Annotated in this window: 110 protein-coding genes and 1 riboswitch (2 of these 111 running past the window's edge); of the genes, 32 read left to right on the forward strand and 78 right to left on the reverse strand. The window is 53.4% G+C overall.

Features of this window, described 5'->3' with window-relative positions; genetic code table 11:
* The 6 genes from proB to JNE38_RS26685 all read left to right on the forward strand — a co-directional run.
* Positions 1-359, forward strand: partial view of a glutamate 5-kinase gene (proB, locus tag JNE38_RS26660; RefSeq protein WP_203354074.1) — the 3' end only. 742 nt of this gene lie to the left of the window's left edge; only the last 359 of its 1,101 coding nucleotides appear in the window; its start codon lies beyond the left edge, outside the window; its stop codon occupies positions 357-359.
* 20 nt (positions 360-379) lie between these two features.
* Positions 380-1,726 (forward strand): glutamate-5-semialdehyde dehydrogenase, encoded by a 1,347-nt coding sequence (locus JNE38_RS26665; protein WP_203354075.1) that lies wholly within the window; start codon positions 380-382, stop codon positions 1,724-1,726.
* Between the two features lie 21 nt (positions 1,727-1,747).
* Positions 1,748-2,590, forward strand: coding sequence for a pyrroline-5-carboxylate reductase (gene proC, locus JNE38_RS26670; protein ID WP_203354076.1), 843 nt, complete (start codon positions 1,748-1,750; stop codon positions 2,588-2,590).
* Between the two features lie 60 nt (positions 2,591-2,650).
* Positions 2,651-3,463 (forward strand): Asp23/Gls24 family envelope stress response protein, encoded by an 813-nt coding sequence (locus tag JNE38_RS26675; RefSeq protein WP_203354077.1) that lies wholly within the window; start codon positions 2,651-2,653, stop codon positions 3,461-3,463.
* 119 nt (positions 3,464-3,582) lie between these two features.
* Positions 3,583-3,891 carry a ferritin family protein gene (locus JNE38_RS26680; RefSeq protein WP_203354078.1) on the forward strand — a complete coding sequence of 103 codons (309 nt, stop codon included), beginning with the start codon at positions 3,583-3,585 and terminating at the stop codon, positions 3,889-3,891.
* A gap of 13 nt (positions 3,892-3,904) precedes the next feature.
* A complete protein-coding gene (locus JNE38_RS26685; protein ID WP_203354079.1) occupies positions 3,905-4,237 on the forward strand; it encodes a spore coat protein in 333 nt (110 codons plus the stop codon).
* A gap of 44 nt (positions 4,238-4,281) precedes the next feature.
* Here JNE38_RS26685 and JNE38_RS26690 read toward each other — a convergent pair whose 3' ends face one another.
* Complete coding sequence (locus JNE38_RS26690) at positions 4,282-5,724, reverse strand: aminotransferase-like domain-containing protein (protein ID WP_203354080.1); 1,443 nt, start codon at positions 5,722-5,724, stop codon at positions 4,282-4,284.
* Between the two features lie 140 nt (positions 5,725-5,864).
* On the opposite strand from JNE38_RS26690, the gene JNE38_RS26695 reads away from it, so the two are divergent.
* From JNE38_RS26695 to JNE38_RS26705, 3 genes are all read left to right on the forward strand, one after another.
* A complete protein-coding gene (locus JNE38_RS26695; protein WP_203354081.1) occupies positions 5,865-6,479 on the forward strand; it encodes a LysE/ArgO family amino acid transporter in 615 nt (204 codons plus the stop codon).
* A gap of 73 nt (positions 6,480-6,552) precedes the next feature.
* Complete coding sequence (locus JNE38_RS26700; protein WP_203354082.1) at positions 6,553-7,170, forward strand: DUF47 domain-containing protein; 618 nt, start codon at positions 6,553-6,555, stop codon at positions 7,168-7,170.
* 18 nt (positions 7,171-7,188) lie between these two features.
* Positions 7,189-8,196, forward strand: coding sequence for an inorganic phosphate transporter (locus tag JNE38_RS26705; protein WP_203354083.1), 1,008 nt, complete (start codon positions 7,189-7,191; stop codon positions 8,194-8,196).
* Positions 8,197-8,262: 66 nt separating this feature from the next.
* Here the strand turns inward: JNE38_RS26705 and JNE38_RS26710 are convergent, their stop codons facing one another.
* Positions 8,263-9,222 carry an ATP-grasp domain-containing protein gene (locus JNE38_RS26710; RefSeq protein ID WP_203354084.1) on the reverse strand — a complete coding sequence of 320 codons (960 nt, stop codon included), beginning with the start codon at positions 9,220-9,222 and terminating at the stop codon, positions 8,263-8,265.
* A 48-nt stretch (positions 9,223-9,270) separates the two neighbouring features.
* On the reverse strand, positions 9,271-10,326 hold the full coding sequence (locus JNE38_RS26715; RefSeq protein ID WP_203354085.1) for an LLM class flavin-dependent oxidoreductase: 1,056 nt from the start codon (positions 10,324-10,326) through the stop codon (positions 9,271-9,273).
* A 453-nt stretch (positions 10,327-10,779) separates the two neighbouring features.
* Here JNE38_RS26715 and JNE38_RS30860 point away from each other — a divergent pair, with 453 nt between their 5' ends.
* The gene (locus JNE38_RS30860; RefSeq protein WP_238933760.1) at positions 10,780-10,971 is read left to right on the forward strand and encodes a cupredoxin domain-containing protein; all 192 of its coding nucleotides are present in this window, start codon (positions 10,780-10,782) and stop codon (positions 10,969-10,971) included.
* Here the strand turns inward: JNE38_RS30860 and JNE38_RS26725 are convergent.
* Genes JNE38_RS26725 through panE form a run of 3 tightly spaced genes read right to left on the reverse strand, consistent with a single transcriptional unit; the run spans position 10,961 to position 14,106 of the window.
* Positions 10,961-12,181 (reverse strand): MFS transporter, encoded by a 1,221-nt coding sequence (locus tag JNE38_RS26725; protein ID WP_203354086.1) that lies wholly within the window; start codon positions 12,179-12,181, stop codon positions 10,961-10,963. The genes JNE38_RS30860 and JNE38_RS26725 overlap by 11 nt on opposite strands.
* 10 nt (positions 12,182-12,191) lie before the next feature.
* Positions 12,192-13,127 carry a 4-hydroxy-3-methylbut-2-enyl diphosphate reductase gene (locus tag JNE38_RS26730; RefSeq protein ID WP_203354087.1) on the reverse strand — a complete coding sequence of 312 codons (936 nt, stop codon included), beginning with the start codon at positions 13,125-13,127 and terminating at the stop codon, positions 12,192-12,194.
* Positions 13,128-13,176: 49 nt separating this feature from the next.
* The gene (panE, locus tag JNE38_RS26735; RefSeq protein WP_203354088.1) at positions 13,177-14,106 is read right to left on the reverse strand and encodes a 2-dehydropantoate 2-reductase; all 930 of its coding nucleotides are present in this window, start codon (positions 14,104-14,106) and stop codon (positions 13,177-13,179) included.
* A 246-nt stretch (positions 14,107-14,352) separates the two neighbouring features.
* Here panE and glnA point away from each other — a divergent pair, with 246 nt between their 5' ends.
* Positions 14,353-15,771 (forward strand): type I glutamate--ammonia ligase, encoded by a 1,419-nt coding sequence (glnA, locus tag JNE38_RS26740; RefSeq protein WP_203354089.1) that lies wholly within the window; start codon positions 14,353-14,355, stop codon positions 15,769-15,771.
* 953 nt (positions 15,772-16,724) lie between these two features.
* On the opposite strand, the gene JNE38_RS26745 is transcribed toward glnA, so the two are convergent.
* Positions 16,725-17,477: a glucose 1-dehydrogenase gene (locus JNE38_RS26745; protein ID WP_203354090.1), complete on the reverse strand. Its 753-nt coding sequence runs from the start codon at positions 17,475-17,477 to the stop codon at positions 16,725-16,727.
* 232 nt (positions 17,478-17,709) lie between these two features.
* Between JNE38_RS26745 and JNE38_RS26750 the strand changes: the two genes are divergently transcribed.
* Positions 17,710-18,324, forward strand: coding sequence for a TetR/AcrR family transcriptional regulator (locus tag JNE38_RS26750; RefSeq protein WP_203354091.1), 615 nt, complete (start codon positions 17,710-17,712; stop codon positions 18,322-18,324).
* A 32-nt stretch (positions 18,325-18,356) separates the two neighbouring features.
* On the opposite strand, the gene JNE38_RS26755 is transcribed toward JNE38_RS26750, so the two are convergent.
* The 5 genes from JNE38_RS26755 to JNE38_RS26775 form a co-directional block, all read right to left on the reverse strand.
* The gene (locus JNE38_RS26755) at positions 18,357-19,205 is read right to left on the reverse strand and encodes an energy-coupling factor ABC transporter ATP-binding protein (RefSeq protein ID WP_203354092.1); all 849 of its coding nucleotides are present in this window, start codon (positions 19,203-19,205) and stop codon (positions 18,357-18,359) included.
* The gene (gene cbiQ, locus JNE38_RS26760) at positions 19,202-20,005 is read right to left on the reverse strand and encodes a cobalt ECF transporter T component CbiQ (protein ID WP_203354093.1); all 804 of its coding nucleotides are present in this window, start codon (positions 20,003-20,005) and stop codon (positions 19,202-19,204) included. The genes JNE38_RS26755 and cbiQ overlap by 4 nt, the downstream gene beginning before the upstream one ends.
* Positions 20,002-20,286, reverse strand: a complete 285-nt coding sequence (locus JNE38_RS26765) for an energy-coupling factor ABC transporter substrate-binding protein (protein WP_203354094.1) — start codon at positions 20,284-20,286, stop codon at positions 20,002-20,004. The genes cbiQ and JNE38_RS26765 overlap by 4 nt, the downstream gene beginning before the upstream one ends.
* The gene (locus JNE38_RS26770) at positions 20,283-21,044 is read right to left on the reverse strand and encodes an energy-coupling factor ABC transporter permease (RefSeq protein WP_203354095.1); all 762 of its coding nucleotides are present in this window, start codon (positions 21,042-21,044) and stop codon (positions 20,283-20,285) included. The genes JNE38_RS26765 and JNE38_RS26770 overlap by 4 nt, the downstream gene beginning before the upstream one ends.
* 133 nt (positions 21,045-21,177) lie before the next feature.
* Positions 21,178-21,377, reverse strand: a riboswitch (cobalamin riboswitch).
* A 132-nt stretch (positions 21,378-21,509) separates the two neighbouring features.
* Positions 21,510-22,598, reverse strand: coding sequence for a quinone-dependent dihydroorotate dehydrogenase (locus JNE38_RS26775; RefSeq protein ID WP_203354096.1), 1,089 nt, complete (start codon positions 22,596-22,598; stop codon positions 21,510-21,512).
* A gap of 145 nt (positions 22,599-22,743) precedes the next feature.
* Here JNE38_RS26775 and JNE38_RS26780 point away from each other — a divergent pair, with 145 nt between their 5' ends.
* Genes JNE38_RS26780 through JNE38_RS26790 form a run of 3 tightly spaced genes read left to right on the forward strand, consistent with a single transcriptional unit; the run spans position 22,744 to position 26,391 of the window.
* On the forward strand, positions 22,744-23,844 hold the full coding sequence (locus JNE38_RS26780; RefSeq protein WP_203354097.1) for a GerAB/ArcD/ProY family transporter: 1,101 nt from the start codon (positions 22,744-22,746) through the stop codon (positions 23,842-23,844).
* A complete protein-coding gene (locus tag JNE38_RS26785) occupies positions 23,834-25,219 on the forward strand; it encodes a spore germination protein (RefSeq protein ID WP_203354098.1) in 1,386 nt (461 codons plus the stop codon). The genes JNE38_RS26780 and JNE38_RS26785 overlap by 11 nt, the downstream gene beginning before the upstream one ends.
* On the forward strand, positions 25,216-26,391 hold the full coding sequence (locus JNE38_RS26790) for a Ger(x)C family spore germination protein (protein WP_203354099.1): 1,176 nt from the start codon (positions 25,216-25,218) through the stop codon (positions 26,389-26,391). Before JNE38_RS26785 ends, JNE38_RS26790 begins: the two co-directional genes overlap by 4 nt.
* Before the next feature lie 69 nt (positions 26,392-26,460).
* Here JNE38_RS26790 and ald read toward each other — a convergent pair whose 3' ends face one another.
* The 3 genes from ald to JNE38_RS26805 form a co-directional block, all read right to left on the reverse strand.
* Complete coding sequence (gene ald / locus JNE38_RS26795; RefSeq protein WP_203354100.1) at positions 26,461-27,585, reverse strand: alanine dehydrogenase; 1,125 nt, start codon at positions 27,583-27,585, stop codon at positions 26,461-26,463.
* Positions 27,586-27,714: 129 nt separating this feature from the next.
* Positions 27,715-28,950 carry a PucR family transcriptional regulator gene (locus tag JNE38_RS26800; RefSeq protein WP_203354101.1) on the reverse strand — a complete coding sequence of 412 codons (1,236 nt, stop codon included), beginning with the start codon at positions 28,948-28,950 and terminating at the stop codon, positions 27,715-27,717.
* 58 nt (positions 28,951-29,008) lie between these two features.
* A complete protein-coding gene (locus JNE38_RS26805) occupies positions 29,009-29,548 on the reverse strand; it encodes a helix-turn-helix domain-containing protein (protein ID WP_203354102.1) in 540 nt (179 codons plus the stop codon).
* A 324-nt stretch (positions 29,549-29,872) separates the two neighbouring features.
* Between JNE38_RS26805 and JNE38_RS26810 the strand changes: the two genes are divergently transcribed.
* Together JNE38_RS26810 and JNE38_RS26815 are read left to right on the forward strand one after the other, a co-directional pair.
* A complete protein-coding gene (locus JNE38_RS26810) occupies positions 29,873-31,171 on the forward strand; it encodes an MFS transporter (RefSeq protein ID WP_203354103.1) in 1,299 nt (432 codons plus the stop codon).
* 28 nt (positions 31,172-31,199) lie between these two features.
* Entirely contained in the window at positions 31,200-32,189 is a 990-nt protein-coding gene (locus JNE38_RS26815; protein WP_203354104.1) for an ornithine cyclodeaminase family protein, read from the forward strand.
* Positions 32,190-32,250: 61 nt separating this feature from the next.
* Here JNE38_RS26815 and JNE38_RS26820 read toward each other — a convergent pair whose 3' ends face one another.
* Positions 32,251-32,604, reverse strand: coding sequence for a response regulator (locus tag JNE38_RS26820; protein WP_203354105.1), 354 nt, complete (start codon positions 32,602-32,604; stop codon positions 32,251-32,253).
* A gap of 159 nt (positions 32,605-32,763) precedes the next feature.
* Entirely contained in the window at positions 32,764-32,970 is a 207-nt protein-coding gene (locus JNE38_RS26825) for a hypothetical protein (RefSeq protein ID WP_203357822.1), read from the reverse strand.
* 161 nt (positions 32,971-33,131) lie between these two features.
* Between JNE38_RS26825 and JNE38_RS26830 the strand changes: the two genes are divergently transcribed.
* The 3 genes from JNE38_RS26830 to JNE38_RS26840 all read left to right on the forward strand — a co-directional run bounded on the left by JNE38_RS26830 (position 33,132) and on the right by JNE38_RS26840 (position 36,442).
* Positions 33,132-33,485 (forward strand): hypothetical protein, encoded by a 354-nt coding sequence (locus JNE38_RS26830; protein ID WP_203354106.1) that lies wholly within the window; start codon positions 33,132-33,134, stop codon positions 33,483-33,485.
* A 129-nt stretch (positions 33,486-33,614) separates the two neighbouring features.
* A complete protein-coding gene (locus JNE38_RS26835; RefSeq protein ID WP_203354107.1) occupies positions 33,615-34,622 on the forward strand; it encodes a BMP family ABC transporter substrate-binding protein in 1,008 nt (335 codons plus the stop codon).
* A 5-nt stretch (positions 34,623-34,627) separates the two neighbouring features.
* On the forward strand, positions 34,628-36,442 hold the full coding sequence (locus JNE38_RS26840) for a sensor histidine kinase (RefSeq protein ID WP_203354108.1): 1,815 nt from the start codon (positions 34,628-34,630) through the stop codon (positions 36,440-36,442).
* On the opposite strand, the gene JNE38_RS26845 is transcribed toward JNE38_RS26840, so the two are convergent.
* Entirely contained in the window at positions 36,408-37,256 is an 849-nt protein-coding gene (locus tag JNE38_RS26845; RefSeq protein ID WP_203354109.1) for an alpha/beta hydrolase family protein, read from the reverse strand. The two genes, JNE38_RS26840 and JNE38_RS26845, sit on opposite strands and share 35 nt — an antisense overlap.
* Positions 37,256-38,140, reverse strand: a complete 885-nt coding sequence (locus tag JNE38_RS26850; RefSeq protein WP_203354110.1) for a LysR family transcriptional regulator — start codon at positions 38,138-38,140, stop codon at positions 37,256-37,258. Before JNE38_RS26850 ends, JNE38_RS26845 begins: the two co-directional genes overlap by 1 nt.
* A 114-nt stretch (positions 38,141-38,254) precedes the next feature.
* On the opposite strand from JNE38_RS26850, the gene JNE38_RS26855 reads away from it, so the two are divergent.
* Complete coding sequence (locus tag JNE38_RS26855) at positions 38,255-38,674, forward strand: rhodanese-like domain-containing protein (RefSeq protein ID WP_203354111.1); 420 nt, start codon at positions 38,255-38,257, stop codon at positions 38,672-38,674.
* A 67-nt stretch (positions 38,675-38,741) separates the two neighbouring features.
* Here JNE38_RS26855 and JNE38_RS26860 read toward each other — a convergent pair whose 3' ends face one another.
* The 4 genes from JNE38_RS26860 to JNE38_RS26875 all read right to left on the reverse strand — a co-directional run bounded on the left by JNE38_RS26860 (position 38,742) and on the right by JNE38_RS26875 (position 44,361).
* Positions 38,742-39,155 carry a S1 RNA-binding domain-containing protein gene (locus tag JNE38_RS26860; RefSeq protein WP_203354112.1) on the reverse strand — a complete coding sequence of 138 codons (414 nt, stop codon included), beginning with the start codon at positions 39,153-39,155 and terminating at the stop codon, positions 38,742-38,744.
* Between the two features lie 151 nt (positions 39,156-39,306).
* A complete protein-coding gene (locus tag JNE38_RS26865; RefSeq protein WP_203354113.1) occupies positions 39,307-39,801 on the reverse strand; it encodes a VanZ family protein in 495 nt (164 codons plus the stop codon).
* A gap of 80 nt (positions 39,802-39,881) precedes the next feature.
* On the reverse strand, positions 39,882-43,130 hold the full coding sequence (locus JNE38_RS26870; protein WP_203354114.1) for an efflux RND transporter permease subunit: 3,249 nt from the start codon (positions 43,128-43,130) through the stop codon (positions 39,882-39,884).
* Positions 43,123-44,361: an efflux RND transporter periplasmic adaptor subunit gene (locus tag JNE38_RS26875; protein WP_203354115.1), complete on the reverse strand. Its 1,239-nt coding sequence runs from the start codon at positions 44,359-44,361 to the stop codon at positions 43,123-43,125. The genes JNE38_RS26870 and JNE38_RS26875 overlap by 8 nt, the downstream gene beginning before the upstream one ends.
* 313 nt (positions 44,362-44,674) lie before the next feature.
* Here JNE38_RS26875 and JNE38_RS26880 point away from each other — a divergent pair, with 313 nt between their 5' ends.
* On the forward strand, positions 44,675-45,367 hold the full coding sequence (locus JNE38_RS26880; RefSeq protein WP_203354116.1) for a CoA transferase subunit A: 693 nt from the start codon (positions 44,675-44,677) through the stop codon (positions 45,365-45,367).
* 42 nt (positions 45,368-45,409) lie between these two features.
* Positions 45,410-46,066 carry a CoA transferase subunit B gene (locus tag JNE38_RS26885; protein WP_203354117.1) on the forward strand — a complete coding sequence of 219 codons (657 nt, stop codon included), beginning with the start codon at positions 45,410-45,412 and terminating at the stop codon, positions 46,064-46,066.
* A gap of 164 nt (positions 46,067-46,230) precedes the next feature.
* Here the strand turns inward: JNE38_RS26885 and JNE38_RS26890 are convergent, their stop codons facing one another.
* The 3 genes from JNE38_RS26890 to JNE38_RS26900 all read right to left on the reverse strand — a co-directional run bounded on the left by JNE38_RS26890 (position 46,231) and on the right by JNE38_RS26900 (position 47,791).
* A complete protein-coding gene (locus tag JNE38_RS26890; protein ID WP_428993680.1) occupies positions 46,231-46,650 on the reverse strand; it encodes an ester cyclase in 420 nt (139 codons plus the stop codon).
* A gap of 54 nt (positions 46,651-46,704) precedes the next feature.
* On the reverse strand, positions 46,705-47,052 hold the full coding sequence (locus JNE38_RS26895; RefSeq protein WP_203354118.1) for an ester cyclase: 348 nt from the start codon (positions 47,050-47,052) through the stop codon (positions 46,705-46,707).
* Between the two features lie 184 nt (positions 47,053-47,236).
* A complete protein-coding gene (locus JNE38_RS26900) occupies positions 47,237-47,791 on the reverse strand; it encodes an NADPH-dependent FMN reductase (RefSeq protein WP_203357762.1) in 555 nt (184 codons plus the stop codon).
* A 195-nt stretch (positions 47,792-47,986) separates the two neighbouring features.
* On the opposite strand from JNE38_RS26900, the gene JNE38_RS26905 reads away from it, so the two are divergent.
* Both JNE38_RS26905 and JNE38_RS26910 read left to right on the forward strand, forming a co-directional pair.
* Positions 47,987-48,751 (forward strand): ArsR/SmtB family transcription factor, encoded by a 765-nt coding sequence (locus JNE38_RS26905; RefSeq protein ID WP_203354119.1) that lies wholly within the window; start codon positions 47,987-47,989, stop codon positions 48,749-48,751.
* A gap of 175 nt (positions 48,752-48,926) precedes the next feature.
* A complete protein-coding gene (locus JNE38_RS26910) occupies positions 48,927-49,637 on the forward strand; it encodes an alpha/beta hydrolase (protein WP_428993681.1) in 711 nt (236 codons plus the stop codon).
* Here the strand turns inward: JNE38_RS26910 and JNE38_RS26915 are convergent.
* A complete protein-coding gene (locus JNE38_RS26915; RefSeq protein ID WP_203354120.1) occupies positions 49,588-50,799 on the reverse strand; it encodes an MFS transporter in 1,212 nt (403 codons plus the stop codon). The two genes, JNE38_RS26910 and JNE38_RS26915, sit on opposite strands and share 50 nt — an antisense overlap.
* A gap of 119 nt (positions 50,800-50,918) precedes the next feature.
* Between JNE38_RS26915 and JNE38_RS26920 the strand changes: the two genes are divergently transcribed.
* Entirely contained in the window at positions 50,919-51,812 is an 894-nt protein-coding gene (locus JNE38_RS26920) for a LysR family transcriptional regulator (RefSeq protein ID WP_203354121.1), read from the forward strand.
* A 67-nt stretch (positions 51,813-51,879) separates the two neighbouring features.
* On the opposite strand, the gene purU is transcribed toward JNE38_RS26920, so the two are convergent.
* From purU to JNE38_RS26980, 12 genes are all read right to left on the reverse strand, one after another.
* Entirely contained in the window at positions 51,880-52,782 is a 903-nt protein-coding gene (purU, locus tag JNE38_RS26925; protein WP_203354122.1) for a formyltetrahydrofolate deformylase, read from the reverse strand.
* Between the two features lie 128 nt (positions 52,783-52,910).
* Complete coding sequence (locus JNE38_RS26930; RefSeq protein WP_203354123.1) at positions 52,911-53,588, reverse strand: TetR/AcrR family transcriptional regulator; 678 nt, start codon at positions 53,586-53,588, stop codon at positions 52,911-52,913.
* Between the two features lie 18 nt (positions 53,589-53,606).
* Entirely contained in the window at positions 53,607-54,746 is a 1,140-nt protein-coding gene (locus JNE38_RS26935; RefSeq protein ID WP_203354124.1) for an ABC transporter permease, read from the reverse strand.
* Positions 54,743-55,510, reverse strand: coding sequence for an ABC transporter ATP-binding protein (locus JNE38_RS26940; protein ID WP_203354125.1), 768 nt, complete (start codon positions 55,508-55,510; stop codon positions 54,743-54,745). Before JNE38_RS26940 ends, JNE38_RS26935 begins: the two co-directional genes overlap by 4 nt.
* Complete coding sequence (locus JNE38_RS26945) at positions 55,507-56,703, reverse strand: HlyD family secretion protein (RefSeq protein ID WP_203354126.1); 1,197 nt, start codon at positions 56,701-56,703, stop codon at positions 55,507-55,509. The genes JNE38_RS26940 and JNE38_RS26945 overlap by 4 nt, the downstream gene beginning before the upstream one ends.
* Positions 56,704-56,984: 281 nt before the next feature.
* On the reverse strand, positions 56,985-57,719 hold the full coding sequence (gene pyrH, locus JNE38_RS26950; protein WP_203354127.1) for a UMP kinase: 735 nt from the start codon (positions 57,717-57,719) through the stop codon (positions 56,985-56,987).
* A 240-nt stretch (positions 57,720-57,959) separates the two neighbouring features.
* Positions 57,960-58,478: a ribonuclease FAU-1 family protein gene (locus JNE38_RS26955; protein WP_203354128.1), complete on the reverse strand. Its 519-nt coding sequence runs from the start codon at positions 58,476-58,478 to the stop codon at positions 57,960-57,962.
* Positions 58,479-58,638: 160 nt separating this feature from the next.
* Entirely contained in the window at positions 58,639-60,057 is a 1,419-nt protein-coding gene (locus tag JNE38_RS26960) for a branched-chain amino acid transporter BcaP (RefSeq protein WP_203357764.1), read from the reverse strand.
* A 161-nt stretch (positions 60,058-60,218) separates the two neighbouring features.
* Entirely contained in the window at positions 60,219-64,037 is a 3,819-nt protein-coding gene (gene addA, locus JNE38_RS26965; RefSeq protein ID WP_203357765.1) for a helicase-exonuclease AddAB subunit AddA, read from the reverse strand.
* Complete coding sequence (gene addB, locus JNE38_RS26970) at positions 64,021-67,518, reverse strand: helicase-exonuclease AddAB subunit AddB (protein WP_203354129.1); 3,498 nt, start codon at positions 67,516-67,518, stop codon at positions 64,021-64,023. The genes addA and addB overlap by 17 nt, the downstream gene beginning before the upstream one ends.
* A 15-nt stretch (positions 67,519-67,533) precedes the next feature.
* The gene (locus JNE38_RS26975) at positions 67,534-71,184 is read right to left on the reverse strand and encodes an AAA family ATPase (RefSeq protein ID WP_203354130.1); all 3,651 of its coding nucleotides are present in this window, start codon (positions 71,182-71,184) and stop codon (positions 67,534-67,536) included.
* On the reverse strand, positions 71,181-72,425 hold the full coding sequence (locus tag JNE38_RS26980; RefSeq protein WP_203354131.1) for an exonuclease SbcCD subunit D: 1,245 nt from the start codon (positions 72,423-72,425) through the stop codon (positions 71,181-71,183). The genes JNE38_RS26975 and JNE38_RS26980 overlap by 4 nt, the downstream gene beginning before the upstream one ends.
* A 164-nt stretch (positions 72,426-72,589) precedes the next feature.
* Between JNE38_RS26980 and JNE38_RS26985 the strand changes: the two genes are divergently transcribed.
* A complete protein-coding gene (locus tag JNE38_RS26985) occupies positions 72,590-73,411 on the forward strand; it encodes an MBL fold metallo-hydrolase (RefSeq protein WP_203354132.1) in 822 nt (273 codons plus the stop codon).
* A 51-nt stretch (positions 73,412-73,462) separates the two neighbouring features.
* Here JNE38_RS26985 and JNE38_RS26990 read toward each other — a convergent pair whose 3' ends face one another.
* The 32 genes from JNE38_RS26990 to coxB all read right to left on the reverse strand — a co-directional run bounded on the left by JNE38_RS26990 (position 73,463) and on the right by coxB (position 102,454).
* Entirely contained in the window at positions 73,463-74,377 is a 915-nt protein-coding gene (locus tag JNE38_RS26990; protein ID WP_203354133.1) for a COX15/CtaA family protein, read from the reverse strand.
* Between the two features lie 135 nt (positions 74,378-74,512).
* On the reverse strand, positions 74,513-75,448 hold the full coding sequence (cyoE, locus tag JNE38_RS26995; RefSeq protein ID WP_203354134.1) for a heme o synthase: 936 nt from the start codon (positions 75,446-75,448) through the stop codon (positions 74,513-74,515).
* A gap of 112 nt (positions 75,449-75,560) precedes the next feature.
* Positions 75,561-76,019: a DUF420 domain-containing protein gene (locus tag JNE38_RS27000; protein ID WP_203354135.1), complete on the reverse strand. Its 459-nt coding sequence runs from the start codon at positions 76,017-76,019 to the stop codon at positions 75,561-75,563.
* 33 nt (positions 76,020-76,052) lie between these two features.
* Positions 76,053-76,949, reverse strand: a complete 897-nt coding sequence (locus JNE38_RS27005; RefSeq protein ID WP_203354136.1) for a cytochrome c oxidase assembly protein — start codon at positions 76,947-76,949, stop codon at positions 76,053-76,055.
* A 327-nt stretch (positions 76,950-77,276) separates the two neighbouring features.
* On the reverse strand, positions 77,277-78,719 hold the full coding sequence (locus tag JNE38_RS27010; RefSeq protein ID WP_203354137.1) for an NAD-dependent succinate-semialdehyde dehydrogenase: 1,443 nt from the start codon (positions 78,717-78,719) through the stop codon (positions 77,277-77,279).
* A gap of 22 nt (positions 78,720-78,741) precedes the next feature.
* Positions 78,742-79,245 (reverse strand): 1,2-phenylacetyl-CoA epoxidase subunit PaaD, encoded by a 504-nt coding sequence (paaD, locus tag JNE38_RS27015; RefSeq protein ID WP_203354138.1) that lies wholly within the window; start codon positions 79,243-79,245, stop codon positions 78,742-78,744.
* A gap of 38 nt (positions 79,246-79,283) precedes the next feature.
* The gene (gene paaC / locus JNE38_RS27020; protein ID WP_203354139.1) at positions 79,284-80,117 is read right to left on the reverse strand and encodes a 1,2-phenylacetyl-CoA epoxidase subunit PaaC; all 834 of its coding nucleotides are present in this window, start codon (positions 80,115-80,117) and stop codon (positions 79,284-79,286) included.
* Positions 80,118-80,133: 16 nt separating this feature from the next.
* Entirely contained in the window at positions 80,134-80,475 is a 342-nt protein-coding gene (gene paaB / locus JNE38_RS27025) for a 1,2-phenylacetyl-CoA epoxidase subunit PaaB (protein WP_203354140.1), read from the reverse strand.
* Positions 80,476-80,484: 9 nt separating this feature from the next.
* Positions 80,485-81,453 carry a 1,2-phenylacetyl-CoA epoxidase subunit PaaA gene (gene paaA, locus JNE38_RS27030; RefSeq protein WP_203354141.1) on the reverse strand — a complete coding sequence of 323 codons (969 nt, stop codon included), beginning with the start codon at positions 81,451-81,453 and terminating at the stop codon, positions 80,485-80,487.
* A 126-nt stretch (positions 81,454-81,579) separates the two neighbouring features.
* On the reverse strand, positions 81,580-82,404 hold the full coding sequence (locus JNE38_RS27035) for a methyl-accepting chemotaxis protein (RefSeq protein ID WP_203354142.1): 825 nt from the start codon (positions 82,402-82,404) through the stop codon (positions 81,580-81,582).
* Positions 82,405-82,502: 98 nt separating this feature from the next.
* Positions 82,503-83,720, reverse strand: a complete 1,218-nt coding sequence (locus JNE38_RS27040) for an ABC transporter substrate-binding protein (protein WP_203354143.1) — start codon at positions 83,718-83,720, stop codon at positions 82,503-82,505.
* A 43-nt stretch (positions 83,721-83,763) separates the two neighbouring features.
* Complete coding sequence (locus JNE38_RS27045; RefSeq protein WP_203354144.1) at positions 83,764-84,507, reverse strand: ABC transporter ATP-binding protein; 744 nt, start codon at positions 84,505-84,507, stop codon at positions 83,764-83,766.
* 4 nt (positions 84,508-84,511) lie between these two features.
* Positions 84,512-85,294 (reverse strand): ABC transporter ATP-binding protein, encoded by a 783-nt coding sequence (locus JNE38_RS27050; RefSeq protein WP_203354145.1) that lies wholly within the window; start codon positions 85,292-85,294, stop codon positions 84,512-84,514.
* Positions 85,291-86,304, reverse strand: a complete 1,014-nt coding sequence (locus JNE38_RS27055) for a branched-chain amino acid ABC transporter permease (RefSeq protein ID WP_203357766.1) — start codon at positions 86,302-86,304, stop codon at positions 85,291-85,293. Before JNE38_RS27055 ends, JNE38_RS27050 begins: the two co-directional genes overlap by 4 nt.
* Positions 86,304-87,182 carry a branched-chain amino acid ABC transporter permease gene (locus tag JNE38_RS27060; protein ID WP_203354146.1) on the reverse strand — a complete coding sequence of 293 codons (879 nt, stop codon included), beginning with the start codon at positions 87,180-87,182 and terminating at the stop codon, positions 86,304-86,306. Before JNE38_RS27060 ends, JNE38_RS27055 begins: the two co-directional genes overlap by 1 nt.
* Before the next feature lie 130 nt (positions 87,183-87,312).
* Entirely contained in the window at positions 87,313-88,140 is an 828-nt protein-coding gene (gene paaX, locus JNE38_RS27065) for a phenylacetic acid degradation operon negative regulatory protein PaaX (protein ID WP_203354147.1), read from the reverse strand.
* Positions 88,141-88,291: 151 nt separating this feature from the next.
* Positions 88,292-88,720: a thioesterase family protein gene (locus tag JNE38_RS27070; RefSeq protein ID WP_203354148.1), complete on the reverse strand. Its 429-nt coding sequence runs from the start codon at positions 88,718-88,720 to the stop codon at positions 88,292-88,294.
* 23 nt (positions 88,721-88,743) lie between these two features.
* Positions 88,744-89,943 (reverse strand): thiolase family protein, encoded by a 1,200-nt coding sequence (locus tag JNE38_RS27075; RefSeq protein ID WP_203354149.1) that lies wholly within the window; start codon positions 89,941-89,943, stop codon positions 88,744-88,746.
* A 29-nt stretch (positions 89,944-89,972) separates the two neighbouring features.
* Positions 89,973-91,172: a thiolase family protein gene (locus tag JNE38_RS27080; protein WP_203354150.1), complete on the reverse strand. Its 1,200-nt coding sequence runs from the start codon at positions 91,170-91,172 to the stop codon at positions 89,973-89,975.
* The gene (locus tag JNE38_RS27085) at positions 91,172-91,927 is read right to left on the reverse strand and encodes a 3-hydroxyacyl-CoA dehydrogenase family protein (protein WP_203354151.1); all 756 of its coding nucleotides are present in this window, start codon (positions 91,925-91,927) and stop codon (positions 91,172-91,174) included. The genes JNE38_RS27080 and JNE38_RS27085 overlap by 1 nt, the downstream gene beginning before the upstream one ends.
* A complete protein-coding gene (locus tag JNE38_RS27090; protein WP_203354152.1) occupies positions 91,911-92,768 on the reverse strand; it encodes a 3-hydroxyacyl-CoA dehydrogenase family protein in 858 nt (285 codons plus the stop codon). Before JNE38_RS27090 ends, JNE38_RS27085 begins: the two co-directional genes overlap by 17 nt.
* Positions 92,769-92,790: 22 nt before the next feature.
* Positions 92,791-93,567 carry an enoyl-CoA hydratase-related protein gene (locus JNE38_RS27095; RefSeq protein WP_203354153.1) on the reverse strand — a complete coding sequence of 259 codons (777 nt, stop codon included), beginning with the start codon at positions 93,565-93,567 and terminating at the stop codon, positions 92,791-92,793.
* Positions 93,568-93,576: 9 nt separating this feature from the next.
* Complete coding sequence (locus tag JNE38_RS27100) at positions 93,577-94,350, reverse strand: enoyl-CoA hydratase-related protein (protein WP_203354154.1); 774 nt, start codon at positions 94,348-94,350, stop codon at positions 93,577-93,579.
* A 33-nt stretch (positions 94,351-94,383) separates the two neighbouring features.
* Positions 94,384-95,712: a phenylacetate--CoA ligase PaaK gene (paaK, locus tag JNE38_RS27105; protein WP_203354155.1), complete on the reverse strand. Its 1,329-nt coding sequence runs from the start codon at positions 95,710-95,712 to the stop codon at positions 94,384-94,386.
* A 46-nt stretch (positions 95,713-95,758) separates the two neighbouring features.
* Complete coding sequence (locus JNE38_RS27110) at positions 95,759-96,544, reverse strand: enoyl-CoA hydratase-related protein (RefSeq protein ID WP_203354156.1); 786 nt, start codon at positions 96,542-96,544, stop codon at positions 95,759-95,761.
* A 31-nt stretch (positions 96,545-96,575) separates the two neighbouring features.
* On the reverse strand, positions 96,576-96,962 hold the full coding sequence (locus tag JNE38_RS27115; protein ID WP_203354157.1) for a PaaI family thioesterase: 387 nt from the start codon (positions 96,960-96,962) through the stop codon (positions 96,576-96,578).
* 151 nt (positions 96,963-97,113) lie between these two features.
* Positions 97,114-97,584 carry a hydroxyphenylacetyl-CoA thioesterase PaaI gene (gene paaI / locus JNE38_RS27120; RefSeq protein ID WP_203354158.1) on the reverse strand — a complete coding sequence of 157 codons (471 nt, stop codon included), beginning with the start codon at positions 97,582-97,584 and terminating at the stop codon, positions 97,114-97,116.
* A 2-nt stretch (positions 97,585-97,586) separates the two neighbouring features.
* Positions 97,587-97,886: an EthD family reductase gene (locus JNE38_RS27125; RefSeq protein ID WP_203357767.1), complete on the reverse strand. Its 300-nt coding sequence runs from the start codon at positions 97,884-97,886 to the stop codon at positions 97,587-97,589.
* Between the two features lie 713 nt (positions 97,887-98,599).
* Entirely contained in the window at positions 98,600-98,911 is a 312-nt protein-coding gene (locus JNE38_RS27130; protein ID WP_203354159.1) for a cytochrome C oxidase subunit IV family protein, read from the reverse strand.
* A 3-nt stretch (positions 98,912-98,914) separates the two neighbouring features.
* Positions 98,915-99,541: a cytochrome (ubi)quinol oxidase subunit III gene (locus tag JNE38_RS27135; protein ID WP_122923740.1), complete on the reverse strand. Its 627-nt coding sequence runs from the start codon at positions 99,539-99,541 to the stop codon at positions 98,915-98,917.
* Positions 99,541-101,379 carry a cytochrome c oxidase subunit I gene (ctaD, locus tag JNE38_RS27140; protein WP_203354160.1) on the reverse strand — a complete coding sequence of 613 codons (1,839 nt, stop codon included), beginning with the start codon at positions 101,377-101,379 and terminating at the stop codon, positions 99,541-99,543. Before ctaD ends, JNE38_RS27135 begins: the two co-directional genes overlap by 1 nt.
* 55 nt (positions 101,380-101,434) lie before the next feature.
* On the reverse strand, positions 101,435-102,454 hold the full coding sequence (coxB, locus tag JNE38_RS27145) for a cytochrome c oxidase subunit II (RefSeq protein ID WP_203354161.1): 1,020 nt from the start codon (positions 102,452-102,454) through the stop codon (positions 101,435-101,437).
* A 329-nt stretch (positions 102,455-102,783) separates the two neighbouring features.
* Here coxB and JNE38_RS27150 point away from each other — a divergent pair, with 329 nt between their 5' ends.
* Positions 102,784-103,623, forward strand: a complete 840-nt coding sequence (locus tag JNE38_RS27150; protein ID WP_203354162.1) for an oxidoreductase — start codon at positions 102,784-102,786, stop codon at positions 103,621-103,623.
* 16 nt (positions 103,624-103,639) lie between these two features.
* Here the strand turns inward: JNE38_RS27150 and JNE38_RS27155 are convergent, their stop codons facing one another.
* The 4 genes from JNE38_RS27155 to JNE38_RS27170 form a co-directional block, all read right to left on the reverse strand.
* Positions 103,640-104,563 (reverse strand): DMT family transporter, encoded by a 924-nt coding sequence (locus tag JNE38_RS27155; RefSeq protein ID WP_203354163.1) that lies wholly within the window; start codon positions 104,561-104,563, stop codon positions 103,640-103,642.
* 131 nt (positions 104,564-104,694) lie between these two features.
* A complete protein-coding gene (locus JNE38_RS27160) occupies positions 104,695-105,054 on the reverse strand; it encodes a hypothetical protein (RefSeq protein WP_203354164.1) in 360 nt (119 codons plus the stop codon).
* 208 nt (positions 105,055-105,262) lie between these two features.
* A complete protein-coding gene (locus JNE38_RS27165) occupies positions 105,263-105,919 on the reverse strand; it encodes a SurA N-terminal domain-containing protein (RefSeq protein WP_203354165.1) in 657 nt (218 codons plus the stop codon).
* A 120-nt stretch (positions 105,920-106,039) separates the two neighbouring features.
* Positions 106,040-106,462, reverse strand: coding sequence for a hypothetical protein (locus tag JNE38_RS27170; RefSeq protein ID WP_203354166.1), 423 nt, complete (start codon positions 106,460-106,462; stop codon positions 106,040-106,042).
* A 287-nt stretch (positions 106,463-106,749) separates the two neighbouring features.
* Here JNE38_RS27170 and JNE38_RS27175 point away from each other — a divergent pair, with 287 nt between their 5' ends.
* The 3 genes from JNE38_RS27175 (at position 106,750) to JNE38_RS27185 (ending at position 108,264) form a co-directional block, all read left to right on the forward strand.
* The gene (locus JNE38_RS27175) at positions 106,750-107,265 is read left to right on the forward strand and encodes a hypothetical protein (protein WP_203354167.1); all 516 of its coding nucleotides are present in this window, start codon (positions 106,750-106,752) and stop codon (positions 107,263-107,265) included.
* A 91-nt stretch (positions 107,266-107,356) separates the two neighbouring features.
* Entirely contained in the window at positions 107,357-107,530 is a 174-nt protein-coding gene (locus JNE38_RS27180) for a hypothetical protein (protein WP_203354168.1), read from the forward strand.
* 65 nt (positions 107,531-107,595) lie between these two features.
* The gene (locus JNE38_RS27185; RefSeq protein ID WP_203354169.1) at positions 107,596-108,264 is read left to right on the forward strand and encodes a DUF2642 domain-containing protein; all 669 of its coding nucleotides are present in this window, start codon (positions 107,596-107,598) and stop codon (positions 108,262-108,264) included.
* Positions 108,265-108,337: 73 nt separating this feature from the next.
* Here the strand turns inward: JNE38_RS27185 and JNE38_RS27190 are convergent, their stop codons facing one another.
* A complete protein-coding gene (locus JNE38_RS27190) occupies positions 108,338-109,096 on the reverse strand; it encodes a class I SAM-dependent methyltransferase (RefSeq protein ID WP_203354170.1) in 759 nt (252 codons plus the stop codon).
* A 175-nt stretch (positions 109,097-109,271) separates the two neighbouring features.
* On the opposite strand from JNE38_RS27190, the gene JNE38_RS27195 reads away from it, so the two are divergent.
* A complete protein-coding gene (locus tag JNE38_RS27195) occupies positions 109,272-111,395 on the forward strand; it encodes a multicopper oxidase family protein (protein ID WP_203354171.1) in 2,124 nt (707 codons plus the stop codon).
* Positions 111,396-111,458: 63 nt separating this feature from the next.
* Here JNE38_RS27195 and JNE38_RS27200 read toward each other — a convergent pair whose 3' ends face one another.
* Together JNE38_RS27200 and JNE38_RS27205 are read right to left on the reverse strand one after the other, a co-directional pair.
* Positions 111,459-114,275 (reverse strand): VWA domain-containing protein, encoded by a 2,817-nt coding sequence (locus tag JNE38_RS27200; protein WP_203354172.1) that lies wholly within the window; start codon positions 114,273-114,275, stop codon positions 111,459-111,461.
* Positions 114,265-115,343, reverse strand: partial view of a vWA domain-containing protein gene (locus tag JNE38_RS27205; RefSeq protein ID WP_203354173.1) — the 3' portion only. It continues 781 nt past the right edge of the window; 1,079 of the gene's 1,860 nt are visible here — the last part of the coding sequence; the start codon falls outside the window, past its right edge; its stop codon occupies positions 114,265-114,267. The genes JNE38_RS27200 and JNE38_RS27205 overlap by 11 nt, the downstream gene beginning before the upstream one ends.

A 115,343-nucleotide genomic window follows, 5' to 3' on the forward strand; every position in this document is an offset into this window, starting at 1 on the left:
GAAATGGGAACGGAACCTACGTCAGCTACCGTCCGGAAGCACCTGCATCTACCGGACTGCCTACGCGAAAGCAGTGGATCGCGTTGCACTCCCCTATTCGCGGCTCCATCACAATCGACGGCGGTGCAGCCGAAGCGATTCTGAAAAAACGCAGCAGTTTGCTTTTGGCAGGTGTGCGCGACGTTGCAGGCAGCTTCGGACCGAACGAAGTCATCGAAGTATACTGCGAGGGATCGTTGATCGGGCGTGGTGTCAGCCGATACGCGGCCGAGGAATTGCAGGAGCTGTTATCCCCTGCTGCGCAGTCGCGACGCAGCGGTACCGTGATTCATCGCGACCAATGGTCACAGACCATTTGATTTAGGAGCAACGGCGAGCAATGGCAACAAACGTGGCTTTGCCAAGCCAGAGAAAACATACATGTCAGGTAGAGAGAAAAAAGGAGCTGGGGAAATCCATGGAAAGATTGAAAACCAAAGTGCTGGAACAATTGTCGCTGGCAAAGCAGGCATCTCGGCAAACGGCCTTGCTCAGTCGAAGCGAAAAAGATAAGGCCTTGAGCCTGATTGCCGAGCAGCTGCTGGCTGACGAAGCCGCCATCCTGGCAGCGAATGAACAAGATTTGCTTCGCGCCCAGGCAGACGGCCAGCCTGCTTCCTATCTGGATCGACTCCGTCTGACACCCTCCCGGATTCGCGATCTGGTCGATGGACTGACGCAGCTCGTTCACCTGGAGGATCCGGTCGGTCAGCTTCTCGATCACTGGACACGGCCAAACGGTCTGATCATCGAACAAATCCGGGTGCCGCTCGGCGTCATCGGTATGGTCTATGAAGCGCGTCCCAACGTCACCATCGATGCTGCAGCGATTGCATTGAAAACAGGAAACAGCATCGTTCTTCGCGGAAGCTACAGCGCCGTCCAAAGCAATCTCGCATTGGTCGCCAGCGTACGCACGGCGCTGCAAAAAAGCGACCTGCCTGCAGACGCGGTCCAGTACCTCCCTTATGAAGAACATGCTTCCGTCGATATCTTGTGTACGGCCAACGGATTGATCGATGTCATCATTCCGCGCGGCGGTGCCGGACTCATCCAGCGCGTGCTTCAGCAATCCAGTGTTCCGGTCCTCGAAACGGGCGTGGGCAACTGTCACATTTTCATCGACTCCAACGCCTCGTATGAAATGGCCGAACCCATCGTCCTCAACGCCAAAACGAGCCGCCCTGCCGTTTGCAACGCGGCCGAGACATTGCTTTTGCACAAGGACTGGGCTCTCGAGCATCAGCGTTCCCTGCTGGAGCAATTACTCTTCGCCGGGGTCGAGCTGCGGGCTTGCGCACAAACGAGAGCCCTCCACCCCGGTCTGGCTGACAAGCTGAAGGAAGCTGCTCCCGAAGATTGGGATACCGAGTACTCTACACTTATCATGGCCGTTCGCACCGTCGACAGTCTTCAGGACGCCCTGGAACACATCCAGCTCCACAGCACGGGGCATTCTGAAGCCATCATCACCGAGGACAGCGAGTCCGCACAGCGTTTCCTCGCTGTAGTCGATGCCACTGCTGTTTATCATAATGCGTCCACTCGTTTTACAGATGGGGGCGAATTCGGTTTTGGCGCAGAAATCGGCATCAGCACCCAAAAGCTTCATGCGCGGGGGCCAATGGGATTGCCCGCCCTCACTTCCTATAAATACGTCGTACGCGGAACCGGACAAATCAGATAGTCCAACGGGAGGGAATCAACCATGAACAATCAGCAAGCTCGTTCTATAGAAGGACGAATCGGCTTTCTCGGTGCAGGTTCCATCGTGGAGGCTATGTTGTCCGGCATTTTGAAAAAAGGGCTGTTCTCCTCTGACCGAATTTATGTGACCAATCGCAGCAATTCGGAAAGACTCGATCAGCTCGCAGGCATGTACGGCGTGCACACGACTCATGACAAAATGGATGTGATCCGATCTTCCGATATTCTGATTCTGGCGATGAAGCCCAAGGATTCGGGGGAAGCGCTCAAGGAACTGTTTGGAGCCGTGCATCCCGGTCAGCTGGTGATTTCCGTCATTGCCGGAGTCTCCACCACCTTGATCGGAGAGTGGCTCGGCGTGAATTGTCCCATCATCCGAAGCATGCCGAATACATCCTCCGCTGTCGGCTTGTCGGCAACAGGTCTTGCAGCAAACCAATTCGTGACCGAAGAGCAGCTCCTGCTGGCCACCCGCCTGTTCGAAGCAATCGGGACAGTCTATACCGTCGCAGAAGAAGAGCTCGACATCGTGACAGGCCTTTCCGGAAGCGGCCCGGCCTATATTTACTACCTCGTCGAAGCGATGATGGGCGCAGGCGCTGCTGCTGGCTTGGACCGGGAAATGGCACGGCAGCTGACACTGCAAACCCTCCTCGGAGCCGCGCACATGCTGATGGACACTCGCGAAGAGCCTGCGCTGCTCCGTAAAAAGGTAACCAGCCCAGGCGGAACGACCCAAGCAGGACTTGAGGTGCTGGAGGCGTATCAGTTCCAGAAGGCGGTAACTTCTGCCATCCTCCGCGCTACAGAGCGATCGCGGGAAATGGGCGCCGAACATCACTAGCTGTTTGGTTTTCCGTCAGTCATGTATACTAGGAAGACAGCATCATCGAAGGAGGTACCCATGGAAATATACGCCTTGTACGGAACTAGCGGAACTGGAAAAAGCTCCAGCGCTCTGGAGCTTGCACATCGAATGAACATAGACGCCATTATCGACGATGGTATTCTCATCTACCAAGGTCGCAAGGTGGCTGGGACCTCCGCCAAATACGAGAAGACCAAAATTCAGGCTGTGAAACGGGCAATCTTTCATTATGATGAACATGCTTCAGATGTTCGCCGCATGCTGCAGCAGCTGCAGCCCGGCCGCATTCTCATCCTCGGCACTTCTCGCCGGATGATCGAGCGCATCGTAGAAGCACTGGGGCTAACCTCGCCGATCGAGTATATCCCCATCGAGTCCATCAAGCCTCCTCAGGAAATCGAGGCAGCCCGTTATGTCCGCGAGACGATGGGCAAGCACGTCATTCCGATCCCGCGCGTGGAGGTCGAGAAAGATTTCTTGCAGCGACTCGTCTCGTCAGCCCAGCAAATCTTTTCCTCCAAAAAGGAAGTCATCGGTGAAACGACCGTCGTCCATCCTCCTTTTTCAGGAGGCCGCATTGTGATTCACCCGCAGGTCCTTCGCAAAATCGTGGAGGGAACCTGCAATGAATTGGATGAGGTACACCAGATTCAAAAAACAGAGTACACCTTTGTCGATCTACCCAGACTCCAAGTCACTCTGACGCTCAAGCTCCGCTACGGAACGGACATTCCCGCGGTGGCACGGGAGATTCAGCAAGCCCTGTACAAAGAAACCAGCTATTGCCTCAACATTTCTCCAGCCAGCATCGATGTGAAAATAGCCGGTCTGGAGCTAGCCAATGGATGAGTGCACACGAGGGTCCGGCCTAATCAGCCGGATCCTTTTTTGCCTGCAATCCACAGAGGATAGTTGTTCGGCTGATGACCATCCTATACGTGTATCCCCCACACGAAAGGAGAAGTCTGATGCCAACCATCATGTCTTCCACGCCTTTTACGCAAGCACCGATTCCACAGCCTCCTCGTGTCATCACGTCAAAGGACTTGAGTTATTTGAAGGATGCGTTGTCATGGGAGCTGGATGCGTTCAAGAAGCTCCACTTCTTTGCTCAGCAAGCTACTGATCCGGAAGTCAAGCAATGCCTGGACAAAGCGGGACGCATGCACCAGCAGCATTATCAAAAATTGCTGACGCACCTTCAGCACAACAATGCCGCCGTAATGGCGACGATCCCGCAGACTCAATCCCAACAGCAGCAACCCCAAATGCAGTAAGGGAGGAATCCGGATGCCAAATCAAAATCAAATCGCCAATCCGCAAACTGGTCAGCTGCCACAGGTAAAGGGTCCGCAGATGAACGACCGTGATTTCATGAACGATTGTCTGTCTACGTGCAAATATTTGGCGGACAGTCTCAATGTGGCAGTCTGGGAGGCCAGCCACCAACAGCTGCATCAGGACTTTCTGCAAATCTTGAACGAGACTCACCAAAGCGCTCGCGAAGCGTATGAACTGATGTTCCGAAAAGGCTGGTACAAGCTGGAGGCAGCCGAGCAGCAAAAGCTGCAGCAGGCCAATCAGCAATTCAGCGGATACTCGACTCAGTTCCCTTATCATTGATCCAGGGCATCATCACAGGGACATCCGATCAGGGTGTCCCTTCGCTATGTCTTCAGCAGCCGAGCCAATACAGACAGTGCATATTCCACCTGCTCCCCGTCAGCGTAGGCGTAGGATAACCGCAAGTGGCGGCTGTCCGTCTGATCGTACACATAACCGGGATTGAGCAAAATCCCCTCTGCCAGTGCCTTGTTGAATAAAGAACGCATCGATACAGCGCAGCGCAGCTTGAGCCAAATGTAAAACCCTCCGGATGGAATCTCCCAATCGGCCAGATCAGAAAACCATCGGTTCAACAGGTCGACCATGCGATCCCTTCTCTTGCGCAAGGCAGAGCGAACCTCCCCGATATGCTGCTCGTAATTTCCGGAAGACAGCCATTCCGCTGCCACCCACTGGGACAAGCTGCTGGCGCCGTAATCGGATTGCATCTTCACATCAGCCAACCGCTCGATGACTGGCTCCGGCCCGACAATCCAGCCGATCCGCAGTCCAGGAAAGAGCGTCTTGGACAAACTCCCCAAGTACAGCACCTGTCCGTTCGAGTCACGCGATTTCAGCGGCAGTGGGCCCGGCTGATCAAACCACAACTCTCCATAGACATCATCCTCCAAAATCGGCAGCCGCTCCCGTGCACAGACGGACATCAGTTGCTCCCGCCTCTGTTCACTCATGAGAATTCCCGTTGGATTGTGGTACGAAGGTATGGTGTAGAGCAAGGCGCCATGATGGAGCTGCTTTTGCCGTGCCAAAGCATCCGGGCGAATCCCGTCCTGATCCATCGCCACTCCTACCAATCGCATCCCTGATGTTTGAAACAAAGGCAGGGAGTATAAATAGGAGGGCTGCTCCAGCAAAATAGCCGATCCTTTTTGCAAAATGCCGAGAGAGATCAGCTGCAAAGCCTGCAGGGCGCCTGAGACGACAAGGATAGAAGACGGGGAAGCTTCTATTCCGCGAGTCCGCAGATAACGGCTGATCTCTTGTCGAAGAGGCAGCAGGCCTTTGGGCTCGGCGTAGCCGAGATGGGCCATTTTTCCTCGCATCCCGCTCAACATGTCTTCCATCTTTATGGTCGGCAGCAGCTTTGGTGACAGCTCCCCTGTCCCTAGCCGGATGTAGCGCGGATCCGGCTCGTACCGATTGATATCCTGTATGGTCGTCGTATTGGCCGGGTGAGCTCCCGCTTGAACGTATCCCAGCCAATCCGGCGGGGAGACAGGCTGCAGCAGAGACCATGTGTTATTACTGACGCTCGTTCCGCTTCCCACCGTCGATTCGATCAGGCCCTCTGCCTTCAATTCCTCCAGTGCCGTCACGACAGTACTGCGGTTTACGCCAAAGGCCTGCGCGAGGGCACGCTGCGTAGGCAACGTGCTGCGCACCGGCCATTCCCCGGCAGCGATCTTCCCTTTTATGTAAGCGACGATTTGCATAAACACCGGAATATCCGATGATTTGTCAGGCTTCCAGTCGATTGTGAGCATGTGATGATCCCCTCCGCTCCATCCATTGTACAAATTGGTTGGTCTGAAAGTAAACCAATTGGCTGGAGACAGCAAATGAGCCTCCCGTCATAATGGACGAAAACAGGCAATTTGAAATGCCATTTAAAGGAGGAGCCATCGTGATAGAAGCGATGCTGCATGGATTTATCCTTGCATTCGGACTAATTTTGCCTCTCGGGGCTCAAAATGTATTCATCTTTAATCAAGGAGCTGTACAACCGACACTGTGGCGTGCCATTCCGGTCGTCATCACCGCTGCTGTCTGCGACGCTTTGCTCATCCTTCTCGCCGTTCTGGGTGTCTCTCTCGTCGTCTTGACGGTCTCTTGGCTGAAAATGGTCTTGTATGCGGTAGGCGTTTGCTTTTTGCTATACATGGGGTATTTGACTTGGCGCAATAAGCCCTCTGTTGATTCCCAGGATGCAGAACGCTTTTCCCCCAAGCGCCAGATCATGTTTGCCGCTTCCGTCTCCTTGCTGAATCCGCACGCCATACTGGACACGATCGGCGTAATCGGAACGAGCTCGCTCAGCTATGCCGGAGGAGAAAGATGGGGATTTACCCTTGCCTGCATCCTGGTATCCTGCCTATGGTTCTTCAGCCTCAGCTTGGCTGGGCGCACGGTTGGCCGGTTGGACTCTTCCGGAAAACTGCTGGGCGGGCTGAATATGGCATCTGCCCTCATCATGTGGGGCGTCGCGGTCTACATGGCTTGGATGATGCTCTCCCTGTAAATGCGTTCTCCGTGCATAATCCGCACCTCCTCCAACCAAAATACTCCTAGTCGGACTCAAAGCGGAGGTTGCCATGCTTTTTACAAAAACAGACGCATTGCTTGAAGACCTGTACGAGATTGCGAAAAATGTCCACGAATCAGCTGTCTATTTCAATGAATATAAAATCTCTTCGATGGAAACTTTGCAAACCTTTGCGGAAACCATGAAGGAATACGAATCAAAGGGTGACAAGATGATTCATGAGATCATCATCCGCATCAACAAGACGTTTATTACCGCCATTGAACGGGAGGACGTCATGGACCTGGCCGTCAAGCTGGACGATGTACTGGACGGACTGGAAACATGCTCATCCCGTCTTTACATGTATGACATCATGGCGCCAGACGAAACGATGGTGAAATTCGGTCAGATCATCGAAGACTCCTCCCAGCAAATTTTGCTCGCCATGGAATTATTGAAGGAGCAAAAGCTATCAGGCATGCGCGAGTACATCATTCGCATCAACGATCTGGAAAGCAAGGGAGATGACTTGGTCCGCCACAGCATTCGTGCGCTTTTCCGCTCCAGCTCTGACCCGATTCACATCATGCAATTCAAGGAAATATACGAGATTCTTGAGGAAGTGATGGACCACTGCGAGGATGTCGCTGATGCGATGGAGACGGTCATCATGAGCAACTCATAACGCAAGGAGACACAGCCCATGCATACGAGTCTTCCCTTCATCTTCGCTGTCGTTATTCTCGCCGTTTCCTTTGACTTCATCAACGGCTTTCATGATACCGCCAACGCCATCGCGACTACCGTATCTACCAAGGCATTGCCGCCACGGATTGCCATCACGCTAGCTGCGATCATGAACTTCGTTGGAGCCTTGACCTTTACCGGTGTCGCCAAAACCATCGGTGGCAAAATCGCGGACCCTGCCAAGCTGGAATACGGAGTCCTCGTCGTCATTGCCGCCTTGCTCGCAGCCATCCTGTGGAATCTCATCACGTGGTGGTACGGAATTCCGAGCAGCTCCTCCCATGCGCTCATCGGCTCTGTCGTCGGTGCCGTTTTCGCTTCTGCCGGATCCGGGCAAATCAACTGGAGCGGTTTTGCGGAGATCTTTAAAGGCTTGATTATCTCCCCTGTCATTGCACTGGTGGGTGGCTACATCCTGATGAATGTGTTTTACTTTTTGTTTCGCAGGGTGGCCACCCCTCCTTCCAAAGTCAATCGGCGCTTTCGCTATTTTCAGATTTTCACCGCCGCCCTTCAATCCTTTACCCACGGGACCAACGATGCCCAAAAAGCGATGGGCATCATCGTATTTGCACTGGTAGCGGCTGAGCTTCAGGCAGACGCGAATACCATTCCGTTTTGGGTACAGCTGATTTGTGCCATGGCCATGGGGCTGGGGACTTCCGTAGGCGGTTGGAGAATCATCAAAACGGTGGGTGGCAAAATCACGAAAATCGAGCCGATCAATGGAGCGACAGCAGATCTCGCTTCTTCCTCCATTATTTTCACCTTCACTCAATTGGGTTTGCCGGTTAGCTCTACGCATGTGATCTCTTCGGCCATCATGGGAGTCGGCGCGGCGAAACGGCTGAAAGGGGTGAACTGGGGGATTGCCAAACGCATCGTCATCACGTGGTTTATCACTCTCCCCATCTCTGCCGTCATCGCCGCCGCCATTTACTTCCTTCTACACCTGTTTGTTTGAGCGCAGGCTGCAGCACAAAAAAGCCCCCTGTTATTCAGGGGACTTTCACAGCTTGCCTCTTTGTTTTTATACTTCTACCTTTTCGGTGTCCACGACGTTTGCCAGCTCGCGGCCGAGGAATTTCGCCACTTCCAGCATGCCGTAGACGCCTGCTGCCGCTTCTGCATCCGAATTGTAGTTGGTGTTGGTGTTGATGTCATAGGTGAAGATTTGGCCGTCCTGATTGCGGATAAACTCGATTCCTGCCACTTGGATGCCGTTTGCCGCCAGGAAGCTCTCATATTTCTCAATAATCGGGTCCTGGAAGCCCTCCACGATCTGGAACTTCGGCTTGGTCGGCACTTCCTCGCCTACCGGGCAGAACAAGTCGCCGATTTGGCATGCGTCTGCCGGGCACAGCTCGAAGCCTTCAGAAGTGTCTACCTGCACTGCGTAGACGAATTTGCCGCCCACGAATTCACAACGCGTGATAAACGGCTGCGGAGCTTGAATGTACTCCTGAATGAGAGTGATCCCATCCACCGGTTCGTCAAAGTCCGGACCGTTCACGTACGACTCCAGTCCTTGCAGGGAGTGGAACAATTGCACACCGAGACCTTTTCCTGCACGGTTGTGTTTGGTGATGAACGATTTGCCTTCAAAGGCTTTCGCCGCTTTCAGAAGCTGCTCCTTGCCTACCGTCGCAATCGTGCGCGGCGTGCGGATTCCGTGCCCGGCCAGAGCCAGGTACTGAGCAACCTTGCTCACTTCCAAACGAAGTGCACTCGACCCGTTAAATACCTTGCGTTCATTGCTCTCCAGCCAATTCAGGACAGCGGAAGTCAGCTCGGGTGCAAAGCGATGGTCGCGCGTATGGGAGGAAGCGCTCATCCGGCTGTAGAAGACGCCAACCGGCGGTTCCTCTGTCAAATCAACAGAGCCTTCGTCCAGATGCCATTCCTCGTATGGCAGGCCCAGCTCTTCCAGTCGCTTGGTCAAGTGAACGGTCCATTCGCTATTTTCGTGGATGACGTAGATCTTTTTCATGGCTTCATTCTCCTCTTATACGTTTCTCTTCCCGACTTTCGGGCTGGACTAGGATAGAGTTGGCTGCGCTGCACGCAGACCTTCAACAAGCGGCATGACTTCCTTGGAGAAGCGCTCCATTTCCTCGAGCTGCGGAGAGAATTGAAGCAAGAGCAAATCGACACCTGCTTTTTCATAAGCCAAAATGCGTTCTGCGATCTGCTGCGGCGTCCCGATCAGATTTGGTCGCAAGCCACGGTTTGAGACCGAATAATCGCGCAATTGAATTTGCTGTTCGAGCTGCGATTTGTTGATGAAATCCTGATAGCCTGCGTAACCGCTCGATTCTTTTACATCCGTGATTCGTGCCAGTTCTTCCTTCGCTTCTTCTTCTGTCGGTCGGCAGATGACATAGGCTGCCATGCCAAAGGAGGAGAACGGTACTTTGTCCGTCTGCTGGCGGCGCTCTTTCATATCGTGAATCTTCTTCGCGACTTCCTCCGTCGTGCCCCCGTGCATCACATACGCATCACATGTGGCCGAAATGACTTGCTTGCCGCGCTCGCTTTCTCCGCCTGCGTACAAGATGGGATTTGGACGCTGAACAGGCTTCGGAGCCAGCTTGGCGTCTTGAATGTCGTAATATTTCCCACTGTAGCTGAAAACCTCTTCGGTCCAGAGACCTTTCAGTACATCCAGAAACTCCATGGTCCGCTCATAGCGCTCGTCATGCTCGGTGAAAATGCCGCCGTATTGACGGGCTTCCTCTTCCCACCAGGCAGACACGACATTCAGGGTAAAACGGCCATTGCTGATGTGGTCAATGTTTGCCGCCATCTTGGCAGTGACCGCAGGATTGTGAAAGCCAGGGCGAACTGCAGTCATGATCTCGATTTTTTCCGTTACCGCTGCCAGCGCAGCAGCAGTCGACCACGCCTCCAGCGAGTCGGACTCAGGTCCTTTTATATCGTTCAGGTACAGCTCAGCAATCAGAGTCGTGTCGTATCCCCAGCGCTCTGCTGCTTGGATCACCGTTTTGGCGTACTCAAACGTCGGGGGCATATGTTCGTCTTCTACATTTCGGAGCCATCCACCAAAAATCGGTAACCAAAAGCCGTATTTCATCGCTCTCTTCTCCTTTGTCTTAGGCGCTAAAAATAGTGAAAATTGTGATGAAAGAAATTAAAGTAATCCTACAACAAAAATAGGATTACTTCAATATACTCGACTATTACAATTTTATACGCCCTGACAAAAGTGCTTGCCGGCACGGGATGCATGAACGACAGCCAACGTCCCTTCTATTTTTTCTTGTTTATCCAAAACCTTACGAGGACAGGATAATAGGGGAATATGCCCGAAAAAGGAGCTGAAGTGAAATGACTCGTCTACGGTTCCGGCAGTTACGCTATCCCCTCATCGCATTGGCTGTTACGTTAACGCTACTCGGGACGCATCACCAATATCGTTTACATACTTCCTACGCAGCGGCGCAGCGTTCACAGACCGTCACGATTTCCAGCGCAGGCTTTTTACCCAAACCGTATTTCTGTGCGGGAAGGGGAGCGTGTGACCTTGATGGTCGTCAATACGGACACGCGCCCGCATAACCTCGCCATTCGCGAGTTGAATGTTTCATCTACGGAATTGAAGCCGACCCAATCCACGATGCTTCAATTTGCCGCTGAGAAAAAAGGACAATTCTCTTTCGTGTCTGATTACCCCGGCTATCCGGAGACAGGGTATCAGGGCATGCTGATTATAGAGTAGCTCCCGATTCTTGCTCTTGCCGGGCTTGCTTCCAGGGACCAAACTTGATCACGCAAAGCGGAATGAGCCCAAGGGTAGTCACCGCTCCGAAAAACAAGTAGATCGCAAGTGTCGAAAACTCGTCCTTGATCCATCCGGCCAGCAGATTGCACAGCATCGTGCCCAGCCCGCTTCCTACCGAGAAAAAGACGGCAAGCGCTGTCACTTGAAGGGAAGCGGGCGTATTTTCCCGGACGAACTGCGCTGCCGTGGCCAAATAAAATCCCACCGATATCCCCTGAATAAAGAACAGGATGAGAACGGCCGTCGTGCTCGGTGCAGAGCTGTACCAGAACCAACGGATGGCTGAGAAGGTCGCTGCCAACAGAAGCGTGGTCTCCAGCCCCCAGCGTCTGACGAAATAGCCCACCAGCTTCATGAACGGCGCCTCGCTCCCTGCGAACAACAGAAAAGCGAGTCCCACGCCGGCAACAGTCCCGCCAATCTCCTGATAGTACAAGGAAAACCAGATGTTATTGGCATTTACGGCACCAAACATGCAGAAGGAAGCAAGCAGAAAAAGCACAAACCGCGGTATGCGCAAGAGTTGCTTCATCCCCTTGAACACGCTGACTGTAAAGCGGGAAGATTCGCTCACTTCCACAGGCAGTCTCATAAGGAACAGCATCGCGGTGATCAACGCCAGGCAGTACGAGTAAAACAGAACAGATGGCCCAAACCTCTCCACCAGCAGCCCAGTGAGAAAGGCAGCAAGTGCAAATCCGACTGCTCCCCACAGGCGTATATCTCCGAATTGCAGCTGGTTCACTTTCACGTACCCCAGTGCCAGGCTGTCAGAAATCGGAATGATCGCACTCTGAAAAAAGGACAGGAGAATATATAAGACAAAGACAAATGCATAAGTAGAAACAGTAGAAAACATGAGCCCCACCAAACCGGAAGCGAGCAGGGTCCCAAAGAGGACGGTCTTCCTGATTTGGAAGCGGTCACAGATGTATCCCCACATCGGCTGGGCGATGATCGAAACAATCGGCGCAACAGCACTGATCATGCCGATTTGCGTTCCCGTGAGATGAATGGCTTTGTAATACTGGGTGATGAGCGGAGAAAAAGCGCCAAACCCGTAGTAAATAAAAAGATAGAGGGCGCTGAAACTGAGAAATCCCCCTGCAGCGCCCCCTGGAGTTTTGCCAGAAAGTGATCCTGACATATAAGCTCTCCTATTTGACCGCCGGCAATATTTTCGCCATGTTGACGGTGCGTTTCTTTTCCCATGTCTCTGGGTTGTTTTCGTCAAATTGTTCAAGGAAGCTGATGACTTCCTTGGTCAGCGGCGTCGGTGTAGAAGCACCCGAGGTGACCGCTACCTTCTTTTTGCCTTTGATCCACTCGATATCCAGCTCCGAAAGATCCGCGATCCGATAAGAAGGGACGTCGGCAATTTCCTCGGACACTTGAGCCAGGCGGTTCGAATTGTTGCTGCGCGGATCGCCTACTACGATGCACAGCTCCGCTTCCCCTACCTGCTGCGCCACTGCCTCTTGGCGCACCTGGGTGGCCAGACAGATCTCGTTGTGAACTTCGACGCGGGAAAAACGGTTGACGATCGCATCCATGAGATGCTTCACATCCCATTGGCTCATCGTCGTCTGATTGGTCACAATCAGCTTGTCAGTCGGGACCTGCAGCGCGTCCAGATCCTCTACCTTTTGCACGAGATGAACGTGGTCAGGCGCGATGCCGATCGCTCCCTCCGGCTCTGGATGTCCCTTTTTGCCAATGTACAGGACATGGTAGCCTTCCGCCACTTTCTCACGGATCAGGTCATGTGTCTTGGTGACGTCCGGGCAGGTCGCGTCCACGACAGTTAGACCTTTCTCACGCGCTTTTTTCCGAACTTCCGGAGATACGCCGTGGGCCGTAAAAATGACCGTGCCTTCATTCACCTGATCAAGCAGGGCTAGCCGGTCTTCCCCATCCAGCGTTTTAATTCCTTGCTGTTCAAACGCCTCGACGACATGGGCATTGTGTACAATCATGCCCAAAATGTGAATCGGGCGAGGAAGGTCAAAGTTTTGCGCTGTCCGAAGTGCCAGTACCATGGCATCTACGACACCGTAGCAATATCCGCGGGGGGAAATCTTGATGACTTCCATCTATACCCCTCCTAATCATTCTAATGGCGTCTCGCCCACCTATTATACCTTATTTGCTCTCGCTTAGCTTCTGTTCATACACCTTCAAATTATTGTAAACCACTTTCAGCAGAGGTGTGGACAAGCCCAGTCGCTGTGCGTGGTCCAGGAGATAGCCTTGCAGGTGATCCGCTTCTACAGACAAGCCTTTCTCCATATCGCGGAGCATGGACGATTTCATGGCAGCCCCTTGATTTTGGAATGTCTCCATCTGCTTGTCGACGATATCGGCACGGATCGGTGCTTCCAGCGCCCGAATCACCGCAGCACATTCTTCCGCAAGCTGGCGCGTCAGGTCTATGCCGTATTTGGAATCACGGATCGGTCCGACAGCAGCATTCATCAAGGTCGTAATTCCTGACAGGGTCGTGATGAACAAATACTTTTGCCATGCATCGCGCTGGATGTTCTCACTCGCCCGCATGGAACCGTTGATACCGGAAAACGCCTCTGCAATTCGCATGACTCGTTCACTCATTCCGCCTTCCCACTCGCCAAACACCGTATCGTGGGTAGAGCTCGTTTGAACAATGTCGCCGTCCGCATTCAATGTCGTCTCGATGAAGCACAATCCGCCGAGCACGCGTCCCTGGCCGAACCGCTCCCATAAAAGCTCCATGTGCGCTATCCCATTCAACAGAGGAATGACAACCGTCTGCTCCCCTACATAGGGAGCGATGTCGCGGACGCTCTCCGCCAGATGATAAGCCTTGTTCGACAGCAGGACCACATCGAACGGTCCCGCCGCTTCCCCTGCCTTGATCAGCTGCGGCTGCTCCAGATGGAAGTCGCCATGGATGCTCTGGATGCGAAGCCCTCTCTCCGTAAGCTCTCTGTACCTGCGTTCCCGAACGAGAAAGGTTACATCGACTCCTTTTTCTGCCAGACGCCCTCCGAAATAACCCCCAATTCCTCCTGCTCCCAAGACCAGTACCTTCATTCGGTATCCCCTCCGCAAAATGATTGTGGCATCCAATTTTAGCTAAAAACAGTTCGTCTATATTCTACAGAAACGGAACTCTTTTCAAAAGCCCGCAATATAATGTTAGAAATCCTAACACGAAATGTAACAAAACCTCTTGACGAACGATGGGAGTTGTCGATATAATTCCAAATATAAAATAACGCGTAAAAACGAACTTTAAATTTCATCAAATAAAAATAATTCGTGAATGGAGTGTTTCTCTTGGATATGAAAACAGTCTTGTCCACCCTTGAGTCTGAAAAAGTCGAATATGTCGACTTCCGCATCGTCGACCTGCTCGGCCGCCAGCACCACGTTACCATTCCTGCCTATGCTGTAGATGAAGGCACATTCCGCAACGGTGTCGCTTTTGACGGCTCCAGCTTGATCGGCTATAAATCCATCGAAGAAAGCGACATGGTGGCCATGCCTGATCCGGCGACTGCCTTCATCGATCCTTTCGTGGAAGCCAAAACGCTGAACATCGTATGTAACATCGTAAACCCTGACTACACTGCCTACGATCGCGACCCACGCGGCATCGCACTGAAAGCAGAAGCTTATCTGCAGCAACTGGGCGTAGCTACCGCAGCTTACTTTGGTCCTGAATCCGAATTCTTCCTGTTTGACTCCGTGCGCTATGATTCCGGTCCATCCGGCTCCTTCTTCCACATCGATTCGGAGGAAGCGTTCTGGAACACAGGAAAAGAAGGACAAAACCTCGGTTACAAAGTGCGCAACAAAGGCGGTTACTTCCCGGTACAGCCTACTGACACACAAGCAGACATCCGCAACGAAATGTGCACCCTGATGACCCAAGCAGGCATGTACGTAGAGCGTCATCACCACGAGGTAGCCACTGCAGGTCAAGGCGAGATCAACTTCCGCTTCGACACCTTGACTCGCACTGCTGACAACCTCTTGCTGTTCAAATACATCGTGCGCAACGTAGCTGCCAAACACGGCAAAACCGCTACTTTCATGCCAAAACCTATCGTGGGCGACAACGGTTCCGGCATGCACGTACACCAAAGCTTGTTCGACGGCGACACCCCTCTCTTCTACGAGCAAGGTGGATACGCAAACCTGAGCCAAACTGCTCTGCACTACATCGGAGGCATCCTGCACCACGCACCGGCCCTGATCGCGTTGACCAATCCGAGCACCAACTCTTTCAAACGCCTGGTTCCTGGCTACGAAGCTCCAGTCAACCTGGTCTTCTCGAAAGGTAACCGTTCTGCTGCAGTCCGTATCCCGGTAGCTGCTGTTACACCGAAAGCATCCCGTATCGAGTTCCGTACGCCTGACTCCACGGCCAACCCATACCTGGCTTTCGCTGCCATGCTGATGGCTGGTCTGGACGGAATCAAGCGCAAGCTGGACCCGCGTGAAATGGGCTTTGGTCCAATGGATAAAAACATTTACGACCTGTCCGATGCAGAAAAACACGAAATCAAGAGCGCACCTGGCTCTCTTGAGGAAGCTTTGAATGCTCTGGAAGCTGACTATGAATTCTTGCTGGAGGGCGGCGTCTTCACGAAAGAGCTGATCGATAGCTGGATCTCCCTGAAGCGTGGTGAAATCCAACAAGTAGAGCGCACCGTCAATCCGAAAGAATACGAGCTGTACTACGATCTGTAAGAAGCTCAACCCGGTTTCTTTTGCCGGTGGCCATGCTGAATCTGTTTCCATCCTCCATCCATATAGAATTTTCCTCATGGAAAAAGCCAATCGCTTCCCTTTGGGAAGGATTGGCTTCTTTTTTTCTTGCGGGATTACAAGCATCTTACGACCAGCCCATTCTCGTACGTTCATCAAAAGTAATGATTTGAATTATTTTACACTTTACCACGATGGTGCAGAGGAATAATATTAAGTTCGTTCATATTTATTTATTTTTTAGTCATGTAAGGAGATGGGAAATATTGGAGGTTTCATTACCCTTGCTTATCGCGCCTCTGCAATGTCCTTCTTGCGGTTGCACGAAATTCCATAAAGATGAAAAACGCGTTCATTCCTATCACGATTACATCAATGACCATTTTGAAATCGTCCAAGTGGAGCGGCGAAGATACCGTTGTTCCAATTGCGGGACAAAACAATGGGATTCCGTATGCGGAGCATCTAGACACCTGAGAAAAACGTATCGTTTGCTCTTATGGGAAAAATCGATGAAAAACACTAAAAAGCTAAAGCTGACTTAAACCAAGCATGGGCCAATCGTTTTTTCGGAAACAGCCCTCTCCTGAACAAAGGCTGTTTCCGACACTGGTCAACCAATCGCTCTCCTTCAATCCTTTCCATAAAACGCTGGTTTCCTTCCTTACATAAATAAGCATTCCCGGTACCCATAATAGATGGTGTTGTTCATTTCGAAAGGAGACGCTTTCCGGATGTGTTCTCACCAATCTTTTGAGGTATGGTCTTATATGGTCAAAAAGGGGCAATGAATGCCATGGGGCAAATGTATCAAAAAGTACAGACTCACGAACCGATTGCTGTCTATTGTTAAACTCTTTTCTAAATCGGATAGAAAGAAAAAGCCAATCGCTTCTTAGGAAGGATTGGCTTTTTTGTCAACAGGCAACTCTTTGTTACAGAGCCGTCCAGCCTCCATCAATCACGAGTTCTGCCCCGGTCATGAAGCGCGATTCGTCGGACGCCAGGTAAAGAGCACCGTAGGCGATATCCTCCGGTTCACCAAAGTACGGCAGCTGAGTGTACGTCTGATAATACGGAATCGCTCCTCCCTCCTCCATGGAAGGCAACGTCATCGGTGTGACAACGATACCCGGATGCAAGGAATTGACACGGATTCTGTCTTTGCCGTACTCGACCGCGGCCGATTTGGACAGCACGCGCAGCGCACCTTTGGCAGCCGTATAAGGACTCGTCCCCGCCATACCGACGATGCCCCCGATCGATGAAATGTTGATAATGGACCCTCCACCCACTTTTTGCATTTCTGGAATGACGTACTTCATCCCGATCACGCATCCGTTCAGGTTGATGTCCATGATTTTATTCCACTCGGCCATCTCCATGTTGGCAATCGTCTTTGGCGAAGCGACACCCGCATTATTCACCAAGACGTCTACCTTTCCGTATTGGCGTACCGCCTCTGCAATCACAGACTTCCATTCCTCTTCCGATGTCACATCATGCTTCAAGGCAACAGCATCGCCGCCATCTGCCCGTATTTCCCGCACCATTTGATTCAGGGACTCCACCTGAACATCGGTAGCGATCACCTTTGCTCCTTCTTTCGCAAAAAGCTTTGCTTCAGATGCTCCCATCCCCATTGCCGCACCGGTAATGATGGCAACCTTCCCAGCTAAACGACCCATGATCGACCAATCCCTTCTCCTAGGATGATATTGCATGCAACCGCATGTATCGAAAACGAACTGACAGGAAAGAAATGATACAACACGTTGTTTTATAGACGTGGTGTTGTTAAAATAATTATACCTCTCCCCCCAATACGGGCAACCAACACAACGGGCCAATCCGTTGCTTTATCGTCAAAACGCAGCTGCTTGTCGTCAAAACGAGAGAAGTAATACAAGGAGATCAAAAATGTCGAAAAAAGATCAAAAGCTGGATCCGCGCGTCGTTCGAACTCGCCTCTTGCTGCGAGACGCCCTCGTGGAATTGATCCATGAGCACGGCTATGAGCCGATTACGGTTCAAGACATCACCAAGAGAGCCACTCTCAATCGAGCTACCTTCTATTTGCATTATCGCGACAAACTCGACCTGCTCTATCAAAGCTCCGATGAAATCATCCAGGAGCTGGTGGCGAGCATGAACCTGGCATTCGCCGAGAAGGACACGTTTGATTGGCAAAGCGACCAGCCCCACGAGAATTTCGTCCATTTGTTTGAGCACATTTCGCAAAACGGCAAGCTGTACAAAGTCTTTTTGACAGAAAAAAACATGCCGCACTTCACATCTCGCTTGATGGAAGTCCTGATCAATTTCATCGCCACAGGCATCAACAATGTCCAACCGGACGACGATCGGCTGACCGTGCCCAGGGAATTTGCCGTTCGGTATTTCGCCGCTGCCTTCCTCGGAGTGATTGTCTGGTGGCTGGAAAACGATATGCCTTACACCTCCAGGTACATGGCCACTCAGCTGATGCGCGTCGCCATCAAAGGCCCTTACCTCGACAATCCCTTCCTCAAATAACCTTTCCGGACGCAAAAAAACAGGAGGCTCCTCTACACCGAGGCAACCTCCTGTTTTGCTGTCAGCTTTCTCTTTAGCTCTTCTACCGATCGGGGAATTCCCCCCAGCTCGCCTTTCAGCGAATCCGGCAGCACTTCCCATACCTCCGCAAGCAACGGCATGCCCAGATGCAGACTCTCCAGCATCTCGCGCTGCGCCAGCGCCTCCTGCGGTTCTCCCGCGAAGATCAGACGCCCCCCATCCATCACGCAGATCCATTCCGCCCACTCAAACGCGATATCCATATCGTGCGTGGCCATCAGGACCGTCGTTCCCCTCTGATGGATCTGATCCAGCTCTCGAAGCAGATTTTTCACCTGATAACGGTCCAGGTACGCGGTCGGTTCATCGAGCAGGAGCAGCTCCGGCTCCAGTACCATCACACCCGCGATCGCGAGGCGTCTTTTTTGACCCAGACTCAGGTGATGAATGGGGACTTCCGCTAGCTCCGTCATGCCGAACGCCTCGAGGATGTCTCGCACCTTTTCCCGGATGACTTCCGGTGGCAGCTTGCGATTGAAGAGGCCGTAGGAAATGTCTTCTGAGACGGTGCTTGCGATCAACTGATGCTCCGGGTCCTGAAAAACCAATCCTACCTTTTGCGTCATTTCCTGCAAAAAGGAGCGCTTGTAGACGTACGGAGCTCCCCTCCACAGGACCTGTCCCCGGCTCGGCTGGAGAAGTCCGTTTGCGTGCAGAAACAGCGTCGACTTGCCGCAGCCGTTGCGACCGAGCAAGACGCATTTCTTGCCTTCAGGGATCCCCAGACTCACTCCATTCAGCACGGACTTCTGACCGCCCGGATAGGTGTATTGCAGATTTGAAAATTCCAGCAGTGTCAAAACCGCCAACCTCCTATCAGGCTCTCTAGCAGAACCAATATGATGCAGCCGAGCACAGACTCCCACTCGTATCGCGGGGAGCGAGCGTGAACGCGAAGACTTTGCACATGAAAGCTGTCTCCGTGCCCTCTGGCCGCGATGCCCATGGAAAGCGACTCGTATTTGCGCATCGCCCGGACAAACAATTGGCTCGCCACCATACTGACGTCGCGCAATAGTGCACGGAAGCCCTGATGTCCTCCACGCGAGCGCTGCGCCATCCAAAGCTGATAGGATGTGTCGAGCAGCACGAAAATAAAGCGGTACATGATCATCAACAGATCGGTGATGATCTGTGGCAATCCCATCCTGCGAAAGACCTGCAGGATCTCAGCAAACGGAACCGTAAACAACAGAAACGAGAAGCAGGATAAACTCCCGATGACCCGAAAAAACAATTCCAGCGCCCGGGCAACGGACGCAGGCGCCACGAAAAGGACATACGCCCCCACATCCCATGCGATCAGGGCATCGGCTGGAATCGCCCCCGACCCGCTGCGGGCCAGTTCAAACAGCAGCGCGGGCAATCCCGCTATAAAAAAAGAAAGCGGGAGCACAAGAAAGAGCAGATGGTTCCGGAGCGGGATGCGGGCATATCGAACCACCCACACCCCCATCCACAGAAACACGAGCAGCTGTACAAACGAATGTCCAGTCAACACCAGCAAAAGCAGCGCACCGCCGAATGACAGCTTGTGAGCAGGCGGCAGGTGCCTCAGGTGGTTTTGGTAGGATAGAGAATCGAGCTGCTGCCAGTTCATTTCTTCGCTTTATCCGTACGGCCCTTGTAGACCCCTACTGCATAGCCGACAACACCCGCGCCAAGCGCAGCCTGAACAGCAAACAGGAGACTCTCCGTCTCGCCTCCTGGCGGCTCAATAAACGGCTGGAACCACGGCTCATAGGAAGGCGCAATCTCTTTGATCGCCTCTTCTGCCGCACCATCCGCTCCACCAAACTCGGAATCCTTGATGAACAACAGCGGCATAGCCGCCAGAACCACGACTCCCAGCAGTAACAGCCAGTTCATTCCTTTTTTCACAGCGATTCCTCCCGTTTCAGCAAGCGCAGCTGCGCCAATTCATTCGCATTATAGGCTTGCAGCCAGTTCCATACGAGTACGGTCAACAGCCCTTCGCTGATGGCAAGCGGCACCTGTGTGATGGCAAATATCCCGGCAAATTTGGCAAAGGAAGCGAGAACGCCACCGCTGGCAGCGGGGAATGCCAATGCCAGCTGAAGCGATGTCACGACATAGGTAGCCAAATCCGCCAGTGCTGCTGCTGCGAAAACGGCCAGACGCTGCTTGCCGCTCTTTGCGATCAGACGATAGACTGCATATGCGACCATCGGGCCCACGACTGCCATCGACACGGCATTCGCCCCCAGCGTGGTCAAGCCGCCATGTGCCAGCAATAACGCTTGGAACAGCAAAACCATACTGCCGAGCACCGACATCGCGAGCGGTCCGAACATGATCGCTCCGAGTCCTGTACCCGTCGGGTGAGAGCTGCTGCCTGTCACTGAAGGGATTTTCAATGCGGAAAGGACGAAAGCGAACGCTCCCGATACACCCAAGAGCAGCTTCATTTGCGGATGCTCTTTGACGATTTTATTGATCGAGCGGACACCCAAAATAAAAAACGGCAGGAAGACTGCCCACCAAAACAAGGCCCACGAGAGCGGCAAATATCCTTCCATAATATGCATGGCGTGTCCTGTCTGCGGTTCATTCAGCATGAAATAGAGGACAAAACCCGCAACCAGCAAACAGCTGGACACTAATCTCGAGCGATTCATGACCATACCTCCCCATTTTTTCATCCAAACAAAAAAATCCCATCCCCAAATTGGATGAGATCTGCGTACACAAAACAATAGACTGCGATTCAGCCATATTGCCTCGTATCCACCTCTCCTTTCCGCGAAGGTTCCCAGGTGTGGCTGATAGGTAGGTCTCCTGGCTTCCAGATCTGCGCGCTCTCTGTCCTTCCCCATACATCTATGAGTGGATTGCTATCAAAGAGAACTCCCTGGTTACAGTGGCGGGACCGCTCGGGACTTTCACCCGATTCCCTGTTACCCCGTATGCGTCTTACACATCATACAGGCACCTAATGCCAACAATATGTCATTCTCGGACATTCCTGATTGTCCATCAACATTATACTTCAACAGGCAGAAAAAGAGAACAATTGGAAAGAAACAAAAAAGCCGATGACCCCCGCGGGAATCATCGGCTCGGTATTCCACCTGCCATGGCTGTTATTTCGCGTCTACACCCACTACTTCGCCGATGTGCGAAAAACCGTCTCGCTCCATCAATTTCAGCAGCTTCTTATTGATTTGCTTCACGATTCCCGGCCCTTGATAAATCATGCCGGAGTACACCTGAACGAGACTCGCGCCTGCACGGATCTTCTCATAGGCATCTTCTCCCGTGAAAATACCGCCCACGCCTACGATCGGTACTTTGTCTCCCACTTCCTGATAAATCTGCTTCACCCAAGCCGTGGAACGCTCTGTCAGCGGTCTGCCGCTGAGGCCGCCAGCTTCGTCTGCTTTCGGATGGCCCTCGACAGCTTCGCGGGACAAGGTCGTGTTCGTGGCGATGATGCCGGAGATGCCTTCCTCCACGGCTGCGTGAACCACGTCGTGCATCTGCTCGTCCGACATGTCTGGCGCCACCTTCAGGAGAATCGGCTTTTTCTTGACACCGCGCATTTCCATTTCCGCCGCTTTTTCCCGCACGGCGCGAATGAGTACGCGCAGGCTCTCCGTTTCCTGCAAATCACGCAAGTTCGGAGTATTCGGCGAGCTGATGTTGATGACAAAGTAATGGCCGTACGCGTACAGCATGTCCAGGCATTTGCTGTAATCGCTGGGAGCTTCCTCATTCGGCGTGACCTTGTTCTTCCCGATGTTAATGCCGATCGGCACGTCGGAATACGCAAAGTCCACCAGATGCTGGGAAGCCAGATACGCTCCGAGGTTGTTAAAGCCCATCCGGTTAATCACCGCCTGATGCTCGGCCAAGCGAAACAGTCTCGGCTTGGGATTTCCCGGCTGTCCTTGCGGCGTCAGGGTTCCCACTTCTACAAAACCAAATCCAAGTGCACCAAGCGCGTGATACACTTCTGCATTTTTGTCAAAACCTGCTGCCAAGCCGACCGGATTCGGGAACTTGAGGCCCCACAGCTTCGTCTCCAGGCGCTCGTCACGCAGTTGGTAGATCATTTTCAATAAAGATTTGCCCGGAGCGGAATCCTCTACCAGCTTCAGGGCGTGAATCGTCTTTTCATGAATTTCTTCAGGGTCCTGCTGAAACAGATACTTGCGTATAAGCTGATACATCTTGGCTGCACTCCTCACTCCGTTTTACCTCATAGTAGAATACCATATTTTCAGAGGGCGGGTAACCTTTATCCTTGATACATATTTCCAAGTGGGCAGGCAAATCCTAGCAGTACCGCCAATATGGAGGTGACGATGCACCTAAATGAAAGTGGACGGGAAAATCGGAATTAGTCAGGCGATCATGACGATGATGCTGACGGTGGGCATCACCAACCACGTCAATGTCATTCCCCTGTTGCTCAGCTCCGCCAAACGCGATGCATGGCTGAGTGTCCTGCTAGCCTCCATTCCGTTTATTGTGTGGGCCTGCATTCTCTCATTCATCAACAACCGTCTTCACCAGCAATCCTTACATCAATGGCTACGGCGTACGAGTGGAAAATTTGTCAGCTACCTCATCCTCATTCCGCTCCTGATCTCTATATATGGGATGGCACTCGTACATCTAATCGATACACAAACATGGACAACTGTGAACTACCTGCCACGAACCCCAGAGTGGTTTACGGCTCTCGTGTTGATGGGCATCTGCATCATCGCTGCCTTCGGAGGAATTGCCCCGCTAGGGATTACGGCAGCACTCCTGCTTCCCATCGTAGCGATACTGGGTTTCTTTGTCGCTTTTGGAAACGTGCCCAAAAAAGATTACAGCCTTTTGCTCCCTGTCTTTCAGCATGGCATTGCCCCCATTTGGGAAGGAATGATTTATGCTGGCGGAGGCTTCTGCGAATTGGTGCTCCTTTTATTGCTTCAGCATCATGTGAGGAAACCGCTAAGACTCGTTCATTACCTCGCGATGATCGCTATCGTGATTATTCTTACGTTGAGTCCGCTCACCGGAGCCATCGCCGAGTTCGGTCCGATTGAATCCTCGAGGCAGCGCTTCCCCGCTTTTGAACAATGGCGCCTGCTATCGATTGGAAAAGATATCGAGAACATGGAGTTTTTTGCGATTTTCCAGTGGCTGTCCGGCTCATTCGTCCGCATCTCACTCTGCTTGCTGCTGCTGACAGAGATTCTGGAGGTGCATACACCAAAGTCTCGCTCCGTTGTGCTTTTCGTCTTGGGAATCAGCATGATTGTCATTACCAGCCTCCCTTTCAGCGACATGCAATTCGTCGGGTTTTTAACCCATTTGTACTATCCGCTCTATATGTTCATCACTATTCTTCTTACGCTCGCAATCGCCGGCATCGCCTTGTGGAATCGCAAAAGAGAGGGGAATGCTGAACATGACGCGTGAGGAGCAACTTCAGAGACTGTTTTCTCACTGTGGCGATGTTGTTTTGATGCGCTTTGTTACAAAAGAGGATCAACCCATGCTCCTCGTGTACTGCCAGGGACTCGTCGACCTTCGGCATTTGCAAGAGGTTGTGATTCCGCAGCTCGACAGCCGCTTGTCCGAAGGTGACCTTCGAGCGCTCCCGATTTCCTTCCTTTTGGACGATGAGGATCAGTGGGTCGATCGATTGTTTGCCGGGGATTTACTGTTGTTTCTGGGAGAAGGCCCGCCATTCGCCTGGGACATATCCAGTCGACCCCAGCGCACGCCCGAAGAAGCCAATACGGAAGTATCCATTAAAGGTCCTCGCGATGGATTTATCGAGGACCTCTCTTCGAATATCGCGCTCATCCGAAAACGGATGCGTACGCTCTCACTCGCCTGTGAGCCTTTTACGATCGGCACTCGCTCCCGTACCAAGGTCGCTCTTCTCTACATGCGCGACGGAACGCCTCCTGACATCGTCGACACCATCCGCGAGCGTCTGCTCAGCTGCAGTGAAAAAAAGATCATCAACAGTGCCATTTTGGAGCAAAAGCTCAGCGATCAGAGCTACTCCCTTTTTCCCCTTGTCGATTATAGTGGAAGACCGGATTTTACCGTCTTTATGCTCATGCAAGGGAAAGCCGTGGTCATCGTTGACGGGTCACCGGTAGCGATCATCGCTCCTATCACACTGCTGGAGCTGATCAAGTCCCCCGAGGACGACCAATACCCCGTTGGCTATGTGTGGCTGGAACGCATCCTCCGTCTCGGGGGCATCTGGATCTCCGTTTTTTTGCCTGGCTTCTGGATCGCCCTGTCCGCTTACAACATCGAGGAGTTTCCATTTCAGCTGCTGGCGACGATTACCCAAGGGCGAAAAGGCCTCCCCTTCTCCGCCCCCATGGAATTGTTCGGTGTGTTGTTCATCTTCGAGTTTTTGCGGGAGGCCGGTGCCAGACTGCCAAAGACTGTCGGACAGACCCTGGCCCTCGTCGGTGCACTGATCATCGGGGATGCCTCGATCCGCGCCGGGTTTACCTCTCCCTCGATGCTCTTCATTGGATCGCTCACAGTCGTTGCATCCTTTACACTGATCAACCAGTCATTGAGCGGTGCTGTTACCGTTGCCCGTTTTTTTGTATTTTTGCTATCCGCCATCGTCGGGACTTACGGCTTTGTCGTCAGCATCATCGTGATCATTTACTACCTGTCTACGCTGACTTCGATTGGCAGACCCTATTTGCTGCTGAACTCTTCGTCCAACATTCTCTCTACGCTGTTTCTCGCTTTGTTCCGCCCGCTCATCAGCATCTTTCAGCAGAGCTCCAAAAAAGGAAGGGATGCCAATTGAGACGCAAACGGATCGCCAATGTCCTGCTCATTTGCTCGCTCACCCTGCTGAGCGGTTGCTGGGATCAGAAATCCATCCAAGATATGATTTACTTGTCTGCCATCGGAGTCGATTACGTCGATAATGAATACGTCATTTACGCCCAATCATCCGATCTCGCCAGCGTAGCCAAGCAGGAGGGTCCGTCGAACGGAGTTTCCCCTCCTGCTGTGGTCTCCATTGGCCGAGGAGAAACGCTGCAAAACGCCTTGGATAATTTGCAAAAAAACTCTCAGGTTCCGCTGTTCTCCGGCTTCGTATCTTCCATCATCTACCACGAACGGCTTTTGAAAAAAGACATCTTGCCTACATACGATATTTTGAATCGGTACGGGCTCTTGCGCTATACAAAATGGGTGTTCGGAACACGGGAACCTCTCGAGAACATATTGAGCAATCACGCTTTGACAGGCTTCTCGCCGTTAATCTCGCTGCTGCATCAGCCAGAAGAAGTCTATAAACAGCGTTCTTTTATCGAGCCCATTCAGTACTACAAATTCATCGAGCGCTTCTGGGAGCCCAGCAACACAGTCGTCTTGCCGAACATCACGATTTACGAAAAGTCCTGGAAGGAAAATAACAAATTTGTCTCCCGGCTCTCGGTAGATGGGATCCACGCCATTCACCGAGGGCAGTGGGAAGGCTTTTTCTCCAACCCGGATCTGCTCGGCCTGCGCTGGATGAATCCGCATACCGAATTCGCAGGTATCATCATTCGTGTGAATGGCAAGCCCAAAGCAACGCTACGCATTAAAAATGTGAGCCTCGATGTTCGCCCTGTTCACACGGGCGTGAAGCCCACCTTTCATGTGCATGTCCACCTGAAAGCTTTTGTTCGGGAAGTAATGGGGAAAGTCTCCTCCGAGGAGATCAGGCAGATTGCGGAAAAAGAGGTGATCGAACAGATACGGGGGACTTTTTCGAAAGGAGTCCAACGCGGAGTTGACCTGTTCAGCTTTGAAGAAGCGATGTACAAAAAGGATGTGACTGCGTGGAAGCAGTTTGCAAAAAACCGCTCGAACAAAATCACCGCAGATGCTCTGGAAGGTATCACCGTTCATCTTTATTTAAGCGATTCAGGTAAGATGAAACAAAACTGGTACAACTATCCTGATGACCTTCTTCCAAAATGAATATCCACGTAAAAACAGCCCGCCCTCGTTCGACAAGGGCAGGCTGTTGGTTTGTTTATATGGGTTCGCTTAGTTTTTCACCAAGAGTACGTCTTCTACGGAAGCATAAGGCAGGTTGTGAGCGTCCGCAACTGCTTTGTAGCTTACTTTGCCGTCGATTACGTTTACGCCTTTTGCCAGCGCTTTGTTGTCGCGAATCGCTTGCGCATAGCCTTTGTTTGCCAGTTGAACAGCGTACGGTACAGTCACGTTGGTCAGAGCCAGCGTGGAAGTACGAGCGACAGCTCCCGGCATGTTTGCTACAGCGTAGTGGATCACGCCATGTTTTTCATACGTAGGGTTGTCGTGAGTAGTGATGCGGTCTACCGTCTCGATCGAGCCGCCTTGGTCGATCGCTACGTCTACGATCACGGAGCCTGGCGCCATTTCTTTTACCATGTCCTCTGTTACGAGACGAGGAGCACGAGCGCCTGGGATCAGCACAGCACCTACGAGCAGGTCCGCTTTCTTCACTGCATTTGCGATGTTGAAGGAGTTGGAGATCAGCGTTTGCACGCGACCTTGGAACAGGTCATCCAACTGGCGCAGACGATCTGCGTTTACATCGAGGATCGTTACGTTTGCACCGAGACCGAGCGCCATTTTCGCTGCGTTTGTACCTACGATACCGCCGCCGATTACGACAACTTCGCCTTTCGGAACGCCAGGTACGCCACCGAGCAGAACGCCTTTTCCGCCGTATTGCTTTTCGAGGAATTGGGCACCGATTTGCACGGACATGCGGCCCGCAACTTCAGACATTGGCATCAGCAGCGGCAGTGCGCCATTGTCGAGCTGGATCGTTTCATATGCGATGGCTACTACTTTTTTCTCCATCAGAGCGCGAGTGAGCTCAGGCTCTGGAGCCAGGTGCAGGTAAGTAAAGAGAATCTGACCTTCACGGAAATAGCCGTACTCGGAAGGAAGCGGTTCCTTCACTTTCATGACCATGTCTGCAGCCCAAGCCTCTGCTGCACTGTCTACGATTTTTGCGCCTTGTGCCGCATAGTCCTCATTGGTAAAGTTGCTGCCTTTTCCAGCATTGTTTTCTACAACGACGCTGTGACCGTTCTGTACGAGAGCTGCCACGCCTGCAGGAGTGATGGCAACGCGGTTTTCGTTATTTTTAATTTCTTTTGGAATCCCAACGATCATGATAGGTAGTCCTCCTCGGAAACGCCGATTGATTAAGATTGGTATCATTGTACAGCGTTTTTTGCATGCGTTTCCTTGGGGATTCCTTTAATCTTGCCGTCCTCTTGTTTGTGAAAATCCACAAACGAACTATTGTTCGCTGTTTAACTTGGCCATTTTGAGCTCCAGATAAAGTGCGGCACGCTGGTTCATGTTCTCCAGATCGACCCGCATGATCTCTTCGATCCTTCGCAGCCGGTAGCTGAGCGTATTGATGTGAACGTGAAGCCGTTGCGCGGTTACATTGACCTTTCCCGCCGCGTCGAGGAACGTCTCCAGCGTCTCCAGCATGGCCGTCTGATTGTCGCGGTCGTACTGCCTCAGCTTTTCGATTCGCTCGTTGCGGTAGCCTTGCTCCTCTTCCCACTGCTTGACCTGGAGCAGGTAGCGGTAGATTCCCAGCTCGTGATATCCGTGGATACCCTCCGTTTCCCGCGGAAACAGCTTTTTGACCTTTACCGCATGGAGAGCCTCCCTGTAGCTTTTCACAATATCGGTGTACGTCTTGTACCCGACCCCGTAGCCTGCGGTAACCTGTCCTTCACTTACGTGCGTCTCCAGCTTTTCCAGCGAATCAGCAAGAAAATGCTCGACTTTCCGCAGCAAGACATCGCTTGAATCTTTTTTGGACTCCATCAGTCCGATCAACAGGATGATTTGTGAGCCATCCACCACCCAGGACAGCTTGTCGCGCATCAGCAAGGGATACAGATACTGGTCCAGCCTCGCCCCCGGCGCCTCGACGATGCAAATCAGATAGGACGCGGGGAGCTGCATCTGCAAGCTGTCAGCTTTTTGCCGGATCGCCGTCTCGCTGTTGTGGTTGCCGAGCAACAGCTCCCACAGAAACTCTTTGCGGCGCTGCTCCTCTGCCTTTCGCTTGCCCTGCCGCTGCATGAGCCTGGCGACAGCCGCACGAGCTGCCTGCTTCAGGATCTCGTCATCGTCTGCTGAGATCGGACGGTTTACCTCCTGCGCCCAGATGTAGCCGAGCACATCTGCGCCCCGCCTGATCGCGATCGCCACCCTCTTGCCCAGCCCGATTTCGTCCTTTGCCGGTACATGGACAGGATCATCCTGCGTCAGAAGCGCCTGAAATACACCGTCCTTCCACAAGCGTGTCAGCACTTTTTCCGGCACTCTCCGCCCCATGATCGTAGACCATCGTGCCTGATCCGTGCTCTCTCCATGCGAGCTGTACGCAATCAATTTATGGTCAGCATCTTCGATCGTGATGGGATTTTGCAGGAGCTCACCTATCACATCGGCCAGTTCATCGATATCCGCATGCTGGTACTGCTGAAAAAAATTCGGTTGTAGAGACAAGAGTCCCACCTCAAATACGATAGATGATAGCGAGGGGCATACGAGCCTCTCATGCCTTTTAATTCGAATTCACACAAAGAAACCTGACTCTCTGCGGCGTACGGTTATGCCAGTTGTGAGGCGTGGAAGAGTCCATGTGAATGCTGTCGCCCGGGTAGAGATCATGCTCCTCGTCTCCCAGCAATAAAGTAAGGACACCTTCCAGCACATACACAAACTCCTGTCCTTTGTGCGCGAACGGTGCACCTTTTTCATCATATGGCAAAAGCGTAACCAGCTTCGGCTCCATAGCGGAATGGGCCAGATCGCCCGACAAGTCTTCGTAGATAAACGGAGACAAATGGGAACGGGTTGGCTCATTACTCCCTCGGCGCAGCGTCGTTTTGGGCTGAGCAGGCTCATCCGCGAAGAAGTAGCTGGGACTTACCTCTAGCGCCTCCGAAATTTTCTTCAGCGACTCCAGCGTGATCGATGATTTTCCTCGTTCCACCTGAGACAAAAAGCTTATGGATAGTTCCGTTTTTTCAGATATCTGCTTGAGTGTCTTTTTTTTGCCGACACGCAAGGCCTTGATGAGTTTTCCCAAGTTTGTGTCCATCAGCAATACCTCGAAATAGCAGGATAGCTCTATCATACCCTTTGGCAGTCAAAGGTGCAAAGCATTCGCCCACCTCCTCTTGATGGAGGAGAAGGCTGTCATCAGACTCGACATTTTTAACTATTGCTACAATTTAGATTCCATTTTATAATCTGTACTAATCACCTACGATCTTTCATCTCGCTTTTATTATCCCTTAAAATTGAAGTAACACTTCAATCAAATCATGTAAGGTCCTTGATCTGGAAAGGAAGTGACCCACCTCTACACGCACCTCATGAAGCAGCCGTCGATCTACATTCTCAAAGGAGGAAACCTTGTACGATGAACCCAAACCCAACGGTAGTTTCCAAACAGGTACAATCAAAAGCGCTGGTTGCCAGCTTGATCGGCAGTTCCATTGAATGGTTTGACTTTTTCCTATACGGAACGATGGCTTCCCTCGTCTTTAACAAGCTCTTCTTTCCATCTACCGACCCGACCGTAGGCTTACTGCTCTCCTATCTTTCATTTGGGTTGCCTTTCTTTATCCGTCCTCTGGGCGGTGTGATCTTTAGCCACATCGGCGATAAGATCGGACGAAAAAAGACGCTCGTGCTGACCTTGTCCCTCATGGGTGGCGCCACTGTATTGATCGGGCTTTTGCCTGACTACGGCACCATCGGGGTATGGGCCCCCATCCTGCTCGTCCTGATGCGGCTGATTCAAGGTCTGGGGATCGGCGGAGAGTGGGGAGGCGCTCTCCTTCTTGCAGTCGAATACTCCGACAAGGGCAAACGCGGTTTCTTTGGCAGCATTCCCCAAATGGGCGTTACCATCGGGATGCTCCTGGGTACCCTGGCGATTTCTCTCATGAGCGCGCTCCCCGACGATCAATTCATGTCATGGGGCTGGAGAATTCCTTTCCTCTTGAGTGCGGCACTTGTTTTTATCGGTCTGTGGATTCGCAATGGCATCAATGAAACACCTGCCTTCCAGGCTGCAAAAGAAAGCGGCAACATCGCCAGCGTTCCGATCGTGGACACGTTCCGTTACCATTGGAAATCGGTACTGATTGCCGTTGGCGCCAAGTTCGTGGAAACAGGGCCGTTTTACATCTTTTCGACCTTTATCATTGCGTACGCCACCAAGTATTTGGAGTACGACCGCGTGACTGCTCTGAATGCGGTGACCATCGCCACACTGATCACTACCATCATGATCCCGTACATGGGCAAGCTCTCCGACAAGATCGGACGCAAACCGTTGTACATCGGCGGCACGATCGCCATCATCCTGTTTGCTTTCCCTTACTTCTATCTGCTGTCTCTGAAATCGGCCCTGTGGCTGACGGTTGCTACCGTAATCGGCCTTGGCATCCTTTGGGCACCTGTCACTGCCGTATTGGGCACGATGTTTTCAGAGATATTCAGTACAAACGTACGCTACACGGGCGTCACAGTCGGCTACCAGCTGGGGGCTGCGCTCGCAGGCGGTACGGCGCCTTTGATCGCGACTGCCTTACTTGGCGCCTTTCACTCTTGGATTCCGGTCGCCCTGTATATTGTGCTAACAGGAGTCATTTCCCTGATCGCCATCTCTGCGACCAAGGAAACCAAAGACTTGAATCTGGAGGAATCATAACGCCAGAAAAACAGAAAGGAAGGATCACATGCTAGTTTTGAACCGGGAGGAAATCCAACGTATCTATACCATGAGAGATTGCTTGCGCGATGTAGAGCAAGTATTCCGTGATCATATGGAAGGACATGTGGTGACACCCGTTCGTACAGCCATTGATCATCCGAAATACGGAGCGACCAGCTTGTACATGCCTTCGTATCTGGAATCCGACGATTACGTAGCGGTGAAGATCATCAGCATTTTCCCTGAAAACCATACCCACGGAATCAAGGCCCTCCAGAGTGTCATTCTTTTGACGGAGGCCAAAACTGGCCAGCACGTCGCGATGATGGATGCCAGTCTGCTGACGATCATGCGCACAGGGGCAAGCTCCGGAGTCGCGACGAAATATCTGGCCAAGGAAGATGCGGCTTGCTGCGCAGTGCTCGGCTGCGGTGCCCAGTCACTGGGGCAAATTCAGGCCGTAATGGAAGTTCGCGACCTGACGCAGATCATCCTGTACAATCGCACGCGGGCAAGGGCGGAGGAACTAAAGGAAACCCTTCTTGCGCAATACCCTGATTGGCGCGGAGAGATTCGAGTCGCAGAAGACGCGAATGAAGCAGCCGAGATCGCGGATATCGTGATCTGCAGTACAAAAGCGACAACTCCCCTTTTTGACGGTGCACGTCTGAAAGCCGGCGCGCACATCAACGCGATCGGCGCCTTCCTCCCTCATATGCAGGAGGTCGATCTGACGGCCCTGCGACGCAGCAGCAAAATCGTGGTCGATACCGAGGAAGGCGCCCTGCATGAAGCGGGCGATCTGCTCATCCCCGCGAGCAAAGGGGAGTGGAGCTTTGATGAGCTCTACGGCGAGCTGGGTGAAATCGTGACGGGCAAAAAGGCTGGCCGAGAGCATGCCGATGAAATCACGCTCTACAAGTCTGTGGGGATCGCGTACCTGGATACTGCCGTGGCAAAGAGCGTCTACGAACGCGCACTGGCCGCTGGAGTAGGCACAAGCATCCGCTTGTAGCTATCCCGCAAAAAAACAAGACCGCCATTCCTCTTTGGGATCGGCGGTCGAATCATTTCACCTATAGAATTCGGTGGATGGCATCGAGGATCTGCTCTTTCTGAAAGGGTTTGACGACAAAGTCACGGGCGCCCTTTTTCATGGCTTCCAGTACCTTTTGCCGATGACCGATTGCAGAACAGATCAGCACCTTCGCATTGCCATCGTAATCCAAAATCTCTTCCATCGCGTCGATTCCGTGCATCTCGGGCATGGTGATATCCATCGTCACGATGTCAGGCTTGAGCAGCTTGTATTTTTCAATTGCCTCCAACCCGTTGCTAGCCTCGCCACAAATCTCGTGTTGTCCACCCACCATGTCAGTCAGCATGCGTCTTGTGAAGGCAGCATCGTCAACAATCAGCACTCGGGCCATGATGTCCTATCCCCTCGCTTCAATACTCACATCTTCTTTCTACTTTTGCAGAAATGGCTGCGCTTGTCCACGAGAGAAAATGACTTCTTTTGTCGAACCTGACTGCAAGTTGTCGAACTCTTTCAAAAACATTCAGATTCCCTTTTGGAGAGAGGGCTTCTACCAGATTTTCGGAGGGATAAATCCGATATGGTGGATGACATGCCCTGTGGCTTCTCCTTCGGCATGACCTACCGCTTCGCTCATCGCCTGCGGGCTGTCCGGTTTCGGATGCGGAGTCGTCTCGCCAATCTCGGGCATGTCTACCTGTCTTACTTCGTCGGGAATCTCCGTCTGCGGCATTTCCTCAATCTGTGCATGATCCATATTCCATTCTCCTCCTTTTTCTTAAAAAGCTTATTTTCTTATCCTGCCCCAGTGTCATCTCAGCATTCTTCCGTATGTTCCTCTTGCGGTTGGACATACTTTGAAGGGAGCTCTGAACCCATTTGTTATGAAAAAACCGCATGTTCTGGAGGAGATGCAGAATGCATACACGTCAACACCACGAGCTGGCTTTCGCTCATCAACAGCACGCACAAATGCACCGCTACCACGCTGATGCTCATCATCAGCAAGCCATGTTCCACCAACAGCAAGCCACGTTCCATCAAAACCAGCTCACCAACCAAGGCGCTTACAACGAAAAGACAACCGCCTTCAACAACCAAGTATCTCCCGCCGCTCTGATCTATCAGGGCCACGTTTCTCCACAAGCGATGCAATCGCTGAATCAATTCTCCAATCCGTACCAGCAATCCAATCCGAACATGCCTGTGTCCCCGCGGACCGCGCATACGACAGACAATCAGAACGCTTGGAACCGTGGCACCCAATTTTAATAAGAGAAACAAAGACCCGCGTATTCGTACGCGGGTTTCCTCTTTTTTTCAGCAGGATTTTTCCTTCCTTTATAGAAGTTTGTTCAATTGCTGTTATTTTTCTTTTCCTAAGCACTGGAGGAATCATCCATGCCCAAACTGCACCCATTCCCCGCCCTTTTTGCTGGTTTGGTCGCTGGGTTACTATTGCTCATTACGAGTCAATTTCTCATCAGCATGACTCATCTGAACGCTATTAACGAACGTGGACATTCAACAGACAAGCTCAGGGTCGCTTTGCTCCTCGAAGGGCCTACATACGATCAAGGCTGGAACAGCAGCGCGCTTGAGAGCTTGAAAGAGCTCCAGCAGCGTTATGGCTTCTCGCTGGAGGTCGCCAACAATCTCAAGCCCGATCAAGTAAAGGCAGCGGCCACCAAGTATGCAGCCAACGATTACGACCTCATTCTCGGTCACGGCGTGATCTTTTCCGAACCCTTTACGCAAGTGGCAAGGTCTTATCCGAATACGCGCTTTGTCTCCTTTAACGGCGAAGCTCCTTATCCCAATCAGACCACGATTCGCTACGACATGAAGCCGGCAGGTTTTCTGGTGGGCACGCTGGCAGCGAAAATGACCCGCTCGGGAAAAGTCGGCTACATCCTCGTCGACAAGCCGCCTGAATTCGCCCAAGTCAAAGGGTTTCAGGAGGGCGTACGAAAGGCCTCGCCAAAGGCGGAGGTCATCATCGGGAAAGTTCCGGACTTCAACGACATCGAGAACGCTGTTCGCACGACCCGAGAAATGATTGCCCGTGGCGTCGATGTCATTTATACGACGGGAGACAGCTTCAATCTGGGGGTCATCACGGAAGCGCAGCGATCCAAGGTCTACACCATCGGGTATATCGCAGACCAGCGCTTCATCGCTCCGGATTACGTGCTCGTCTCGATGCTGCAGGATGTGCGCCAATGCTACCGCATCATCATGGAGCAATTCATGCAAAACAAGCTTCCTAGCGGGAAAGTCATGTACGGCTTGGGAGAAGGCGTCAATCGGCTCAGCCCCTTTGGCCCCATGGTTCCCCAAAAGATTCGTGAAGAAATCGACAAGGAGTTGAAACTGTTGCTTCAACACCCTGTTTCATTTGGAGGATAGTCCGTATGTCAGTCTTTTCGAACCTCGGATTCCAGAAAAAAATGATGCTCAGCTATCTCGTGATGATGCTGCTGATCGGCTGCGTGACGAGCTTGTTCAGCTACCAGATGACGAAAGTCACTTCGGACGAGATGCATTTGACGCAAAATATCTTGCCGCAGACGAGTGCCCTCTTGGAGGTCAAAAATCAGATTTACACGAAAACCTACTCGCTCAAGACCTATACGCTCACCCGCGACCAATCGTACCTGGATGATTACTACACCAATCTGATCGATACGTCGCGCTTTGCGGGCATCCCGCAGACGGAGGAAAACAGCGGGCTCTTCACGATCATCGAGTCGATCTCCCAGCTGGATTTTCTCTTTTTGAACAAAATCAACCCGCTGCTCAAAGCTGACAATGTTCCAGCCGTCAGCTACGTCCTCTCCCACGAGGTTCAGCCGCTGATCGATCAGCTCGAACGGGATCTTTCCTTTTCCCTGAACCAGCTGGAGTACAAGACCAACAAAGAGTTCCAGAGCACGAATGAGAGTATCAAGGTCTCTCTGATCCTGACCTATTCGGTCTCCGTCGCCTCCATTCTCTTTGGCATATTTTTCACCTTTTACTTCCGCAACCAGCTGCTGCGCCCTATCCAGTCCCTGATGCAGCAGGTCCGGGAAGTATCCAGAGGAACGTTTGGGCAGCAGATCGTCTACAACCATCAGGACGAGTTTTCGGAGCTGGCAGCCGAAATTAACAAGATGTCCACGAATATCGCCACCCTGTTTGCCCAGGATAAAGCCCAGCGTCAGGTCTTGATTGAGGAAAGAAACGTCCGGGAACAAATTCTCAACTCTCTTCCTGTCGGCATCATTACAAGGCCGTATGTGTCTGTGGATGTCCATGTGAACCGGCTGGCGAAGCATCTCGTGAAGCTGGATGCCAAAGGCTACCCGGTGGTGAAGTCTGGTACGTGGGAAGGCGGCGGGGATGCCCAGTGGTTTGTGAACCGGAAAATGACTTTGCTGAAGCAAGACGATACTCCCTTTACCGCTCTGGTCTCCTACATCCCGCTGCATAATCATCAGCACGAAAATGAAACTGGCTGGATGGTAGCCCTTCTGGATATTACGGAGCAGGAACAGGTGCAGGAATACTTGAATCAATCGGAAAAACTGGCCATGGTCGGTCAGCTGGCAGCCGGTGCGGCCCACGAAATCCGCAATCCACTGGCGGTCATTTACGGCTTCATCCAGCTGCTTCAGCAGCAGCTGTCCGATCAGGAGCAGCAGCGTCACTATTTACCGCTCATCCTGCAGGAAATCGAGCGTGTCAATCAAATCGTCACGGAGCTGTTGATGCTGTCCAAGCCTTCTATGCCCAACTACCGCAATGTCCGGCTTGCAGATGTATTCCATTCGATTTTGCCATTGATGAAAGCCGAAGCCCTGCTCCACGGAATCGAAATCATCGACCGCTGCGATTCCGACACCCGTATTCATGTGGATGTGGAGCAGCTGAAGCAGATTCTTCTCAACCTGATGAAAAACAGCGTTGAAGCCATGAAAGAAGGCGGCATTCTCACTGTCGAGAGCCGCCTGGATGAAAAATATGTACACCTGCATGTGCGGGATACCGGTGAAGGCATTTCCCCCGAATACCTCGTCCGCATTTTTGACCCGTTCTTCTCGCTGAAAGAAGAAGGAACCGGGCTCGGCTTGCCAATCTCACGAAGAATGGTAGAAAACCACGGAGGAGATATTCAAGTGAACAGCAAGCTGGGAGAAGGAACCGAGATCATCATCTCACTGCCCCTCCAGCCCCATTTGCTCTGATACCCTCCACTCCCTCCAGCAAGCGACTTTTGCTCTCCTGGCCTTTTTCATCCAGCCAGGCAAACATGCGACGGGTATAGTTTTCCATATCGGTTCCCTGAAACAAGTGGCTGGCCCCCTCCGCCAGCCACATTTCATGGGGCAGACCTGCCTCGCGGAGTGCCTTCTCCAGCCTGTACGCGTGTTCGACCCCTACATTTTCATCGGCCGTTCCATGGATAATCAGAACGGGGCACGTGATTTCCCCGATCCGATACAGCGGCGTGCGCTCGCGGTAAGCCTCCACCTGTTTTCCTGGATGACCGACTATCCGGCGAAGCATGCGGCGCAAATCCACTCGTTCCTCGTAGGTTAAAAAGAGGTCGCTTACCCCGCTCCACACGACAGCCGCGAGCACTCCCCTGCATTCCATCGCCGCAAATAACGCCATGATCCCCCCTCGGGAAAATCCAAAGACGCTGATTCGCTCACGGTCGACTTCGGGCATTTGGAGGAGCAGGTCGTACGCCGCAAACACGTCGTGGCGATCAGCTCCCCCGAATTCATCCCGGCCTTCCCCGCCCTCGTTGCCACGATAATGAGGAGCGAGTACGACATAGCCAAAGGCAGCCATCTGACTGATGCGCTCGGGCTTCACCTGCCCGACTCCCCTGATGCCTCCGCGGCAGTACAACAGCGCGGGCAAGATTTTTTTCTGTTTCAAGTCCTCTTCCGGTATCGCCAGCGCAGCCTTGACGAGCAGACCCTGGCTGTAATAACTGACTGTATAGAGCAAGACGCCCGGAACGACAGACTCTTCCGGTGTGATAGTCATCAGATCCCTCCTCCCTCGCTGGTGACACTCTGTATCCATTGCTCCATCGCCCGTGACAGCCACTTCTTTTTGTGATAGACCACCTGAATCGAAAAGGGCGGTTTGCCGGTATGAAACGGGACTGCTGCCAGGGAAGCCTCCTTCATCTCCCTTTCGACAGCCATACGGGGCAACAGCGCAATTCCCAGACCGCAGCGCACACACTGCTTGATCGCTTCGGGATTGCTGAACTGGCAGGCAATCCTGTGTGCGACCCCTTCCTCCCGCAGCGTCTCCATTAGCATCCCCCGATACGTGCAGCCTTCTTCCGTCACGATGAGAGATTCGCCTTGCAGGTCGCGTACAGTGATCGCACTGGCAGATGACAGACGATGATCGTGCGGCATGACAATGACGAGCTCTTCCTGCCGAACGACACGCACGACCAGATCCTCATCGGTGCAAAGCCGATCGAAAATAAACCCGATGTCCACTTCGCCCTCTTTGAGCTGCGCGAGGATGGCCGCCTCACTCCCCGTTTGAAGAACCAAGTCCGCCTCCGCATAGGATTGACGGAAATTCTGCAAATGGGGCGGGAGATAAAAAGCAGCCAGCGTATCGATGGTCGCAATGCGGATCGGCCCCGTAATTTCACGGCTCACGGCTTCTTTCGATTCACCGTAGAGCCGAATCAATTCCTTGGCATATGGCAGCAAAACCTCCCCAGCTTGTGTCAGTCGCAGCTTTCTGCCAAAGCGTTCGAACAATGGCGCTCCGTACGACTGCTCCAGCTTTTGCATCTGAGCTGTTACCGTAGGCTGTGCATATCCCAGCTCTTCCGCCGCCCGCGTAAAGCTGCCCCATCTGGCAACTTCACGGAAGGTATGCAGATAGACCAGCTCCATTTGAAAGCCTCCCATAGAAAAGTGTAATGACACTCATCAATTAGTATAGATAACTCTGATGTTAAATCCCATGCTACCCTAGATTCATCCCAATCCACAAGGAGGAATCTTCCAATGTCACTTGTTCTGCAAACACCTGCCGCTCTTCCCCAGCAAGCAGCCAATCATTTCCTCAACAGGCTTTCCGTTGAAACCGATGTCTCCGATGTATGGAGCGATATCCAAAACGGTGTAAGCGATTTTTTGCTCATCGACGTCCGCAGCGAATCGGCTTATCAGGAGGCTCATCTTCCGGGAGCTCTGTCCCTTCCCCATCCGAGCATCTGCGAAGAATCCACCACTATGCTAGATTCCGAAAAGCTGATCGTCGTTTACTGCTGGAGCCCTGCCTGCAACGGGGCCACCAAGGGTGCCGCCAAGCTCGCTGCCCTCGGTTTTCGCGTCAAGGAAATGCTGGGCGGTATCGAATACTGGCGCCGGGAAGGCCACCCCGTCGAAGGCCGGTTGGGAGCAGCTGCTCCGCTGATCGGATAATGCAGGCCAATAGAAAAAGGACGGGTCAATTGATCCCGTCCTTTTACGTATACCGTTATCGCAAGGCTTAGTAGCCGCGTTTTGCGTTCTTTTTGTTGATCGTCGCAAGGTTCTCTTCGCTATGCTTCATCCATTTTTTGAGTTTGTCCTCGAAGGATGCTCCGGTATCTCGTTTTGCATTTCCTCCGCGGTCGCCCCCACGATATCCACCACCACGGCGCTCTTCACGTTCCGGACGCTCAGGCGCTGGGAGTGCGGCGCGAACCGAAAGCGAGATTTTGCCTGCATCATCAATGGAGAGAACTTTCACTTTTACTTGTGCTCCAACGGCAAAGTGATCATTGATATCCTTTACAAAACCGTTTGCTACTTGGGAAATGTGGACCAGCCCCTGCTCGGTTTCGCTGACTGCTACGAACATCCCAAACGGTTTAATCGCTGTCACTTTTCCCTCGATGATGCTTCCCACTTGTACTGCCATCCAGTTTGCACTCCTTTTATCATTTCCGAAAAATGGTGAGAACCTCAACCAGAAGCCTCATTCTCCTAGTATAGCAGAGAAAATCAAATACTGAAAAGCCTATTCTTTCTCCGCAAACACATAGCCTCTGAGAGGCTCGGCACCGTTTCTATTATGACACGGATTTTCTGGAATACAAGTAGACAATCATTACCACCAAGAGCATGCTCAATGAACCGGAGGCATCCAGCAGCACATCGCCGACCATTCCCGTGCGGTCCGGCGTGAATGTCTGGTGCCATTCATCGAGCACCGCTGCCAGCAGACTGAAAAAAGCGCTCCACGGCAAGGCGACGGCAAAGGATAGGCGATGGCGAAAAACCCGGTAAAAGCTGAGGGCCAGCAGGGCGAAAACGGAGAAATGGGTGGCTTTGCGCAGGAGAAATTCCAGAACCCCCCCAATCCCTTTTTCCTCCACACTGATTTCCTTGCCGGCATACTGGAACGACCAGTCCGCCATCCGATCTCCCAAATTGCTCTGATCCGCAATCTCGGACAACGTCCCTCGCATGTCTTGCTTGTAGTACGGCGTCGATGACGATATGAACAGCCCGACGAGGATGCCGGCCAGCAATATATAGTCAAAGAGCTTGATGTATCGGCGCACTTCGGTCTCCTCCCTTGATCACTGCCTCTCTCCTTATCTTACATGAGAATGGACGGAAAACGGAGAAAACCGACGCCAACCTATTGGTTAGCGTCGGTAGCATGTGCGGATAACGGAAGGAAGTCTTCCTCGGACAAGTCATTTCTAGCAGGTTCATCAGGCTCACGCTTGTCGTAGCGCTGTTCCCATCTGCGTTGCTTGAGCCATTGCTTCCGCTCCCTCGCATCCCGCTTGCGGACTCTGTCGTTTTCCCACCAGATTCGTATACGGTCCAGCACGATGGGAAGGGAGAGCTCTCCTTTGGTCGCTTGCGCCCATTCAGCTGCGTGATGCATGCCCGGTATCAGCACAATCGCGGCAAAGGCACCGAGCAAAGTGCCAAACAGAAGTGTACTGGCAAAGGAGGCAAACGGGTCTACTCCAGTCGTCCATCCGAAGGCAAGGGGCACGCTCGCCAGCAAAACCGAGGCAAAGACCGTGACCTGAGTCGCAAACGCTCGTCCAAAACCCAAACGGACAGACTCCCAGATCGAATTCTTCTCTCGTTCATCCCTGGCCGCAAACAGGTCGTCCAGCAGCACCAACGCTTGCTGCAGCAGTACGGCGCCGGCTCCCATCATGCCGTAAAAAGCCATTCCGTTCATCGGACGATCCATGATCAGCATGCCCACCATGACGCTCCCTGACAACACGGGCAAGATCAGCAGCGCCAAAAGTCCGTCACGGGTCCTGCCCAGCAAGAGCAGACTTGCCAAAAGAACGGTGGCAAAGAGCCCTGCCACTGCAAGCACACGCCCGCTCCAATCCACTTTGTCCGTCTGTTCCTCCTTCAGCTTTTTCAGCTCATCGGCATTCAGGACGGAATATCCTTCTGGAATCGTCATCGTTTTTTGCATCCGCAAAGGCAAGACGTAGGAAAGCGAATCAATCCGCCCCGCATCCCGAACGGCACTGCTGACTGTGAAGACGTACAGGCCGTCTTCGCGCTGATAAACAAGCGGCGCCTGCCCGATCTGCCAATCGACGAGTTCGCCCAGCCGAACCTTTCCGGCCGGCGTGCGAATCAAGATATTCTTCACCTGATCAGGATGCTCCATCCACTTGTCCGGAAAGCGCACCACGACAGGAACACTCTGCTCGTTCCAGTAAACGCTTCCCGCTGTTTTTTCCCCCAGGTAGCTCTCCAGCTGCGTTTTGATCTGGGCTTCGGATACCCGGTAGCGTGCCAGCATGTCCGCTTTGGGGCGAATCTCAATGATCGTATCGACCGATTCGGCACCGATTCTTTCATCCGTAACGATCTCGTTGCCGTCTTCATCGCGTGACGTGTATTTTTGCAGCTGGTTCAGCACTTCCTGTGCAATCCCCTGTGTGGTGAGCAAGGAAGGTCCCTTCACGGTAAATTCCAATCGGGTCTTCACATCATCACTGACGACAAAGGCGAACGGGTCTGTCCCCGGGATGTCACGGAGCAGCTTGTCCAGTTCCTTTTCCAGATTCGTGAGCGTCATCGTCCAGTCGTATCTGTCTGCGAGCTTCAAATGCAAGGACAGTCGTTCCTTGGACGCCACCGTGTACACGTCTTGAATTTCAGCGAGCCCTCGAAGACGCTCGTCAGCGATTTGCGACGCCCGCATTGCTTCGTCGATCGTGCTTCCCTGCACCATTTCCAGAGACAGCGTCTTATCATTGGTCGTCAACTCGCCGTAGTCATCTACCAGCACAAACGAATGCAGCAAGACAACCATCATCAGAGAAGCGACGAGGGTGATTCCATAAGGCAAATACCCCTGCTTCACGAGGCGCTCCCACCGTTTCCAAGCATAGCGTGTCGCCACCCCCGGCGTGCGGGCTTCGCGTTCGGTTCCGACAGCGAGCCACATCCCAGCCAGTACCGGTGTGATGAAGCCGTAGACGAGAAGGAGCGCTACCGTCCCCCATAAAAGGACGGGCCATGCATCGTACAGCACGATCCTGTCCGCTGCTTCCAGGAAATCCGTCATCATCAGGCCGAACCAGCAAGCCGCTGCGATCACAATCGCGAGCAGCAGTGGCTTCATCAGCTTCCACGACTCCTGCAAAGCAAGCAGGAAGTCGATAGCCCCGCGTCGCTGCAAGCGGTGAAACAGCGCTGCCCCTGCTCCCGTATACATCAGGCATAAGACGATGAGCGGGCCGATAGAGGTGTACGTCAGCGCCACATCGGTGAGCCACATGCCCCCCAATGTACAGCCAGCCGCCATGACAACAGCCAGTAACGAAAGCAGCGACATGCCCACGCGTCTCGTACGCATGAAAAGGAACACCGCACACAAGGCGGATGCCAGCACCGCTAACAAGGACAGCTGCCAGACTGCACCCGCAAGCGGCCCTGCCTGGTCATCAAACAGATCGATCCTGTATTTGCCGCCAGCTGCTTCGTTCAGTTCCCGAATCGCATCGGCAGCTTGGGTCCGCAGGGAAGGGACCTGTCCCACATCTGCAGCTACCAGCGTGATTCCTACTGCAGGCGATCCGTGATAGACACTCACTTCATCCCCTTTGCTGCCTCGCAAATCGCGGATGTCTGCCAATGTTTTCAGCGTGACGTATCCCTGATCTGTAGTGATCAGCTGCTTGCCCAATCCCTGCGGTCCTTCCGACATGCTGGACCACAAAAAGGAAGCCCGATCTTTGTTTTGACCCACGGAGCCCAGTTCTTCGCCCGGCACGTCACCAGGGAGCTGGTCGAGCACGTCACCTGGTGTCAGACCGTATGCGAGCAGCATGGACGGGCGAAACAGAATCTCTACCTTTTTCTGAACGGAACGGTCATCGATTTCTACCTGCGCGACACCCGGCAGGCTGATCAGCTTTTCATAGACCGTGTAATGAGCGACATCGGATAAGGTCTGTACATCGTTTCCGTACAGCAGATAAAAGCCGACTCGATTATCCTTCAGGTTGTCCTGACTGATGCTCCACTCCTTGACCGGAAGCTGCTTCGTCACTTCCGCCAGCTTCTTTTCCAGGCGCTCCTTGTAATCGGACCCGATGCGCTCGGTCGTCTCTACTGTGACGGATGCCGAGCCAGGCCGGGATTCAGATGTAATCGTCAGAGCATCACCGACAGCACGGACCGACTCCTCTACCGGCCGAGTAATGGTCTCGTCGATCTTGCCGGTAGTCAGTCCGGGAACGGCTAGATGGATCGTATAGACTGGAACCGGCCGATCGGGGAATGTGGTGACGTCCATCCGCAGCACAGCGCCGATCCCCAGCAGGAAGCAAGCAATCGCCAAGAGACGGGCCAAGGAAGGAATGATGGAAACAAACGACCGATTATTCATCAGCCACCTTCACCGCCTCGCCATCTACCAGGTAAGAAAGGCCTGAACCTACGATCTGATCGCCGACCTCTAGCCCTTCCACCACTTCGTAGAACGTTCCATGGATCGCTCCTAGTTTGATCGGAGTCTTTTCCACCGTATTGTCGTTAATTTTCAAGACGTAGTTTTCCTCTTCGGATATTCCCACGCTGCTGACTGGCACGAGTGCGACATCCTTTGCATCGAGTGCATACCGGCAGGTGACGGTCATGCCGCCTTTCCAGTTGACCTCGCTTCCCGTGACGGTCACCTCCACCGGATAGGAGCCCAATCCTTGGTCCATGACAGGCGAGACGAACGTTACTTTCCCCTCTGCCTGACTGCCATCGGGCGCTTTTACCGTGACGACGGCACCTGGCTTCCAGCTGCCGATCTGCTCGCTCTCTACCTGCAGCTTGACCAGCCATTGCGATGTATCGACGAGACGGATGACTTCGCTGCCCGGTCCCGTTTGCTCGGACTCGGCCTGCGGGATGGCAGCCACAACACCGGAAAAGGGAGCCGTAAGCACGGCATCAGCGGCTTCCTGCCTTGCACGGGTCAGCTCCACGTTGGCCTGCTGCACTTGGGCGTTGGCCTCCTCCACATCCAGGCGATCCGCTCCCTTGAGCAATTTGCCGTACGCGATTTCCACCTCCTGCAAATCCAGCTTGGCCTGCCGCTCTGCCAGGGCGAGCCTGTCCAGCTCGTCCTTGGAGATCGCACCGCCTGCGTACAGCACCTTGGCTTGTGCATGCTCCTGTTCTGCTTTCGCTGCAGTCTGCTTCGCCTTTTCCACCTGCAGCTTTTGCGTCTGCAATTCGTGGGTTTCGGGTCCCTGTGCGGCTTTGCTGCGGCGAATATTCGCACTCGCCACTTGCCCCTGCGCGGCATGGATTCCTTGCTGCAAAGCGGCTGCGTCCAAGGTAGCGAGCGTTTGACCCGCTTTTACAGCTGCCCCTTTTTGCACCAAAATCCGGGCGATCTTACCTGATGCCCCAAAAGACAGGGCCAGCTCCTGACGCGGTGCCACGATACCGGATACCTCCATCGCCAAGGCATCCTGATTTTGTTCCACCGTATAGGCGTTGACCGTTTTCACCTTGATCACGGTTTCCTCTTCGTTTTTCTTCAATTGGGCGATTTCACTGTCCAGCTTTTCGCAGCCTGTGAGAAGCATGGCCACTAATGAGAGGCTGATCCATTTTTTCATACCATACACTCCTGCAGAGCACCATTATTTCGCCGCATCTTTCTTCCAAATAAGAATAATAATTGGCAAAATATATTTTACAGAAAAAACACACTAGTTGTATCACTTTTCAGTCATTTTTTATATTTTTTTATTATCGCGTCTAAGTGCCTTCTCTGACGGTTATTTCGAGTATTCCAACCTTTTCGTCACTTTTTTGTAACTCGAATCCTGTATGATAAAAGAAAGCGGTTTACTTACATCCTGGCGCTCTGGATTGTTAGCGCTTTCCTTTAGCTTTTTACGTCATTTTTTCACGGTGGGAGTGATCGACATGGCAAAAATTTTTACCTCTTACACAGACATCGTAGCCGATATCCACGATGGTGCAACTTTGCTGGTGGGCGGATTCGGACTCGTAGGGATTCCTGAAAATCTGATCATCGCCTTGCGTGACAAGGGAGTAGGCAATCTCACAGTCGTTTCCAACAACTGCGGGGTAGACGACTGGGGTCTCGGTCTGTTGCTGCGCGAAAAGCAGATCAAAAAAATGATCTCCTCTTATGTCGGCGAAAACAAGGAATTCGAACGTCAATTCCTCTCAGGCGAGCTTGCGGTCGAGCTGACTCCGCAAGGTACGCTGGCTGAGCGTGTCCGTGCAGGCGGTGCCGGAATCCCTGCTTTTTATACACCTGCAGGCGTAGGAACGCCGATCGCAGAAGGCCGCGAGACTCGCGTCTTCAATGGCAAGGAGTACTTGCTGGAGGAAGGCATCACAGGCGATTTCGCGCTGATCAAAGCGTGGAAAGCGGATAAAATGGGAAACCTCGTGTTCCGCAAGACTGCCCAAAACTTCAACCCAATGATGGCGGCAGCCGGCAAAATCACGATTGTGGAAGTCGAAGAAATCGTGGAAGCAGGCGAGCTGGATCCAGAACATATTCATACACCGAGCGTCTATGTACAACGCATCATTCAAGCGCCTTCGTTTGAAAAACGAATCGAGCGCCGTACGGTCCGCTCCTAATTGTAACGGGAATATTCGGCCATTCATAAGGAGGAAACAGATATGTCGCTGACACGTGAACAAATCGCCACTCGTGCTGCTCAGGAGATCGAGGACGGCTTTTATGTGAATCTGGGAATCGGGATGCCTACACTGGTCGCCAACTACATCCCGGAAGGAAAAACGGTCGTCCTGCAATCCGAGAACGGCCTCTTGGGAATCGGTCCTTATCCGACTGAGGAGGAGCTCGATGCTGACCTGATCAATGCGGGTAAAGAAACGGTCACTGCGATTCCGGGCGCGGCTTACTTCTCCAGCGCCGAGTCCTTTGCCATGATTCGCGGCGGACACATCGATCTCGCCATTCTCGGTGCGATGGAAGTATCCGCACAGGGCGATCTGGCCAACTGGATGATTCCGGGCAAAATGGTGAAAGGCATGGGCGGTGCGATGGATCTGGTTCATGGCGCTAAAAAGATCGTCGTCATCATGGACCACGTCAACAAGCACGGAGAGACCAAAATCTTGAACGAGTGCGCTCTCCCTCTCACTGGGAAGCAGGTCGTGAACCGCATCATCACCGATCGAGCTGTACTCGATGTCACTCCTGAGGGCCTCGTGCTCGTAGAAGTGGCGGAAGGCTATACTGCTGAAGATATTCAGGCGTGCACACAGCCCAAGCTGATTGTCTCTCCTGAGCTCAAAACGATCGGATTGTAAGCTTCACCTACTCCGTTTTGGCTGTATGCCGAGAATGGGTGAAAAAACATAATAATTTACGAACAAAGAAACAGCGGCGGACTAGGACTGAAAAAGTCGTAGACTGCCGCTGTCTTTTTATTGTACCTGCGCTTCCCGCTGGTTGAAGCCCTACCCTCTTGCGGCTAGGCAACAGGTCTGTTCCCCTGAATTTGGTTCCACATGGTTACCATGTCGATCCAGCCGCGATGCTCCGTGATCAAGCCGTCCGCAACGCGATATTGACGGTAGAGCGTGACATCAATCTGATTGCCGGTAGGCGCGGTTCCAAAGAACATGCCTTGATGCGTCCCTTTCACTGTCATTCTTACGAGTACTTTATCTCCTTGTCCGATGATCTCCTCTACCTCGTAGCGTTTATCGGGAAATGCATCCATGATCTTTGCAGCGAACGTTTTCAGCCCGTCCTTGGACTGGTAAGAGAGCTCTACATAATCATCGGACAGAAATCGATCTGCACAATCCCACTCACTTCGATTCCAGAATGCCTCGATAAACGCGCTCACTGTTTCCATATTGCTCTGTTCCAGCGATTTCATCATCATCCATCTCCTCATGAATTCGTAGCGGGTACAGGACCTAGCGTTTCTTGCGGGAAGCTATGAAGCTTGAATTTGAGGGAGGAGCGTGGCCGTATCGAACCAGCCGCGGTGTTCGGCGATGGTGCCATCAATGACGCGAAATTCACGGAATTGCGTCGCACACACGGCTTTGCCGGTAGGGGCATTTCCTGCAAACTCTCCTGAATGGACAGCCGTCATGAAAATTCTCGCGATGACTTTCTCTCCCTGGACCAGGATTTCATCTACCGAATAGCGCCGATCCGTAAATGCAGCTGCGATTTGCGGGGCAAAAAATTGATCGGTCTGATCCAGAATGCTCTGATTGGCCGCGTCCTCGATAAATCCGGTCACGATTTCCACATTCGCTTGTTCCAGCGTTTTCATATGAACCATCTCCCTTTCGTTTTTAGGGACCCCATCATTTCATACGCGGGACCCCTCATCCTTTGGTGAAGAATGGAGCCCTTCACGTGGCAAGCATTCTCCGCCACGTCTGTCTCTGATGCTCGCAGCTTTCCAAAGAAACGTTACCTTTTAGTCACCTTTTAAAGAAAAAAATGAGGCTGCTCTATTCGTTTGCCACCGTGGCAGTGGCAGCAAGCTTCCGTGTCAGGTTCACGAAGCTGTCGACTCCATTCCGAACCCTGCTGCTCACTTCTTCATCTACTGGTCTGCCATCGGAACCAAATGAGTGGGAACCGGATCCGATCGATATCCACTCCGAGCAATTGATTCCGTGCAAATTGCGTACGATCGACTGCAAATGCGTCAGCGAGCTTACCCCGAGCGGACCGCCTGCGGAGCTTACCGAAAGCACAGCCTTGCCTGCTACCTGGCCTGCGGTTACATAGTCCAAGGCGTTTTTAAGCGCTCCAGATAGGGATCCATGGTATTCCGGGGTAGCCAGGATCAATCCGTCCCCATCTGCGATTGCTTCCAATACGTGTCGGACGTTCGGATGAAACTCCCAATTGTCGGGGGAGAATAGCGGGAGCTGCAGCTGTGCCAAATCGATAAATGCGACCGAAATGTCCTGGGCCTTCAAAAGGCTTTCCACGTACCTCAGAAGGGACGTGCTCGTTGCGTTTGCGCGGTTGCTTCCCGCGATCAAGGTTACTTTCATCATAACATCACCTTTCACTTCCAAATGGTTGGCTGTGGCTCGATTGCTCTGCTTGGCCTCGACTGACAAGAGAATCGGTTTGTGCTAATATGTGACTAATAGGTCACTTGAACAATTTCATAATACGTTACCAAATAGTAACGTGTCAAGGGGTTCTAAACCACTTCATCCAATTTTGGGAAGGAGGTGTTTCGCTTGGAAAATGACATATTCAAGGCCCTCGCGGATCCCAGCCGCCGCAAGCTTTTGGATCTGCTCCACGCCGCAGACGGGCGAACGCTGAATGATCTGTGTGCGCCGCTCGATATGTCCAGATTTGGCGTCATGAAGCATCTGAATATACTCGAAGAAGCCGGACTCATCACCACCAGAAAAGTAGGTCGTGAAAAACTGCATTACTTGAACGCCGTGCCTATCCGACAAATTTATGAGCGATGGGTGAGTAAATACGCCGAGCCTTGGGTGCTCGAATTAACCACTCTTCAAAACGAACTGGAGCGTGAAACGAATATGCAAAACAAGCCCCGCAATGTAAACCGGATTGCCATTAAAGCAAAGCCTGAACAAGTGTGGCAGGCCATTACGGATCCTGCCAAGACGTCGAAGTTTTGGTTCAATTGCTCCATCCGATCCACCTGGGAAATCGATGCGCCATTCGAGCTTTGGGGCGAAAATGAGAAGAAAGCGGAAGGAACCATTCTCGACATGGATCCCCCGAATAAACTCGTGATGAGCTGGCGCTTTCTCTCATTCCCGGGCACGGAAAGCGATACGATGTCGCGCATTACCTGGGAGATCGGTTCACATGCAGAGTTTCAGGGAGTGACCCTCGTTACGGTCGTGCATGATGAATTCGAACAGGCTCCAGGCACCGCAGCTATTCTGGAAAACGGCTTGCCGATCGTCCTCTCCGGCATGAAGACGTTTCTGGAGACCGGGGAGATGCTCGCTGAAAAGTAAAAAGCGCCTTGCGGTGATCTGGCGGAGCGGCACTCTCCCGTTTACGAAAAGCAAACAGTCGCTCCAGGAAAGAGCGGTCGTTTGCTTTTCATCATGCGCGCGTAGTCAAGTCGCTTCTCCCCCGCTTCCGGTATATAATACGTAGACAAACAAAAATCCGCATGCGAGGCGATACATGATGAAAGAAACAGTCGGTTGTCTCCTTATTCATGGATTTGCCGGAGACATCAACGATATCCTGCCCTTGGCCAGACGACTGCGAGAAGAGGGCTACCACGTTGAATGCCCCACGCTGGAAGGACACGGCACGACACGTCGCCAAATGGCAAAGAGCACACGCCACGACTGGCTGCGCTCTGCTGAGGAAGCTTATAAACGTCTGAAGATGCGAGCGGATTCGATCGTGGTCATCGGATTCTCCATGGGGGGACTCCTCGCCTTTCACCTCACCACGAATTACCCGGTGGAGCTCCTGATCACCTTGAACACGCCCTACAAGTATTGGGATGTAAAGCAAGCCATGAGTTACCTGCGAGAAGACTTCCCTACCCACTCCCGCCGCTACATACAAGGCATCGGGCGAATTCCCCTCAGCAGCATGGTGCAGTTCCGGCGGCTTTTAGAGGAGACCAAACCGCTTCTGCCCAAGATCACCACACCCTACCTGCTGCTTCAAGCCCGACTTGACGACACCGTGCACGCGGTCAGTGCTGAAATACTGGCATCCAGTGTAGATGCTGCGGCTACCCCGCAAATCAGCTGGTACGAGCACTCCAATCACATGATTCTGCACGGGCCGGACAAGGAAGAAGCAATCCAGTACGTCATGGAAAAAATCAAAGAACACTACGCTTCCTATGCCACTGCTGCTGAGCTCCCCAACTAATGGCGAGCAGCAGCATGACAGCTGCAATCGCTACGTATGCCACATCCATTCCCAGACGACCATCGATCCAAAAGGCAAGCAGCGGTCCCAGAGCAGCTCCTACATCGGTCACAACCGAGTAGAGCGTCATCAGGGCCGTACTGTTTGCCTGCCTGGTCGCTTCATCGGCTGCCAGCGTATCCATGACGGTGGTCAAGACCGTCGCAGTCCACTGAATGCCCAGCAGGATGCAGAGCCAGATCCAATAGGATACAGGTGCCTGCAATGCGCCAAATAAAATGGCTGCTGCCAATAGCGCCCAGATGAAGATCCGTTTCCTGCCGTACCTGTCCGACAGCCTGCCAAACCATGGTGCTGCCCATGGCTCCCAGCTCCATCGTAATCCCTGAACGAGGCTCGCCATGACGGCAGCCCCTATGATCAACCCTCCCACTTCAACCACTGGCTCCCGAATTTCGATGAGCCTGCTCAGCGTGGACGCAAACATCCCTTGATAGACCATCGCCACGATCAGAGCCGTTGCCATCGTAGCCCATACGCTTTTTTGCTTCCAAAAGCTGATCGCAATCTTGTCCATGTCTGTGTAAACGTGGCGCTTCTGGAACGAAGGTCGTATGAAAAGAAACACCAAAACCAGTGCGGGCAAAGAAAAGCACCCCAATAGAAAAGCAGTGGGAGCCAGTCCATACACGGAGGCGAGCAGCGCCCCAGCGAGCATTCCCCCCAAGCTCCCCAAGCGATACAAGCCATTGTACAAGCCCATCAGCTGTCCGCGATCGTGCTCCTGTGACACGGACACAATCAACGAATACGCTCCCAATCTCAGAAATGTCCACGCAATCCCCCATATGCTGCGCATGAAAAGCCATAGCCAAAATCCTTGAAACCCGTACGACACCGTCGTGATGAACGCGAGAATGACGGCGACCACCAGCCCGATCCTTCCCCCTGTCCGTTCGTACCATTTCCCCACCAACGGTCCGAGTGGCACGCGGACCAAACGGTTGATGGAGAGAAGAATGCCCACTTCCCATAGGGAGGACAAGCCAGCTTCCTGCCAATAGATCGGCAGCACGATGTACAGCATGGAATCTCCCAACAAACAAAAGGCAGTTACCAGAGCAACTGCAACGACCTGTGTCTTCCCCTTTATCTCTCTCATGATTTTCTCCTTTGCCTGCTTCACGTTTCTATGCTATACACAGTACAAAGGTGTCCCCCGGTTTTCCAATACATCTTTCTGACGGATTCATAAGCAATCGTGATGAATGGAGAATGACTATGAACCTGCACGCCCTTCGAATCTTTATCGAAGTTGCGCGAAGAGGCAGTGTGACAGCTGCTGCCGACGCTCTTTCGATCAGCCAGCCTGCTGTTAGCGCCCAAATTCGCAAGCTGGAGCACGAGCTGGCTATTCCTCTGGTCGCACCAGATGGGCGCGGCATTTCCCTGACAGCGGAAGGCACGTTCCTTTTTGAACAGGCGCGCCGAATTTACGATTGGGAAAAGGAGATTGAATGGCAGCTCGCGGAAATGAAGGAAGGAACAAAAGGACAATTGCGCCTCACTTCCACGTTTCTCCCCTCTCATTATCTGGTCCCGAAGTGGCTCGCAAGCTACAAGCAGAACTACCCTCAGGTGGAAGTAGACATCCGCACGGGCAACTCACAAAAGTCGATCGAGCGGCTGCTGCGCTGTGAAGCCGATCTCGCCATCATTACCAATGAAGTGTGGAAGGATCTGCCCTTTCATCGCATTCACCTGATGGATGTCAACTTCCTGTTTATCGTTCCGCCGAGCCATCCATTTGCTGGACAGGACATTCCTCTGGAACAGCTGGTTCAGGAGCCCTTCTTGCTGCGGGAGCCAGGCAGCTCGACGCGTGAAAAGCTGTTTTCTCTCTGCCTTGAGCACCAAGTCCAGCCTCCGCAAATTGGCCTTCAGTACCACGGGCTGTTCGAATCCATCCAATCCGTGCGGGCCGGCTATGGCACCATGCTCGCTCCGGCATTGGCTGTCACCGAGCTCATTGCTCGCGGCGAGGTCGGCCACGTGACCGTCCCCGGGGTTGATATCAAGCGGCCATTGTATTTGTGCTTGCGAACGGATATGAGTGAACAGCGTCCTGTCATCAAACGATTTGCCGAGATGGTTTTGCAGAGCTGTCAGACATGAGCGTGGCGGAGCCTTAGCTGCACCAAAAAAAGCCCAATCCGATTCGGATGGGCTCTTCTCTGCTTTTTTAAGGGAACACAATTGTTTTGTTGCCGTATACCAGCACGCGGTCTTCCAAATGCCAGCCTACAGCGCGAGCGAGCACAGTGCGCTCCACCTGGCGTCCCAGCTGCTTCAGTGTTTCCACATCTTCCTGGTGGGTCACACGCTGTACGTCCTGTTCGATGATCGGGCCTGCATCCAGCTCTTCTGTCACATAGTGGGCCGTCGCACCGATCAGCTTCACACCGCGGCGGTACGCCTGCTCATATGGCTTCGCTCCCACGAATGCCGGGAGGAACGAATGGTGGATGTTGATGATTCGCATCGCGTAATCTTCCAGGAAGCGCGGCGAGAGGATCTGCATGTAACGCGCCAGCACGATGACATCGGCACCTGCTTCAGAGACAGCAGCGATTTGCTCCTCTTCGGCCTGCGGTTTGTTTTCCTTTGTCACCGGAATGCAGTGATACGGAATGCCAAACGATTCGACCGTTTCCTTCATGTCCGGATGATTGCTGATCACGACGGAAATATCCGCATACAGCTCTCCGGACTTCCAGCGCCACAGCAGCTCCAGGAGACAGTGGTCTTCCTTGGATACAAAGATGGCCACCTTTTTGCGCTTGCTCGCCTGAACCAGGGAATATTCCATGTCAAAGCTCGCAGCAATCGGTCTGAATGCCTCCCTGATGACTTCGCAGCGCTCTTCCAAATTCGTCAATTCAAATTCAATCCGCATGAAAAAGCGGCCGGTTTCCGGATCGGTGGTGTACTGGTCGGACTGGACGATGTTGGCCCCTTGCTGGTACAGGAAATGGGAAATCGCCGCTACGATTCCAGGACGGTCTGGACAAGAAATGAGCATGCGGGCACGATTCTTGTATTTCTCCGTGTATGCCTGCCATTCTCTCTCTGATAAACGATACATGTTCTTTCTCTCCTCCATGGTTTGCAGCAAAAAGTTGTTTGCAATTATACCATTCCCTGAAGCATTTTCCATACCAAAATCGACCTATCACCGTTCACTGATCGATAAAATTTTTATTTACAGCGAAACTATTCTTCTTTATACCCGATCCCATTCATCAAAATATCGACAGTGAGATCGATCTGTTGTTCATCGCTATGCTTGCGGAAATCATCCGGGTCCAAAACCTGACGGAACAGCACCAAGCCGAGCATAGAGGACAGCAGTGCCCGAAAGACGGCTTCTGTAGGAAGCGGACGCAATTCCTTTGCGATGATTTTGTCTTCGATCAGCTTTTGCACGATTCCTTTGATATCGGCAAACACAGTGGCGATCAGGGCTTCTCTTATCTCATCGTGAAAGAACGCTTCCTGCAGCAGGATCCGGATGGTTCTCTCATTGGTGATGATCATATCCAGACGGTTGCGGTACAGCTCCGTGGCGATCTCATGGAAAGGCTTTTTCGCCTGCTCCCGGAAAATTTCACGGACATCCTTCAAGATAAACGGACCTGCAAATTTGACGAGCACCGGAGCCACCACCGCCAGCAAGATATCCTTTTTGGATTTGTAGTGGCGAAAGATGGTGCCCTCGGCGACCCCTGCTTCCTTGGCAATCTCAGCGGTAGAGCTCGCATGAAATCCCTTTTCGGCAAAGAGCTTGATGGACGCCCGCAGAATGCTCCGCTGCTTTTCCGTCATCTCACTCTCGTCCTTCAGCTCCTCTACATATTGCAACAGGCCCTCTTCCAATGATGGCTTGTTCATCGTTTTTCATACGCTCCTCTATTCAATCTTTTTGCGGAAACGCAGCATCGAGACGGTCAGGATCGCCAGACAAAAAATCCCCATCCCCATCGCATCCTTCCACAAGGCAGACAGATCCACGGCTTTTAAAAAGATGCCCCGCAGGATTTCCAAAAAATAGGTCAGCGGGACCAGCCCACCCAACCATTGTATCACGAGCGGCATCGATTCGCGTGGGAACATGAAGCCGGATAACAGCACGCTCGGCAGGATGAACGCAAAGGCTATCTGCATGGCCTGAAGCTGTGTCTTTGCGATCGTCGAAATGAAGATCCCGAGAATCAGGGTCGTGATGAGAAACAGGACAGAGAGGCTCACGAGAAGCGATATGCTCCCTTTTACCGGAACGCCAAACCAGAGGGTACCGACGAGCAGCACGAGGCAAAAGGAAAAGAGGCCGATCCCGACGTAGGGCGTGATTTTCCCGAGCATCAGCTCCAGCGGCCTGATCGGCGTCACGATGAGCTGCTCCATCGTCCCCCGCTCTTTTTCGCGCACGAGCGAAAAGGCGGTGAGGATCATCGTTACGTTCTGCATGATCAGGCCGATCAATCCCGGAATGTTAAACACGATGCTCTCCATGTTGGGATTGAACAAGACTCGTGTATCGAGCTCTAGCGGCAATTCCAGCTCACCCATGCCTTCTTTTTGCAAGCGCGTCTCTTGCAGAGCGATTGAGCGGTTCTGGACGATCAGCTGGGCATTGGAGGTCGCAGTACGGGCGATGTTGGGATCGGAGCCGTCGACCAGCAGCTGCACATTGGCCTGCTCATTTCGATCGCGCTTGCGGGCATAGTCGGGAGGAATCACCAGCGCGACACTGATCGTACCATCATCCAGCATGGACTCGATGTCACCGTAGCCACTCGCATGTGCGGCAACCTCAAAAAACTGCGTATTGGTAAACTGATCGACCAGCTCCCGGCTATAGGCAGTCGAGCTCTGATCCCATACCGCCATTTTGATATGGTTCACATCCGTATTCACAGCATAGCCAAACAAAAACAGCATCATCAGCGGCATGACGAGAGCGATTGCCAGACTCGGACGGTCCCGCTTGATCTGGATCACTTCTTTTTTCACCACGGACCAATAGCGCCCCCAGACGAAACGCTTCATCGGCCCTCCCCCCTTTTTCCGGCCTCACCCAACCGGGCCTCTTCCTGTTTGACCAGATCGATAAACACATCCTCCAGATTTTGCGCCCCCATGCGACGGATGAGCTCCTGCGGCGTCCCTTGTGCCAGCAGATTTCCGAAAAAGATAAAGCCGATCCAATCGCAGGTCTGCGCCTCATCCATGTAGTGGGTGGTGACGAGCACCGTGATGCCTTGCCCAGCCAGCTCGTGAATGACATCCCAAAAGATTCGCCTCGATACGGGGTCTACCCCTGCCGTCGGTTCGTCCAGAATCAGCAGCTCCGGCTTGTGCAAAAGGGCACAGGAGAGTGCCAGGCGCTGCTTCCATCCCCCGGAGAGGGAGCCCGCGATCTGCTTTTCTCTGCCCGTCAGCCCTGCCATTTCGATCAGCTCTGCCTTTCTCTGCTTTCTTTCCGCCGCGTTCAGTTGATAGACACCGGCGTAAAAGTCGAGGTTTTCTTCAACCGTCAAATCCTCATAAAGACTGAACTTCTGAGACATGTAGCCGATTCGCTGCTTGATTTCCTCACTTTGTGTCATGACATCCAGTCCGAGAACCATGCCGCTGCCAGAGGTCGGCGCTAAAAGGCCGCACAGCATCCGGATCGTCGTAGACTTGCCTGAGCCATTAGGTCCGAGAAAGCCGTAAATGGAGCCTTTGGGCACATTCAATGTCAGGCTGTTGACCGCGATCCGATCCCCGAATCGCTTCGTCAGCTGATTGCAGGAGATAGCGGATATCATCGTCCTTCCCCCTCGGCTGGCGAAGACAGAATGACATCCGCAGGCATGCCGGGCTTGATTTTGCCCTGACCGTCCGTGATCTCGATCGTGACGGCAAAGACAAGCTTGGTTCGTTCGTCCGGCGTTTGCACATTTTTCGGAGTGAACTCTGCCTTCTCGGATAGAAAGGTGACTTTCCCTGTAAAGGTTTCTCCTGGATACGCGTCGACCTGAATGCCCACTACCTGACCCGTCTGCACCCGGTTTAACTGGGCTTCAGGGATGTACACCTTGAGCTTGAGCCGATCTGCCTTCATCATCGTGAACAGATTGGCCCCCGTCTTGGCTACTTCGCCCTGCTCGATCGACCTGCGCAGCAGAATGCCGTCTGCAGGCGCCGTGATTTTCGTCTTCTCCAGCTGCAGCATCGCCTGATCCAGCTTGGCCTGCGCTTGCTGCTGCGCGGCCAGGAGAGCGCGAATCGTATAGCCCGTGCTTCCTTCCTTCAGCAAATCCAAATCCGCTGCAGCTCCTGCTTGCTGGGCCTGAGCTGTTCCCGCCTGGGCGACTGCGGCTGCCACCTCTCCCTGAGATGTGACGTACTGTGCTTCTGCTGCAGCCACTTGCGCCTCCAGCTGATTCACCTGCGTCATGGCCTGACTGACGAGCTCCTGCTGTGTCTCATAATCCTTTTGGGAAATGGCTCCCTGCAGAAACAGGGCTCGGGTCTCCGCCAATCGGTTTTGCTGGTAGGCGAGGGTGCGCTGTGCTCCCTGCAATTGGGACTGGGCCTGCTCACGCTGCTCCCTCGCCTTGCTGATCCCTGCCTCGGCCTGCAGCTTCCGGGCTTGCGCCATACGGATATTCGCATCTGCCTGCTGGACCGCAGCGATTCCTTTTTCAATGGAGGAGTCACGCGAGCCTGCCTTCGCTTCCTCCAAGCGGGCTGTCGCCTGCTCCCATGCGGCTTTTGCCTCCGCGACATTGATCTGGTAGCTGCGAGTGTCCAGCGCGGCTAACTCCTGGCCCGCTTTTACAGTCATCCCTTCCTCCCCATGCACTTCTGTAACCATGCCGCCGACTTCTGCGACGATGGGCCACTCCTCCGCTTCGATGGTTCCCGATAGTGACGGCTCCTGCTGAGAGAACCCGGCACAACCTGTTAAGGTGAACACCATTCCAGCGATCAAACCAAAAACACAGATGCGTTTCATACCATCACCTCTAAAATGAAATAATGTGAGTAATCACTCTCTTTTAATGTCAAAAAAATACCAGCTTTCTGCTGATTCCGATACGGATGGATAAATTCAAATATCGTTCATAAATGAAAAGTGAGTGATCACTCGCTCTCACTGTGATTATATGCTCCCGTTCGAAAAAATGTAAATCATTTTTTCTGCTCGTTTCGGGATTACCCTGCCAAATGCAAAGACTGCCACGCTACGTGCGGCAGTCTCCGTCGGTCCTTCCTTGCAGGCTTTTTCTCTTCCCTTTATTTCAGAACAGCCTCCACATCGCGGGTAATATAGGTTCCGACCTGCTCTCCCTGACAAATTCGGATCATCGCACCTGGCTGGTCGAAGTTGAATACGTGCAGCGGCAGCCCGTGATCGCGGGCCAGGATCATCGCAGACTGGTCCATCACCTTCAAATCTTTCCGTATCACCTCGTCGAAGGAAAGCGCCGTGTACTGCTTGGCGGATGCATCCTTTCGAGGATCGGCAGTGAAGACGCCATCTACCCCATGCTTGGCAACCAGAAGCGCGTCTACCTCTACCTCGAGTGCGCGTTGGACGGCAGGATAGTCAGTCGTCACGTAGGGCTGCCCGTTCCCCCCTGCAAATATGACCACGTAGCCCTTTTCCAGGTGATGCACGGCCCGTAGTCGGATGTACGGCTCCGCTACGGCATTGATCGGAACAGCAGTCATGACGCGAACTTCCCGGTTGACTCTTGCTTTGAGCACGCCACGCAGCATCAAGCTGTTGATGACCGTTGCCAATGTCCCGATATTATCCGCCTCCACCCGTTCGATTCCCCACAGGTCTGCCATGCTCCCGCGGAAAATGTTGCCCCCGCCGATGACGATGGCGACTTCGACACCTTGATTCAAAAGCGCCAGGATTTCACCGGCGATGTTTTCCAGCTGCTCCGGACTAAAGCCAAAGCCGTTGTCACCCGCGACGGCTCCCCCACTCAATTTGACCAAGACTCGCTTGTAGCGCATGCTGCCACTCCTCTCCCATTTTAAAAGTGTACGGGTTCGCTTGGGGCCGCCAAGCATTGTACCCAACGGGCAAAAGCCTCGCTTTGCTGCACTCATGCTGTATCCTTGTCTGTACAAAAAAAGAACGAAAGCCAAAATCGCTCTCGTTCTTCAGGTCAAAGGAATGAGACAGGCCAACCGACGCTGTTTTTTGCATAGCCTGCCCTCCCTTTTTCATCCATTCCAAAACTCTCCATTATTTTACGCAAAGAAGTTTGGAAAGTCAAAAGCATCCCGCTTGCCAGCCAAAATTTCAGTCATGAGACGATCGGCAACCTCACAGGCGAAGCGGTGTTCTTCTGCACTGATCATTCCCTTTTGCATGGCCTCATCCAGTTCATCCTGATCCAGCAGGTACACACGGTCATCGGGCAAGACGACGATGTCCAGATAAAGGTCGTCGTACCAAAGATGACCGTTTTCATCCTTCCCGTGGCCTTTGCAAATGTCGATGTACCACTGTACCGTATTCCCCAGTTCGTCCAGCATTTTGGTCACCGCATATGGTTTCCCATGAGGAAAATATTGCAAATAGACATACCCGCGGTCACCCACGCAAAGCATCTTTCCACCGACCGGCATATACGCCGGATCACTGACCTCGTCCAACGTCAAGCGAACGGCATAGCCGGTAAAAGACAACGCTTCTACCCATTTTTCCTGATAGCCCAGCCGTTTGACTCGCCTCCAGCCAGGACGGTCTGCACGTTTTCGCTTCATGGCCCGTTCTCCTCATCGTTAGCCTCTTCCTTGGAAGGTATGTAAGCTTCGTCCAAAGCTCGGCAAGCAAGCTTTCTCCATTTCACTCTACCACGAATTGGATCTTTTTGTCAGATGTGAAGAAAGACATGTCAGCCAAACGACATGTCGGTTCGATGGATTAACGCCCGCGGGAGCTTTCCTTCTGCAAATGACTGTGCCTACGCCCATAAAGAAAATAGACGAAGGTCCCGACTATGAGCCAGCCGATAAATCCAAGCTTGGTTACCAATGGCAGGCTGTAGACCAGATACCCGCAGAACACCACGGCAAGGATCGGCACCAGGGGCACGAGGGGTACACGAAAAGCCCGTTGCAGCCCTGGATTCGTATTGCGCAGGACGACGACACCGATGGACACGAGAATAAAGGCAAACAGCGTCCCGATGTTGGTCAGCTCCGCCAGTTTGCTCAAAGGCAAGAGACCACTGAAAATGGCCACCAATATCCCTACGATCAAGGTGCTTTTGCGCGGAACCTGCGTTTCTTTGTGCACCTGTGAAAAGATGGGGGGCAGCAAGCCATCGCGGCTAATGGCAAAAAACAACCGAGCCTGGCCATACATCATGACCAACAGCACGGTTGTAATCCCCACGATCGCTCCCAGTGAAATAAATCCCGCCACCCAATCCTGCTTGACGTAGGACAGTGCAAACGCCACTGGATTTTTGACGTTCAGCATTTCATAGGGAACGATTCCCGTCAGGGTCAGGGAGACTGCAATGTAGAGAACCGTACAGATCAAGAGGGAAGCGATAATTCCGATCGGCATATCACGCTGGGGATTGCGAACCTCTTCTGCTGCTGTCGATACCGCATCGAACCCGATGAAAGCGAAGAACACAGTCGCTGCCCCTGTCGCTACCCCTGCAAATCCAAATGGCATGAAAGGGCTCCAATTCTCAGGCTTGACGTAGCCGATTCCGACAGCGAGAAACAAAAGAACGACGATCAGTTTGATGAACACCATGACGGTATTCAAACGGGCGGATTCGCGCGTTCCTTTCATCAAGAGCAAGGTAATGACAAAAATAATGACGACCGCCGGCATATCAATAATCGTTCCTTTGGAGGCGTCGAATGCGCTGGTGAGGGCGACGGGCAGCGTAATGCCGAACCCTTCCAACAGTCCTTGGGCGTAACCCGACCATCCGCTCGCCACGGCTGCTGCCGCGACCCCGTATTCCAAGATCAAGTCCCACCCGATCATCCAGGCGACCAGCTCCCCAAACGCAGCATAGCTGTACGTATAGGCGCTGCCGGAAACAGGGACAGTCGATGCAAATTCTGCATAGCACAGGGCTGCAAAGACGCACGCCAGTCCGGACAGGACGAAGGAAAGCACCAGTGCTGGACCCGCGTGGACAGCGGCCGCCACACCGGTCAAAACAAAAATGCCTGTTCCAACGATGGCTCCGATCCCGAGCATGGTCAAATCAAACGCGCTCAAGGACTTTTTCAGGGAGCCCGACTTGCTCTCTGATTGCCTAAGCAGCTCTTCTATTGCCTTTTTTCGCAGTAATTGCTGACGTAATGACATCATGACTCCCTCCAATGGCGGCCCGTCTTTCTATTTTTCCAGTGATAGAAAAACAGTTGAAGTTTGAGCTGTTACAGGGGAATTTATGCATCACTGGAAAGCACCAGCAAAAAACGCTGATCCCATTACGGACCAGCGTTTCGTTATTTTCTTTATTTCCTTTACAAACGAACGGCTGCACCGCCTGCGAGCAAATACAGATAACGATCGATTTCCTGGTCCGTCTTGAGGATTTGCTGGATCGCCCGAACGTATAGCTTGATTTGCCCTTCGTAGCGCTTCGTGATCTCTTCGATGACGGCAGGGGAAGGCTCTTTGCCCATCCAGTCCGTTTTGAAATCAATCAGGGTCAAGCGTCCATCATGATCCTCCAGCAGGCAGTCAATCACGCCCTGAACAATCACCTGCTCACTCGAGTCCTCTCCAAGCTCAGGCTCCACTTCATGTGCCGGTATCGCCATGGTAAATGGCAGCTCGCGATGCACCACTTTTGCCTGCTTCATTTTCAAGCCCAATGGATCTGCGAAGAATCGAGCGATCTGACCTGCATCCACCGCTCCGAGCTGTTCCTCAGTCAAAAAGCGGCGTGCAGCCAAATTCGCCAGTTGCTCACGAATGTCAGCCTCGTCGAGTGGCCGGTTCAGGTCGAGATGCTGCATCAGCAAGTGAGTGATGGTCCCTTTTTCGGCCCCAGTCAATTTGCTTGGCTTCTGCTCTGTCAAAAACTTCGGCTTTTCCGTAATGGAAGGCAGAACAACCGTCGTGCCACCCTTACCCGTACGAGCCTGCCGCTTCAGCTCACTGACACTCCACTTGGCAGGGACGCGCGAAGCTGCCGGATGGGGATCTCTCCATCCCAATATGCTCTCGATTTTCTCGCGCTGTTCGTCATCCTTCGGTCGCTCGCTGATTTCTTCCCGCCGGCTCATGCGTTCCCATAAAGATGCATCGTCCGTATCAGCGTTGGTTTGTTCCCGCAGCTCTTCCGCCTGATGGAAGTGGAAGGACCACAGCGAATCGTCCGGGATGGATCTCACATGGACCGTCTCTCCTGCCCCGCACTCCTGCGGATAAGCTCTGAGTAATCCCGCTGCCGGATGACGCAGCAGCGCTCTGCCGACCCAATCCAAGTAGCCCTTTGCCTGAATCAAATCTTCGTCACTCAGGCGCTCCTTGTCCCCTTGTCTTCCCCAATCAGTGACGCTCTTTGCCAAATCCTTGGCAGAGCCGACCATGATCAGCTTCTCGCGTGCGCGCGTCAACGCTACGTAAAGAACCCGCATTTCCTCGGCGAGCATGTCCCGGCGAAGCTGCTGGCGTATGCCCAGGGCAGCGAGGCTGGGGTAGCGCAGCTGAAGCGCCGGATCGAATGCCATCGGACCGAATCCCAAGTCTTTGTGCAGCAAAAATTGGCTTTTGAGATCCATCGTATTGAACTGCTTGCCCATTCCCGCCACAAACACGACCGGGAACTCCAGCCCTTTACTCTTATGGATTGTCATGATGCGAACGACATCTTCGTTTTCCCCCATCGTCCGCGCTTCGCCCAGATCATTGCCCGCTTCCTGGAGGCGATCGACGAATCGGAGAAAACGGAACAGTCCACGATAAGAGCCCGCTTCATACTGCCGTGCCCGATCGTACAGCGCGCGCAGGTTAGCCTGGCGCTGCTGGCCATTCTCCAGTGCCGCCACATAGTCCAGATAGCCTGTCTCTCGGTACAGCACAGACAGCAGCTCGGACAGAGCACCGCGCCTAGCCTGCGTCCGCCACTCGCGCAGACGGGAGAAGAAGTAGCGCAGCCTTCGCTCCCAGCCCTCTCCTGCGGGCTGCTCTTCCGCAAACTGTACGACCGCCTGATGAAACGGGCCGGACGCGTACTGGATGCGAATCTGTGCCAGATTCTCTTCTCTCAAACCAACGATAGGAGAGCGAAGAACGGCAGCCAGCGGAATATCCTGCAGCGGATTGTCGATCACACGCAGCAGGGAGAGCATCGTCTCCACTTCGGTTGCACTGAAATAGCCGGCCGTTTGCTCCGCGTACACCGGGATACCCGCCTCGCGCAGCTCCTCCTGCATGGTTTCTCCCCAGCCGGAGGTAGCTCGCAGCAAAATGACGATGTCGCGGTAAGCCAGCGGGCGAAGACCTCCTGCTTTCTTGTCAAAGACGAGCAGCGGAGCCTCTCCCTCTCCAGGCTCCATCCAGCTGCGAATGCGTTTGGCGATCAGACGCGCCTCCAGCTGGGCGACACTGGCTTCTTCCGCATTTTCAGCGTTGCCGTCAGGGATACCGGCCCCCTCCGCCTCGTCATTTCCATCTGTCACCGTCGCGGCTTCTCCGTCGGTTTTGCTTCCCTTCCTGTCGATCAGATGGACTTCGGCCTGCAGCCTTCCTTCCTCCGCATCAGGATAGGAAGCCCGGTGAATCAGCTCGGCTGACGGGTCGTAATCGATCTCCCCTACGCCCGGTGACATGATTTGGCGAAACAGGAAGTTGACGGCGTCCACCACTTCCCGTCTGCTGCGGAAATTGGCAGCCAGATCAATGCGCAGTCCTGGCGGCTCCACGCCCTCATCCCAATCACCGCCCTCCCCTTCCTTCTGGTAGGTGAGGTACTTCTCCAGGAACAGCTTTGGCTCCGCCAGACGGAAACGGTAAATACTCTGCTTCACGTCCCCTACCATAAAGCGGTTCGCCACTCCGTTGATCGCTACATCGCGTGACACCATCCGCAGCAGTGTTTCCTGCACCAAATTGATATCCTGATACTCATCGACCAGCACCTCTGCAAATTGCTCCCGCAGCTGCAGGGAGACCTCCGACGGCATCATCGCACCGTCCTCCCGCTTCTCCGTCAAAACACGCAGGGCGAGGTGCTCCAGGTCGCCAAAGTCGACGATGGAGCGGGACCTCTTCTCCTTTTGGAACGCCTCCGCAAACGCCGTTACCAGTCGGGAGAGGGTATTCATGTATGGCCCCAATGCGCGAAGGTCAGACACGTACTGATCGGCAGACATGGAGAAATACTGCTCGGAAAGCTCGCCCAATGTCTTTTTCACGCCGTTGCGCAAGTCTTGCACTTGCTCCTTGATTCCCGCATCCGTCCCTTTGACAGGGGGCAGTTTTGCAAACGAGACGAGGCTTACCGCCAGCGTGGCAGCATCCCACCCCTTTCGGCAGGCGTAGCTTGCTCGCTTGAGCGCATCCGCCTCCGCTTCGAGCAGGGGCAAGTAAGCTGCAGGACCCTCCGGTGAAGACGCGAGATTGATGGCACGGCGCAGTTTGCCTTCCATCCCCGCCAGCTCCAATTCAAGCGAGCGGAGGATGCTGCGTGCCCACGCAAGTCCGTCGAGCCCTTCACGACCTGCCGCAGCAAACATGTCTGCCGCTTCCTGCAGCCAGTACTCCGGCTCGGGATGACTGCGGGAAAACTCATACAGCTTCAAGATCAGGGACGCCAGAATTTGATCGTCCTGACCGTCCAGCATGATATCGGCAAGCGCATGGAAGTCAGAGTCGTCTTCGTACCAGCTCTCGAGCTGTTCCTCGAGGACGTCCTGCCGAAGCAGCTCGCCTTCCAGCTGGTCGGCGATGCGAAAATCGGGATCAAGCTCAATCAGATAGTAGTACTGCCGCAATATCCCCAAGCAAAACGAATGCAGCGTCGTAATCGTCGCACGCTGGAGCAAGGCAAGCTGCCTGCGCAGATGAGCAGAATGCGGCTCTTCCTTCAGCGCCTTGCGCAGAGCATCGCCGATCCGGTGCCGCATTTCTGCCGCAGCCGCATTGGTAAAGGTCACGACGAGGAGCTGATCGACGCCGATCGGTTCTGTCTCATCCATGATTCGTCGAATGATCCGCTCTACAAGAACAGATGTCTTCCCCGAACCGGCAGCGGCCGCCACGAGCAGATTGCTGCCGCGCTGGGTAATCGCCTGCCACTGTTCATCCGTCCATTGCTCAGGCTTGGCCTGCATGATCTGTTGCGTCGTCACTTAGCATCCCCTCCTCTCCTGTCAGCTGCTGTTCAAGCATGCTCCAGATTTGCTTATTGTTCCACTTCGTCAATTGACGGTGCTGATTGCCGCCTGTCTCACCGTCAAATTGGCATACCGGCTTGTAGGAGCAATAGTCGCATGCAGTCATCGTACCGTTTGAATACGGATCGATGTGAATGGCCCCGTTGGTCATCCGCGTGCTGATTTCTTTCACCGTATCGCGCACATACGTCGTCAGCGCGTGAAACTGCTCGGCAGTAGCTACAGATGAACGCGACGAAAGCGTGCCGTCTTTTTTCAGCTCAAAAGGAACCAACTCGGATGCGCCTTGCTCGACCTGTGCATCCATCATCCGCGCCAGCTCCGGATCAGCGAGCATTAGCCCTTTCATCCGCAGGCGCTTGGCCCTCTCTCGTGCTGCCTCATCCGAGGACAGGAGCCGCTTTGCCGTCACGAACGGGTCAGCCACCTGGTAATAGAAGACCCCGCCCATCTCAGCCTGTTTTCCCAGCCATTCTTCTGCATTGGCAACCACGACATCGAGGTAAACCAACAGCTGCAGATTTAGGCCGTTCCAGACATCGGAAAGCTGAAGCTGCTTGGGACTTGATTTGTAGTCGATCACGCGCAGATAAGGCACATCCTCATCAAGAGATTGGTCCACCCTGTCAATCCGCCCGATCAATTGCAGGTCCACGCCATTTTCCAGCTGGAGGGCCAGTCCTGGCAGATCGCCGCTCGGTCCAAAGGAAACCTCCAGGCCAACCGGAGCAAAACGACTTCGCTTGGCGTGCTCCCCGAGGACGTAGATGGCCCTGCCGACTGCCCGCTTCAGCTTGCCGGACAGATAGCGATAGCGCGCCGTCCGTGTCAAAATGCTGCTCCGCGTCGCGGGAACGAGTTCTTCGACGACATCGCTCGCGAGCTGCATGCTGTTTGCCTCCGTCAGCTTGCCCCACTCGAGATGTTCCTCGTTCATCTTTTCCACAGCCCGCTTCATGGACGCGTGGAAAAGCTCGCCCACATCAAAACGCTCGAGCTTGTACAACGTGCGCTCGGCCAGTCTGAGGCCATGGGACGAAAAGTGAGAAAACGGACAGGACTGAAAGCGCTCCAGTCTGGATACGCTCATCTTCAGCTGCTTCCCATACAAACCGAGGCTCGTTTCGTATCCCAGCTCAGACGGCAAGTTGGTGTAGCGCAGTCCGGACAACAGCCACTTCTCCCGCGCCGCATCCGTGGAGGAACGGATGAACCAGTCGTATGCTTCCCACCAGAAAACCGGCAGCTCTCCTGTTTTTTTCATCGCCCGCAAGAGCGTCAGCAGATGGCTGAACACACGCCTCGGATGCCCCAGCAAAAAGGCATCGGTCTCTGGTTCACCCGTCGGCTCGTTATGGAAAAACTGATGCGGGATATCCGGCAGCACTTCCTTCACCCGCGAAAAAACGGAGGATGGGAGCAAAGCAGCCCCTTCATGGTCCGCCAAAGCGCAGCTCAGCATCAAGCGCTCCGACGGCCTCGTCATCGCCTGATACAGCAAATACGGCTCCGCCATCAGGCGCTGCTTTGCGCTTGGAGCAAGCTCCACACCCATTTCCGCGAGACGCTCGCGCTCTGCTTCGTCCAGAATGCCGTCTTCTTTGGGGCGCAGCGGGATGACGCCTTCGTTTACCCCGAGTACGAACAAAGCCTTGACGTCAGGCTGACGCGAACGCTCCATCGAACCGATCAGCACCTGATCCAACGCCGGAGGGACGAGCCCGAGCTCGATCGTCTCAAGGCCTGTATCCAGAATCCGAGCGTACGTCGCCAGATCCATCGTTTCTTCTCCCATGACCTCTACGACTTGATCCATCAGCTCGATGAGGCCCGTCCACAGCTGGCCATGCACCTGTGCTGCATCCAAATCTCCCGCCTCTTCCGCCATTCGCTGCCAACGCTCCAGCTTGCTGGGCACGTCCAGAGAGAGGAGCAGATTGTACAAAGCAGCAGTCATGGCTCTGACATTCTTTCCTGTCGCCTGCTTCATCTCTTTTTCAAAGGCAAGCAGTGGCGCTCCGTATTTGCGGCGCAAAGAATCGACGGCCGCATCCTCTTCGGCTCCTGCTGCACCCCGAAAATGCCAGGCCGAATCGTCTGCCCACTGCGATCCATAGACACCGTGTGCCAGCACGTAGTTCTCCAGTTGATCGACTTCTCTTCGCGTCATCGCATCGTCCAGAATGTCTACGGCGAACAAATCTGTCTTCAGGCAGCGGAACACCGCATCGTAACGCCACTTGGTCACAATCACCTCGAGCGCCGAACGTACAAGCTCCACCAATGGGTGATGCAGGACGGTGCGCTTTTGATCGAGGAAATGCGGAATGCCGTAGTCCGTAAAGATCGTGCTGATCTCATCCGCGTACGTCCCGATTTCCCTAAGCAAAATCGCCATGTCCTTCCAGCGGTACCCCTCTTCGCGTGCGAGCTTTACGATGTGAAGCGCGACGGCCTCCACCTCCGCGCGCCTGTTGGCAGCCGTCAGCAGGGACACCTCTCCCATCCGCAGCGGCTTCGGTGCGGCTCCCGGATCGCCCCACTGAAAATAGGTCTGCTCCATTTGACCGAGCCAAGGACTGTTTGCAAAGCGGATCGAATCATTCAACAGCAGCGGCGGCTCGATTCGGACACCTGACTCCCTGGCCATCAGCTCCAGCGCCTGATACGTACCCAAGGTCGGGTGGAACAGCCCCAATTCATCGACCGAGGCATGTCGTTCCGCCGGGTCGAGTGTGAGGGCAATCGTCACTTTCCGGGCATGAATCATCAATTGCTCGATCAGGCGCAGCTCCTGGTTCGTAAACCCGGTAAAGCCGTCGATGAAAATTTCCGAGCGCTTGATATACGCAGAGTCTGGAACCATCACAGCCACACGGTTCAGGATGTCGTCAGCATCGCAATAACCTTCGGACAAATACTCTTCGTAGGCGGCCATGATCAGCCGCAAATCATTGATCTTCTGATTCAGGTTTGCACTGCCCCACTCCAGATTTTCCGAGTGGGCCAGTGTCACTCCGTACGATTTGAATTCGCTGATCAGGCGTCCCAGCTGGGAAGCAAAGCCGGGCTGCATGGCAGAGCGCGTGAACATTTGCAGCTCTTCCTTATGGCGCTCCAGCAGCATGCGCAGCACCATGTGCTTTCCCAAATCATCGACGGGAATCAGCGTCAAGTCTCCCAGCTCCTGCAGCAAGCGATGACCCAGCCTGCCGAAGCTGAGCACCTGCGTGCCGATTACCCCGTTCAGTCCCGGCAATGTCGCCAAGGCGTATTCCTCTTGAAAGCTGGCTTGCTCCGGAACGAGCAGAATCATCGGTGTCCCCAACGGATCGACTTTCAGGCGCTCGTGCATCTGCTGGTGAATCGCTGTCGTTTTCCCCGTCCCTGCTCGTCCCAGCACAAATTGAACGGCCATATTTCTCTCTCCTCGCTATTCCATTTCCAGATGAAGCTTGCTTCCCGCTCCCATCGGCTCAGCCGGAGTGACCACCAGCCTGCGCGGCATCCGCACGCGGATTTCCGGTACGTGGCTGATGACCCCGATCGTGAAGTCGTCCATCCGCAGTCGTTCCAGTGCGTCCATGACCACCTCCAGCAGCTCGGGGTCAAGCGTCCCAAATCCTTCATCGAGGAAGAAGAACTCCAGGCGTCCCCCGCGCATTTGAATCTCCATGGACAGGGCAAGTGCCAGTGACAAGGAAGTCAGGAATGTTTCCCCGCCAGACAAGGTACTGACAGGACGACGCATTCCGCCTGCTGCCTCATCCCGCAGAACGAATTCGCCCTCGTCACCGATTTCCAGTGCGTAGCGGTTGGCGGTCATCTTTTTCAGATGATACGAAGCATCCCGCGCGATGGAGGCCAATTTTTCTTCGGCGATGAATTGGACGAATGCCTTGGCTTCGAACAGCTTTTTCAGCTCCTCGAGACGGCTTTGCTCATCCTGCTGTTCTTCCAGCTCTTTTTGCAGCGCAAGCCATTTCTCGTGGTTGCCCTCCATCCGGTCTACTTGCTCCTTGGCTACCGCGACCTGCTTTTGCACCTCCTGGAAGTTTTGCTCCCAGGCCTCCCACTCTTGCCGCGCCAGCATGAACTCTTCGGCTGTAATCGAGCGTCCATCCAGCGACTGCACCAGTCGTTCCTCGTCATAGCGTAGCTGGTCGCGCGCTTTGTCATAGGCTTCAACCAACTGGACGGCTTCCTGCAGCTGACCAAGCTCGGCATACAGCTGGCGCACCTGCTCCACATTCTCCATACCGCTCTCTAGTAAAGCGTGCTGCAGGGCTTCATGCGCTTCTGAGCGTTGACGTGTCAGGACAGCAAAAGCCTCCGTATGCTTGACCAGATTGTTCTGAACGGACTCTCGGACAGCAGCTGATTGCGTTCGCTTCTCTTCTGCATCAGCCACCGCCTGGCGCAGGCTTGCCAATGCTTCCTCAACCTGCTGCAGCCGCTCGCGGGCAGGCTGTCCACCCGTTCGTTCCAGCCACTGCACGTGCTTTTGCTCCCACATCCGTTTGCGGTCGCTGAGCTTTTCTCCGACAGCGCTCTCCCGCAGCTTCCATTCGCTGCGACGTGCCTTTGCAGTGTCACATTGTGCCATAAGGGTCCCGCGCAGCTGCTCTTTTTCTGCTCGGATGCTTTGCAATCCAGCCATTTGGCGATCTCGTCTGCCGATTTCTTCGTAGCTTCCGTCGATTTCGTCGATGAGCATGTCTTTGCGTTTGGCATCCAGCTCTTCCGCAGCACGCTGGAGCTTCTCTTCGGCCAGCTGCAGACGTTTTTTCCCTTCCGCAATGGATTGGTCCAATTGCTCCATGATCAAGGTACTGCGCTCCAAAAGGCGCTTTTGTCCCGCTTCTTCCTCGCGAAGCACCTCGATTTGCTGCGCCAGCTTTTCCCGCTGCTCTCTTTGACGCTCCCGCTCGGCCTGTTTTGCCGCGAGCTCTTTTTCTTCGCGCTGGTAGATACCCAACAGCTCATCAAACGAATCAACCGCCCAAGTTTCCCCGTATCCGCTGCACTCTTTTTTGAGTGCATCCAGGCGTGCCAGCAGAGATTCCCGCTCTTGTTTCAGCGCAGTCAGACGTTCTTCCAAAGAGGATTGCTCCCCTTTGGCGGTGAGCAACGCTTCCTTCGCCAAGCGTGCCTGACGCTCTGCCTCGCGCAGGGCTTCCTCCGCCGCCTTGCTGCGGGAGCGGAGCTCGTCCCCCTCCGAACGCACTTCCTCCTGTCCTGGGTGCTGCACATCCCCGCTCTTGTGGTGTGTGGCGCCGCATACCGGGCACTCCTCGCCGTCCACCAGCCGTTCGCGCAAATAGCGGGCCATATTTTCCTGCTGCCAGCGATCCAACGTCTCGCGCAGCTCATTGAACAGCGTCTGCTGCTCGGCAGCCACCGACTCTTTGGCGTCGCTCTCCGCTTGCAAGTCTTTCCAGCGTGATTCTGCCTGCTTTTGCTCTCCGCCAAATCGCTCCCACTTTTCCTGCCAGTCCGCTTTTTGCTGCAAAAGCTCCCGCCACTGGCGCCCGATCTGCTTCATGTCATTCAATACCGTCCGGGCATGCTCCCACTCGCTATCGGTGAGAACCGGCTGAGCATCCGGGGCTGCCAGCTGCTGCTTGGCCGTTTCCAGTCGCTGCGCACTCGCCTCCCACGCCACTCGCTGCTGCTGCGCCTGTTTTGCGGCTTCTTGCAGCTGCTGCTCTGCCGCTGTCACTTCATCCGCGAGCTCCTGGCGCTTTGCACGCTCTCGCTCCCACTGCTGCTTGGCTTCCCTGGCAGCGGATACCTGATCACGCCACTCGGGAGTGACGGCAGCCTGTTTCATCTGCTCGTCGAGTCGCTTCCACTCCTGCTCCCAGACTTGCAGCGCTTCTTCATCCCGTGCCAGCTGTTCTTCCGTTTGGGTCAGGGCAGCTGCTATTTCGCTGCGTTCACGCTCCAGACTCGTCCACTCTTCGCGGATCTGGGCCAGCTCCGCCTCCCATTCCTCCGCTTGGGCCAGCCTGCCTTTTTGCAGCGCCAAATCCGGCTCCTGGGACAGCAGCACCGACTGGGCACTCCGATATTCCAGCTCAGCAGCCTCCACCATGACGCGGGCGCTCTCCTGCTCCTCACGGCTGCGCTCGACCGCCTGACCTGTTGCCAGCCACTCCTGCTCCAATCGCTCCCACTGCTGCACAAGCGGCCACAGTCGTACGCTTGACTCCCAGCCGCGAATGCGCGTTTTCCACAACTCGATTTCAGGCTGACGGGCAGTGTAGTCCTGCAGCTGCTCCCGGACGCGAGCGAGCTCCTGCTGCCACTGGTACAGCTGCTCCATCGTCTTGAGCTTGCCTGACAGCTCCAGCTTTTGCTGGACGTATTCCTGTTCCTTCTGCGCCGCCTCGGCCCACGTCTGCCTTGCCGCCGCAAGCGCTTCGTATCCGGCATCTCCCAGAGCCGCAGCCTCCAGCTGCAAGCGATGCATTTGCTCCTTTGCCTGCTCCAATGCATGTCGAACGCGCTCACTCAGTTTCTCGCCGTATATATGTAAGCGGAACATCCTTTGCAGCATTTCATTGCGTTCGCTTCCTTTGAGCGTCAGGAACCGGGAAAATTGCCCTTGCGGCAGTACCACCGCACGAGTAAAATCTTGCAAGGTCAGCCCAATCAGTGACTCGATCGCTGCGGTAGCCATCGTCGCCTTGGACTCCAGCACCACATCCGGCTCTCCCGTCAATGCTCCCGATTGAATGAGGCGAACCTCCGGCTGACGTTTGTTCCCCTTTTTATCCAGACCGAATTCACGCTCTACCGTGTATTGCTTGCGATCGTCACCTTTCCCCAGCTCAAACGTGAAAGAAACAAAAACCCGCTGTTCCAGCTGATTGAGCACTTCCTTGGGATGGTTGCCTCCCCCGAGGCGAACCACTTGACCGTAGAGCGCAAGCGTAATCGCGTCCAAAATGGTGGACTTTCCGCTTCCCGTGGGACCGAATATCCCGAACAGTCCGGCCTGGCAAAGCATTTCGAAATCGACTTCCTGCAATTCGCGGTAGCTGTGCATTCCAGACAGCTTTAATCTGATCGGTCTCACTGCGCTTCCTCCTCTCCCCCGGTTTCCGCAAGCAAGCGCTCAAACATCGCAACCAAGCGATCATCCGGCTGGGCTCCCCGCTTTCTCTCGTAAAAGCGGCGGAACAGCTGATCCGGTGTCAGCTCTGCCAGCTCCACACGCTCGTCACGCTCATCCTTCTCTTGGTCATCCCGCACGACTACACGCTGAATCTTGAGGAAATCATCACTCAATTTTCGCAAACGCTGAAATTCTGCCGGGTCGATCACGTCAGACACATGCAGCTCCAGATCGATCCACGCCCCTGCGTCTCTGCCCTCCGAAAGCCAGCGCTCCACCTGCTCGATCCCTTCCGTCGCCTTCCAGCGGGCCAATGGACGACCGCTCGTCAAATAAATGATCTCTTCCTTGACCTCCGCGCCCGGCACCACATCGACCAGCACCACGGCCTTGCTCTGCCCGGCCTCGGAAAAGCTGTACGATAAAGGGGAGCCGCTATAGCGAACCAACGGCTTGTCCCTCAGCTTTTGCAGCCGGTGCAGATGTCCGAGCGCCACATAGTCGGCCTTCTCTGGGAACGCGAGCGGAGAAACGGTCATGGCCCCGCCAATCTGAATCGGCCGCTCCGAATCCGTCTCAAGTCCGCCCATGACAAACAGATGGCTCGTCACGAGATTGACCGTATCGTCGCGGAAATGGACGGACAGCTCCTCAAAAAGCGCAGCGATCCGCTCAGAAAAAGCCAGCTGCATATGTTCCTGTGAGAAGCTCTCGGAAAGCAGCTCCTTCAAACGGGATTCGGATGGATACGGCAGCGCCAGCACGACAGCATGGTGCTCGCAGCCCGGAACAGACAGCTCCAGCCAGGATGGCCCTCCAGCGACGATCCGCACCCGATCCTCCGAAGTCTCCTCAGGTGTAAGCGGAGATTCCTTTGGAAGCCCCAGCAATACAATGCCATGCTTGGTGGCAAGTGGCGCTGCTGCCCTGACCCGCTCCGGCTGGTCGTGGTTTCCTGCGATTACAATTACCCCGCGCGTGCCTTCGGAAGAAAGTCGCTCCAAGGCTTCGTAAAACAGCTCCTCTGCCCATGCAGGCGGGTTGACGGAATCGTATACGTCGCCTGCGATCAGCACCAGATCGACGCTTTTCTCGTCCGCAATCCGGCACAGCTCGTCCACGAATGCCGCTTGCTCGATCCGGCGATCCCGACCTTCCAGCTGGCGCCCAAAATGCCAGTCGGCCGTATGTAATATGCGCATGCCCATCATCCTCTCATCACGATCATGTGTTTGCTTTTCATTGTAACAAAAGACAGAGGCAAGCGCGGTTGAAATTTACTCCACTTGGCGGGTAACTTTTGGCGTATTCCAGCGTCTACTTACTATCGCTTCCATTGCATCCTATCCCGGAAAGGAGCACACGCATGATCCAGTACGCCAATGAACGCGTCACCGTTTTTCAAAGCGCATTGTTTCAAACCACATCCACTGTCATTTCGCTGGACGAACTTCTCATCATCGTGGACCCCAACTGGCTTCCCCATGAAATCCGTGAGATTCAGGAGCACGTCCAGTCCATTCGGGGGAACAAAGAGCTCTATCTGTTGTTTACCCATGGTGATTTTGACCACATCATCGGCTACCGCGCCTTTCCTGATGCCAAAACGATCGGAAGCATCGGCCTTCAAAACCATCCCAAAAAGGAGTACAAGCTCCATCTGATTCACGATTTCGATGCCACCTATTATTGTACGAGAAATTATCCAATCGAGTTTCCCGAGCTGGATGTCGTGGTGACGGAAGATGGACAGCAGCTGAAACTCGGCTCGTCTACCCTGCACTTTTACCTTGCCCCTGGTCACTCCGCAGACGGGTTGTTTACCGTTGTCGACTCGATCGGCCTTTTCGTAGCAGGCGACTATCTCTCTGATTTTGAGCTTCCGTTCATTTATGACAGCGCAAAAAGCTACAAGCAGACCATCCAGCAATCCCTGCAAATCATCGACGACCATCAGATCAAGCTGCTCGTTCCCGGTCATGGCCTGACCACGGACAGTCAGCCGGAGATGAAGCGACGGGCTTTGGTGGCCTTGGATCACCTGGAGCGATTGACGCAGGCCGTCCTCGCGGAAGACGAGGCTGCAATCGCGAGCATCGAAGTTGAGCATGCCTTCTTCTCTCCGACCACGCAGGAATCGCACAAAGAAAACGTCCGTATCATTCGCAGTGAGTATCTGGGCAAGTGAAGAAACAGAAAAGCCGCCTACCCTTTCTCGGGGCAAGCGGCTTTTTGCGCGTTATTTTCTCGACTTGTCTAATCGAGGGGATTTCACCGACTGCAGGCACATGTAGCAGATGACTCCAAACAAGATCGTAATGATCATCGAGTGCAGGAGTGTCGCGTACAGATGCAGCTGGAACAAGACCACGAAGCCGCCGCTGAAAACCTGCAGGACAACCAGCGCAAAAGCGATGATGCTGGCTCCGTACAAATCACGGCGCGTTTCTTTGAAGTGCTTGACCGCGTAGATCAGATTCAGCAAGAGCAAGATCAAGAGCAGCATGGCGCCGAGTCTGTGCACAAACTGGATGCCTACTTGACCGGACAGCTCCGGAATCAGCCGTCCCTGGCACAGCGGCCAATCCGTGCAAGCCATGCTGGAACCCGTGTGCCGCACGTATGCACCCAGGTATACGACGCCATACGCGTAAACGGACACGCCCCAGATCCAGTTGCGGAAGCCTTTCGATGCAGTCGACTGCACCATGCCCTCCATTCTGTCCCTCTGAAGGACGAATCCCGTCAGCAGAAACACTCCGGTAAATGCCAGCAAGGAGAAGCCGAAGTGAAGAGCGAGAACGGCCGAGGATTGCGGCCAGATGACGGCCGATGCTCCGAGAATCGACTCCAGTACGATAAAGAAAAAACCGAACAGAGCCAAATTGCGAACTTCCTTGTTGCCTCGATAATAGCGCCAGCACAGCACGGAGAAAAGAATCACAATGATGCCGGCGATACCTGTAATCAAGCGATGCGTATATTCAATGATCGAAGCCAAGGTATACTCCGGGACCCATTTGCCATTGCAAAGCGGCCAGTCATTTCCGCATCCCAGACCGGAATCCGTTTTGGTCACAAGCGACCCGGCAACCATAACGATAAACATGACGAGAGTAGCGATAACGGCGAGAGGTTTCAGCCATTTTTCCATAGTGAATACACCCTGTTTCCTGTGAGGATAGAGGTCCTTTATCCTAGACCCCATGCGTCGTGTCCCCTCTTACGATAATGAAACATCCCCTGCTAAGCAAGGGATGTTCCGTGAACATTTAGTGAGTGTTTCGTGTCAATAATGGTACACCATTGTGCTGATGACGACAGACGCACAGAAGACGGTCAGATAAAGAATGGAATAGCCGAAAAGCTTGCGTGCCCATGCGAGGTCGTCCTTGGCACGGAAGCCTTGGAACAACAGCACCATGTACACGAGACCCATGATCCCCATCACGATCAGGTAGACGTAGCCTACGCTGCCGTGAATAAAGAGCAAGAGGGACGCCGGGAATAATACAGAACCCCAAAGCACCATTTGGCGCTTTGTTTCTGCGAAGCCTTTGACTACTGGTAGCATTGGCAAATTCCCTGCTCGGTACTCTTCCGTTTTCAGCATAGCCAGCGCCAAGAAGTGCGGCGGCTGCCACAGGAACAGAATCAGGAACAACAGCCATGCTGCCGGATCCATGTTATTCGTGACGGCTACCCAGCCAATGACGGGCGGAGCAGCACCGGAAATACCGCCAATAACGGTATTGAGTGTCGTCACACGCTTCAGTGGCGTGTAGATCAACACGTAGAAAATGTGACCGATCAATCCCCATACAGCTGCCAGCGGGTTCGCAAAGACAGCGAGAACGGCCAATCCAGCCAAAAGCAGCCCAATCCCTACGAGCAAAGCGTTACGAGGGGAAATACGCCCTGTCGCTACTGCGCGGTTTTTGGTGCGCTTCATTTTCATATCCAGTTCACGATCATAAAAGTTGTTCAACGCCGCACCCGACATGATCACCAAAGCGGTGCCAAGCATGGTGAGGATAGCTAATTTCCAGTCTGGAAAACCGTAAGATGCCAACCATAAAGCCGCAAATGTCGTCATCAGGTTGGACATGGTAATACCAGGCTTCGTCAGTTGTACGTAGTCGCGCCAGGTTGCCTGTTCTACCGGTTGTGCCTGCAAGGCAGTATCGGCATCGAGCGATTCCTGCATTGTTACTTGCTGGTCCACATTTTGTACCTCCTGTCTGAATCTATCTGAACATCCGAATTCGCAATTGACAAACTATCTTTCATTGTAGGCAATATTCGCGAAGCAAGTCAACTTCAAAGAGGGCTTTCCATTACCATCCAAAGATGACGTCGAGGACACCCGCCGTCTCCCCACCAGGGTAAATCAGATACAAAAGCGTGTACACGGTTGCGCCTGTAATGGCCGTAACGAACCAGACAATCGACGTCCACGGACCAATCTTTCTATGCTTGGCAAATTCTTTCTTGTATGCGAACCGAAGAGTAATCAGCCCCATCACTCCGCCTACGGTCGCCAATACGATATGGAAGATCAGGAACGTCTGATAGATCGGTTTGAGACTATCGGGCCCGCCGAAATGCGTATTCCCTACGAAAGCAGTGCGTGATACGTAAGTAACGAAGAAGATCGTCGCACAAATGGCGGCCCACTTCATGATTTTCATATGTTTTTCTATTTGTCGCTTTGCAATCGCATACCAGCCAAACGCGACCAAGATGCCGCTAATGACGATAAACGAAGTGCTGATCGTAGGCAACAAAATGGACATTTCCTACACCTCATTCACGTTTTCTTTCTCTTTTTACACGCCGCCTTCTTCTGTGGCAGGCGTCTTCATCAAAATGGGCGCAGGCTGCTGATCCATTGGCAAATCGTCCTGCTTCTCCTGTTTATACCAGTTATAGAAGACATAGGCAAGCACCGAGCCGTACACAAGCTCCTGAACAAGCTTCATGATGATACCGCCCAGCCGTTGGTCACTGAAGGTGTTCAAGCTCTCAAAAAGCTGAGGCGCCTGCATGTAAGTGGCATACAGCGGATTCTCGGCAAAGATGATCAGCGCACACGCAGGTGTGATCAATACGCCATTGGCAAAGATGTACGCGAGCTTCTTTAATCCCGCCAGCTGTTTTTGATTGTCCGAGAGCGGACTCACAATCGGCCACCACATGGAAAACGCAGTGAGCAGCAATACGACATGATAGACGGACATCCATTCATGGTTGAGAGCAGCTGCATCAAAGATGAATGGAATATGGTAGAACGAGAACAGTGTATTGAACAGCAGGGCCGCCACCAACGGCTGCGTCATAATCCGCAACAGGGTTTTCAGCCATTTCGGTTGGAAGATCCGAGCCCAGAGCCACTCAGGTACTGCCAAGAGTACGAGCGGTGGCAAGGCAAAGTACAAAATCGACTGTTGCAGCATGTGAAGACTAAACAGGTAATGATGGCCGTAATAACTGATGGGACTCCCTTGTGCTGCATAAAACAAGATCAACGCAAAGACAAACAAGATTTTTTGTTTGGTGGTCGCCGGCGTTGCACGGTCGAACCTCTGGTGAAACGGACCTGTCATCAAAAAATAGGCAATAGCAAAGAGCAAGGTCAACAGCATTACATCCGGACTCCACAAGTCGGAAAATGATGCGCCCCCTGCGCCTGATGACACGCCTTGCAGGTGGTTGTGACTATCCATGAATATCCTCCCTTCATACTAGAAAGGGTGCCCTCTATACATTCTCCATTATACCGTTGAACCAACGTTCTTTCCCGGTCAAAAATGAACAAAGTGTTGACAGTTTAACCTCTTGAACTCTACTACCTTTCGACCGCACTCATAGGTACCTGTGCCATAGAGTCCATCTACCTGGCTGCCACTCCCTGCGCCACCTGAATAGAGGGTTTATGTTGTATCTTCATGGGTGCAAAGGTGGAAATCGAACTGTCCGAAATAAAAAAAGAAGCGTCAATGGACATTGCGTTGTCCTTTGACGCTTCTCCCTCAAGAAGAAACTACCTCTTATTACAATCCAAACGAAACGAACTTCGTTTCCAGATACTCATCCATTCCAAAGTGACCGCCTTCGCGTCCGATTCCGCTTTCCTTGAAACCGCCGAATGGCGCTTGGGTCTGGGTTGGCGAGCCGTCGTTGATGCCGACGATGCCGTATTCCAGCTGCTCAGCCATGCGGAAGCAGCGCTGGTTGTCACGGGTGAAGACATAGGCTGCCAGACCGTAGCGAGTATTGTTGGCTTGTTTGACTACTTCTGCTTCGTCCGTGAAGCGTACAATTGGCACAACTGGACCAAACGTTTCTTCATAGGCGATCTTCATTTCGTCTGTCACATCTGTGATGACAGTCGGCTCGCAGTAGAAGCCTTTGGCGTAATCGCCTTCCGTCATGCGCACTCCGCCGTGCACCACTTTGCCGCCTTTGCCTTTTGCGTCTTCGATGTGCTCCAGAACCTTGTTCAGCGCACGCTCATTGACGAGCGGACCGATCTCCGTTTCTTTTTGGCGCCCATCCCCTACTTTTGCCTTTTTCAGTCTCTCTACCAGCTTTTCCGTGAATGCATCCGCTACTTCCTCGTGCACGTACAAACGGTTGGTGCAAATGCACATCTGACCGGAGTTGCGGAACTTACTTTCAAACAGTCCTTTTACCGCCGCGTCCAGATCAGCATCCTGGAAAACGATGAACGGCGCGTGGCCGCCAAGCTCCATGCTGACGCGCTTGACTTGCTTCGCTGCGCCTTCCATGAGCAGCTTGCCCACGCGAGTGGACCCGGTAAAGCCGATTTTGCTCAGCTTTGGATTCTCTACGAATTCTTTTCCGATTTCTTCTGGCATCCCGACTACGAGGTTTACGACTCCTTTCGGGAAACCAGCCTGTTCGATCAGTTCAAAGAGACGAATCGCGGAGAGCGGCGTGCTCTCTGCCGGCTTCAGCACCACTGTGCAGCCTGCCGCCAGCGCAGGAGCGATTTTGCGCGCCACCATGTTGACCGGGAAGTTCCATGGCGTGATCGCACCTACGACACCAACGGGCTGACGCAGGACCATGATCCGTTTGTTCGCCACGGAGGATGGGATGGTTTCCCCGTAGACGCGCTTGGCCTCTTCCGCGTACCAGACGAAGTTGTCAGCAGCACCCAACACTTCCCCTTTGGCTTCCCCGATCGGTTTTCCCATCTCGGCGGAAATGATGCCAGCCAACTCGTCGCGGCTGTTTTTCACCAGCTCGGACAGCGTGTACAAGTACTTGGAGCGTTCACGTGCGGTCAGGCGAGACCAGCTGCCGAATGCTTCATGTGCAGCGTCGATTGCTTTTTTCGCTTCGCGGTCATCCCCGAAAGCGGCGGATCCGACGGTTTCCCCGGTTGCAGGGTTGATAATCTGAATCGTTTCCCCGCTCTCAGCCGATACCCATTCCCCATTGATATACATTTGCTTGATCTCTCCCATGACACTCGCTCCTCTCATTCTCTCAATAGATCGGTTTTAGAGCTTCAAACGGATTCTTGCAGTGCCTGCAGTACAAAATGCTGCGACAGGCGGCAGGTCCAAACAGGTTTTCCAGCTGCGTATAAGGAGAATTGCAGTAAGGGCAAGCCACTTCCCACTCATCCCCCGGCTTATGTCCAAGCGGCGGCGGCGCAATCCCGAAGCTGCGCAGCTTATCCCGCGCTTCCACGGCGATGCGGTCCGAGGTCCATTGTGGATCGTAGACGAAGCGGACTTGCACTTCGTCGATCCCTTCCCCTTCCACCAGCTTTTCCGTGATGTTTTTCTTCATGATTTCCAGTGCAGGACAGCCTACAAAGGTAGGAAGCACTTCCACGTGGGCGACCCCTGATTCAACCCGAACTTTGTGAATCATGCCCATTTCCACCATGCTGATCACCGGGATCTCCGGATCTTTCACATCTTGCAGCAGTTCCCAGCATGCCGCTTCTTGCTCGCTAAGCCCATCCACATTCTCGCGCGTCATGCAGATCCCCCCCATGTTTGTGCTCGTTAGTCGTTTCCTTACCAGCCTGCTGCCGGATCGATGCGATACACTTCAGAAAGAGTCGCCAATGCTTGCTCCAGTTCAGGAGTGTGCTCACCTGCGCGACCGCGTATTGCAGCTGTGCCTGGCTCACCCGGCCAGCTTAAGCCTGCGTTTTGAAAGATTTTTTTTGTATGATTGAGCCATTTCTGGCGGAGCAGATCTTCTCCCGCAATCAAGCCAAAGCGGGCGATGTTGTCCGCGTTAAGTCCCAGATCGCTGAGCTCCCCTGCATCCTGCCATACTTTTGCGATGGCTGCTTCCAATCGATTGCGAGCCTCTGGCGTGCTGTTGGCGAGCTGCTTCAGCCATACCTGCCAGTGCATCAGGTGGTAGCGATGCTCCGTCAGCATCTTCCGGCTGATCAGCGCGAGCGGCTGGTAGGAGGACTGCTGCAGAGCCTCGAGACGGACTTGCTTATGTAGACCGTACACATAGCTGCGGACGATTGCATAAGCCCAGTCATAGTGCGGGTTGTCGTTGTATTCTCCCTCACCGTTTTTCCGCTCGACGAGAATGGCATTGCGAAACGCCGCAGACTCCCGAAGCTGTGCAATGTCGTCCGCTTTGCCAAGTCCGAGCGCCTCGAGCATTTCGTAGTACATGACCGCGTGGCCCATCATATCCTGCGACATGGAGGAGAACGCTACGTCTTCTTCAATATGCGGTGCGAGACCGAGCCATTCCGATCCGCGATAGGCCAGAATGAAATCGTCATCCGCAAGCTGGAAGAGCAGATCAGCCAAGGCTTGCGCATACTCCTGATTTTGCAGTGCCTGTTCAACGTTTTCTACGTGTAGTGCTTCACCCATGGTCCCTTCCTCCTTCTCAGCTGCCACTCCCGGTGTTTTGCTGTGCTTCGTACTCTTCTTTGTGGCGTCGCCATCTTCCCTGCAGATCCCCATAACCTTTTGTTTCCCGATAGCTTTTGTTGTCGATGCGCTCCAGGAATGGCCGCTCCTCCGGCGGCAAGCCCGTGATGTCATCGCGCTTCACGACCCACAGGTTGAAGCAAGGCTCTCGGCGCAGGAAGTTTTCCCGCGCCATCGTCAGGGCAACCTCGGCATTCGGCGCAAGCAGGCTGAATTGATGGACGAACGGAGCGCTTACGTTCTTTTGACTGAACACTTCGTAGATGAAAAAGTTCTCGCTCTTTGTTTGGTTGCTCATGTCATTCACCTACCCTACTTGGCGGCCGTACGACAGGATCGCGTCGCGCACCCATTTGGTTTCTTCATAGGACATTTCACGCAGCTGCAGGCGATGGGCGGAACGTGGGCCCTTGCCTTTGACAATCCCTTTGAACTCTTCCCAGTCCGGCTGCTGGTACACCCACATATCCTGTGCCTCATCGAAGTGGATCGTGTCATCCGGAACGGTGAACCCGAGGTGGAAAATCCGCGGGAGGTATTTCTTCAGGAAGATTTGCCGCAGCTCTTCATTGGTTTGCGTACGAATCTTGTAGCGCATGTTCGAAGCCTGGTTGCTCGTGATGTTGCCATTCTCAGGCGGTCCGAAGAACATCAAAAGCGATGGCCACCAGCGAGTGATCGCTTCCTGCAGCATTTGACGCTGCTGTGGTGTTCCTTCCGCCAGCTCCAGGACGATGCTCTCGCCGTGCTGCGCATGGAATTTCTCTTCCGCACAGATCCGGTGCAGGGCGCGTGCATAAGGCGCATAGGATGAATCCAGCGACATCGTTTGGGTGATGATCGCAGCGCCGTCTACCAGCCAGCCGATGACACCTGCATCCGCCCAGGTCGGTGCCTCCATATGAAAGACGTTGTGAAATTTCAAGCGTCCTGTGAACAAGTCTTGCATGATGTCCTCACGGGTTTTGCCCAGCGGTGCCATCAGGTCCTCAGCGACCCGCAAGAGCAGCTGGCCGTGACCCATCTCATCCTGTACCTTTGCCATGATCGCCAGCTTGCGGCGCAGTGTCGGCGCTTTCGGCACCCATTCCTTTTCCGGAAGCGCGCCCATGATCTCGCTGATGCCGTGCATCGAAATCAGCTTGATCAGCTGGTTGCGGTAATCGTCAGGCATCCAATCATCCGCTTCGATTTTATCCCCGCGGTCGATACGCGCTAAAAACGCTTCCAATTTTGCATCTTCTGTCAAATCTGAACGTTCCATCGATGTTTGCATGGAGAACGACCTCCTTTTATATAGAACTTGTTTATCGCATTTTATTATAATACGTTTTTGTAACGTTATAATAACATAACGTCATACGATATCGCAATAGGTGGAAGCGTTTTCAACCTCACCGATTTATTCCATCCTGCCCGTAGATCCCGCGGCTTCCTTCAATTGCTCCGCCATCTGGCGCAGCTGCTGCATGACGACATCCAGCTCCTGAAGCCGCGTCGACTGCTGCAGACTGTGATTCATCGTCTTCTCCAATTCGCCCGAAACGGTCCCTACCAGCCCGTTCATTTCGTCAAGGATGCGAAAGATGCCCTTGGCTGACGCCGAAGTCGACTGGGAAAGTCTCCGAATCTCCTCAGCCACGACAGAAAAGCCCCTTCCAGCCGTTCCTGCACGCGCTGCTTCCAACACCGCATTTAACCCCAGCACATTGGAACGGGTGGAAATGTCCCGAATCAATTGGTTGATTTGCGAGGTCTCGGTGATTTTCAATTCCATCTGAACTGCCGTCTCCGATAAGGTATGACTGGCCAAAGCCAGTTCGTTCGCTTCTTTCGCCAGACTCTCCGTATGGCTCGCGATGTTTTCGAGCGCATCGGTCACATTTTCTGCAAGTGCACGCAGGCGGTCTTCCTGGTCGGTCGTCACACCTGTTGCCAGACACCCGACTACTTGTCCATGTTCCACGATAGGATAGCCCACCGCGATATAAGGAATGCCGTATACCTCCTTGCCGATCTTTCGGACTACCCTCCGATTTTCAGCAATGGCCGTCGCATTGATGCTGCCCGCGCGAAGCGGATCCCCCACCTTGATGCCCAGGTTCAAATCCGAGGCCGGATGGTAGGCCAAAAACTTCTCCCTGTCCGTGACGCCTACCATGCAATCAAACAGGAACGCTTTCTGCAATATCGGAGCTACCATCAAGAGACTGTTTAAGAGTGACATGCTTATTCCCTCCAAAGGGCTAGTACGAAAACAGCCGTCCCTCCCGCAATTTCTTTTGCGGAAAGAACAGCCGTCGCACGATTCAGCCTTGTTGTTCTTTATTTGAGAATCTGAAATTTGCCATCCTTGACTTCGACCATGATCATGCTGTCCTCCGTGAGGCCGTTGTGGTCTTCCGCCGAGAAGACGAACTCTCCCGTTACCCCGACGTGTTTTACCTTCTCCAGCACTTCACCCAGCTTGGAAGCATCGCCGCCAGCCTGTTTGAGACCTTCGACCATCAGGTTCAAGCCATCGTAGCCATAGCCTGCAAAGCCATCCGGCTCCACATTGTAAGCCGCCTTGTAGCCATCCACGAACTTTTTGACGACGGCAGCCTGCGGATCGTTGGCATCGATCTGATCCGGCACCAGCAGTTTACCCGCTACCATCAGTACGCCGTTGCCAGCGTCTCCGACGAGCTCGAGGAATTTGCTATTGGCTGAGCCGTGGCTGCTGATGATTGGAATGCTGAAGTTCAGCTGCTTCGCCTCTTTTACAATCGTCGCAGGCCCAGGATTGGTTCCCGCTACGATCAGCGCCTGCGCATCTGTCCCTTTGATCTTGGTCAATTGGGAGCTCATGGACGGATCTTTGGTTCCGTACTTCTCTTCTGCTACGATCGTAATGCCGTATTCAGGAGCGTATTTCTTCAATTGCTGTGTCCATCCGCTGCCATACGGATTGCTGTCGTTGAGCATCGCAATCTTGGTAATGCCTTTTTCCTTCAGATATTTATAGATGCGCTTGGTTCCGTGAACGTCGGTATGCGGCGTTTTGAAGATACCCGCACGCACCGGATTCGTGATCTGGTCAGCAGCTGCCATGGAGATCAGCGGAATCTTTTCAGCCTGGGAGAATTCTGCCATGCCGAGGGATGGACCGCTGCCGGAAGACCCGAGGACTGCCACGACCTTTTCTTTGGATACGAGCTTCTTGATCGCTTTGACTGCTTCCGTGTTATCCGATTTGTCATCTTCAAAGACGACTTCAACCGAACGTCCGTCCACGCCGCCAGCGCCGTTGATTTCTTTTACGAGCATTTCCACCGCTTGCTTTTCTGGAACGCCGAGCGGGCTGTTCGGACCTGTCATGGAAAACACGGCGCCTATCTTGATCGGCTCTTTGCTGCCTGCTTCCGCCGCTTGTCCCGATGCGGCAGGTTGTCCTCCCCCCGCTTCAGCTGCAGGCTTGGCACCGCCTCCACAGGCGCTGAGCAAAACCATGGACGCCAGCGCAATCGGGTAAAGCCATTTGGTCTTTTGTCGTTTGTTCATGGAAAAACCCCCTCGATTCGTTATTTCTTTGTCTGTGTTATTGTCAAACCGCTTCATGGGAATGTCCCAAATAGGCAGATTGCACGCGTGGATCGCTCTTGATCATCTCGGCTGTGCCTTCCAGCATGACGGTTCCCGTCGAGAGCACGTACGCTCTGTCTGAGATCGCCAGCGCCGCCCGGGCATTTTGCTCAACCAGCAGAACCGTCGTCCCCCACTGTGAGCGGATCTCCTGTACGATTGCCAGAATCTCTTTGGCAATCAGGGGAGCGAGGCCAAGCGAGGGCTCGTCCAAAAGCAGCAGCTGCGGTCGGGATAGCAAGGCCCTGCCGATCGCCAGCATCTGCTGCTGACCCCCTGACAGCGTTCCTCCGAGCTGCCATTTGCGCTCAGCCAGGATCGGGAAACGTTCGTACACCGTCGCCATTTCTTTGGCGATTTCTCGCTTGCTCGTCTTGGGCATCCGGTGAGAAGCCCCCAGCCACAGATTGTCTTCGACGGTCAGCGTGGAAAAGATCTGTCTGCGCTCGGGCACATGCGCCATCCCTCGCGTCACTACAAGCTCGGCCGGGACGCGGGTAATCTCCTGGTCCTTCAGCCACACCTTGCCATCTTTTGCTCCGTGCAGGCCGCATATGCAGTTCAGCAGAGTGGTCTTGCCAGCCCCGTTGGACCCGAGCAGCGATACGATCTCCCCTTCGTTTACCTTGAGGTCAATTCCGTGCAGCACTTCGACGGGGCCGTAACGCGCCCTCATGCTTTCTACACGCAATATTGCTTTTCCCATCCTCTCACCCCCGACTGTCTTCCTGTTCTTCTGTCCCCAGGTAAGCCGCAATGACACGCGGATTTTCCTGTATTTCGCGCGGGGTTCCTTCCGCAATCTTGCTGCCTTGATCGAGGACGACGATGCGATCGGCAATCGTCATGATCATATCCATGTCATGCTCGACCAGCAGGATCGCCGTTCCGTTTTCGCGGATCTCCTGAAACATGCGGCTCATTTCCGCTGTCTCGGTATGATTCAAGCCAGCAGCAGGTTCATCGAGCAGCAGCAGCCTCGGCTCCGCGACCATCGCTCGGGCGATTTCCATCAGGCGAAGCTTACCGTAAGGCAGACTTCCCGCTTGCCACGCAGACAGCGATCCGAGTCCGACCTTTTCCAGCCATGCCCCTGCCCGCGCCTGCATGATTTGCTCTTCCCGACGCGCGCTCCCAAGACTCATCCCGCAAGAAAACAGGCTCGCTTTTGTCTTGGTATGCATGCCCACCATGACGTTTTCCAGGACGGTCATATCGTCAAAGGTTTGGAGGTTTTGAAAGGTTCGGGTGATCCCGCGTTTCGCGTATTCATAGCCAGGCACACGGCTCATCGGCTGATCGTCAAAGCGAATTTCCCCTTCCGATGGCGGGATGACTCCAGATACCATGTTGAGCACCGTGCTTTTTCCTGCACCGTTGGGGCCGATCAAGGCGAGGATTTCTCCCTGCCGCACCTGAAAATCGACGCGATTCACTGCGCGTACGCCGCCGAAATCGCGAGAAAGGTCTTGTACCTCTAGCAGAGTCGTCATGTCGCCGCCTTCCCCTCCATTCGCTGCTCCGTTTTCGCCGGTGCTTTTTTCGCTTGCGCCTTTTCATACATCGAACGGATGCGCGGTACCAGTCCCTCTGGCATGAACATCACGATCAGCACCAAAATGGCACCGAACACGATGGTATCTACATCTCCCTGCAGTCCCGGCACCACTTCGCTCAGAAGGACAAGTCCCTCACTGATAAACCCGATGAGCAAAGCACCGATCAGTGCTCCCCAGATGCTCGTCATCCCGCCGATGACGACCATGGTCAAAAACTTGATCGACTCGTGCATGCCGAACGGCTGCGGATCGAGAATGCCCATGTAGTGTGCGTACAGACCGCCAGAGATTCCAGCGAACATGCCGCTGACGACAAACGCGTTTAGTTTGAATTTTCTAACATCCACTCCCATCGACGTCGCGGCAATCTCGCTCTTGTGAATCGCGCGGAAGGCCCGTCCGATCCGGGAGTGCATCAGGTTGAGCGAGAAGAGCAGCACACAGGTGACGATTCCCCAGATCAGGTAGTACATCGACAGCTCGCTGTCTCCGAAAAACGCGATCTTGGGAATGCTGATCATTCCGCTCGCACCGCCTGTGACCGGCTCCCACTCTGATATCCCGATCTGTACGATGTACCCAAACGCGAGGGTCGCCATCGCCAGATAGTAGCCCTGCAAGCCTGCGATCGCTCTCCCCAGGATAAAGGCGAACAATGCCGGAACAATGGCGGAGGCGATGAGCCCGAGCAGCGGTGTCAAACCGAACTTGGTGGTCAATACAGCGGATGTGTAAGCACCTATTCCCCAGAACGCTGCTTGTCCCAGAGAAATTTGCCCTGCGAGCCCCATCACCAGACACAATCCGATGGAGACGATCGCATGGAGGCCGATGACAATCCCAACGGAGCGGTAGTATTCGTCCGGCATCACAAACGGAAAGAGAATCATAAGTGCCAAATAGATGCCGAGGCCCTTCCCCCATTTACCAAACAGTTGCTTCATCATAGCCCTCCTTTCCCTACGCTGCGTTCTCCAAAAATGCCGGATGGCTTAACCAACAGCATGGCGATCAACACCAGAAACGCAATGGCATCTTTCATCCCGGAGCTGATGTAACCTGCCCCAAGCGACTCGACAATCCCGAGAATAAACGCGGCGACTGCTGCACCCAGCGGATTTCCCAGACCGCCCAGGATTGCTGCCGAAAACCCTTTGATGCCGAGCAACACTCCGATATCGTACGAGGTTACACTGAGCGGTGCGATCACAATGCCGGCGATCGCTCCAGTCGCACCACTGATCCCAAAGGCGAGCATGCTCATCTTGGCCGGGCTGATTCCCATCAATCGCGCTGCCATCGGATTGACTGAGCAGGCGTTGATCTTTTTGCCGAGCATCGTTCTGTCCATCAGATACCACAGCAGGAACAGAATGATCAGGACGGCAGCTAAAATCCAGATGCTTTGCTGCGCGATGTTGACGCCTCCCAGTGAAATCGGCTGGTTGCTGGTGATCGGATCGAGTGCGTATGCATCCTTCCCCCAAATGAAGCTCGCCAGGCCGCGGATCAACGTAGAAATTCCGATCGTTAAGATGATCAAGCTGATCGGGCTCGCTTTCTTTACATAAGCAATTACATATCGCTGCATCATGACCCCGATCAGCGTGACAATCAGGATCGCCAACAGAGCGGCCAGTGCGTACGGGACATTCATTCCGATCATGGCTACCGTGACCATTCCACCCAGCATCAAAAATTCGCCCTGTGCCAGATTGATCACTTTGCTGACGTTGTAGATCGTGATGAATCCTACTGCGACGATGGCATAAATGCCGCCGCTGACCAAGCCATTCGCAACATACTGGAGCAATTCTGTCATGTTCGTGCTGTACCCCCTTTACCTTTCTGCCAATTACCATTTAAAACGCTTACATTTTAATTAATGGAAAAATAAAAGAGAATGAATGCCCTAGCTACTACTAGGGCTGTTTCCTGTCTGGCTCACGCGCCTACTTTTCTGGCGCTGCTTCATACACGGTCTCAAAGAATCGGACAGCCCCGGGATTCAGTAATTGATAATAGTTTTGGAAAAGCTCGTCTGCTTCTTTTCCCAGCCATAGCTGTGGCAACAATTCCTGAGGCAAATCAGGGTCGATGAACAAAAACTTCCGATACTGATGGACCAGCTTGGTTTTATTCACGAAGCAGAGGCTATCGGGAACTTCCTTGTTTTGGCGCACACTCTCTGCTAATTCTTCGTACTCCGTGCGGTATGTATCGATAAATTCTCTGTACTTGTCATTGATTTCGTCGATATTCCAGCATTTTTGTACCAGCTGCTTGGGATCGCTCCAGCCTGCATGCTCCGCCCAGAAAACTTCCACAAACTCCGTAATTTCCTGTGACTCCGTCAATTCCTTGATGGGATCAACCAAATTGTTGGGGCTGATCCAGGTGCTCGTCGTCAGCATACCGAAGCCCATCCATCCAAGCTCTTTGCGCAGCTGATCACGCAGTGCTCTGCGCTCCTCCGGGATGTTGTAGCTCACCATGCACCACTTGCCATCCCAGACACCTGTTTCCACCTTGTAGATCCTCGCTGCCGCCTCCTCCAGCCGTTTTTTGCCACGCTCGGAAACCGAATAAAAGCTGCGGTTCCCTACTTTCCGTGACTCCAGCCAGCCTTGGCGAAGCATCCGAGAAATCGCGGCGCGGACAGCTGGTTCTGACAATCCGAACTCTCCCATGAGCTTGGTCAGACTGCCAATCCAGATTTCACTGCCGTAATGACGGACATATTCACCATAAATTGTAAACAGCATGGATTGTGGCTTCACGTTTTTCTACCTCCAGATCGATTCATACCTATTCGCTGTGAAATTGTACCATAACTTTTGCATGCGCGTGAATCGACCCAGAACATATGACGCTATAATTATATAACGTTATTCTTACGTCATTATATTAAAACGTTTATAAAGAGTCAATTTATTCTGTCATATTTTTTTCCATTTCGTCGATTTCTGTCTGTAACTGCTGAAATCGCCGCTTCATTTCGTCCTTGTTAAAAATGGCTTGCGTGAACATGCCTACTCCCACTCGGTTGCGGGCGGTATCTGCCGTAACCTCGCAAATGACCCGCTTTTCGGTCACCTCCACGCAAACCGCGCGGAAGGTGACCTCTTGTCCAATGACGGCAGGACCGACGTGCTTGATATCAATGGCAAAGCCCGAGCCTTCCTCATGCTCGTCCAGATGGGGCACAAGGACGTAGCGGCCTGCTTTTTCCATGTAGTAAATCATACTGACGGTAGACATGACGGGGTGGATCACTTCCCCGTCAAAAACAGGTACCATCTCTGGCGTTACCGTCACCGTGAATTCAGCTGTCGTGCCTGGCTGCAGCTCATCTTTCAAATCGGTCACCTCCTGCAATCGATTTATACCCGTTCGATGATCGTTGCAATCCCCTGTCCGACTCCAATGCACATCGCTGCCAAGCCATAGCGGGCACCGCGACGCTCCATTTCGTACAAGAGCGTAGTGAGGATGCGTGCCCCGCTTGCGCCGAGCGGATGTCCCAGCGCGATGGCTCCGCCGTTTACGTTTACGAGCTCAGGATTTACACCTAGCTCACGTACGCTGGCCACGGCTTGAGCTGCAAAAGCCTCATTGAACTCAAACAGATCGATTTGATCAATCGTAAGCCCAGCCATCTTCAAGGCCTTGCGCGTCGCTGGTACCGGCCCGATCCCCATCACGGATGGATCGACACCTGCGACTGCGGAGGCAACAATGCGTGCGCGCGGCTTCAGTCCGGCTGCCAACGCCGCTTCCTGCTCCATGATCAGCAAGGCGCTCGCACCGTCGTTGAGACCGCTGGAATTGCCGGCAGTCACGGTGCCATCTGTCTGGAAGGCCGGCTTCAGCTTCTGCAGCTGCTCCATCGACGTTTCCGGACGGGCGTGCTCATCACGGTCAAACAGCGTGACCTCCCCCTTGCGTCCACGCAGTTCCACAGGCACGATCTCCGCTTCCCAGTAGCCTTTTTCCAATGCTTTGGCATAGTTTTGCTGGCTGCGCAGGGCAAACTCATCCTGTGCTTCACGGCTGATGCCGTATTGCTCCGCCACTTTTTCCGCTGTCTCTCCCAGACTGATCGGCGGATACATCTCTTTCATCTTGTCATTGACCAGACGCCAACCCAGCGTCGTGTCCACCAGCTGCTGATTGCCTCGCTGAAAGGAAGTAGCCGGCTTCATCATGACCAGCGGGGAACGAGTCATGCTTTCCGTTCCGCCCGCAATGTAGGTCTGCCCAGCTCCAGCTTTGATCGCAAACGCACTCTGATTGACCGCTTCAAGTCCTGAGCCGCACAGTCGGTTCACCGTGACTCCAGGCACGTCAACAGGCACGCCAGCCAGCAGCAAGGACATGCGCGCCACGTTGCGGTTGTCTTCCCCCGCCTGGTTTGCGCAGCCAAAGATGACATCGTCGATACTCGCATGATCGATCGCATTGCGCTCCAGCAGCCTGGAAATGACGAGCGCACCCAAATCATCGGGGCGCACGTCTTTGAGGGCACCGCCAATACGGCCTATCGGTGTCCGCAGAGCATCTATAATTACAGGTGTATTCATGTCTTCTCCTCCATCCTGTCCGCTGTCTTTTATTCGAATGCCTCAACCAAGGTAGCCAGTCCTTGACCGCCGCCAATGCACAAGGACACCACGCCGTAGCGCTGCTTGCGACGACGCAATTCATACAGGATGGTACCTGCCAGTCTCGCACCGCTTGCGCCGAGAGGGTGACCCAAAGCAATCGCTCCCCCGTTCACATTGGTCTTTTCCGGCGGCAAGCCGAGCTCGCGCATGCACGCGAGAGATTGGGAAGCAAACGCTTCGTTCAGCTCAAACAGGTCAATTTGGTCGATCGTCATGTCGGCTTCAGCCAGTAGTTTACGGATCGCTTCGACAGGTCCTATTCCCATGATGCGCGGATCTACTCCGGCAGTGGCGAAGTGCACGATGCGGCCCAGCGGCTTCAAACCGAATTCATCCAGCTTTTGCTTGTTCATGAGCAGCAAGGCAGCCGCTCCATCATTGATCCCGGAAGAATTTCCTGCTGTCACACTGCCATTTTTGCGAAATGCAGGACGCAGCTTTGCGAGCGATTCCACACTGGAATCACGGCGCGGATACTCGTCCGTGTCAAAAAGGGTCTCTTCCCCCTTTTTCCCACGCAAAGTCACAGGAACGATTTCTTCACGGAACCGTCCGGCATCGATTGCAGCTACAGCCCGACGCTGGCTTTCCGCAGCAAACAGGTCCTGATCCTCGCGGCTGATGCCAAACTGCTCCGCCACATTTTCAGCCGTGTCCCCCATGGTCAGCTCTCCGTAAAGAGAAACAGGTGCCGAACGCGGGCCTCCGAACGATTCGATCAAAGTCTGCCCGCCGCGTTGATAGGGTTGTTCAAACTTCTCCATGATGTACGGAGAACGAGTCAGATTTTCTACCCCGCCAGCCAGCATCACACTGCTGTGGCCAGCCTGGATGGATTGCGCCGCCAGATTCACAGCCTCCAGCCCGGAAGCACATACGCGGTTTACCGTAAGCCCAGGCACCGTTTCCGGCAGACCCGCTTTCAGCAGCCCGACACGTGCAATATTAATGAAGGGACCCGCTGAGATCACGTTCCCCATGATGACTCCATCTACTATTTCTCCGGTCTGTCCTGCCTGCCCAAGCGCGCCGTTCAGCACAATCGCAGTCAAGTCATCGATCGGCGTATTCTTCAGGCTTCCGCTCAGCTTCCCGATCGGTGTGCGAACGGCTGCCGCTACATAGACTTCTTCCCTTGCTGGCATCAGACTTCACCTCCGTTACTTGGCTGGTAGCTGTAAAAGCCTTGGCCGCTCCTCACACCGTAGCGCTTGGCGAGTGCCAGCTTGCGAAGCAGGGGAGCTGTCCGATAGCGCTCTTCCGCGAGGTCGCGCTGCAGGCCGCGCGAAATGGCATAGATCTCGTCCAGCCCGATCCGATCCGCCCACTCCAGAGGACCGTACGGGTAGTTGGTTCCCTTTTTCATCGCGATGTCGATGTCTTCTAGCGTAGCCGCCTTTTCCATCAGCGTGAAAGCCGCTTCATTAATGATCAGGGAAAGAATGCGCGGAAATACGAGACCGACCTCATCCTCTACCACTTCAGTTTCCTTGCCGAGCGAATGGAAAAATGCGACCGTCGCTTCCAGGGCAGCTGCCTCTGTCTGCAGGGCAGGCGCCACCTCAAACAGCGCGCGCTCTGCCAGAGGCACCAAAGTGCCAAAGCCGCATACCCGCTCTGGATGGGAAGTCCAGGACGCGGCTTCCGTCGCTGTAATCGCCAGCGAGGTGGTCACGACGGGAACGGAAGGCCCCAGCAAGCGATCGATTTCGCTTAGCTGCTGCTTTTTCGCTTCCAAGTCGAGATTGTTTACTTCGATGGCTAAAAAGATCGCATCCGCTTCGGCTGCCCCTTCTGCAAGGGAAACCACCCGATAGCCGTTTGCCGTTATTATTTGATGCAGCTCCGCCTGAAGAGGGCTGTCCCCCGTGAGCAGAACTGTCTTATTTGCTGTAGTCATAGAAGCCATCCCCCGTCTTTCTGCCCAGACTTCCTGCCTGTACCATTCGCTGCTGGATGCGGCTGGGCTTGAATCGTCCTTCGTGGAAGAAATCGGTGTAGACCGATTGGGTCGTGGCGAAGTTAATGTCGATGCCGATCATGTCTTGCAGCTCGAACGGCCCCATTTTGAACCCGCCTGCCTGTTTCATGATCCGGTCGATCTTCTCTACACTTGCTACGTTGTCGCCCAGAATGCGCAGTGCCTCATTGTAGTACGGGCGGGCAATGCGATTCACAATAAATCCAGGTGTGTCCGTCACGAGTACAGGTACTTTGCCCAGCTCCTCTGCGAAGCGATAAGCAGTCTGTACGTTTTCTTCGCTGGATTTCTTCCCGCGAATCACCTCGATCAGAGGCATGACCGGTGCAGGGTTGAAAAAGTGAAATCCCAGAATGCGTTCGGGGTGTGGCAGTCCTCCCGCGATCTCCGTAATGGAAATGGAGGAGGTATTCGTGAGCAGGAGCGCATCGCTTCTGCAAATGCGGCTAAGGTCGCCAAAAATGGTTTTCTTCAATTCCAGTCTCTCTGGCACAGCTTCGATGACGATGTCAGCTGCCGCCAGCTTTTCAAAGTCGGAAATAAACTGAACGTTCTCCAGCGTCTCTGTTTTTTTCTGTTCGCTGATTTTCCCTTTTTCCACGTCCTTGGACAAAATCGATTGCAGATACCCCATCGCTCTGTCCAACACAGCCTGGTTTGCGTCCAGCAGCAACACTTGGTGCTCACGGCGGGCACAGACGAGAGCGATTCCTGCTCCCATCGTTCCTGCGCCAATTACTCCTACGGTTTTTCTCTCCACTGATCTCGAACCTCCCTTTGCCCTATCGGCCTGTAAAGCGAGGAGCACGCTTCTCCATGAAGGCGGCCACCCCTTCTTTGTGATCCTCTGTGCTGCCTGCCGCCTCCTGCGCAAACGCTTCGTACTGGAGCGTCTCTTCCAGGTTCATTTCCAGGCCTTTGTACATGGTCCGCTTGATCAAGCCGATCGCACGGGTAGGCAGAGAGGCGAGCTTGCGAGCGTACGCCATGGCATCCTCCATAAAGCTGTCTGCCGGGTACACTTGATTGACCAGCCCGATCCGCAGCGCCTCTGCAGCCGAGACCTTTTCTCCGGTCATGGCCAGCTCCAGCGCCTTGCCCATGCCGACAATCCGCGGCAGGAAGTAGCAGCCTCCGGAGTCGGGAACGAGTCCAATGCCCACGAAGGCGTTTACGAACGAAGCTTTGTCAGATGCGAGCCGGATATCGCAAGCAAGCGCGACGCTCATGCCAGCTCCCGCTGCTACGCCGTTCACTGCCGCGATGATCGGCTTTTCTGTCTTTTGAAACTGGAGAATCATCGGATTGTAGCGATCTCGCAAAAATCCCCCGAAGTCCACTTCGCCGCCTGCGACATCTCCGAGGTCCTGACCTGCGTTGAACGCACGGCCTGCTCCCGTCAGCACGATGCAGCGCACCTGCGCATCCTTCTGCGCCTGTTTGAGTGCATCTGTGATTTCTTTGTTCATTTTTTCCGTGAACGCATTGAACTTGTCTGGTCGATTCAGAGTCAAGACTGCTACGCCTTCCGATACCTCATAAAGAATCGTTTCGTACATGGCCGCCTCCTAGTTACCCGTAAACCGGGGTCTGCGCTTCTCCAAAAAAGCCTGCATGCCTTCTTTGCGATCCTCACTTGCGAGAAGCAGGTAAAAGCCGTTTCGCTCGTAATCCAAACCTTCCTGCAGGGGCAGATCGTCCGCCTTGTATGCCGCTTTTTTGATGACCTGCACCGCGAGCGGCGGTTGTCCCGCGATTTGCTTGGCCAGCTTGAGGGCTTCCTGATAGTACGCTTCCACAGGCACGACCCGGTTCACGAGACCGTAGCGCAGCGCTTCCTTCGCCGTGATCGGATCACCCGTGAGCAGCATTTCCATGGCCTTGCGCAGTCCCACTGCACGTACCAAGCGCTGCGTGCCACCCGCTCCCGGCATCACCCCGAGCTTGATTTCCGGTTGACCGATGACAGCCGACTCCGACGCGATGACGATATCGCAGTTCATCATCAGCTCACAGCCTCCGCCAAGCGCAAAACCGCTGACGGCTCCGATGATCGGCTTGGAGATGAGCGAGATGCGATCCCACACGGCAAACTGATTTCGCTTCATGATGTCGATCGCCGATGCCTCGGCCATTTCATTGATATCTGCCCCGGCAGCGAACGCCTTGTCATTTCCCGTGAGGAGAATCGTCCGGATGTCCGGATCCTTGTCCAGCAGCTCCAACTCTGCGACGAGCTCATCGATCAGCTGTAAATTCAACGCATTGAGAATTTTCGGTCGATTGAGCGTGACAATACCGACCCCATCTTCGCGGCCAGTGGTGATGTACTCATAAGACACGTGCTCATCCTCCTTTCTCCAACCAAGACAGATTTAGATGGCAGCTTGTGCTTTATTGCGGTTGTCGACGACACGAATCGCTTTGCTCTCGCTTCTGACGAGGGAATTAGGCGGCAGGAATCGCACGACCACCGATACTCCCAGCGAGCATTTGATCATATGACCGATTTCTTTGACCAGCGCGGACAAGGCCGGACTGTCCACAGACCCAATCTCATTCAGATATTCAGGTGTCAATTCACAGTGAACCTCAAAACGGTCGAGGGCTCCATCACGTTCGATGACCACCTGGTAATGCGGCGCCAATTGCTTGAAAGTGAGGAGGACGGCTTCGATTTCCGTGGGGAATACATTGACCCCGCGGATGATCAGCATATCGTCTACGCGGCCTTTGATGCGGGACATGCGCATGGTGGTGCGGCCGCACTTGCAAGGCTCTGGATTGAGGGAAGCGATATCCCCTGTGCGATAGCGAATCACCGGGAACGCCTCTTTTGTCAGGGAGGTAAACACGAGCTCGCCTTCCTGGCCGTACGGAAGCACTTCGCCAGTATTTGGATCGATGATTTCCGCGTAGAAATGGTCTTCAGCAATGTGCAAGCCATTCTGCGCTTCATGGCACTCAATCGATACGCCTGGTCCCATGACTTCGCTCAGACCGTAAATGTCCACGGCTTTAATGTCGAGTGCCTCTTCCAATTGCACACGCATTTCCTCAGACCATGGCTCGGCTCCGAAAATACCGTACTTGATGCTCGTCTCTCTAGGATTGATCCCTTGCTTTTTCATTTCTTCGACGATATTGAGAACATAAGAAGGAGTTGCGGACAGACCACGTGGCTTGAAATCCTCAATCAGCGTGATTTGGCGCGGAGTGTTCCCGCCAGAAACAGGGACAGCTACTGCACCCATGCGCTCGATTCCATTGTGCAGGCCCAATCCACCGGTAAAGAGTCCATAGCCATAGGCATTGTGAAAAATGTCGCCCGGCTCGCCGCCTGCACAGCAGATGGCACGCGCTACGATTTCTGCCCAGTTGTCCAGGTCATTTTTGGTGTATCCCACTACCGTTGGCTTGCCTTTCGTTCCTGAAGAACCATGAATCCGCGATACTTCCTTCATATCCACTGCGAACAGATTGAAAGGATAGTTCTCACGCAGATGCGTTTTCTTCATGAAAGGCAGCTTTTGGATATCCTCCATGCTCTGAATGTCTTGCGGCTTCACTCCAGCTTCATCAAACGCATTTCTATGAAAGGGGACTCGTTCATATACACGTGCTACGGTTTCTTGCAGACGTTTCAGTTGCAATTCTGCCTTTTTCTCTTTTGACAGCGTTTCCATTTCCACGTTAAAAATCATACCGCTCCCTCATTTCTACGTTCTCGTTGAGTATCGGATCTGGCTGTTATTCGCCTTTAAACTCAGGTTTGCGCTTTTCTCGAAAAGCTTCGAGAGCTTCCAGACGGTCTTTGGTCGGAATAATCACTTCATAGCACATCGTTTCCAGATCAAGTCCGGTTTGCAGGTCTACGCTGGACCCGCGGTCAATTGCTGATTTTGCCTGGTATACGGCCAACGGTGCGTTGGCGAGAATCTCCTGCGCCAAGCCCCACCCCCGCTCATTCAGCTCTTTGAGGTCGTCTGCCACGCCATTTACAAAACCGAGCTCGTATGCGTCAGCAGCAGTGATGCGGCGAGCCGTCAAAATCAGTTCCTTGGCTTTGGAAGGCCCGATCAGCCTGGACAACCGCTGCGTACCGCCTGCTCCTGGTATGATGCCCAGGCTCACTTCGGTAAGTCCCATCTTGGCATCGGCCACCGCATAGCGGAAATCACAGGCCAGCGCCAGCTCGAATCCTCCGCCGAATGCAAACCCATTGATCAGGGCAATCGTCGGCTGCGGGAGTCTTTCCAAGGCCGTAAACACATCTCGAATCTTACGCACATTGCGTCGTACCTGCTGCTCCGTCAGCGTCCGGCGCTCCTTCAGGTCTGCTCCTGCACAGAATGCGCGGCCTTCTGCTTTTACCAACACGACCCGAATCTCTTTGGAATTCAGGCGAACCTCCTCGATGATCTCACCCAGGCGATCCAATGTATCGTAGTTTAATGCGTTCAGCTCATCCAGACGATTGAGCGTGATGACCCCGATGTGTCCGTCCTGTTCGAAGCGCACGGTTTCCTGATTCATCTTTGTCCTCCTTCGTGCTTGTGGAAAGAAATTACGACTTCTTCGTCCGTGCGTAGGTGCCGGTCGCTACTGCTACGAGCTTGCCATCGCAAGTGACACGGGCTTCCATGATGATCAAGGTTTTGCCCGATTTCAGCACGGTGGACTGCGCCTCGAGCAGCTCACCTTTTGCCGGGTACAAATATTGGATCTTGCTCTCTACCGTGACGCATTGCTGCACACCGTCGATATGAGGTGCCGCCCCATGTCCCATCGCTACATCAGCCAGCGTGGAAGTCACGCCGCCATGCACGACTCCTTCGATGCTGTTGAACAATTCAGGGCGGATTTTCAGAGCGACCTTGCACCCATGCTCATCTCGATGGATGACTTCTATTCCCAGGTAGTCGTTGAACCGATTTCGGATATCTTCAGTCATCGCTGCGTCCCCTTTTTTGTTCAGATAAGAAACAGGAAGCTTCTTATCCCGTATACGTTCGTGCCTCGACAGAGGTTTACATGTCATCTCACGTAAAACAGTGAAAGGAGCCTTGGCATCTGCATTCGGCATCCTTTCCACTGCTTACCTTCTAATTTGGTTGTGCTTCGTCCTCCGTAGAAACGAAGTACTCATTTTTGCGATACGCCAGTGCATCCAGTGTGGCGATCAACTCGTTTTCGCTTTCGACGCGGATGCGGTACCAAGCCGTACGATTGTTTTTCTTCTCCTCTGTTGCCGTCGCGACGAGTCGATTGCCTTTGAAGCCTGCTGCCAAAAAGCCGATATTCATCGACAACGCAACAGAGGTCTTGCCGTAAGAATTGCAGGCTGCGGCAAATACGAAGTCGGCCAGCGAGAAGATCACCGCTCCATGTGCCGTTCCGTGGGCATTTAGCATATGGTCTTGGACAGTCAGCTCTGCGGTTGCTGTCCCTTCCCCTAATTCTATCAGCTTGATCCCGAGAAATTGTGCGTACCGGTCATTTACCAGCCTTTCACAGATCTCGTCGTATCGTTCCCGGTGAAGCTTGCTCTCGTCAACAAACGGTTTCGCGCTCATGTTTATACCACTTCGGCAAAGTGCATGGAGACCACTTGACCTGCAAAGCCGCGGAGGTCTTTCCCTGCCGCACGTCCTTCCGGCGATGACAACGCTTCCAATAATGCCTCTTTGGATTCGAAGTACATTTCAGCAATCAGATGCAGATCGCTTTCTCCCATCGGTGTTCCGTATATTCTGCTAACTTCCAATTTGATCAAGCCTGGCATTTTCTCGACTAACGGGGCATGAACTTCGTTGTAATGCTTGTCAAATGCCTCGATATCCTCAGGTTTGCGATAGATTGCCACCAATTTCACCATCATGATCCCTGCTTTCTTATAGAAATTATTCAATCATGTGACGTGTATTAAGTATAACGTTATTTTAACGTACGTTATATTTTTTATTATATAAACACTTCAGAATTGGCGCAAGTATTTTCCTTTTTCCAAGTGACAAGGTCCGACAAACGAAAAAAGGCCCCTCTCCAACTGTATGGAGAAAAGCTTCTGTTCATTATCGATCTGAAAGAAAAACGCATTTGCTCCGACAGTGGTGGAGAAGCGGAAAAAGGAGAAAACGCTCCAGCTTCTTGGGTCCCCCGCGGAGGGTCATCCCTGTCCAGCTCCATGTAAAAAGCGAAACCGCGTCCAAAGTAGCTCTCTCCGGATGAATCTCAAAGGTGGACGCTTAAGGGCGTGTTTCTCTTTTTCCATTCCGCTTCGGCTGGCGCCTTCCTGACCAGCCTTGGATCTCCCAGTTGCCTTATTATGTGGGCTTCTCAAGGAGGGTATTTAAAACATGTTGCTAGAAACCACAAAAGCTCGCAGGAGAAGCAGGTTTCCAGGTGGAGCGACTCCGCTTCCCCGTGAATCATTGTGGAGCGGACAGTCTTCCCTTCATCGCGGGGCCACCGAGCTTGTTCGGTGGGAATGGGCTGGAGCGCAGATCGGAAACCTGCTTCTCCCCACCTCAGCTATGTTGGTATCCACCCAAAGAAAAAGGGCGGACACGAATGTCCACCCTTTTTCTGCTAAATCCAAACCCAGTATACGAACACGATGATCGCCAGCAGGATAACAAACAGTCCTGCAAAGATGCTGATTCGTGCAAATTCGTGACCCTTTTGGTCCATGTGCATCCAGACAAAGAGCTGGAATAAGGCTTGAATGAAAGCCAGAACCACGATGAATGGTACGGTAAAGCCGACTGGAATCACTTCGTAAGCCACTGCGATAAACGCCAGCGCAGTCAGTACGAGGGAACCGATGAACGCAACGAGATGCCGTTTCGGACTGTCGTGCTTCACTTTAGGCTTGCGCACTTCTTCAGTATGTGCTCCCATTGTTTATCCCACCTTTCCACCGATCATACCCATGAGATATACCACGGTAAAGATGAATACCCAAACGACGTCGATAAAGTGCCAGTACAGGGATGCCAGGTAAAACTTCGGAGCGGTTACCACCGTCAGGCCTTTTTTCGTTGCCGACACTTGCAGAAGGATAATCCAGAGGATCCCGAACGCTACGTGACCACCGTGGAATCCGACAAGGGTATAGAAAGAGGAACCGAACGCACTCGTCGAGATTTTATGTCCTTCGTGCACGTAATGCATGAACTCGTAAATCTCCAAGCCCAAGAATCCGAGACCGAGAATAACCGTGATGGTCAGCCATACTTGAATCTGCTTCAGGTTTTTCTTGTGCAGAGCCAGTGTAGCCATAACCGCAGTCATGGAACTTGTCAACAGAAGCAAAGTAGCTGCTGCAACCAGCGGCATGTCGAACAGTTCTTGCGAAGTAGGACCGCCGTTTGCCTGGTCGCGAAGCGCAATGAATGTTGCAAACAAGGAACCGAAGAGTACAGTCTCCCCACCGAGGAAGAGCCAGAAGCCAAGAAGCTTATTCTTGCCTTCAAGGGTGGCTTTTTCCGGTTCATCAGGCAAAACTGCATTTGCGTGATGTGTAGCCATTACGCCTTCACCTCCTCGATTTCGTCCTCATGAATATGATATCCAGGATCGTCATTTACCGAACGCAGGAACATGCAGGCGAATGTCACCAGCAAACCGATCACGACTACCACGTAGTTGTGGTACATGAAACCGTAACCTGCGATGAACAAACCAACCGACATCATGAAAGGCAGGAACGATGGAGATGGCATATGGATATCGCCAAGTGGTTCAGCAGGCGTCATGCCTTTGTTTCCAGCCACCTTCTCGATCCAGAATGCATCCAAACCGCGAACCAGTGGAGTCTGTGCAAAGTTGTACTCTGGCGGTGGCGATGGAATCGACCATTCCAGTGTACGTCCATCCCACGGATCCGCAGGAGCACGTTTGGAGCTGTTTGCTGTAACGATAATGTTTACCACGAAAAGGATGGTACCGATCGTCATACCGAATGCACCAATGGTACTGATAAAGTTACCAAAATCGAGGTTTTGATCCTTGAGGTAAGTGAAGACACGACGCGGCATCCCCATCAGACCCAGGAAGTGTTGCGGGAAGAATGTCAAATGGAAACCGATGAAGAAAGTCCAGAAGTTCCATTTTCCCAATGTTTCATTGAGCATTTTCCCGAACATTTTTGGCCACCAGTAGTGCAGACCCGCGAAGAGCCCGAAAATGAGACCCCCTACGATAACGTAGTGGAAGTGAGCAACTACGAAGTAGCTATCGTGGTATTGGTAGTCAGCTGGCGGAATTGCGAGCATAACCCCTGTCATACCACCAATTGTAAATGTTGGAATGAAGCCTACTGCCCACAGGTTTGCTGATGTGAAACGAATTTGACCGCCCCACATCGTCAATAGCCAGTTGAAGATCTTAATCCCTGTCGGTACCGCAATCAACATGGTTGCCAGACCGAACAGTGTGTTGGCGATTGCACCCAAACCTGTTGTGAACATGTGGTGAGCCCACACCATGAAGCCGAGGAAACCGATCAGCGCTGTTGCGAATACCATGGAGCTGTAACCGAACAGGCGCTTTCTAGCAAAGGTAGAAATAACTTCGGAAATAACGCCGAAAGCTGGGAGAATCAGGATGTATACTTCGGGGTGACCGAAGATCCAGAAGAGATGTTCCCAAATGACAACGTTACCACCTGCGTCCGGATTGAAGAAGTTACCGCCGAACAGACGGTCAAACATCAACAGAACCAGACCAACTGTAATCGCAGGGAATGCGAAGAGAATCAGACCAGATGTAACAAAAGCGGACCAGGTGAACATCGGCATGCGCATGAATGTCATACCTGGAGCACGCATGTTGATAATGGTAACCAGGAAGTTGATACCACCAATCAGCGTACCGATACCGGCGATCTGCAGACCCAGTACGTAGAAGTCTACGCCGTGGCCGCTAAATTGGTTCAAAGCCAAAGTTGTATAAGATGTCCAACCAGCATCAGGTGCTCCACCCAGGAACCAGCTGGTATTCAGCAGCACTCCCCCGAAGAAGAAGAGCCAGAAACCAAGAGAGTTCACAAACGGGAACGCTACGTCGCGAGCACCGATTTGAAGAGGAACTACTGCGTTCATAAGAGCAAAGATGATCGGCATCGCAGCGAGGAAGATCATCGTCGTTCCGTGCATGGTGATCAGTTCGTTAAACGTCTTGGCACCAACCACAGAAGACTCAGGATACATCAACTGCAAACGAATCAACAGGGCCTCGAAACCGCCAGCCAGGAAGAAAATTCCACCAGCAATCAAGTACAGGATCGCGATTTTCTTATGGTCAACTGTCGTGAGCCAATCCCACAGCCCTGAGCGCTTTGGTGCGTGAGAAGCATGTGCAGACACAGGTTTACCTCCTTTTAAGCGTCACTGCCTATGACGGGTAATTTCTTTACAAATCTTACTTCACGCTGAGTGTTTGCAAATAATCCACGAGCGCCTTCGTTTGCGCATCATCCAGGTTCAGGTTTGGCATGTTGTTGCCTGGCTTCACCTTTTGCGGATCTTTCAGCCACTCTGCAACGTTCTCAGGTGTGTGGGCAAGAATACCCGCTACACGCTCACGATCAGCAAAGTTGGTCAGGTTAGGACCCATTTTACCGCCTTTACCAGCTACAGCATGGCATCCGAGGCAGCTCTTGTTGAAGATTTCTTGACCTTGAGCAGCACTTGCAGCGCTAGCAGCAACTGGCTCAGCAGCTTGAACGCCCTTCATGCCTTTTGACCAGCTGTCAAATGCAGCTTGATCCATTACTTCCACCTTGAAGTCCATCAAGGCATGGGACGCTCCACAGAGCTCCGCACATTTTCCGTAGAAAATGCCTGTTTTATCAGCTTGCAGCCAGATTTTGTTTTCCTGACCCGGGTTGGTATCGATTTTACCGCCCAGAGCAGGAATCCAGAATGCGTGCATCACGTCAGCTGATGTTACGGTAAATTGCACTTTCTTCCCTACTGGCAGAACCAGGTCTTGCGCGGTAGCTACACCGAGGTCTGGATATTCAAATTCCCACCAGAACTGATGCGCCGTTACTTTCACTTGAAGCGCTTCCTCTTTTGGATACGTCTTGTGAAGCTCGAAACCGGTCGTAACGGTAGGGACCGCCATAACGATCAGAAGCAGGAATGGAATTACTGTCCAAAGAATTTCGAGTGCATGATTGCCTTCCACCTGTTTCGGAATTCCCTGCTGTCCCGGACGCTTACGGTATCGGATAAGGACGTACGTGAAGATCAGCATAACGACAATAAAAACGCCGATCATGATAGCGGAGGACAGCTTCATCAGGTCAAACTGCATCGCTGCAACCGGACCGGATGGCTGGAGCGTGGAGAGCTCTTCTCTGCCACAACCGGTTAATGCCAGCGCCAGAAGACCAAACACTGAAAGCTGACGCCAAAACTGTTGCCAACCCTTCATACCCAAGAACCCCTCTTTCTTCGTGTTGGTAACGTTCTAGCCACGCTTGCAACTAGAAGTTTTCGTACTCTTTTACTTGCAAGGATGGCTCTCTTTTACTTTCCACAAATATGATGCCCAAGTACGAAAAGTATTAGCAGCCATTCCAAAAACAAACAAATAGAGTAAAGGTTTGCAGACTTCTACCCGCGCGTGGTAACCATTTAAGTATACATAAATTTTCCTTAATCTAAAGGCTGTTTGTTATCATTTTGTTAACAAATTTATGAACAAATTTGTGAACTTTCGAGTTAAATAAGTCCTGATTTGGTAGGAAAAAGGAGAAAACCATGCAAAAAAGGCCTATAGCACTAGTTACTGGTGCCTCCAGCGGGTTTGGTATGTACGCTTCTTGCGCATTAGTCAAGACCGGGTATACGGTAATTGCATCCATGCGAGATGTGTCGAAGAGAGGACCCCTTGACAAAATCGCAAAAATGCATATAGCAGCAGAACATATGGAAGTGATTTCCCTGGATGTTACTTCTCCACAGCAAATCGAAGAGTCCATCACAGGGGTGATCTCTCGCCACGGACAGATCGATTTGCTGGTCAATAATGCAGGGTATGCCTGCGGAGGCTTTGCGGAAGAGCTGCCCTCCGCGGAATGGCGCAAGCAGTTCGATGTCAATGTTTTCGGCCTCATCGATGTCACGCGTGCTGTACTGCCCTATATGAGAGAGCAGCGGCGCGGCAGGATCATCAACATCAGCAGCATCAGCGGACGCTTTGGCTTCCCAGGACTTGGCCCCTACGCTGCTTCCAAGCACGCGGTAGAAGGCTTCAGTGAATCCCTGCGGCTTGAGCTCCTGCCCTTTGGCATTCATGTCATGCTCATTGAGCCAGGATCGTACCGCACCTCCATTTGGGAAAAGGGACTGCAGCAAACTGCCCTCTCCTCCTCTTCTCCATACGCCTTGCAAATGCAGAAGCTGCTGGCATCCGTCGAGCAAATCCTTCAGCAAGCACCGGAGCCAGATGAGGTGATCGCTGCCATCGTTCAAGCGGCGACCGCGCCAAAGCCACGCCTTCGCTACCCTGTGGGCCGCGGCGTCAGGCTGACGATCGCAGCCAAGAACCTTTTGCCTTGGAAGTGGATCGAAGCGATCGTCGCCAAAAAAATGAGCTAGCGATTGCCTACCGCACCTATGCGGCGGAGCGTTTTTTCTGAACCGGCTTTCCCGATACATAGCTGTGCAGGACCATACCGACGATCACCAGGAGCATCCCTGCACTTGACCAGATACCCGGCAGCGGCACAGAGAGGAAGATCATTTCGAGAATGACGGCGAAGACGACCTCCCCTGCCTGTGTGGCCTCAACCACAGCCAGCTGCTGGGCATTTCCTTTCGCCAAATCTGTCGCTTGGAAGAAAAGCACGGTTGCGACAATCCCGGAAGCGAGCGCGACCAGCAGCGATTGCATCGTCTGGCTGCCGCTGGGCGGTCCCTCTGTCACCATCGCCCAGATGCCGAGCAGCAGCCAAAAAGGCAAGCTTGCCAAGGTCATTCCGAGCACACGCTGGTAGGCATCGATCCTTCCTTGTGTGAGAGCCATCATTTTCCGATTTCCCAACGGGTATGCAAAGGCCGCGATTACGATGGGAACGATGCCAAACAAGACCTCTTTTCCCCCGACTGCTCCTGCTTCGTGCAGCTGCATCAAGGCTACTCCCGCCAAGATCAGCAAGGAAAAGAGAAGCCCCTTGTACGGAATTTTCTGACCGAAGAGCGGTACGAGCAACGAGCCGGCAATAATCGTGATCTGCCACGTTCCTGCTATCAGCCAGCCGGGACTGTAGATTGCTGCAAAACAGAGCGGAGCGTAGAACAAACCAAAGCCTACGAAGCTCCACAATGCCCATTGCCACGGATGAGCCTTCATCTCCGTCCAGAGCGGCAAAAGCTTCCCTCGAAGTCCTACGATTACCCACAAGAAGGGAATCATGAACAAATAACGCAAGGATGCGCTGTATAGCCAGCTGCCGCCTGATAGCTCCATCGCCCTGTTCAACACAAAGGTCGAGGCAAAGAAGAGCGATGCCACAACCCCCAATATGATTGCCCTCATCCTGATCCCCCACAATCCTCAAACAGCCTAGTGCTGTTTTTATCTTCTTTCAGTAGGATAGCCCGAGCCCAATGGACTGTCAAAGCACAGTAGAAAAAAACACACTCATGATGAGTGTGTCCGGGTACGTTCTATTCTGTTGCTTCCGTAGCCCTGCCTGTCCGAATCAGCCAGCGGTGCTGCAAATATTCGGCTACACCGAAGAATATCGCCACGAAGCCGGCCCCGATCGGAGTTACGCGAGCGGCTGCCGGCAAAAGAAACGCACTGGCATAGACGATTACAAAGCCTAAAATAAAGTCTCCTGCCGTGCTCATCCATAGCGTACCTGGCCGAAGAATCCGCCGTTCCAGCCAATACCCTGCCAGCGCCAGTACAAAGCCGACGCCGATCGAATAATAGAGGGTCGAATAATCCACTTCCGGAAACAGTGCATCCGCCAGCACTACCAATATTGGACTTACGAGCAGCTTCACCAGCAAACCGTCCACACTAATCGGCCTCCTTTTGTAAGTGCTAACAGTATTCCCTATCCCGCTTTTCCTACCGCATTTTTTTTTGCGTGCGGTACCATCAGCGGAAAAAGTCGATGACGGCTATCATTTTCAGCTTGCCGCCAAATCATCGGACATACCGCAGCACAAAAAGACCCGCATCACAATCTCGCGTGACGCAGGTCTTTCGCAATCGCTGCCTGATCTATTTCACGTCCGTCTCCGCCGGTGCCTGGGCATTGTCGCCCTGTGCTTCCTCTGCGAATGTCGGATCATACCATTCTACCTTGTGATTCTTTTCTATGGTTTCCATCCATTGTCCATAGTGTTCGCTGCGATTCTGATCCGCCAGAACCGATTCGATCTGATCGTGTACCTTATCCAGTGCCGGAGCAGGCGAACCCATCTGAGCTTTATTCGCTTCGTAATACTTCTGAATTTGCTCCTCTGTGACCGGGAAAGCCTTATCGAGCAATTTGTCCCGTGTCAGCAGCACTTCCATCTTTTCACGCAGCTTTTGCTCGTTCATCCCCATGCTGCTCAAATAATCATGGAAGGCTTGATCCGAGCCAATCTGCTGCTTCATCGCATTCACTTCTTTGTCCAGATCTTCCTTGGTGACCGATATATTTTGCAGTTTTGCTTCCTGCTTGATTAATGATTGGGCGACAAGTTCATTGACCATCTGTTTTCCGTAGAGATTTTTCATCTCATCATACAGCTGGTACTGCGTAATGGAGGTATCCCCTGCTTTGACCAGGGTTGGATCGAGGTCCTTTTGACCTGCCTGGTACACTCCCAGTACAACTAGTCCAACCAACAGGATGGATGCCGAGAGAATGGAAACATCAAACTTCTTCACGTAGAGATCCTCTCTTTCTTTTTCTTGTCCTCCAGTATAGACGGAATTTACGGTAGAAAAATGGAATTAGTTTACACAGGTTTTCCACATTTCACTTATTTTAAACCATAGACTCTGTCTTTACATGAAGTACTTTGCAAAAAGAGAAGTAAGAACGGAGGCAATTACGGGACCCACGACTGCCCAAATTTGCAAAAAGCGCTCCTGCTTTCTTCCTTTATCTCCTTCGATGATCTGTGCTAGGTTGTCCTTGTCCGTCTTCTCGTTGTTCAGCAGCTGCAAGATGATGTCTTTCTCTTTGTCCGTTATTCCTGCTTTCATCGCAATTTCCGTTTGCAATTTCGTTAACGCTTGCACGAGCTCTGCACGCACTTCCTCCATGCGCTCCAAACGATGCTCAATACGTTCCAGCCATTTCGTGGCTACAGTTACTTTTCCTTCAAGTGTGTCGATTCGTTCCTCGAATTTATCTAGTCTCTGGTAGATCCGCTGCAAATGATGTTCATTGTACTCTTCCTTGATCTCGTCATTCTCGGCTGTCATGGGTACACCTCCTCCGTCCTTTGTAATATCTTGTATATGAACAGGAAAAGGTCATTGCTTGTACGCTTACCCGCCTTCCTTCTGCAACCTACGAAAACAGGCTACGGTTTACCTCCGCTATCAGCCGTACATCCATCCGCCCTGCCTTAAATACGGCTCTATTTTTAAAAATAGGACAAATATCGTAAGTCATCTGCTCATACCTTGTCTGCCGTTAAATCATACATTGGATTAGCAGGCGAGTAATTCAACTTCTGCAAATTTCAAAAAGGGAAGGGATTAACGCGATGGATAAAGCAAGTATGGAATCGCTGGTAGGCAGATCCGTCCGCGTGGACAGGGGCGGACCTGAGTCCAGAAGCGGCAAACTTCTGTCGGTTCAGCAAGATTACTTTGTTCTTTATTGCGAGAACGAAGGAATCGTATATTACAAGAAAGACCATGTCAAAAGCTTGACCTTGGATTCCCGCGAAGTCTCCGATGTCATTGAGGCTCCCGTCGAAGGGGAAGCACCACCACCTGTCCTCCAATACTTCGAAGCAGACAGCTTTACGTCCGTTCTCCAAAGCATGCACCTTTACTCCGTACAAATCAATCGTGGTGGACCCGAAAAAATCGAAGGGGTCATCGTAGACGCAACGGACGACGAAGTAACACTTATTGTCGGTAAAGAAGTAGTCAAAATTCTCCCCTTCCATATTCGCAACATCAGCTACAGCGCGAAAAACAATAGCAATGAGCAAAACAACAGCAACAGCAGCAGCAGCAAAGGCAATCGCAATAGCAGAAATTCTAGACGATAATAAAGAAAATAAAGGCTCTGCCAACGTCTGGTAGAGCCATATTTTCTATCACGCGCTGCCCAGAGAAGGACCACGAAGAAAGGAGTGGCAGATGGTGTTCATTTCGCTTTTCATCATGCTCATTAGCGGAGCCTTGCTGTTTTGGCTGGTTGCACCGCCTGCAGTTCCCCGTTCAGAAGAGAATCCCCTTCATCCTGAAGAGGGCACCTTGTACCCTCCTGCCGTAAAAGCAGACGATCTCGGACATCTCCACTTGCAGGATTAGGAGAAATGCGTTTCTGCAAAACGCAAGAAAGTTTACACTTTGCTAGAGAGGAGATTCGCTACCCAATGAATTACCTAGTATCAATGGTTGGAAAAACCGTTGAACTGGACATCAAAGGTTCAATCAGGCGCATCGGAATCTTGATAGATTTTGGAACAGATGTGATTGTTATCTATGATGGGAACAACTATGTGTACGTTCCCATTGGTCATATCCACAATGTGAGACAGTCTCCCATCTCCTTGCCTCATTTACACGAGCCTGACTATGAACATGTTCAGTCAGAGAACGACTTGACCTACCATAAAATTTTGGTTGAATCGCAGGGCATGCTTTGCCAAATCTCCCTTTCTAACACACTGTCTCTTTTCGGTTACGTCACCCACGTGCATCAAGACTACTTTGTATTTTCCTCGCCTGTCCATCACACTCTTTACATTCCCAACTTTCACCTCAAATGGCTGATTCCTTACCCGGATGTCTCAACGCCGTACATGCACCCGCACTTTGTCCATAAGGCGGAGTCCTCGCCTGTCAAGCTGGCTCGGACTTTTGAAGAGCAAATGAAGCGAATGATCGGCAGCATTGTTGCCTTTGATCTGGGAACCAATCCCGAAATGGTTGGATTACTGAAAAATGTCAGGAATCAAACCGCTGAGCTCGTCAGCGCCAATCAGAAACGGTTTTACTGGAACATTCATCATATCAAGGCCGCCTACTTCGCTGACATCTAACAAGGACGGGACCATGAGAGTACATGGTTCCGTTTTTATTCATCGGATACAATTGTTGTTTTCCCCTACTCTTTCATGGTTGAGCAACCAAGAAAAATCTGTGTGTAGGAATATCCACGTAGCCCTCCGCTTCGATCCGTTCATGCAGGGCAAGCAGCCTGTCAGCGTAATGCTCCACTGTAAAATCAGGGATCTGCCACTCGATCGCTTTTACATAATAAATGATCGCACCGATGTCGTAATAACGGGTAAACCCCATCTCTTCCTTTTGCTCCAGGATGCTGAATCCTGCCTTTTCCAGCTCATTCACCGCATAGCAAAGGTTCCAGTGCGCATATTGGCCAGAGATGGGGGCGTCGAGCAAGCGATTCAACTCGAGGTTGTCCTGCCCTCCTACCTGCTGGGTGATGAACTTGCCATCAGGGGCGATGATGCGATGCAATTCGCTCGGCAAGTAAGACTCGTGGCGGTTGATTACCAAATCAATAGAATCATCCGCAAAAGGCAGGTTGTCTTCCCCATCTGCTGCAACGACTTCGACGCCTAACGGCTCAAGCCGGTTTCGCGCAACCTCAACATTGGGCGGGTAGCCTTCTGTCGCTGCCGTCTTTTTTGGAAAGGGCTGCAGCAGGGATAGCAATTCGCCCCCGCCTGTTCCCATGTCCAGCATGGACTGAATTCCCATCATCTGCTTGCGTACGAGACTGACGTAATTCCAGGACAAGGGTGCCTCCACCATCCGCCCCGTTCTGGTCAAATAGGAAAAGTCCCAGCCAGCAAAGGGAATCTCTTCTTCTTTTCGAAAGGATGCCAACCACTCTTGTTTCTCCATTCTCGCTTCTCCTCTCAGTCGTTACGTCCCGCTTCCAAGCGGGGGAAAACGATCTCCTCATTCATGAACATGTCTCAGACCTAAGGCGGAGGCAAAATCATGCCTGGGTACGTTTGGGTTCGTGCTGTTCCTCTTTATCATGGAAAGCGAACTTATTTTGCAGGAGGAAATACTCATGCCGGATTTTGAAGTGCTCGCAGGGGTCGATCAAGGGCTGTATTTGATTTTTTTTCTTCTCACCTTGCTCCCAGCCCTTCAGATAAGAACGCTCGTCCATCGCGCTACAGGTGGACCCATGACAAACAGCGCTCGCTGGATCTTGTGCCTTACCGGCTTGGCTTTGCTCGTTGTCCTCGGACAGTGGGGATCAACTTGGCATCTGTATGAATCCTTTGGCTGGCCGTACATAAAAGACAAGGCACTCGGCTTCTTACCACTCAGCCTCTTCCCCGCGTTCGTGGCCGCACTGGTCTCTGTCCCTCGGCTGTGGCGCCTCTCTGTTCCACTGGTACCCGCCAAAGGAATGTCTGGATCTGACGCCGCTGAAGAGAAAACGAGGCGCCATGAAGCCTCCGCACCCGAAATGATTGTGCCGATACAAGCGTTGTCTCTAGGTGCCTTTCTGGCTGCCACTCTGCAATTTATCCTGCCGTCCGTCACCTTGCAGAAGGAAATGCTCATGATGGCCTGGGGTGTGCTGCTCGCAGGCTCTTCTGCCCTTTGGATCTGGCAATCCTGGCAGCAGCAGCGTCACTCTCGCTCGGGTCCCATGCACCGCCCTCATCTGATCGTTCGATTTCTGCAGGGCACCTTCGTTCTCCTGTTCCTCACGGCTTGTTCGCTTGCAGGGCTGAACAGCGCGCGAGAAGCAAGCCTGCTTCCCGAACGAATGAGCATGACGAATCATACGGTCGAATCCAAAGCGATGCAAGCGTCTTCAGGCGGCCATGCGCAGCACGCTGCCGCTGTAACCGTGACGAGGCCTGTAAGTGTGACGGAATTGACCGGGCCGCAAACAGGAGCCCCCGATCGCCGATTTACTCTCACTGCCCAAAAAGCAAAGATCCTGCTTCCCTCTGGCAAAGTCGTGGAGGCATGGACGTACAATGGTCGCTATCCCGGCCCCGAGCTCCGCGCGAAACAGGGTGAACTGATCGAGGTTGTGCTGGAGAACAAGGATATCTCGGAAGGCGTCACGATCCATTGGCACGGCCTGAACGTCCCCAACGCCGAAGACGGCGTAGCCGGAGCCACCCAGGACGCTGTGCTGCCCGGCGAAAAGCACGTATACCGATTTGTCGCTGAGCAGTCGGGAACATTCTGGTACCACTCGCACCAGCAATCCTCGGTGCAAGTCAAAAAAGGACTGTTGGGGGCACTTGTGATTGAACCTGCCGCCCAAACGAAACCATCCTCTCCCGTGCTGGACCTCACGCTCGTGCATCACAAGCTGGGCAGCGGAGGTGGAATTACGCTCAACGGCGACGACGGCCTTTTGAAACAAAAGGTCCTTCCCGGCACATCCGTGCGGTTACGCCTCATCAACGCAGACAGCTTTCCTGCGAAAGTCCAATTGCAAGGGGCTTCTTTTCAGGTCGCCGCCATCGACGGAAACGAAATCCACGAACCGAATCTGATCGCCAACCAGGCGCTCCTTTTGGCTGCTGGCGGGCGGTATGATGTCACTCTCACCATGCCGAATGCAAGCGTCTTCCTGGCCCCTTCCAAAACGGACAGTCGCCACGGTCTTTTGCTCAGTCCAGATGGAACCACAGAAGTGCCTGATCTTCATCCTGACCTCCCGACCTTTGATCCTGCGAGCTATGGAAGTCCGCAGCCACTGCCTTTTGATTTGGATACCCGCTTCGACCGTGATTATCGGTTAGTCTTCGATGTCCAATTCGGATTCTACGACGGGAAGCTGGATGGATTGTGGACGATCAACGGAAAGGTCTTCCCTCACACTCCGATGCTGATGGCGAAGGAGGGAGATCTGGTCAAAATGACCTTCATCAATCGCAGCTACATGGATCACCCGATGCATTTGCACGGTCATCACATGCTCGTGCTCAGCCGAAATGGCGCCCCCACGACAGGGAGCCCTTGGTGGACAGACACCCTCAATGTCGCTCCTGGCGAGACGTACGAGGTAGCCTTCCGAGCCGACAATCCCGGCCTCTGGATGGATCATTGCCACAACCTCACTCACGCGGCCATGGGAATGACGATGCACCTGTTGTACGAAGGGGTGACATCTCCTTTTCAGATCGGACACCAGACTCGGAATCAACCGGAATAAATCCCTAGAGAAGCAGCCTACTGGCATCGTGCACAGGCTGCTTCTCTTCGTTGGATCGGTGTGTCATTTGGTCCTTCGTTTTTTCGCTTCCAGCAGGCGATTGAATGTTTTGTCGGCTGCGTCCGGTTCGTTTGCTGACTCCTTCTGCTGGGAGCCCTGGCTTCCTTTGGACCTCGGCGTTTTAGCCTCAGCAGCACCCGCAGCATCTGCCGAAAGGACTGGATCGGCACCGCGCTGAATTCCTGAGCGCTTTTCTCCAAGCCGGGACAATACCTCTTGCCTTCCTGATTCGGTCTGTGCCTGTGGCTTTCGACGCCAGAGGTTCATCGCCTTCGCCCACCAGTGATCCGGGAGCTGCAGTCTCCTCGCCGCGACATCAAAGGGCCAGAGGAGAGCGGACAGCATGAGCAGCCACTCGCTGATGGATTGCGTGTCCCATTTGTCAGGCAGCCTTCCCGCAAACGCCTCTGACGGTTTGGCTATCAGTGAGCCTCCCCCCGCCGTCAGCCAGCCTTTCATTTCTATTTCTCCATCACGAGGCATTCCGTACTCCGGTGAAAAGGCGACCGTCAATCCTGTCGTTTGACTGGCGACGACTTGCCCGCTCTCTTTTTCCGTAATTTGAATCATGTAGGATCCTGGATCGGCTGCCGCAAATTCACCAGCCAACACCCCAGGAGCAGTCGGCTTGAGCCGGATGACCTCTCGCTGCATCTCCTGATTGAGCACGATCGCTTCCAGCTCCTGCGGCATAGCTGCACCCGCTGGTATTGTGACCGTCACTCTTCCAGCAGAACCCTCCAGCTGCGTTTCCGTCTTCCATGTTCCCTCCGTGATCTGAGGCAAGGTCCACGCTACGACCTCGTTCCACAGGCGGCTGCTTGCTCCCCAGCTCACCCAATCGGGAGCCCATTTCCCTTCGAGGTCGCTCGTCCATGCTGCTGCCCTGCCTAGGCCATATTGCCATCGGGCGAGGATCGGATCTTCATCCATGCTGACCAGCTGCATTTCCGCTGTCTGCTTCAATGTCGTGGCGATGTAGGCTCGCAGAGGCGGCAGCGACTGGCGAAGAGATGACCATCCTCCCACCGAGGCAAGGATCGGCTCCTGCGGCTTTTCCACGATGAATGTCCGGCTGGCCAAAGCTGTTTCTTTACTGAAGATTTTAGGTATCGATTCGGCATCTGCCGCAAAGTAGTACCTGCCATTCCCACCATCGGCAATCATCTGCAGCAGCTGTGTGTCCGCATCGTCTCCTACTGCGACGGTCGAAACCGTGATATTTTCTCCCTTCATCTGTTGGAGAAGACCTGCGTAGTCGTCATTCAGGCCCGATTGCCCATCCGTCAAAAGGATCACGTGCTTGCGCTTGGTATTCATCGTCTTTACCCGCTCATAAGCCAGCTGGAGGGCAGGATAAATATCCGTTCCGCCATCCGCGTAGATGCTGCCGATCTGCTGCTGGATCGTCTCCAGCTTGGTGACGTTCTGGGGAGCAACGACTTCCCAAGGACTGCCGTCAAAGGCGATGACGCCGATCTGGTCCTGTCCGTTCATCATGGTGGTAGCACGGATCGCTGCTTCCTTGGCCAGCTCCATTTTGTCCACGCCACGGGCATCGCCTGTCATACTGCCTGATTTGTCGATCACAAGCTGCAGCCCCAGCGAAGGCAGTTCTTCCTTCCCCCTGAGATCCATATGCACAGGCAGTGCTTCCTCAATCGGGGTCTGGAACCAGCCGCCCATCCCGAAGCTGTCTGCCCCACCTGTCATGATGAGCCCCATGCCCAGATCGCGGACCGCCGTTCGCATGCGTTCCATGTCCGCATCCCCCATTTGGGTCGCGGATACGTCCGCCAGCACGATCGTTGCGTATTTTTTGTACCCCTCCATTTCCTTTGGCAGCAGCTTGATGTCCCGTACATCAACACTCATATGGCCTGCTTTCAGTGCATGGACCAGATTGCTAGCCGCTCCCGGGTGGCCTTCCGTTACCAGCACCACAGGCGCTCCCGCTACTTGTGTGTACGTTGTTGCCTGATTGTTTGCCTGTACGGTATCCTTTTGCGGCTCGATTTCTACCCGGTAGCGGTGAAAGCCTTGCTGCATGGCCTTTTGCGTGAAGACGAACCGATTTTTCCCCTTCTCGATGGACACCGTCTGACTGCCGGCTTCCTGGTTCCCCTCGTACAAGCGCAAAGTCGCTTCGGTAGCCAGCGTGCTCTCGACATCCACACGGATCCCGTATTCTTCTCCTGCATACAAGCGCTGCGGCATCTGCACAGACGAGAGCACGACTTCGTCTCCCAGCGGCTGCTGCAAAGAAACCGCCTCCACTGCGACACCGCGGTCCACGGCAAGCTTGGTCTGGCGAGCGGTGTCCCCGCTTGTCGCTATCCCGTCTGTCACGAGGACGACTTTTCCCCGCGCATGACTGGGAATCATCGCTGCGGCGAGGCGGATGCCATCGGCCAGATTTGTCGCATTGCGGTTCACTTCCACTCCGAGAGGCTGCAGTTCATCTCGCGTCGTCAGCGGCTGATCGACTGCCGCTTGCCCACCTAAGGAGACGACGGCGTACTGATCCTCTGGCTGCTTCGCGGCGATCGCTTCTCTCAGGAAGGCCGCGATCCTCGGATCATCCTTCATGGAAGCCGAGCGATCTACCACAAACACGATCGTTTTTGCTTGCACGGGGGTCAAGAGTTGAGTCCCCGCCAATGAAAATACCAGCAACAGGAACACCAGAGACCGCAGCACAGCGATGATGACTTTCCTTCCGCGGGGCATCTGTTTTTCTTTCTGCCACCAGCGGACCATGACATAGGCGACGGGAAGGAGGAGCAGCAGAGCCAGTGGCAAAGCAAAATCAATACCCACGCTGATACACCCTCCATTCCACTAGCATGGCGAGCAAAGCGATTGCCGCCAGCCATGTCATCAGCTCACGGCTCCCCGCAGCATTTGCCGCCGAGCTCTCTCCATCGCTTTCCTCTGCATCCGCTTTTGTCCCCATCCGAATCGTTTTCGGCGCAATATCGGACTGGCCTTCCTTCATTTGCACAGCAAAAAACCTGCTCTTCTGTCCCGAATCCAGCCTCTCATCCACGCGGTATAGCCCGATGCGATCCGGCACCTCCAGCATCCAGCTGGTTCCACTAGACTGGATGGGCTGCTTTTGTCCGTCTGGGGCAGTCAGCACACGCTGGGTGGCTCCAGGAGTCAAAGGAATGGACAGCATTTCGCCAGGATGCGCCGGACCTATCGGTGCTGCTTGTGCGGGCGCGAGCCAAGCGACGACATTTTGCATAAAGATCGGAAAGGCCGGGCGCAGCGGCAAGTCGGAATCATGCAGATCAAACCCGACAATGACGACTCGTCTGCCATCGATCGTACCCGCTCGCACCAAGTCCGTGGCTCCCGCTTGGACCAATGACTTCATGCCCGGCACCTCTCCCAGCAAAGCGGACTTGGCTACATGGACATCTCGCCAGTCTACATGGCGGAGCAAAGGGTCGTCTGCCGCAACGGCTTTTGGCTCTTGATCCAGCTCTCTCGTCCCTTCGAACGGAAGCCAGTCTGCAGCGCGGTCAGGAGCGATCAAAAGGACATTTCCTTTTGGCAACCGATCCGGAACGACGCCATCAAACACCCACGCGTCGCGCGCTTCTCCTTTTTTCTCAGGCGGCTGCTGCATCGTCTCCACTTCCATGCTGCCCACCGTCTGCAGCGCTTGGTGCAAAAAACGATTCCCGGCAGGCGAGACGAGAGCTGCTCTGCCCACTCCTGTCGTGAAAGGCACGCTCCACGCCTCATTGTCACTGGCCAGTCCGTCCTGCTGCGGCTCGATCACTGCCCGATAGACGGGGGAGGCTGGCAATTGCCCCCACGTAATCGTGCATGTTGCACCCGCTTCGACGGTAAAGGTATCCGAATCGAGCAGCCTGT

The sequence above is a fragment of the Brevibacillus choshinensis genome, assembly GCF_016811915.1.
GTDB lineage: Bacteria > Bacillota > Bacilli > Brevibacillales > Brevibacillaceae > Brevibacillus > Brevibacillus choshinensis_A.

Coding starts and splice junctions, on each gene's coding strand:
- JNE38_RS26745 (WP_203354090.1), bottom strand. CDS start 17,477: ATGGGTCGTTTAGCTGGGAAGGTTGCCATCATTACCGGTGCGGCAATG.
- JNE38_RS26775 (WP_203354096.1), bottom strand. CDS start 22,598: ATGTATCAGCTTATACGCAAGTATCTGTTTCAGCAGGACCCTGAAGAA.
- JNE38_RS27075 (WP_203354149.1), bottom strand. CDS start 89,943: ATGAATACACCTGTAATTATAGATGCTCTGCGGACACCGATAGGCCGT.
- JNE38_RS26880 (WP_203354116.1), top strand. CDS start 44,675: ATGGCAAAAATTTTTACCTCTTACACAGACATCGTAGCCGATATCCAC.
- JNE38_RS27005 (WP_203354136.1), bottom strand. CDS start 76,949: ATGGATAGTCACAACCACCTGCAAGGCGTGTCATCAGGCGCAGGGGGC.
- JNE38_RS26810 (WP_203354103.1), top strand. CDS start 29,873: ATGAACCCAAACCCAACGGTAGTTTCCAAACAGGTACAATCAAAAGCG.
- JNE38_RS27040 (WP_203354143.1), bottom strand. CDS start 83,720: ATGAACAAACGACAAAAGACCAAATGGCTTTACCCGATTGCGCTGGCG.
- JNE38_RS26680 (WP_203354078.1), top strand. CDS start 3,583: ATGCCAACCATCATGTCTTCCACGCCTTTTACGCAAGCACCGATTCCA.
- JNE38_RS26935 (WP_203354124.1), bottom strand. CDS start 54,746: ATGAAGCGTTTCGTCTGGGGGCGCTATTGGTCCGTGGTGAAAAAAGAA.
- JNE38_RS27045 (WP_203354144.1), bottom strand. CDS start 84,507: ATGGGAAAAGCAATATTGCGTGTAGAAAGCATGAGGGCGCGTTACGGC.
- JNE38_RS27175 (WP_203354167.1), top strand. CDS start 106,750: ATGGATAAAGCAAGTATGGAATCGCTGGTAGGCAGATCCGTCCGCGTG.
- JNE38_RS26705 (WP_203354083.1), top strand. CDS start 7,189: ATGCATACGAGTCTTCCCTTCATCTTCGCTGTCGTTATTCTCGCCGTT.
- paaA (WP_203354141.1), bottom strand. CDS start 81,453: ATGCAAACATCGATGGAACGTTCAGATTTGACAGAAGATGCAAAATTG.
- JNE38_RS27130 (WP_203354159.1), bottom strand. CDS start 98,911: ATGGGAGCACATACTGAAGAAGTGCGCAAGCCTAAAGTGAAGCACGAC.
- paaI (WP_203354158.1), bottom strand. CDS start 97,584: ATGAGCGCGAAACCGTTTGTTGACGAGAGCAAGCTTCACCGGGAACGA.
- JNE38_RS27125 (WP_203357767.1), bottom strand. CDS start 97,886: ATGGTGAAATTGGTGGCAATCTATCGCAAACCTGAGGATATCGAGGCA.
- JNE38_RS26955 (WP_203354128.1), bottom strand. CDS start 58,478: ATGAAGCGAAAACGTGCAGACCGTCCTGGCTGGAGGCGAGTCAAACGG.
- paaD (WP_203354138.1), bottom strand. CDS start 79,245: ATGACGCGCGAGAATGTGGATGGGCTTAGCGAGCAAGAAGCGGCATGC.
- JNE38_RS27080 (WP_203354150.1), bottom strand. CDS start 91,172: ATGCCAGCAAGGGAAGAAGTCTATGTAGCGGCAGCCGTTCGCACACCG.
- paaK (WP_203354155.1), bottom strand. CDS start 95,712: ATGATTTTTAACGTGGAAATGGAAACGCTGTCAAAAGAGAAAAAGGCA.
- cbiQ (WP_203354093.1), bottom strand. CDS start 20,005: ATGAACTGGCAGCAGCTCGATTCTCTATCCTACCAAAACCACCTGAGG.
- JNE38_RS26990 (WP_203354133.1), bottom strand. CDS start 74,377: ATGGAAAAATGGCTGAAACCTCTCGCCGTTATCGCTACTCTCGTCATG.
- JNE38_RS26855 (WP_203354111.1), top strand. CDS start 38,255: ATGTCACTTGTTCTGCAAACACCTGCCGCTCTTCCCCAGCAAGCAGCC.
- proC (WP_203354076.1), top strand. CDS start 1,748: ATGAACAATCAGCAAGCTCGTTCTATAGAAGGACGAATCGGCTTTCTC.
- JNE38_RS27195 (WP_203354171.1), top strand. CDS start 109,272: ATGCCGGATTTTGAAGTGCTCGCAGGGGTCGATCAAGGGCTGTATTTG.
- JNE38_RS26845 (WP_203354109.1), bottom strand. CDS start 37,256: ATGACTATCACACCGGAAGAGTCTGTCGTTCCGGGCGTCTTGCTCTAT.
- JNE38_RS26710 (WP_203354084.1), bottom strand. CDS start 9,222: ATGAAAAAGATCTACGTCATCCACGAAAATAGCGAATGGACCGTTCAC.
- JNE38_RS26780 (WP_203354097.1), top strand. CDS start 22,744: ATGAAAGTGGACGGGAAAATCGGAATTAGTCAGGCGATCATGACGATG.
- JNE38_RS27085 (WP_203354151.1), bottom strand. CDS start 91,927: ATGACTACAGCAAATAAGACAGTTCTGCTCACGGGGGACAGCCCTCTT.
- JNE38_RS26835 (WP_203354107.1), top strand. CDS start 33,615: ATGCCCAAACTGCACCCATTCCCCGCCCTTTTTGCTGGTTTGGTCGCT.
- JNE38_RS26945 (WP_203354126.1), bottom strand. CDS start 56,703: ATGAAACGCATCTGTGTTTTTGGTTTGATCGCTGGAATGGTGTTCACC.
- JNE38_RS27170 (WP_203354166.1), bottom strand. CDS start 106,462: ATGACAGCCGAGAATGACGAGATCAAGGAAGAGTACAATGAACATCAT.
- JNE38_RS26690 (WP_203354080.1), bottom strand. CDS start 5,724: ATGCTCACAATCGACTGGAAGCCTGACAAATCATCGGATATTCCGGTG.
- JNE38_RS27050 (WP_203354145.1), bottom strand. CDS start 85,294: ATGACGACTCTGCTAGAGGTACAAGACCTTTCTCGCGATTTCGGCGGC.
- JNE38_RS26870 (WP_203354114.1), bottom strand. CDS start 43,130: ATGAATAATCGGTCGTTTGTTTCCATCATTCCTTCCTTGGCCCGTCTC.
- JNE38_RS27035 (WP_203354142.1), bottom strand. CDS start 82,404: ATGTCACTCTTAAACAGTCTCTTGATGGTAGCTCCGATATTGCAGAAA.
- JNE38_RS26715 (WP_203354085.1), bottom strand. CDS start 10,326: ATGAAATACGGCTTTTGGTTACCGATTTTTGGTGGATGGCTCCGAAAT.
- addB (WP_203354129.1), bottom strand. CDS start 67,518: ATGGCCGTTCAATTTGTGCTGGGACGAGCAGGGACGGGGAAAACGACA.
- JNE38_RS26825 (WP_203357822.1), bottom strand. CDS start 32,970: ATGGATCATGCACAGATTGAGGAAATGCCGCAGACGGAGATTCCCGAC.
- JNE38_RS26875 (WP_203354115.1), bottom strand. CDS start 44,361: ATGAAAAAATGGATCAGCCTCTCATTAGTGGCCATGCTTCTCACAGGC.
- JNE38_RS26770 (WP_203354095.1), bottom strand. CDS start 21,044: ATGAATCGCTCGAGATTAGTGTCCAGCTGTTTGCTGGTTGCGGGTTTT.
- JNE38_RS26675 (WP_203354077.1), top strand. CDS start 2,651: ATGGAAATATACGCCTTGTACGGAACTAGCGGAACTGGAAAAAGCTCC.
- JNE38_RS26915 (WP_203354120.1), bottom strand. CDS start 50,799: ATGAGAGAGATAAAGGGGAAGACACAGGTCGTTGCAGTTGCTCTGGTA.
- paaC (WP_203354139.1), bottom strand. CDS start 80,117: ATGGGTGAAGCACTACACGTAGAAAACGTTGAACAGGCACTGCAAAAT.
- JNE38_RS27150 (WP_203354162.1), top strand. CDS start 102,784: ATGCAAAAAAGGCCTATAGCACTAGTTACTGGTGCCTCCAGCGGGTTT.
- coxB (WP_203354161.1), bottom strand. CDS start 102,454: ATGAAGGGTTGGCAACAGTTTTGGCGTCAGCTTTCAGTGTTTGGTCTT.
- JNE38_RS26890 (WP_428993680.1), bottom strand. CDS start 46,650: ATGATGATGAAATCGCTGGAACAGAGCAATATGGAAACAGTGAGCGCG.
- addA (WP_203357765.1), bottom strand. CDS start 64,037: ATGCAGGCCAAGCCTGAGCAATGGACGGATGAACAGTGGCAGGCGATT.
- JNE38_RS27055 (WP_203357766.1), bottom strand. CDS start 86,304: ATGAAGCAACTGTTTGGTAAATGGGGGAAGGGCCTCGGCATCTATTTG.
- JNE38_RS26980 (WP_203354131.1), bottom strand. CDS start 72,425: ATGCGCATATTACATACGGCCGACTGGCATTTTGGGCGCCAGCTGGAA.
- JNE38_RS26815 (WP_203354104.1), top strand. CDS start 31,200: ATGCTAGTTTTGAACCGGGAGGAAATCCAACGTATCTATACCATGAGA.
- panE (WP_203354088.1), bottom strand. CDS start 14,106: ATGAAGGTACTGGTCTTGGGAGCAGGAGGAATTGGGGGTTATTTCGGA.
- ald (WP_203354100.1), bottom strand. CDS start 27,585: ATGATCGTTGGGATTCCAAAAGAAATTAAAAATAACGAAAACCGCGTT.
- JNE38_RS27185 (WP_203354169.1), top strand. CDS start 107,596: ATGAATTACCTAGTATCAATGGTTGGAAAAACCGTTGAACTGGACATC.
- purU (WP_203354122.1), bottom strand. CDS start 52,782: ATGTATCGTTTATCAGAGAGAGAATGGCAGGCATACACGGAGAAATAC.
- JNE38_RS26840 (WP_203354108.1), top strand. CDS start 34,628: ATGTCAGTCTTTTCGAACCTCGGATTCCAGAAAAAAATGATGCTCAGC.
- JNE38_RS26665 (WP_203354075.1), top strand. CDS start 380: ATGGCAACAAACGTGGCTTTGCCAAGCCAGAGAAAACATACATGTCAG.
- JNE38_RS26785 (WP_203354098.1), top strand. CDS start 23,834: ATGACGCGTGAGGAGCAACTTCAGAGACTGTTTTCTCACTGTGGCGAT.
- JNE38_RS26860 (WP_203354112.1), bottom strand. CDS start 39,155: ATGGCAGTACAAGTGGGAAGCATCATCGAGGGAAAAGTGACAGCGATT.
- JNE38_RS27010 (WP_203354137.1), bottom strand. CDS start 78,719: ATGGGAGAGATCAAGCAAATGTATATCAATGGGGAATGGGTATCGGCT.
- JNE38_RS26805 (WP_203354102.1), bottom strand. CDS start 29,548: ATGGACACAAACTTGGGAAAACTCATCAAGGCCTTGCGTGTCGGCAAA.
- JNE38_RS26750 (WP_203354091.1), top strand. CDS start 17,710: ATGTCGAAAAAAGATCAAAAGCTGGATCCGCGCGTCGTTCGAACTCGC.
- JNE38_RS27060 (WP_203354146.1), bottom strand. CDS start 87,182: ATGACAGAATTGCTCCAGTATGTTGCGAATGGCTTGGTCAGCGGCGGC.
- JNE38_RS27110 (WP_203354156.1), bottom strand. CDS start 96,544: ATGAATCAGGAAACCGTGCGCTTCGAACAGGACGGACACATCGGGGTC.
- JNE38_RS26910 (WP_428993681.1), top strand. CDS start 48,927: ATGATGAAAGAAACAGTCGGTTGTCTCCTTATTCATGGATTTGCCGGA.
- JNE38_RS26830 (WP_203354106.1), top strand. CDS start 33,132: ATGCATACACGTCAACACCACGAGCTGGCTTTCGCTCATCAACAGCAC.
- JNE38_RS26930 (WP_203354123.1), bottom strand. CDS start 53,588: ATGAACAAGCCATCATTGGAAGAGGGCCTGTTGCAATATGTAGAGGAG.
- JNE38_RS26960 (WP_203357764.1), bottom strand. CDS start 60,057: ATGTCATTACGTCAGCAATTACTGCGAAAAAAGGCAATAGAAGAGCTG.
- JNE38_RS27190 (WP_203354170.1), bottom strand. CDS start 109,096: ATGGAGAAACAAGAGTGGTTGGCATCCTTTCGAAAAGAAGAAGAGATT.
- JNE38_RS26730 (WP_203354087.1), bottom strand. CDS start 13,127: ATGGAAGTCATCAAGATTTCCCCCCGCGGATATTGCTACGGTGTCGTA.
- JNE38_RS26900 (WP_203357762.1), bottom strand. CDS start 47,791: ATGAAAGTAACCTTGATCGCGGGAAGCAACCGCGCAAACGCAACGAGC.
- JNE38_RS26725 (WP_203354086.1), bottom strand. CDS start 12,181: ATGTCAGGATCACTTTCTGGCAAAACTCCAGGGGGCGCTGCAGGGGGA.
- JNE38_RS27115 (WP_203354157.1), bottom strand. CDS start 96,962: ATGACTGAAGATATCCGAAATCGGTTCAACGACTACCTGGGAATAGAA.
- JNE38_RS26700 (WP_203354082.1), top strand. CDS start 6,553: ATGCTTTTTACAAAAACAGACGCATTGCTTGAAGACCTGTACGAGATT.
- JNE38_RS26885 (WP_203354117.1), top strand. CDS start 45,410: ATGTCGCTGACACGTGAACAAATCGCCACTCGTGCTGCTCAGGAGATC.
- JNE38_RS26985 (WP_203354132.1), top strand. CDS start 72,590: ATGATCCAGTACGCCAATGAACGCGTCACCGTTTTTCAAAGCGCATTG.
- JNE38_RS26685 (WP_203354079.1), top strand. CDS start 3,905: ATGCCAAATCAAAATCAAATCGCCAATCCGCAAACTGGTCAGCTGCCA.
- JNE38_RS26940 (WP_203354125.1), bottom strand. CDS start 55,510: ATGATATCCGCTATCTCCTGCAATCAGCTGACGAAGCGATTCGGGGAT.
- pyrH (WP_203354127.1), bottom strand. CDS start 57,719: ATGCGCTACAAGCGAGTCTTGGTCAAATTGAGTGGGGGAGCCGTCGCG.
- JNE38_RS26820 (WP_203354105.1), bottom strand. CDS start 32,604: ATGGCCCGAGTGCTGATTGTTGACGATGCTGCCTTCACAAGACGCATG.
- JNE38_RS27095 (WP_203354153.1), bottom strand. CDS start 93,567: ATGTACGAAACGATTCTTTATGAGGTATCGGAAGGCGTAGCAGTCTTG.
- JNE38_RS27135 (WP_122923740.1), bottom strand. CDS start 99,541: ATGGCTACACATCACGCAAATGCAGTTTTGCCTGATGAACCGGAAAAA.
- JNE38_RS27000 (WP_203354135.1), bottom strand. CDS start 76,019: ATGTCCATTTTGTTGCCTACGATCAGCACTTCGTTTATCGTCATTAGC.
- JNE38_RS27155 (WP_203354163.1), bottom strand. CDS start 104,563: ATGAGGGCAATCATATTGGGGGTTGTGGCATCGCTCTTCTTTGCCTCG.
- JNE38_RS26850 (WP_203354110.1), bottom strand. CDS start 38,140: ATGGAGCTGGTCTATCTGCATACCTTCCGTGAAGTTGCCAGATGGGGC.
- JNE38_RS27180 (WP_203354168.1), top strand. CDS start 107,357: ATGGTGTTCATTTCGCTTTTCATCATGCTCATTAGCGGAGCCTTGCTG.
- JNE38_RS30860 (WP_238933760.1), top strand. CDS start 10,780: ATGGTCGTCAATACGGACACGCGCCCGCATAACCTCGCCATTCGCGAG.
- JNE38_RS26920 (WP_203354121.1), top strand. CDS start 50,919: ATGAACCTGCACGCCCTTCGAATCTTTATCGAAGTTGCGCGAAGAGGC.
- paaB (WP_203354140.1), bottom strand. CDS start 80,475: ATGAGCAACCAAACAAAGAGCGAGAACTTTTTCATCTACGAAGTGTTC.
- JNE38_RS26895 (WP_203354118.1), bottom strand. CDS start 47,052: ATGAAAACGCTGGAACAAGCGAATGTGGAAATCGTGACCGGATTTATC.